We start from the raw sequence: 115,343 nt of genomic DNA on the forward strand, positions 1-115,343 counted from the left end.
ATGTTTATCAAGGGAAAACAGAATCTATTTCTAGTACATCTTTAATCGTCGGCACATTATCAGCAGCGTTTTTTGGTTATATAGCCGTTTCATGGATGATTCAATATTTAAAATGTCACTCCTTAAAAGTATTCGCGTATTACGTATGGGGATTAGGCATTTTAATTTTAACGTTGCAATTTACTCATGTGTTTTAATTTCGTAATTCTTCATTTAGATCCTGTTTCATTCATACAAAGCAGGATCTTTTTTCATTAAGGGGGAAAATATGTTTAATAAGGCTATCGTTATCGGCGGAAGTATAGCAGGAAAACTCGCAGCAAAAGCATTATCATCTACTTTTAAAGAAGTACTCATTATAGAAGCTGGTGAAAGATGGGATGGAAAAGCTTCGAGAAAAAGAGTTCCACAAAGTAATCATCCTCATGTGTTATTAAAAGGTGGAGAAAAAGCAATTGAGGAATTGTTTCCTAATAGCACTAATGAATTAATTGAAGCGGGTAGTATCATAAATAACTTTACTCGTGACTTAAAATGGCATCAATTTGGTTTATGGAAACAACCATTCACAGGAGAAGTACATATGATTCAACAAAGTAGGCATTTGCTTGAATGGCATATTCAAAAACGAATACATCAAATTTCAAATATTACTATTAAATTTGGAACATTAGTTGAAGGGTTATTAGTAGATAGGAAGCTTAACAAAGTATGTGCAGTAAAAACTAAATGTTTAGAGACTGGCACACAAGAAGACATTCAAGCAGATATTGTTGTTGATGCGAGTGGATTCGGTTCAAAATGTATAGCTTGGTTACGTGAATACAATATTGAAGTGCTAGAAGAGAAAGTGCGTATTGATTTATTTTACGCAACTAGAATGTTTAAACTTAAAGAAAATGAGAAATTAGACTGCTGTAATATGCTAATGTCTCCAAGCTTCCCTGACAATCCGTATGGCGTACTTATTCAAACGATTGAGGATAATCGTTATTTTGTTACTTTCAGCGGATATGCAAATGAGAAAGCACCACAAACAGATGATGAATTTTATAATTTTGCTGAAAACCTATCAATTTCTAATGTGACAGATTTTCTAAACAAAGCTGAGGCAATTTCAAATATCAAAACGTACAAAATTCCATATCAAGTACGTAGGCGATTTGATTTAGTGAATCAACTACCCGAAAGATTGTTAGTAGTTGGGGATGCACATTGTCGATTTGATCCCGTTTTTGGTCAGGGAGTTTCAGTTGCGGCTATGGAAGCTCACCAATTGCAGTTACTTTTACAAAGGAAACAAAAGCTTGATAAAGTATTTACAAAGCAGTTTTATAAAGAGACTGCTCATATCATACAAACCCCTTGGGAAATGACTACAACGGAAATATCACGTCATCCTCAGCTAAAAAGAGAATTAACGATAAAGCAAAAATTTCAGCTATGGTATACGAAACAAATATATCAACTATCTGCAACTGACTCTGACGTTTATATTCGATTAGTAAGAGTGATGAATTTAATTCGTAATCCATTTCACCTATTTCATCCGAAAGTGCTACTTGCTGTATTACTGAAGCGAAAGAAATAGAAGGAAAATAGTTGATTAAAAAAGAATATATAACAGTTAATAGATATAGAAGGAGTAGTTGAGATGAAAATATACATAGAACAATTAAAGAAACACGATGCTAAAGATTTATTTACGTTTGAACTTACGAATAAATCTTTTTTTGAAACAATGGTACCAAATCGTGGCTCGCAATATTTTAATTTTGAATATTTTCAAAAACTACTAGAAGATTTATTAATAGAACAAGCGGATGGAGATTCTTATTTTTATTTAATTCGTAATGAAGAAAAAGAAATTGTAGGACGAATAAATTTAGTAGATATAGATACGGAAACTCGAAGCAGTTCATTAGGGTATCGAGTCGGAGAAAAGTTTACTAAAAAAGGGGTTGCAACAGCAGCTGTAAAATTAGTTTTAGACATAGCGAAAAATAATGAAATCACGGAAGTTCATGCTAAAACAACTACTAATAATCTCGCATCACAAATTATATTAGAAAAAAGCGGGTTTTCTTCTTATCAAGACGAAGCAGATACAAATTCTGTAGAATTAAACGGGGAACATGTGAAGTTTGTACATTATATATGGAGAAATACTTCGCGCTTATAATAAGGGGGACTTATACATGAATGATTTACGTTATCCAATTGGGCAATTTACATACAAACGTCCTATAACTGAAGAAATGATTGATACATGGATTCAAGAAATTGAAGATTTACCTAATGAACTAGCAAAAGCAATTAAAGATTTAGATCAGAAGCAGTTAGACACACCATATCGAGTTGGCGGATGGACGGTTCGTCAAGTAGTTCATCACGTTGTTGATAGCCATATGAATAGCTACATACGCTTTAAATTAGCACTAACAGAAAAGAATCCAACTATTAAACCATATAAAGAAGAGAAGTGGGCCGAACTACCTGATTCTAAATTACCAGTAGACGTTTCACTAGTAATGTTAGATTCGTTACATAAAAGATGGGTTAACCTTTTATATTCTCTAGAACTACAAGATCTAGAAAAGACATTTAACCATCCAGATACTGGTGAAACAAAACTTGCTGCTGCAATTGGACTATATGCATGGCATGGACGTCATCATACAGCGCATATAACTTCATTAAGAAAGCGACTAAATTGGTAACATGGAGATTACATTAGAGAAGGCGACAGAAAATGATGCAGCAGTATTATTTCAAATGCAAATAGACTCATTTAGCCCTTTATTAAATAAATATAAAGACTATGAAACAAATCCAGCAAATGAATCTATTGAAAAAACTATTTTAAGGATAAATAATCCTGGCAGTAACTTTTATAAGATGATAATAGATTCGAACCTTGTTGGAGCGATATGTATATCCCCAAAAGAAAGACCTTATAAACTTTGGATTAGTCCAATGTTCATTCATCCAATCTATCAAGGGAAAGGAATCGCTCAGAAGGTACTTATTTTAATTGAAGAGATGTTTCCAGAAACACGGAGCTTTGAACTTGCTACGATTTTAGAAGAAGAAAAAAATTGTTTTCTATACGAAAAGATGGGGTATAGAAGAACAGAAGTAATAAAGAAATTAAATGATAAAACTACACTTATTTATTACAAAAAAGAAAGGTAAAGCATTTGAAATACGCTTTACCTTTTTATGTTATTTTAGATTAAATATACAAAAACGATGCATATTCTTCCAAAATACTCGGGTTAGTAATTTCCATAATGAATAAACATACAAAAATACGTTATTTTGTCGTATATGTTACTAACGCTTTTTGAATGCTTAAAACACTATCGTCACCTTTAAATTCTTTCGTAATTGGCGTACTCAAACTCGATACCCAAATTTTAAGCTCAGCATCTAAATCAAAATGCCCAGCTGTTTCAATGCTAAATTGTGTAATGCTTTTATAAGGGATCGAATGATACTCTGTTTTTTTACCTGATATCCCTTGTTTATCTACTAAAATAAGACGACGATTTGTAAATACGATTAAATCACGAATTAATTTATAAGCATGTTCAACTTTCTCATCGTCTAACATAATCTTCTCTAAATCACGTTCTACACTTTCTGTACTCGCATTTGATGCATTTCCTAAAATACCGCTAAATAAACCCATAGGAAATTCCTCCTCCGTTATTTGTGGATTGTGTTACTTATATTGTACCATGCTATTTACTAAGAAATTATGACATTACTTTAGTAGTTTCTGGTTATTATTGCAATTCATTTATATAACCTCATCTTAAAATCTTGTGCTAACATGTAAGTAAGAAAAAAGAAGCAGAGGGATATAGCATGAAAAATATCGGTTTAGTATTAGAGGGCGGAGGAATGAAAGGTCTATATACTGCAGGAGTACTCGAATATTTTATGGAAAAGAACTTATTCTTTCCGTATGTAGTTGGCGTATCCGCTGGTGCATGTATGGGCGCAACTTATTTATCACGTCAAAAAGGAAGAAATAAAAAAGTAAATACAGAGCTAGTGTCAGATCACCGATATATATCTTATCGAAATTTGATTCGAAAACGTGAATTATTTGGAATGGACTTTTTATTTGATGAAGTCCCTAATAAAGTTGTTCCATTTGATTTTCAAACTTTCTTAAACTCAAGTGAACAGTTTGTCATAGGAACGACTGATTGCGATTCGGGAAAAGCAGTTTATTACAATAAAATAGAACATGGAAATGATATTTTAAAAATCATTCGTGCATCAAGCTCTGTCCCGTTTATAGCACCTGCTGTAGAATATGATAATCGAAAATTGTTAGATGGAGGGATTATAGATCCTATACCGGTTCTAAAAGCACAAACTGATGGTTATCAAAAGAACGTTGTCATTATGACAAAGCCAGAAGGATATGAGAAGCAGCGAAATAAATTTTCAGGAGTGGCTAAAATTTTATATAGAAAATATCCGAATATCGCAGAGTCTTTAGTAGAACATTATCGTTTTTATAATGAGACGATATCTTATATGAATCATATAGAACAAAAAGACAATTTTTATGTCATTCAGCCTAGCGTACAGCTTCCTATAAGCGGAATAGAAAGAAATAAAGAAAAACTCGTCAATCTATATAATCTTGGCTATACAGATGCTCAATATCATTATGAAAAATTATTAAATTGGATAGAGAAATAAAGGGTGGAAAGTTGCTATTAGGTAAAAAGGTTATTTTTAATGAATTGCAGAAAATGCATAGTCCGCTATATAAACCATTTCCGAATTGTGACATTCAAAAAATACGAAAAGAATATCAAGATATGTTTACAGAAGATGATTGTATAAGCGCTGATTTAAATTATTATTGGATGCATACAACAGCAACTTTAAGTTCTGTACTAAATGGAAACGAACAGAACATTACGTTTCAGCAAATAAAGTGGTTAAGGAAATCGTTTTTTGAATGGTTTCCGCAATATCACTTTCTAGAAACAGAAATTATAAAGTATCCCATTTTGTATAGAGATTTCATAAATTATGAGAAGGTTAGAAAACTATTACTGTATTATCTTACTGAATAAAAATAAAAACGTACAAGTTACACTGCTTGTGCGTTTTTTGTTCATAAAAAAGACAATGTTTATAACTTGTTTATATAGGGATTTTAATGTGCAGAAAGAAGTACATATAGAATGATGTAAGGGAGGGATAGATGTTTAGTGGGCGTTTTCCTTTAATTCATTGTCTAACTCGAATATAGTTATTTATGTTAAAATATTTCGAGTGAAATCAAGTACTTATTTTATTAAACAAAATAAGTGAGAAGGGACAACATTAACATGGAAAACGTATCAAATATAGATAAATTGGAATCAATAAAATCTTTACAATCAACAATTCGCAAACTTGAAAACGCACTATTACAGATGACTCAAAAAGGCGCAAATACTACATTAGTAAAAAAACGACTTAATGCTGTTTGCGTAGGGTTAGCAGTGCTAGAAAACGTATGGAATCACGAAAGCCACCAGTATAGTCAAGAAGAGTTAGCAGAAGCTCGTAATGTCCTTGCTGGTTTATTTCCATCAATCGAGAGGGCCTATGATAAGTCTAAAGTTGGTAGTCCGCAAAGAACACTTTTAACGAGACGGATAAATGCGCTGGAACTTTCTATTCAGGCAATTAATAAACTTTCTAATAAATAACTCATCTAAATACATAACATCTTTATCCTAAATTTTATAAAAGCAATCTAGTGAAAAGAAAGAAATACAAAGGAGGAAGATGGGTGACTTCAATAATTAGTCCTAAGTTAGAGGAGCTTAATAATCAATTAAAGAATGGAAACGAGAAAGCTTTTTATACTTTTTTGCATGAAATAAAGTCAAATCATACGCCGCTAATTGAACAATGTCCTGTAGATAATCAGTATAAGCTTATAACGTATATATGGTTAGGGGACCAAAAAACTGAAAATGTTTATGTATTCGGTAGTTTTCCTGGTTGGGATCTGTCTGTAAATCAATTAAAACGATTGTTACAGACAGATATTTGGTATGAAACGTTTAGGACGGATAAGAGTTTTATTTCAACGTACTATTTTTCAGTAAACGATGTTTTCGAAAATGATTGGATAAAGCGTAGTAAACAGTACGAACTAGACCAATTTAATGGAAATACATTTGGAGAAGGTGCCAATAAAGCGTCCGTATTAAAGATAGGAATGGAAGTGCAGTATAGCAGTCGTTTTCCTTCAAACCATTATCCATCCGGAAAAATTGAAACATATTCTTTTTATAGTACGATTTTAAATAACACACGTAAAATTCATATTTATACACCTCATGATTATTCTCACACTTCACATCTTCAAAAACTTCTCATTGTATTTGATGGGAATTCATTCATTAATAACCTTTCAATCGCAAGAACACTCAATTATTTAATTTACGAAAAAGAAATCCCATCTTGTATTGCTATTGCTATAGAACCAGTTGATCGGCTAGAAGAGCTAACTTATAACGATAAAATGAATACATTTTTAACGGAGGAACTACTTCCGTGGATTCAAGCTAGGTATCGTGTACATCAAGAAGCGAACCATACAACAATTGCTGGATTCAGTCTTGGTGGCTTAGCAGCTTGTTATGCAGCAGTTCAAAATCCACATATTTTCGGGAACGTGTTGTCAATGTCTGGATCTGCTCATTGGAAAAAGGATGGATATGAAAAAGAAATTCCTTGGATTGAAAATAAAATTTCAACTATAGATTCAAATACAATTCAAACTCATTTTTACATTGCAGCAGGAGAACTCGAATACATACCTCTTTTAACGGCTAATAGGCGCCTTTATAAAGCTTTAAAAGAAAAATAGTACCAAATTTACTTATGAAGAGTTTCAAGGCGGACATGACGGTGTTTGGTGGCGAGAAAAGTTATTTGATGGGTTGAAAGCATTAAAACTTACAAAAACAACACTTTAAAATAAAAAGGAGAGAGAGTCTATGAATCAAGAAGAACTAGATAAAAAACTAAAAAAGCAAGAGATATTAGTAAAAGATGAGAAAGTTTGGTCCTTTACATATGAGGATCATATTAGTTCTATCGTTAAAGAAGCAGAAAAGAAAGGGTCTTTTGATAATTTACCTGGTAAAGGGAAACCTCTTAATCTTGATAATGATCTTTCTTACAATCCTGAAAAGCAACTGTATAGAACGTTAAAGAATAATCATGTTTTACCTAGGTGGATTGAGCTTTCAAAAGAAATTGATGATTTAAAAGAGAGACTAAAAGAAAATACAAATACTGCAGAAGCAGCTGATTTAATTCAAACTATTAATAAAAAGGTATTAGAACATAATCTACTTTGTCCACCAAGTGCGCAAAAAACGAGGATGAAAACGGACTTTTAACAATTTTCAATGAAGCTATCTCTTGCTATATAATTAAGTAAGGCATTTTCAATTCATTATGAAAGGGAGGCAAATGTAATGAAGAATACGTATCAACTTCAAATTCCGCAAGAACTAGAGCAGTATCGTAGTATTTTAGAAGATAGTGTGAAACCGTATATTAAAGTGTCTGGAGCGAAAGCAGAGACAACGCTTTTTGAAAGTAAGTTTGGTGGTTATCCGTATTTACCTTTAGATCAAGAGCATCCTAGAGATTCAAATGGACAACCTATGATGTTACTTGCACAGCTAAACTTTGAAGAAATGCCGCATGTTGAATATATGCCTCAAAAGGGATTGTTACAGTTTTTCGTAAGTGCTGATGATGAGCTTTACGGAGCAGATTTTGATCATCCAACAATCCAAAAAGACTTTCGAATTATTTATCATTCTACAGTTATAGAAGATTTAAATAAGGTTATTACTGATTTTAGTTATTTAAACACTTTAGAATTAGAGGACTTTATCATACCTGAAGCAGCGAAATTAAAGTTTGAATTGGATTATCAACCAGTAACATCAAGGGATTATCGATTTGAAAAGATGTTTAGTGCGGAAATTGATTGGGAAGAAATTGTTGATGAAGAAAATAATACGGAATTAGGCGAACTGTATGATGATTTATGTAAAGATCAAGGGCATAAAATTGGTGGTTATCCATTTTTCACACAGACAGATCCAAGGGAATGGGAAGAAAAATACCAGCAACATGACATGTTATTGTTGCAAATTGATACAGACGATTCATTAAATATTATGTGGGGAGATTCTGGTGTTGCTAATTTCTTTATAAAGAAAGACGATTTATTAAATCTAGATTTTTCCAATGTTATTTACAATTGGGATTGTTATTAAAAATATATAAATGAAATACTAGCAAGCTAAAAAATCTTCCTGAAGGTGAGGGAAGATTTTTTTATGTTAAAAATAAACATTATGTTAACTAGAATAAAAAAGAATGAGTGTAATGAAAGTCAAGCCTAAATAACAGAAATAACAACAAATCATGTAAAGTTGTAAAACGTGTGCAAATAGCAATAAATTCATTAAGTAAAACATAAAATAAAATTACTAATTTATATTTCGTATAGAAATAATTTTTCTGTATAAAAAGTTCTTGCCGATTAAAAATGTTTTTGATTCGATAAATCTTAATGGATTATTGATTTTAATTTGCTGTGATGGGTTTATAACAAAAAGAATGATAAAAACTATAGAAATTCGTTTAGATACGATTTTATGTAAATCTCACTAAAAATCTCCGTTTCGTCTCATTAAGTATAGTTTACTTGGTTTTTGATACCTGAGATTGCTTTGTTTCTGTAACTACCTATAATATATATTATGTTAACTGTAAAAAAGTAATAAACTTATTAAGTGTTAGTTAGAGTTATTATGATCCCCTTTTCCACCGCATTAGTAATGTGTGACTGATTGTGTAGTTATTCGCTTTATTAGCTATTGATAATGATATTTTCGGATATAAATTAGATTTTAAATAATAAAAAATACAATTCGTTTAATGTGTTCATTTTAAACGAATTGTATTGATATGATTGCGAATACGTTTTTAAAATTAGTTTGCTACAGCGATCGCTTCGACTTCAATTAATAAGTTATCGTTAATTAACTTTCTAACTTCTACAGCTGAACTTGCTGGTGGATTCTTAGTATCGATGTATTAATCTCGAATCTCCCTAACAATGGCCATCTGAGAAATATCTGTTAAGAAAAATGTTAATTTTACTACATCATTAAATGTTAGTTCCGAAGCTTCTAATGCACTTTTAATATTTTCGAATACTTGTCGCGTTTGTGTAGCTAAATCACCCAGGCCAACTATTTGACCATCAGTATTGATTGCTACTTGTCCAGATATGTAAATTGTTCGTTTAGCGTTACTAACGTCGACTACATGTGAGTATCCAAAAGTTGCGGGCATCGTTTCTGGATTGATAAATTTCTTTTGCAAGATTCTTCTCTCCTTTAAATATCTTATAAATATCTTATTTTCTTTATATTAGATTTTAATTTCAGATTATCCTCTATTTACTAATAATTATTTATCCATTCAGCTGCTACATTTGTAAAAGTATATTAGCACTTTAATTTAAAGTTATTAATGGATTATGTACGTTTGATTTTCTTGTGTGCTTGTTATAATTACACCTTGTTTTATTAACTCTTCAGTTACTTTTGTATAGAAAAAGTGATACCACCAGATAAAAAACTCTTCATAAGTTATTTCTTTTGAGTATCTGCTGCTCACAAAGTATTCTTTTAAAGGTTTATCGTTTTCATTAAACAATAAGACTAAATCTTTACTGATTGTGTTCGCAATTTCGTTAAGTATAGATAAGTCTGTTGATTTAAATACAGGGATAACAGGTTGTGAATTTTGATATAAGCCTAATTTTTCGTGAACTACGTTTAAATGTAAGTCTTTTTGTCTATCTGCTGCTACGAAACCTTTTACTAATTGCTTTTTCTTATAATTAATATCAGTAGTAGTGTTTTTAAAATATTCTTCAAATGTTTCGTTATCTGCTGTTATTAAATTTAATGTTGAATATCGAGAATTTCCATAAAGACCAATTTGAACTTCTCCTAAATCTAAATACGTATTACCATACATCCCGAAAGCCTCTTTATCTGTTAGTTCTTGTTCTTGAATAGCGTAATAATATCTTTTCTTATTTCTTAAAGGTCGTTTCTTTTTGAAATAGTTCTCTTCAATGTAATTTATTTGTCCAAAATCTAATAACACACCACTATACAGTAAAAGACTATACGATTCTTTAGATAAATGATTAAACGTATTGATTCTTTTTGAAATATCTTCAATTTGACTTGAATAATTTTCGATGATCTTAAGTGTTGGTTTAATTAGTGGTTCACAAAGGTTATAAAGTTTTTTTCCTTCACAAGCTGTTATCACCATACACGTTGGATAATACCTCCCTCCTGTTTGTTTCAATTGCCCCTCTACTTCTAATGAATTAACGTGCTTTTCAAATTCCTCATTCGTCCAATTTAGCATCGGTTTTATAGCATTTGACTCAATTCCAAGGTGAAGCATTACAAGTAAATATTGAAGTTTCGTCCCTTTTATTTTTATAGATGGCGAATTATCTCCAGACGAAATCATTTTAGCTTCATAAACTGTATGTAATATATTCTCCAGACTATTATTAGTGAGAATTTCATATTCCCTCCCTTACTAGTAAATTCATTGTAAAATCTATGTATTTACTAAGTTCTATAAACGAAAATAATAGACCCGATGTTTGGAGATGCCTCTTCCCCATTTCCTCTGTTTAATAGTAAACGTTATAGTGGTGCTTTTTCTTTAGAACGTGAAGATCTTCAAGAAATTGATGCGATTATCATTTCTCATAATCACTATGACCATCTGAATTACAAGAGTATTATGCAGTTAAAAGATCGTGCAAAGCACTTTTATGTTCCAACTGGAGTTGCGCAATATTTAATTAAATGGGGTGTTTCACCTAGTAAAATTAGTGAACATAATTGGTGGGACGAAATTGCGTTTGATAATATAAAGTTGGTTTGTGCACCTGCAAGGCATTTCTCTGGACGGAGTATGGCAGATAGAGATTGTTCGTTATGGTGTTCATGGCTTATTCTTGGTCAAGAGACTAAAGTTTTCTTTAGTGGTGATAGCGGTTATGCTCCTCACTTTAAGGAAATTGGTGATAAGTACGGTCCGTTCGATCTTACTTTAATGGAATGTGGGCAATACGATACAAGATGGTCTGCTATTCATATGTTACCAGAAGAGACAGTGCAAGCTCATATTGACGTGAAAGGAGATTTACTTCTTCCGATTCATTGGGGTGCTTTTACATTATCATTACATGAATGGAGTGATCCTATTGAACGTGTGACAAAAGAAGCAAAGCGTTTAGGAATTAATATTGCAACGCCACAAATTGGTGAATCTATTACGTTGAAATCTACAGACTATCCTTCATCAGCTTGGTGGAGAGAAATTTAACTATAAATAAAAAAGAGCGAACCCTATTATAAGGAATTCGCTCTTTTTCTGTATTTAACCTTATTTCACTATATTTGCTTTACCGCTATCTAAAACCCTATTTGTTTGTACAGAGGTAATATTAATAACCGTATTCATACTTTTATCAGTTAGTTCAATGAGTTCGTTTTCGTGATTGATTTTCTGTAAATCCCACACCATTCCATTGAACTCGTTATGCTGTCCACTTACTCTTAATATATTTTTCGTTTTACTTGATGGCTGTATTTGTAGATTTGTAAATTGATTACCGCTAATTTCATTTGGTGTAGTTACATTACTATCCATATAAATCATATTTACACAATCTTCAAGTGAGAAGTTTATAAAACGGTTGGCATTTATCCAAGCATAACCAGATTGCGGTTTCTTTGCTACTAATTTTAGCCCAGTTTCCATTCCTACAACTTTTATACTTTCAAAGTTAATAAATGAAATTTCATTTTCTTTCCCACCAGAATACAAAGAAATTCCGGTACCTTTATTCGTTTCTGTCCAATTGATAATATTTATATCTTTTATTTGTGTTTTGTGCCAAGTGTTATAATACTTATTTTTGCCGTCTAAATATATAACTTCAGAATTAAATGTAGGATCATCTATAGCTATATAGGCTCCTTCGATAGATGCATTTTTTTCTAATTCTAGAACTCTAAAATTACCTTCAACAACAAACTGTGTTCCATAACCGAATAATAATTTTACACCTTTTTTCACTATAATTGGTGACGTGATTTTATACTTCTTATCCTCAAGCAATACTGTTTTAATTTTACTTGATTCTGCTTTATTAATAGCAGATTGTATTTTGTTTGAATCATTTTTACCTTTAAAGTCTTCTACATACAACTTATCATTTTTTGCTAAACTATCTTTTTTGTTGTATTGATAAAAAGCAAAAGTAATTAGAACTACAGCTATGAGTAAAATAATTATTTTCTTCATTACACTCATCCTCATATAAGTTTTCTCCTTAGCTACTCTTCGAATAATCTATGGCTTTTATATTTAGGTTATAATGATTGTGCTGCGTATTACAGATTACAATTCCTGCTTTTTATAATTGAACTATCTTATCTATAGAACTATCCTGCTTAATCAATTCCGCATTCCTATAATCTATTAATTTATGATTAGATAAAACAAAGTTGTGTTCTAATATTAATTCATTGTGGAGTATTTCAGATAAAAATTTAGGTATTATCTCTCCTACGCCGTAATTATAGTCACTTAGAATCCAAGAAATCTCTTTCCAATCTAAAATTCCTTCTGATACTTTTTTGGGAGTTTGATATGTAAATTCATTAAGTAGCTCTACTAGATAAATATACATACCGCCAGAATATGAAGAATCCTCCCATGTAATAACGCCTTTAAATTGAATTTGGTCATGCTTAACTACTATATTAGTCTCTTCCTTTATTTCACGAATCGCATTTTCTAAAGGTGTTTCTCCCTTTTCTATCTTTCCACCTACCCCGTTCCATAATCCTTTTACAGGGTCATATTCTCTATTTAACATAAGTATCTCTTCATTTCTCTTTATAAAACATAAAGTGTGCTTGTACATAATGTGATTCCTTCCTTTGTTATTAATAAGCTCTTACTGGAGATATAAGATGTACTGCTGCAGATTGTGTCCCTGCTTCAATTAATATCGGTCTCATAGAACCGCTGAAACTTAAAGTAACCGTTTCTTCTTTTATTGCCTTTAAAGCATCCATCATAAATCGTCCATCGAAAGATATATTTAATTGTTTTTCACCTTGAATCGTATCTATCTGTTGTGTCTCGGATATTTTTCCAATCTGAGAAGCATTAGAAGAAATTTTAATTGTTGATTCGTTTATGATTTCTAAGTTGACATTGTTATTTGCCCATTCACTTGCTAATAAGTTTGATCGATCTACACCTTGTAAAATCTTTTTTCTATCTATGTTAATGACTGTTTGAAAGTCATTTGGAATTAAACTAGATATACTAGGATATTTCCCTTCAATTAGTCTTGAATATAATGTAGTTGTACCGAATGTAAAAATAATGTGACTTTCTGAAAGATAGATGTATACAAATTCGGAATTACTACTCAATAATTTAAGAAGTTCACTAATAGTTGCACTTGGTACGATACAACTTGCTTTCACATCTGTAGATATTATCGTTTCGCGTATAGCAAGTCTATGTGAATCAGTTGCTACACAAATTAATTTATTATGATCTAACTCTATATGAACACCGGTAAGAACGGGTCTAGATTCATTTTTAGCTACTGCAAAGACAGTTTGTTTAAATGCTTCAATCAATTGTTCGGTTTCTACTTGTATGTTTGCATGATCGTCTATAAGTGGTACATTCGGAAACTCATATGCTGGAAGTCCATTTAAGTTTAATGTAATTTCTTCTGACTGTATCGTAATTATTTGCTCATTCGTACTTTTTATTGATACATCGCTTGGCATTTTTTTTATAATTTCAATGAAATATTTTGCAGGTACTACAATAGTTCCTGCTTTTAATATAGTTGTAATTTGGTCGTCTTCGTTGGAACTAGGGATGAATTTTTCAATGAAAATATTTGAATTACTTGCGATTAAAGTAATTCCAGATTGATCTGCAGTTATTTTTATACCAGATAATATAGGTATTATAGCTTTAGTAGATACAGCTTTACTTACTTCTGAAAGTGCTTGAGTGAAATGTTTATGATTAACGATAAACTCCATTTTTTCCCCACCCTACATGAAATGATAATGTTATGAAGATTGATGAACGATTGTTCCGTTAAAAAAGTAAGGTACTGTTTCTTTCCTTTGTAATATCTTTAATAAGTGTTCTGGTATACGTAAATGCGGTGCTGCTCTATGTAATTTCATCCAAGTAATCTCTTCAATTTCTTTTGGCCTTGTTATATTTGTCTCTCCGTCAATTATTTCACCTAAAAAATTAAAGAAAATTGCATGATGACCTCTCTCTTCGAAAAAAGCTTCGCTAATGGAACAAATACCGTTTACAGTTATATGGAGCCCAGTTTCTTCTTTCACTTCCCGAATTACTGCCTCTTCTAACGTTTCTCCAATTTTAACTGCGCCACCTGGTAACGTGTAATAAGAACCATTTTTCCCTTTGTTTTTTACCATTAAGATTTTTTCGTTTGTTTTATCGTATAAAAGTGCATATGTAACATTTACTTTTTTCATACATACCTCCTCTGTTTTCAATAAAAGGAATTTTCTGTCTGTTTATTATTCTATCATTAACTCGGTTTAATAGTAAGTTCTCTAAGTATTGGAATAAAAATTGATTACATTAATACTAAATAAAAATGCCAGAATACCTCCAAAATTAATAAAAACCCCGCTCTTATTTTGAGACGAGGTTAAACTTATACAACAAATCGGATTCCAAATTAATCTTTCTTTAGATTAATTTGGAATGTATACATATGAGAGCTGTATTTTTTATTAACAACCAAAGATTTTTACTTCCCAATTTCACAAAGTAATTTTATCTCTTTGATTTGTTCTATATGACGTTGTTCATGCAAATAGATCAGTTCTATCCACTGATCAAGAAGTAATTCTCCAAGAGCTGGATGCATCACTGATTTAATCGTTAATATAGATTCATCTTCTATTGTACTAAGGAAACTCATCAATTCTTTTCTTGATTCGTTTAACATATCGATCATTTTCTGCACTTCAAATGGTTCTAAACTTGGTTCAATCATTTCTGGAGCTGTAAATTTTATCGATCTATCTTGTAATATAGAACGGATTTCTCGACGCTCTTTTAGGGTACTATCAATCTTTTTTAAGCCAGATGAAATAACCTTTATGACCACTTTATCCAATAAAACTAAGTGATGACATACTTGTGCTATACTCCATTTATTCTTGTCTGGCTTACTATTGAATTGAGCCTCATCCAATATCATAATTTCCTCGAATAGATGTTTTCTCGTTTCATGAAATCTATCATTTACAAATGAATTCATAACATTTCCCCCTTCATCTGAATGCAAATATTTAGATGCCTATTTTAGATATATTCGCTATAAATAATTAGTTTCCCGTAACTAATATTCCACTTCGACCTTTTCTTGCTTTAGAAGTGACTCTAAATATGAATTCACTCAAGATTCTCCTTTAAATGCATACTCCAAAAGGATAAATTTGTATTCAAAATACTAACGTTAATTCTATATACACTTTATAAACGTTTTTCTAAATAGTAATGATTATGTCCTTTCGGATGATCTTCACTTACTCCAATCACTTTATATCCATGCTTTTTATAGAAATCAGGCGCCTGAAAGCTAAAAGTATCTAAATTGATTAGCCTACACCCTTTTTCAATTGCGAATTCTTCAATACGTTTTATTAACTTGCTTCCATAGCCTTCGTGTCTTTGTTCTTCAGAAACCCATAAGAAATCAACATGAACATGGTGCCAAAATGTAATTGCAGTTATTCCACCTACAATTTTTTCCTTTTCATTTCTCACGATAAAACTAATTTTTTCTGAAGGCTTTTTCTCTTCTTCCGAAATATGTTTTTGGTTATATTCAATTACTTTTTCTCTTATGTAATCACTATCTTCTTGGACCCATTGTTTTACTATTTTCATTTTAATTATCACACTCCTTTTAAAGTATCTATTCAATTTAATAATCGTAATATCCTGTCTAACTTAATAGTCGTAGGGCACTGTTTCATTTCACTAAAATAAAGAAAAGCCGTACTACATTTTATCTGTAGTACGGCTTTATACAGCGTTTGATTCTTTTTAATTAAAACTTCCGTTAGTTTTAACATATTAGTACAATAATTCAATTGTATTACTGCGAAAAAGAATGAACATTCCTAAGCCAATTAGAACTATTGGAACGATAATATGACAATTTCTCTCAAGTACTTTAGCTAAAATAGGAGCTCTTAACAATGTGTAGCTAATAAAACACCATATTGCTATCATACAAAAAAAGATAACTAATGTAACAATATTAGTTTTAAGATTTTGACTAGCGAACATTGGTATATAAATTGAAATATTGTCAGCCCCATTAGCTAACGTTATCCAAGCTACTTTAAATATTGAACCAGAAACGTTATCAATGACTTCATTCCTTTTATAAGAACGAAGTGACAATATTCCTTTCACTCCCATATAAATTGGTACGAATCCTAATAATCCGATCCACGAAACTGGAATGAAAAAAGAGCTTAAAGAACCGATGATACTTAGAAAAGTAATCACACTAAATCCTAAATATTGTCCAATAACAATATAAAGTTCTTTCATCTTAGTTTTTTCTCGGACAGCTCTACCTTCTTTCTTAATTACTCTTGTCTTTACTTGTGAAAATAAGACAAGGAGTATAAAAATGTCATCAATATTTGTTGAAGTGAATGCGATAAAAGAAGAAATTATGGTTGTAACCAATATAAGCCAACTACCTTTATAATAAAATAATGGTATACAAATGAATTACATATCTAATAACAAAGGTGGTTAATGTAGTTTTATAACATGATTTCAGTACCTTTATAAAACAATATGAATATTTTACTAATCTGCTACTTCGTTCGTTGAGCAATAAATCTCTTTATTACTTTTCAAATCATTTCATTTTGAATTAAGTAACTCTTTTCTTCCTACACATTTATTAAAAAGGGGAAATCAAATATTTTGTAATATAAAAAGAGCCCTTTATTAGGACTCTTTTCCAGAATTAAGCTACTTTCCGATATAAATGTTTTGTTTCTTTTTTCTTTTCTGCTTTTGGTGGACGAATTAATATTGAAATAACGAAAGAGATAACAGATAGAACACCAATTATAATAAAGGTCGGTTGAAATCCACCAAGTAGTGCTCCGATGAATGCTCCTGCAAGTGCACCAAATCCAAAACCTTGATATACAATCCCATAATTTGTACTATGGTTTTTTAATCCGAAGAAATCTCCAACAATTGCTGGGAAGATTGTGATATTACCACCAAAGCAAAAGGCGACACTTGCTACACAAGCGAAATAAATTCCGTAATTAAGTGGAATGAAACTTAAAGTAAAGACTGACAATCCAATTATTATAAACGTTGCAGAAACAATTTTCATTCGGCCAATTTTATCTGATAATGTTCCAAGAACGATTCTACCTACTGTATTAAAAATTGCAATCATTGCGACGGCGTTAGCGGCGGTTGCAGCACTAAGTCCTACGAGCTGTACCCCAATATCTTTTACCATACCGATTAAATATAGCCCCCCCATACACGATGTAAATAACATGAAAAACAAGAGATACACTTGTTTCGTTCGCATCATTTCACGAGGTGTATAGTCATTGTGTAAAGTCTCAGTTGCGGTGTTACTTACGATTGCTTCACGTAAGAAGAACGATCCGGTTAATACTAAAAGTAGGACGATAATCCCCCAATATAAAAATGCTTGTGATACACCAAGACTATCGATAAGACTTCCGTTTATATATCTAAAGATTAAGCTGCCCATTCCATATGCAGAAACAGATATACCAGAAATAAGCCCTTTTCGATTTGGAAACCATTTAATTAAATTAGATAGTGATGTAATATAAGCAGTCCCATCTGCATAACCAACAACAACACCAGCTAATAAATATAGTAATGGTAAGGAAGAAACTTGTGAACTAAGTATTAAACCGAGTCCCAGAACAATCCCTGCAGTAGCGATGAGTTTGCGAAGTCCTAACTTTTGCTGCAACTTTCCTGCAAATAAGGTTGAAAATGATAAGGAAAAGCTTGTTATGGAGAAAGTTATCGCAACGGCATTGAGGTTCCATCCAAACTTACTGACAAGGGGTTGATTAAATAAACTCCATGTATAAATTGTCCCAAGGCCAATTTGAACAATGATTGTACCTAGAACAATTAGTAGCGGATTAATAGAAGTTTGTTTCATACTAACTGTCCCCTTCTTTTATCTTGACATGAATTTTCACAGTTAGTATAACCATCATAAATTGCAAAATACTGTACGGAAAATGGTAATTCAGTTCATGTGCACAAAAAGACACTCCATAATGAAGTGTCTTTTTGTAGGTTATATTAGATTTACTTAAAGAAAGCTTTGTTAAGATAAGACATTTTCAAATGCTTATGTATATATGATATCAAAAGACTTCTGTCATGTGATGGGACTTAAGATGTATTTTTCATTCATCATATAGTCGGATGGATAAAAATTAATATTCGATTTCATCAAAATCCTTCGGCTGCGGTACCGTTTGCATATTAGCTGCGTCTTTTGGATCGCTATAAATTGCATTTTGTTCTGTATTTACATCTTTAATGTTTTGCTTTTTGTTTTTATTCATTTTATCTTTCAATGTTCTCACTCCTTTTCATTATAGGAGTAATTATGCCCTATTACTGTTACGAAATGTATCAGCGACTAAATTACTAAATTCACGTAAATAATATAAATAATTATCACCGCCGTAGTTATATCTTTTATTATACATTTTCGCAACAACTACATTATATTCAGGCATTACTAATATAGTCGGTCCTGTAATTCCTAATATTTGATACGATCCTTTTGGAACTCGTTCACCAAGTTCACTTGAAAGCGCAGGTTCATTTTGAACGAACCAAAACAACCCGTTTTGTGGTAGTTCTTTATTTACAAATGTTGGACTCTGCAAACTTGTCGCAATCTTTATCACTTCTTTTGGAACAATTTGTTTACCATTTATCATACCTTGGTTTAAATGAAGATTGCCCCACTGCGCAAATTCTCTAGCTGATACAAATAGATTTTTTTCAGTACCATCATCTACCGTACCAATTTCACTAATCGCGTCTTCATTTGGATTATTAACAACTTTAACTAAGTTTGCATCTTCCTGAATTCTCCAACCTGTTTCTTTGAAGGTAGCTAGATCAAATATACGCTCCTTTAACAATTCAGGAAAACTTTTATTATATAGTTGATAAATAAGAAGTGTTATCATTCTTACATTAATATCTCTATACGTCCAGGTTCAAATTCACGAAAAATCGTCCCGTCATTCGTTTCTCCTAAACCGTGCGAATGAGTTACTAAATGTCTTATCGTTGTTTTACCAAGTAGTACAGAATCAAAGTCTTTAAAATACTGTATCGCTTCATCATCAATAGAGTTTATTTTCCCCTCGTAAAGCGCAAATGCTACCATTAAACCTAAATAACTTTTTCTAGCAGAAGCAACATTGAACTGTGAAGATGCGGTCACTTTTTTATTAGTCGATGTATTTGAGTGATAGCCACTATAATGCTCTAGTACAATTTTGTTATCTTTTATAATACAAAGTGCTGTTCCAGAACTATGATTTTTTTCTTTTATATTCTCTACCCAAGAAATTAACTTATCATATGTATACAAATAAATCCCCCTTAATACGCATAAAAATTACAGCTTGAAAAAAAAGTGCAAAATAGTTCTCACACCTTTCTTTCAAGTAAAATAGCTTTAACTTTCTATACTTAAATGATCCACCAGTTCCAGCAGTTAAAACAACTGAAACATCCAGCACAGCCTACACATCCGCCGCAACGTCCCGCACAACCACCGCATCTGCCGCCACATCCACCACAGCGTCCACCACAACCTCCGCATCCGCCGCAACGACGTGCATCGTCTTGAATATAGTAGTATGGATATTGACTTTGTTGTAGTTGATCCCAATACACAACGTTACCAGTTTGATAATCATTAAGGTTCAATGATTGTAGTTCTTGTTGAAACTGATTCATTACGAAACCCTCCATTTATAAAAATAAATTCCGTCCCAATGTTAAAGTTTATATATTTTTGCAAACAAAGTAGAAATAAGGATATAGACTAAATGCGTACATCAACAAAATATGAACTTACACTAGGTGATGTACCTTGTTTTTTAGCCTATTTTCTTAATCTCCTTTCAGTGGACGTATTTATTATTAATAGAGGTGTTTAAAAATTGCTAATCCAACAGTTTAGTAGTTCATCGCTTAATTTTCTTTCTAGTAACTCTTTAACTGAAGGTACTGGCATGATTTTATACGTATGTAAAGCCTCTTGATTATAATCTATCCAGTGAAACGCTAAATGAGATTCTTTAGATTTTGGTATGAAATCAATATGTAACTCTTGCGAATCTACTTCAAAAATGTGATTGATTTCATGATGAAGAACTTCATGGTCTTGCCATTGGTTTTCTATCACGCCTAAAAATTGTTTTATGCTACAATTTACTCCGAGTTCTTCTCTTAGTTCTCTTATTAATGCATTCTCAGCTGACTCGCCAACTTCAACATGACCACCTGGTAAAAAATAATGATGGCCAATATATTCAGCCACTAACAATTTTTTATCCTTTATCATAACACCTCGTACAATGTGGTGAAATTTATTTTTCAATTACTATTCCTCCCAGTTATTTAATTTCATCTGTCATTTCACATATTTACTTCGTAATACTTAAACGAACAAACGATATACTTGCTCACCATCATATTCATGTCCCAATGGTTGAAAACCGTAACGTTCATATATTTTCTTTGCAGAGATATTATCTTTATGTACTGTTAACCTTATTTCTTTACACGTCTTACATGTATTTTTTATTAAGTAAATACTTTCTTGTAATGCTGCTTTACCATAACCATTACCTTGCTGCTTTTGATCGATAATAAATCCATTTATCCAATACATATCAGTTGTTTCTCTTATAACAGCATGCATAATAAAACCAACCATTAGATCGCCATCGTATATCGCAAATGGTATGTACTCCACATTGTCACCATCTGGTTTTATATACACTTTAGCAAGTGACACTGCTACAGATGGAACAAATTTCGTCTGATTTTCTTTAACTTTTAGCTTTAAGGCATCTTCCCAATTCTCTCTCGTAACAACCTTTAACTGGACATTCACTATTTTAAGCTCCTTTATAAAGAGAATATATTTATATATTCAACGTAGTGAAATAAATACCTGTTTCGATAGCGACTTATAGCATAGTTTTAATAAAATCTTGAATAAATTTTTCTTCATCTATTTCTAAAGCTATACGGGCTCCTTCCGATATAGAACTAGGTCGAAAATCAGCAAATGTTTGTCCTTTCGTATCTCCGTATGTATCTACATTCACTGTACGATGCACAAATTCAAAAAAACTTGGGTTAACTAATCCACTTATAGCAACCACATCATGTAGCAAAGGCCCTTCGATAGATGGATTAAGTTTTTGGTATGCAGATAAATAGTAATCATACATCGGTTTCATTATCGTATGAAATGGATTCTTTGAATTAGCTTGGATATAGTTAAATACATTTGGTGCTAACACAGCTTTGTTTGTTACATTTAAAGGAAATATTAATAAATTCTTTGCTTGCTGAAAAACAATTTTACTTGCAATAGGATCTCCATACACATTTGCCTCTGCTAACGGCGTAACGTTTCCTACTTCTAAAAAGACACCACCCATGAAATATATTCCTTTTACATTTAGCATTAAATCATTCCATAAATTAAAAGCAATCGCTAACGAGGTAGATCTTCCTACATCGACAATTGTTAAATCCTTTCCGTACTTTACAAGAATCGAAGCAATACTACCAAAATTATATATCGGGATAGACAATACACTTTCTGGCACATGAATAGGCCCTAATCCTTCTGGTCCATGAATTTCAGGATAATATGTTGTAATTTCTTCTGTAAGTGGTTTTGTTGCACCGCTAATTACAGGAATGTCTTGTCTATTTGCTAACTGTAAAATATACGCTGCGTTATGCGCAGCATGTATATGTTCAACATTTCCATATCCAGTTACAATACCGACAATTTCAATTTCAGGATGCAGTAAACCAAACATAATGGCAAACGAGTCATCAATACCTGGGTCTCCGAAAAATAATACTTTTTCCAAAGGATGCCTCCCTTCATATAGAAAATAGCAGATGATAATTATGTATATGTAAAAAAATAATTAAACTATACAATTTTATATGAATATTACTAGTAAGAATTGTATAAATAAAAAGGATTAACATTATGTTAATCCTTCCTCTAATAAGAAATCTAATTAACAGTTCAATTACATCTCTTGCAAATACTAACCAAACTACCTTGTTGTATTACAGTACTCTTCACTTTGTATTTCTTTTTTTAATGATACATGTGCAATTAAAACTCCAAGTATAGTAATTCCCCCGCCAATTATCGAAATAAAAGTCGGTATTTCACCTAACCATATCCAAGCAATAAAACATGCAGTTACTGGCGTTAAATATAGAGAGCTTGTTGCCTCAGCAGCGCCAGCATGAGATATGATATATGCCAATGCCATATACGGGAGTACTGTTGGAAATAAACCTAAATATACAACACTCATATTCACTTCAAGAGGAGCTGCTAGTATTTCTGTATACACTCCTGGCGAGAAAATAAGCATACATACAGTGCTAGATAAAATTGTATATATTGTAAATGGCAAGAAGCCATACTTTTTCAAGTAAGAAGTTTGGAAAACGAAAAATAGGCTTTCTGAAATTGCTGCTAATAATATAAATAATCCCCCACTATTCAATTGAATTGCATCTCCTTGACTAAATGATATGAAAGCAATTCCTATAAAACTAATTACACCACCAATCCAACTATTTAATTTCATTTTTTCGTTCAAAAAAACAGAAGCAAAAATTGCCGTTACTATAGGTGTGACTGAAACAATTAAACTTGCAGATCCAGCATTTACTGTTTTTTCGCCGTAGTTTAATGCGATGTGATAAATAGTAAACCCTAAAGCACCAAATATAAAAATCACTGGGATATCCTTTAAATCCGGCAGCCGTAACTTGTAAATAAAAGAAAACAACAGGAGTATAAATGAAGCGATTAATAAACGTAGTAGAGTAAGATGCTCCGGTGTATAAGATTCGAGCCCCATACGAATTGCGGGAAAGGCAGTCCCCCATATTAAAATCGTAAAAGTATGCGCACAAATAATCCGAAAATCCCATTTTTTATTATGCATGTTTTCTCTCCCTTCCTAATAAACCAACCATTTTAAAATTACCAATTATTTCTTTTCATCATATTTAATAGTTGATACAATGTCTTCAACCAGTTAATTATTGTAAAAACCAACCACTATGCATTTTTAAGGTGATCGAGGGAGTTATTTTATGACAACGAATAAAAAACTGCCCAAATATCGGCAGATAGTAGACTATACGAAAGAAAAAATTGAAAATGGAGAATGGCCTATCGGGAGTAAGATTCCTAGTCAGCGACAATTAGCAAAGTTATTTCATGTAAATCGGAGTACTGTAATCACTGCGCTAGATGAACTTATGGCAGATGGCTTAATTCAAGGACTAATCGGAGCAGGAACAATTGTAACAAATAATACATGGTCATTATTAGCGACGAATCCCCCGCCTGATTGGAGTGAATATGTAAAAGCTGGTATTCACAAACCTAGCAAGTTAATGGTACGAGAAATCAATGAAGCAGAAGCAAATAAAGAACTTATCCATCTTAGTAAAGGTGAACTTGCGCCTCAACTTTTCCCGTTAGAAACTATGCAGTCCATTATGAAAAGCGTAAGTGACGAAATAGATTATTTTGGATACGAAGAACAAAAAGGTTTTTTGCCGTTACGTGAAGCAATTAGTAAATACGTAAAATCATTCGGAATACATACATCAGCCAGTTCTATATTAATCGTCTCTGGTGCATTACAAGCACTCCAATTAATATCAATTGGTCTTTTACATAGAGAATCAACCGTTTTACTTGAACAACCTTCTTACTTATATTCACTTCATGTATTTCAATCAGCAAATATAAATCTATCTGGTATATCTATGGATCATCACGGTATTTTACCTAACGAATTATTAAAACGCATTAAATACAGTCAAAAGAAAAACATTTTATATTCTATCCCTAGTTTTCAAAACCCAACAGGGGCATTAATGTCTCAAGAACGAAGAAAAGAAATAATAAAAATATGTGAAAAGGAACAGTTACCTATAATTGAAGATGATATTTACCGAGAGTTATGGATTGATGAACCACCTCCAGCTCCTTTAAAGTCGATAGATAAATATGGACATGTATTATATGTTGGTAGTCTTTCTAAAACACTTAGCCCAGGACTTAGAATTGGATGGATTATTGGACCAGAACCTGTAATTGATAGATTGTCAGATATAAAAATGCAAACAGACTATGGATCGAGCTCTTTATCTCAAAGAGTTGCTGCTGAATGGATAAATAAAGGTTTTTATGAAGAACATGTTGCAAACGTAAGAATTCAATTAAAAGAACGAAGACAAATCATGATACGGGCTTTAAATAAGTACTGCGCAGATGTTGCATCGTGGGACATTCCTAGTGGTGGATTATTTATATGGCTAAAGGTTGTACCTAGCATTCCGATGAAGAAATTATTTTCAGAGGCACTGTCAAAAGGAATTCTTTTAAATCCAGGACGTATATATGAAGAAGAATCAGATCGGTACATTCGTTTATCATATGGATATGCTTCTACGGAGCAAATTAATTATGGGGTTAAATTGTTGAGTGAATTAATCCGTAAACTGATGGCATAACAAAAACTCCTCTTTTATTTATAGAGGAGTTTTTGTGTATCCTATTTACCACAATCTCATTTCCTGTCCCAATAAAATAAGTTCGTCATAAGGATCTCCGTCAATATTTAATACTTGAGCAAAAGCAGGTTCTGTTTTTAAACCGTTCTCTTTTAAGCGAAGAATTTCTTCCCTTATATAGGGATGCTGCATTAATAACATGTGCTCTACTATCATATGTCTATATGCATTTTGGTTACGCACCGGCTTAGGCTGAGCAAATAATTCAAATTCAAAACCTTCAAATTCAAATTTTACTTTTATCGTTTCGGTATTTTTAATTTTTTTCTTTTTTATATTGAATCCTTCATAAGAGCCATATAAAGATCTCATTTCCTGTTCAAAAACATTAAAGTTATGTACTTCCATTACTATATCTAAGTCAGATTGAAGAGTATCAATTCTAATAGGAATTGTCCCGCAAAGAACCGGACTATACAAAGCTAAATCCTCCATAATGTTTAGTTTATTCAAAACATCATATACTTTTTGTTGCTTCTCATTCCCAGATTGTAAATATGTAATAGATGTAAACATGGTAGTCTCTCCTTCATTTCACGTAATACGTGACTCACAAAATTCAAGAAAAATTTGTCCGTTTAAATTCGTTCTAGAAATACCTTTAATTCAATATATTAAGGCGAATAAACAATATGTTTCAACTTTTCTCCTATACTGCAATACTATAAAAATAAAAAAGGAGGAATTATTATGAGCATTTTCAATGTTCTTTTAACCATCCACATATTATTTGGAACAATATGTTTAATCACCGGTATTGTAGCTATGGTTGCTCAAAAGAAGAAAGGAAAACATACGGAATGGGGTGAAATATACCATGCATCCTATGTTGTGATCACCGTTACTGCAATTATATTATCCATTATAAACTGGGATAAAATCGCATATTTATTTTATGTAGCGATTTTATCTTATTCATTTGCGTTATATGGATACCTCGCACGAAAAAAACGTTGGAAAAATTGGCTCCATCACCATATTAGAGGTATGTTAGGTTCTTATATTGGTGCCGTTACCGCACTTTTAGTAAACGTCGGTATTCATATTCCCATAATTAATTTATTGCCGCCTATATGGTTTTGGTTTTTACCTACATTAATTGGTATTCCTCTCGTAGCCAGTGTATCAAAAAAATATAAAAAGCGTAGTTAAAATTCATTACAATTTCGTTACTTTCTGATGGTAATTACAAAAAATCATACTCAATGTAATATTTTATTAACAAATTCAAATTCATATTGCTTTAAGTTCGTCACTTAGAGCTAAATAAAAAGAATCCAATAAAAATATTGGATTTTTTTTCGGATTTCATTTCAATATCGGCTCTATGTATTCAATGATGTTACCATTTGGATGACAAACTATCTTTGTATACTTGTGGGTATTTGGATTATTGATTCAGTGATAATTACACCATTATAGTTTAAGGTTGTAATAATGAATGTAAACGATCTGGGTAATTCGTAAACATCCCGTCAACGCCCCATAAAAGTAGCTTTTTCATATCTGTTTGATTATCTACAGTAAATGGATGAACTTCTAATCCGTGTCTCTTTATTCTCTTTACATAAGCTGAATCAATATATTTATAGTTCATCCCAAGACCGATACAGTATGTTTTATAATTTTTAATCTCTAATTCAGTTAATTGAGCTGTCTTTTTGTAAGGTAGTAATTGTACTAGAGGTATATTAACATCTAAAATATGAATCTTTTGCAGACTTGCTTCACTAAATGATTGAATAATAACTTTATCACTTATTTCGTAGTGCTTTATAATTTCTAATAGCTTTTCTTCCATACCAGGATATTCATCTGGCGATTTTGTTTCAATGTAATAATTAGCATTATGCCCAAACGTTTCAATAATTTCTTCTAGTGCTGGAACTTTAGCATCTTCAAATTCTTTCTTCGCTAAACTTGGATGCTTTTCATTAAAAAAAGAACCTGCATTAAGTTGCTTTATTTCTTCTAATGTATGTTCCTTAACTAGCCCCGTACCATTTGTAGTGCGGTTTACTGTTTCATCATGCATAGCTACTAAATGTCCGTCTTTTGTCATTTGGAGATCAATTTCTATATAATCTCCTTTTAATTGTTGTCCTAATTTATACGCTGATATTGTATGTTCCGGCGCATACGCAGAAGCGCCTCTATGTGCAATGTTTTTTATATGATTTAATTGATCAATAGCTTTCGTGTACTTAAGTTCATTTACTTTATGAAAAACAAAAGTACCTATTACTATAAAGGTGCAAATGATTGTACTGATATATATTTTCTTCATAATGATGTTTTAACTCCTACATGAAAGCAATTTGACTTGGATGATTTATTCTATTAAATGTCGATTTTCAAAAACAGTCATTTGTCCTACAGATTGAAAACCAGTCTTTTTATAAATATTAATGCCATCAGGTGAAGCTTGTAATACGCATTGAGCAACTTTCAATTCTTTCGCTTCTTGCAGCAAGTAATTAAACATAGTGGAGCCAAATCCTCGCCCTCTCATTTCTTCTTTAGTTGCTATATCATAAATACCAATACTATCTTTTGTACATACTAATGAACCAACCGATACAACTTCTTCTTTATAAAATCCTAAGTACAGCTTCATTTGTTCACTATTCCATAAATCGAAAGAAGCAGTTTGATTGTAGAACGCTTGTACATGTGTACCTTCCTCTGATGTACCAAATAGATTAGCTAATGTTTCCCCAAACTTTTTAATTTGTCCTGACGAAGATAATTTTTGTATCGTAAAACCTTCTGGCATGTTTATTGTCGGATGAATTGTTTGTAAGTCTGCTACCATCGCGATATTTTGTTCTGCTTCTTTTAAGCCAAGTTTTATTAATTCACTTTTTATAGTCTGTACATGCCTATCATCCCAAAACCAAACACTCATTGGAAGTTTCTTTTGATTATAGTTGTTTACCACTTTATATAGTTTCTCAATACCTTCCGTTAAATTATTGTTTAGTATAGTAATGATATTAAATGTATCTGCCGGTAAACCACAGTCGACAGCAATGTAATCCTTCGATTCTTTTACATTCATTCCATGTAACCGCCGCGCAATATATGAGGTTTTATATGTGAAGTTATCTATTAGTAACTGTTTATAATTCATTCATTTTTCTCCTTTCATAAAAATTCGTTTTCGAATTCTTCAGTATTAAATATAACACATAAGAAATGTATCTATTTCTATAAAAATATCTCTATACATTACTCTTTTTTTCCCTAAAAGAATTAAAAATGATATAACGTTGTCGGAATGAAAAAAGTGGTATATAATAAACAGTAACATTACTAGTAATTATTTTAGGTATTCCTAGAATAAAGGAGCGATACATATGAAAATTACTATTTATTTCGGAAGTCATGAAGATCAAGATGTTCGTACTATGGACTGTCATTTAGATGTAGAAGATACAGAAGAGATCGTTTCTGTATCATAATATAAATAGTTGGGATGAAACCTCTTCCCTACAGCATTTAAGGCACCTTTTATAGGTGTCTTTTTTGTTATTTTTTCATCAAAAACCCTTTACTTTAGAGCGTTTTAATAGTAAAATATAAATATACGAACAAACGTTCTTTTTTTATTTTAATTGTACATGAAGGGATGATTTTTACAATGGCTCAAGCAAAGCGCAGAGGAAGAAAAAAGCAAACACCTATTATTTCAAATACAGGCTTTATCGGCTCTGTCTTTATTGATACATTGGAGTTACAAAAGAAATCCTATTATTTCGCTCGTAAAAAACTTCAAATTGTTCATCACGTACTTGATGGCCTCTCTGGAGCAACAAGTTCTCTATTTAAAGAACATAACATTTCAGCATACATGTCATGTGTGTATTTACATAAACAAAAGAAAATCGGCTTTGTTCTTTCAACGAAACCATTTGAACAAAGTGACGGTGTTTCTTACTTTATAAATTATTTAATCGAAAAGAATTTTTACGGTAACGAAGAAGTAGAATATCAAGAAGTATTTAATACAGGTTTTATCGGTGTAGTATTCGCTGATTTATGTAGCATAGATCGCTTTAATTTCGAGTTTGAAATGGGTATGTTAACGAAATTAATGAAAGATATGATTATTCCGGTTAAAGAACTCTTTTTACGCCACAATGTACCGGCCTACATCTCCACTTCTCATTTAGAGGAACAAAATAAATTAGGTTTCGTTCTATCTGTAAAACCATACGATGAACGTGCAGAAGCAGATTTATATTTTGAGGCGTATTTAAAAGAACGCGGTTTATTTATCGGTGATGAAGAAGATGATATTGATAAGATTGTTATTAGAAAGACAGCTGAACTACGATAGATAAGCGCAGGATGATTATCCTGCGCTTATTATAATTTATGAAGCTGATTTACCAAATAAACGGTATTAGTTTTTTTGTTTTCTGTTTATAAACTGTAAATTGTTCCCTGTACTTGTTTTGTAAGTAAACATCAGATTTTGGAATATAGTCAAAAATAAATACTAAGAATAGGCTTAGCGGGATAAATAAACTATACATGTTACTAGAGATTAACGCTAAACCAAGTACCCAAATGCAATCCCCAAGATAATTAATATGAATCGCATATTTAAATAAACCGCCTGTATATAGCTTACCTTGATTTATAGGATTGTCTTTAAAAGATTTTCTAAGTAACTCTGAAACTGTGTTTAATATACTTCCTCCTAAAAACAATGTCCAGCCTATAATAAGAACTGTTAAGTTTGAATCCTGATTACTAGTAATCATTAAGATTGGAAAACCTACATAATATATTCCAAAAGCAATACTGTTCATAATGGCTTCTTGCCATGCAATCCCTCTAGGCAACCATATAAACATCATAGCTGTTAATCGTAAAGCGGTAATAATTAAAGCTATAAAAAGCCCTATTGAAATGACTGGGTTAAAATAAGTAATGAAAAGTAAGTAATATGCAATGATTAAATAAATAATCTCAGCAACTACAATCAAGATTTTTTCTTTTATCGTTGGCCGGTTTATACCATACATTTTGATACATCCCTTCCTTTATTCATTTTATAGGAAAATATACTTCTATAATATTATTCTCCTTCGCTGTGCTATAAGGGTTCGTTTTATAAACTTCAAACGGAGCGCCATTCAGTTTATAGTTATTTTCTTTAACCCAAACATGTAGCTTTGTATGAATAGAAGGCAATTCATCGTAAGATCCATTAAGCATAGCCATTGCGCAAAGTCCGGGATGAAACACTTTTGTTTTATTTGTGGCTTTTGCAAGAGGAATCGCAATTTCTACATCATAATTTTCAGGGACATATTCTGAACTATGGAATATAGCAAGTGGTTTTGCAATAGGCGATAAATTTTCAAATAAAATTTTACTAAACAACCCATTAAAGTGTGTTAGGAAATCAGCGATATTTATTCGTTTTCGCTGAGATACTATATGATAGGTTAAGTGATTTACAAGATTAATCTCAATGTGATTTAAGTAATCCATGATACTTTCCTCTTCATCTAATTGTTGAATATCAAACTTTAATTTATTTAATAAAGAAGAATAAAATGTAATCTGTTGTTTTAGTTTTTCTTTTTTGGCTTTCATTTTAGAGTTGAGCAACTCAGTATTCTCCCACTTTGCTAAAATATCCTTAATTTCTTCCAGCGAAAATAAATAAGTTTTTAATCGTGTAATCAATAAAGCTGTTTCTAATTGGGAAATATTATAGTAGCGATAGCCATTCTTATCATCTATGAAATCAGGTTTTAAAAGCCCAATTTCATCATAGTAGCGCAGCGTCTTCATTGTAAGATGAGATATTTTTGAGAACTCCCCAATTGAAAGCATACCACTCACCTCCTGTTATTAATGTTTTAAATATACTGCTTCCTGTAGGTGGAAGGTCAATCCATAAAGCTAAATTTTCTTATTGTATTTAGCCCCCTAAAACCAATGTGTAATCTCTTCAACATTGTCCATAGGAAATCAGTCCATTTTTCGTTTTATAGTATTTGCTTTTCTTGCCTTGAAAGATGTAGCAATATCCATTCTATAAATCAGCTAAGAATCTACTAAGCACTATAATCTTTTGAATGAACCTCTAATATGAAACGATTTGATGAAACTTTAATTACTATTAAATATAAGAATCCACCTACAATTGGAATGGTGTAGGCTGGGATATAATTTAATAATAGACCGGATAGTGCCATTGCTATAGGAAGCATCATTTTACCTATACTTAATCCAATGCTGAGAACCCTTCCCCTGTATTCATCGGGAATCTCATTTTGCATGAAATAAATTAAAGGAATATCAATTATCGCTATAATAAACCCTAAAAAGATCATAACAACACAATATGTAATAACGAATACTAAATCATTCACTTCAAAACTTTTGAATAAAACTGGAATCCCTAAAATAATCATACAAACTGCCAACATAGAACTTAGCTTTTTCAAAAGATAAGAGTAAGAAAAACGATCAGTTATCTTTTTTACTACAATTGCACCAATTATCATCCCTACTGGAAAAGTCCCTTGAATGATACCAAATTGCTTAGAACCAAGATTGAGTACTGTGTTAATAATGTATGGCAATGGAACAGTTACAGCAAAGCCTAAGAAGAAATTAAACGAAATTAAAATATGAAACGTATTCTTTAAGCTTTCCTTTTCAAGTAAGTAAGAAAACCCCTCTTTTATATCTATAATAAAATTAACTCCTCTTTTTGAATTTTCCTCATTTATGTTGTACTCGAACAGTTTAAAATGAATAAATAGTAATGCTATCCCTGAAAGAATAAAAGAAATACCGTTTATAATTATAAAAGTCTTAATATTAAATACTGAAAAAACGATGCCACCTAACATAGGGCCGAGAATTAAAGATACAGAATCGATAATTTTACTTATAGAATTAATACTCATAAGCCTCTCTTTAGAGACGATATTTGGTTTTGCAGCTTCTAATCCTATTCCGAAAAAGGTTGTAAAGACCGTCATAAGAAAGGTTGTAGTATAAATGATGAATAAGTTTAATCCATAATAGCTGCTTAATATATAAACAGTTATTAATAAGCACCCACTTAGTAAATCCATACAAACGACGAGTTTCTTTTTATTAACTTTATCAGCAATTACACCGGCAAATGGATTCATAACAATCATTGGAATCGTTCCTAATATGAGCGTAATCGCGAAATTTAACGCAGATCCAGTTATTTGTAAAACATATAATCCTAGCGCGAAACTATACATAGAGCTACCGAATATTGATACTGTTTTTGCAATTGAATATAAACAAATATTTCTTAGTTCTTGGTTTCTTTTTTTATTTTCTACATGTAATCGTAAACTTCCCATCACTTTCCCCCCTGCCTAACTTTGTGTTACGTACATTGTAAGTTCTTGGGTCAACCCAATAGCAATATGTACTATTTGAAAAGTTTTAAGGGAAAACAAATAAAAGATGGGGTTAACCCCATCTTTTTCCGAAAAATGAATATGTATAAATTTCTTCTCCTTGAACAAAGAAATCCTCGTACTTTCCTCCTCGTTTCAAATAAATTGAAGTACTTTCATCAATGGATTGAAAGTGTAAATTTTGGATTTCTTTCGTTACTTTTGAAAGTGTAAAATTTGCTCGAAAGTTATTTGTAATTTGGCTATTTGAGCTGAAATTTTTAAATAAAATAAATAAACTTAATAAATAACAATCCGTTTTAAAAAGCGGATTTAATTCGTGAAGTAAAAAATTCTCATGGTCAAAACTATAATTGCTCGTACCAGAATGATCAATTACAATATCAACAGACCTATCCTGAATAGGGATATTCAAAAAATCAGCACAGATAAAGAGAATGTTTCTTTTCGGATTTCTTCTCGCTAATACATCTTTTAAAAATAAAAGTTTATTTAAATCTCGATCCACTGCAATATATATGCAATTTTCGGGCAGTTCTTCATAAATGTTTCTCAAAAAGAATCCAAGTCCCGATCCTAAATCCAGTATTAATTTGTTATTTAAATTTAAATGTATTAGTTTCTTTTTCGCCCATTCCCCTTCCCTATGCATATTTTCCAAATACGCATTATCAGTTTCATGAATATAATCCGAAATAGTATCTTCAAGTGACGTTCGCTCATTTGCTTTAAATGATTTACCCGCAGTTATAATTCCTGAAGTAATAATGTATTCTTCACCACAATTACAAATTAACTTCCCTTCAGTAATTTGATTGTTAGTAATAATTCCATCTTGAAGAATTAGTTTTTTGCTACACTTAGAACATGTAAGCAAATGAAGTACGCTTAAATCTATCCCTATAATTGAATTCGAAATTTCATTTGTTAATAATAAATCATGTAACACTTCCTTTAATTTATCCCGTTTCTTTTCCAAAATCTCTATTTCCTGTTCCATCTGGTCATATTTCAATTTAAATAAAGATTGGTAAAAAGTATCTTTTTCGTAATTCATAGATTTCGCTAAATTTTTATAAAAAAATAGTTTTTTAATTTCATTCAAGCTAAATCCTAGACCTTTGTAATGTAATATAAGTTCTAAATCTGTTTGACAATACTCATCAAAAAAATAATGCGATCCCTTTCTTTCAGGAATAATGAGGCCGAGGTCCATATAATGTCTAATTGTATCTATACTTATGTTATTTAATTCTCCAAATTTACCTATTTTCATAATATCCCTACCATTTGTATATATTTTTATATAGATTTCTATTTTTATCTTAAAAAATCCTTTTATCTCTCTATATAACAGAATTTAAGGTATGTATAGGATATTGCAATGCCACATATTTTGTAAGTGTATAATCTTTTATTTAATAAAATATACATGTAAACGGATATCATCACCTCTCCTTTATTTAACAAGTGGAGCAGGACTACTATTCTGATGACACTTTTATTTCTATTTCTGTATGTGAAGAATTACACCAACTTGCTCGAGAAAGTTAAAGATTCTCATTTCCAAATACCTTACGCGTTATTGCTAAAAATGTTGGTTTTGTAGAACGAATCGGTAGAAATCAAGCAGAAGATTTAATTGATTTATATGTTTGGGTGAGTTAAAAAATTGCTAATACCTCTTTCAAATGCATGGAATATACAGGGGTTTATAACTTAATATAGAACATAAACAGGAGAAATTCATCTTGTAAATAAGGGGACATACTTATGGAATTAGAATCAAATGTTAAAGCAATTGTTTTATTAGAAAAGTTAATTGGCACTGGTAACAACAGTAAGGGGTGGATTAGAAAATGAAAATTGCAATAGTCTGTTTTGATAACTTTACTGATATAGATGTTTTTCTACCATGGGATTTATTAAATCGTGTACGTCTAGTTGGCGGTATTTCTGATTGGAACGTTCAACTATTAGGAACGGGAAAAACTCATATATCCATGTCTGGCTTACGTATTCCCATGACAGGATGCATATCTGATATTCCGTCCGCTGACGCTGTAATATTTGCAAGTGGTAAGGGTGTACAAAATTTATATAAAAATCAAGAGTATCTTAATAGCATTCATGTAGATCCTCAAAGACAATTAATAGGATCTATGTGTTCTGGTTCATTATTACTAGGAGCTAAAAAATTGCTAACAGGTAAAAAAGCGACTACATATCCATCCGTAGTAGAACAGCTTAAAGAATTCGATGTAGATGTTATTGAACAAAGTTTCGTAAACGAAGGAAATATCTCTACTGCTGCAGGATGTTTTGCTGCTCAAGATCTCTCAGCTTGGATTATAAGAACCCTAATCAATGAAGAAATGGTCGATACTGTACTAGAAACTGTTCAGCCAGTAGGCAAAGGTTTATATTTTTAATTTGAAATCAAGTTGAGGAATTGGTTGCTCCTAAAAACAATAAAATGAGACTTTTTGCTTGATGGCGACGTAATATACCTCCATTTTCAATTTAATTAAATAAAAAAACCCGCGAATCATTCACGGGTTTTCCTCTTAATAACTAATTGCTATTGTTCCTTCACCTGCATGAACCGCAAATGAAATTGGTAATGGATATAGTTTGAAATCCATTTCAGGGAATGCTTGTCTAATATCTGAAATCCATTCTTCAGCTCCATCTTTATCGTTAGCATGGAACATGTGTAGTACTTTTGGTAATTCTTTTTCAAGCTCATTTTTAATGTATTCTCGACATTTTTGGATTTTGCGAACTTTCTTTTCAAGTAAAAGCTCTCCACCTTTTACTTCTAATATTAAGTTGACACTTAATAAACTTCCAAGTAAAAATTGGACTCCTTTTACACGTCCACTTGCATATAGACCTTTTAAACTTTTTGGGAATACATAATAAGGTCTTCTTTTTTCATCTACTAATGTTTTGTGTATATCTTGTAACGTCATACCATCATTGTATAACGATTTCGCTTTTGTAATTAGTTCATCCATTGGATAACTTGTTGTTTCACTATCCAATACCGTTAATGGGAAACCTGCCATGTCTGCAGCTAACTTCATGTTTTGATAAGTTCCACTTACTTTTCCGCTAATAGCAACTGCAAATCCCTCTTCATATTCTTCTTTGCATTTCGAAAATAACTCTACCATTTCCCCTATGTTAGGCTGTGATGTAGTGACAGTTTTACCTTCGTTTAACGCATTATAGACGCGCTCACGCACACCTTCTTCACAATCTTTGTACGACGCACCATCAATAATAACTTCAATCGGGATAACAAAGTTATCTCCTTCTGTTGTAAAACTCGCAGTTGTACTATCAGTAATCCAAGCAACACGCTTCATGTTGTTCCTCCCTTAATTCAATTCCTCTTTTCTGACTTTTCTATATATTTATGTTACGAAAAGAGAATATCCCTGTAATAGTAACAGGACTTTATTGTTTTGGCTATAGTAGATAGATAATAAATGTGAATATTTCTTGTCTTTTTCACAAATTAAAAAGAAAATCAAGGAATTTGCTCGATTTTCTTTTATCATACAATTATTTAAAAGTTTCATTATCTAAAATTACAACATAATCATTCGTCAATCGCCCGGCTTCTTTCGTATAACTAACAAGTCTTTGTATGTTATCACAGCTAAGTTTTGCTCCCCATACGAGTAATGGTACACCGATAAAGTCGATGTGGAACCTTCTAGAAAACAGTCCACCGAAAGTCATAGGTAAAGGGACTGTTGGTGATGTATTAGAAAAAACAATCTTTTCATGACTTTGATAATGGTTTTGCAAAATCTCTCCTAAATGTTTCATCGCAGGTACAACAACTTTGGATGCGCCGCATCCAATTGTATATACCAGATTACCATTTTCGTCTATTCCATGAAAAATAATTTTCCCCATATCTTCTGTTTTCAATTTATTAAAGTAATCTACATTCAAAATTTCTTCTTTCGTTAACTTACGATCCGTTGGTAATTTATTTAAATGATAAGCTGCAGCAAGTGAAGTTGAATGCGTTCCGCCGAAATCTGTGTAAATGAATATCATATTATCATCCCTTGTTGTAAAAGTTCAATGTTATTTAGTATTACCGTTCACAGCATGGATAAACAAGGGATGAATGTGTTTACACTTTTTTTGTTAATTCATTATAAATTTTTTGGTTATACTATCGTCTATTTATTACGGTACATAATGTAATAGTCGTAAGCATTATTAATAAAAATAAACAGACATACTTTTGACTCGTACGTCTGTTAGCATCTTTATTCAAAACAAACATATCTAATAACCTGTATGAACTGTTAGTTAAAATACTTTTCGAAACAAAAACAATCATGAACTCGTTTAAATTGTTTTCTTATTTCTTCTTTATTTTCACCTGTATAATGAGCAAATGTTTGAACTGGATATAGCTGATCTATATTACTTTTCATGACACCTTTTAGCTCGTCAGTATGATCCGAGTATACGTGTAAATATGAATCTACGTTTACAAATCCGTTCTTTTCATACCATCCATGTACCCATAGGGTGTCCCTAGTCCATGCTTCTAGGCGATTTAGGTTAAGTTCATTCACTAACTTCTCCGCTTCCTTTAATAGTTGATTACCAATTTTCATTCTACGGAAATCCGGATGAACTGCAATATGCCAAATCATGCCGCCAAGACCAGTTCCTCTTGAACAAACTGCACGTTCTTCTAATTCATATTCGATATCTATTAAACCCACAATTTGATTTTCATATACTGCTACTAATTCAATAGCAGGATTTTCATATTTTTCTTTTTCTCTAAATACGTTATCGTAATACGCTGTATCTAAAAAAGATAACACACGACAACGTACCCAACCAGTTTCATCCTCTTTTCTATACGCTCTAATTTCTATATCCATATAATTAAAAAGCTCCTTCTATTTCTTTCATTAATTTTTCGGGTCCTGCCCCTTTATTTGATGGAATAACTACTGTAATTCCTAGGTCCGGATATACGGCCGAGCGAAAACTGACGCCTGGATCATACCCCATTACATGATATTTAAATATCTTATTTTCTCTTGTTTCAATCCATACTCCATAGCCGTAAGATTGATTAGTATTTACTTGAATGTGAGGAGTTAAAAGTATTTTTGTATATTCTCGGCTTATGATTTCATAGTTAAATAACGCTTCCCAGAACCTCAGCATGTCTGGCGCAGTAATAAAAGCACCACCATCAGAACCTCCTTTTATTGGTATAGAGTAGGCGTTTGTTCTCCAATTTTGGTTAATTTCGTCTTTTATATATCCTACAGCTGTGTGTCTTGGTAATCTATCTAAAGAAAAATAGCCAGAATCATTCATACCAATTGGATTGAATATCTTTTTTTCTATATACTCCGTAAATTTAAGTCCTGTCTGTTCTTCGATTATTAATCCCAGTATAATAAAACCCGCATTGTTGTAGTGAAACTTACTTCCAGGTGCAAACTTCATATTTCTGTCTTGGAATAGTGGTAAAAAGTCTTTTAAACTTTTAAAAAGATACATAGGGGTTTCTTTCCAAAGATCCTCAAAGTTATTCATAATACTTTCATCAAAATAATCCGGAATACCCGAACTATGCGTCAAAAGATGATGTATTGTAATCTCTTCATTAAAGTTTGGAAATTTAATACTTAAACACTCTTTTAACTTTGTATGAAAAGTAATTACACCTTTTTCAACAAGTTGACAGATACCGATGGCAGTGAATATTTTACAACCGGAGGCAATTCCGAACTTTGTTTGTAGCGTATTGTTTATACATTCATTTCGATTTGCGTAACCAAACGCCTCTTCATAGGCTATGCCTTTTTCTTCTTTCACTAAAATTACCCCAGAGAAATCTATATGCCGATGCATTTCTTTTACAATGCTGTCTATTTGATCCTTTGTTTTCATTACAAAAACCACCCTCGTTTATCAATATTGTTCACCCTTCTAACTTTTCCATATATAGGAGGATGAACCCTCCTATTGAATACCGTAAATCAAAAACAAGAGAACTATTTTGAATTAATTGACTCAGAGGAATGCACTTTAAAATGTGAGGGTAATAAAGTAAATACACACAATATGATAGTAATAAGTAGCATTACTAATGAGCCTACAATAACCACAAGTTGTATAGAAATAAATTGAGTTGCAACTCCGAACAATATCGTAATTAAAATGGTGATGCCCGCAATCACAAACCCATATATACTCCCAATCCGTCCCATGATATGGACAGGGACATTATTTTGATAAAAGGTGTTAAATCCTGTATTTGCATATGCCATAAAGAAAGATAAAATAAAGAATCCGATAGTAGCTATTAAAAACTCATTTGAAAAAGCATAAATTAAATAACCGATTGCGACGAATAATGATCCTATTCCAATTAAAAATAAAGGTGTTAATTTTTTTGATAAAATTGTATTTGTTATGGCTCCTAAAATAAACCCGGCTCCAGCGATACTAACTAAAAAGCCATATTCACTATCTGTTAACAATAAAACCTCTTTCGCAAATGATAATTCAAGTGAATCATTCGCGGCAGCTAATACCATCATTCCTTGAAATAAGAAGTACACAAAAACGATATATAAAGATTTTTTACTGAAATTTAAAACGATGTTCCAATCTTTTTTTAGTACAGCTAAAGATAACGTCTCATTTGACATATGAATATCGGATTTTTTATCAAGATTAGGTAACAGCAATGTAATTACTCCTGATAAGAGAAATGCTATAGCATTCATATATATAGAAAATTCGGGTGTACTTGCTATTAACAATACTCCCGCTATCGCTGGACCGATTAAAGATGCACCAGATCCTATTAAACTACGTAATGAGTTGAAATGTTGTCTTTGCTCTACTGGTATTAATTTCGTCATATACGTCATAGCAGTTGGCTCATAAATCGCATTGGCCATACTTATAAAAAATACGAATACATAAACAATCCAAAGTGATGGAAGTAGAGGTAAAATAGCGATAAATACCGCACGATATATATCGAGATAAATCATTAACTTCCGTTTATTTAAACGATCAATCATACTTCCTGACCAAGCGTTTGTAAATAAGGAGGCTAATGGTTTAATTACATATAAAGTAGCAACAGCTAAGGCTGATCCTCCCATATTATAGACAAGTACATTCAGTGCTATTAAGTAAATCCATGCCCCTAAATTCGCAATACCAACTCCGGACAGTAGTAATAAAGGATATTTCCAATTTTTAAGTAAGTTTTTCATTTTAGGCCCCCGCTTTCTAAATTGTTTTAAAACAATAAAAAAATCCCACCCCCAAGACTTTAGTCTTAGGGACGAGATTTATCATCGCGGTGCCACCCTAGTTTGTTAATATGTCACCATATTAACCTTATCTGGTACTGCATTCTAATTCATGCTTATACCATAGCTCTATAACGGGAGCTCCCGTCACACCATCCCCTAATAATAGGTTCCAATGCGCTGCTCAGAGGCTTGGTTCAATAAAAAATTTTTACTCCTTTTCAGCTAAGTGGAGCTCTCTGTGAAAAATTCATTTTATTTACTCTTCTCTTCAATGCATTTAATTTTTTCCATATTATCACAGAAACATTTAACTGTAAATAAAAAATAATCAGATATTTACCAATGTGTCACTGTGTGGATTCTCTTATTTATTATTTTTTCTAATAATTACGGTGCGTGAAATTACATTATGTAATAAAACAATAAAGCTGTTAAAAACTAAAAACAAGCATAACCTCGTTTTAAAGTTTAGGACGGGTTATGCTTGTTAAATTTCCGATATAAGATACTTAACTGTAATAAAAAAAGTGCTCAATTGTTGAAGAAGATTCATTCTATTCCTTTAAGTCCCTATTATTTTTAGATAAAATATTTTGTATGTATAATCAAATAAACTATTGAACTTTGCGATAATTCAACCTAAGATTCTATTCTTTATTGTTTTGAGCTGCGTAATCACCATAAAAGTAAGTGTCCCTTAACTCATCGTATTTAGGAGTAGCAATTATGGTATACTTACCATTTTCATCGCCTTCAAACAAAGCTACATTATTATATTCCGATCCCCCATTTGAATCATCTACTAACATATCTATGTTGTATATCCCTTTTGTTAATACTCCACTTTTTTGAAAGTCCTCAATTAGATCTTGGGCCTTTGGAATAGGATGTTTATTTTTAGACACGTCAAATTTAAATAGAAAATTTACCACACCTAAATAACTGCCATTATAATTTTCACGTCGGGGATCACTTGGTATTAATATAGGTAAAAGCTCAGTAGTATCTATCTTTTGGGTCTTTTTAAAATCATCAAGTAGCTCTTGAGAATAAATTATATTAAACTCAATGTTGTCGTAAGGAAATATATAAACAGGACCATCTTCTACGGAGAAAAATTTATTAGGATATTTCACTAACCCATATTTTGTTATGATCTGTTCAATTGCTTGAACTACTTCTGGATGTTGCTCAATATATGCACCCTTGAATTGTTCAAGATAGATATCGTCACTGCCATCATTTAAAATTTTCAATGTACCTCTTTCAATCATTAGGAACGGATAAGCATGATATGGCTTTTTCATTTCTACATACGTTTGATGGTCAACCCCTTGAAACCAATAATCATCTGTATCAATAATAGAAAATCCACCTTGTATTCCATAGTTTGTTTTTAAATATCCTTGTATTGGTTGGTTCAAGTCATCTTTAGAGAAGTTAGAGAAGTTAGAGAAACATCCACTAAGAATTAAGATTGGTGTACTTACTAGGATGACTTGAATCAATCTTGTAATGCTCTTCATTTTTTACCCCTACTTTTCTAAAATCCCACTAATATTATAACATTTTTTATTCAACTAAACTTTCAGGTTGACTTTCGTACACATTATTATCTCTATACACTTTAACTATAAAAAAAGAGCCTATAGTATATAGACCCTTCACTTTATCCGAATTAATTTGTATTCGCTTCTGCTAACGGTTGTAAAGGTGGTTCTAATTCTATTTCTAATGTGTCGCCTTCTTGTATATCTTGTCCCTTTTCTAGACTTTGTCTCGTCACATAACCCGTACCTGTAGTTTTTAAATCCAATTTTAATAGCTTGGAGAAATACATAACATCACGCATTGACCACCCTTGTAAATTTGGCATTTTTGCGTTGCTTCCTAATAAAAATATACGATCCCCTTCACTCATTACTTCACCAGATTGCGGATATTGTTTTATTATTTTTCCTTCGCCTAAAATTATCGGTTGGAGCTTCTCTTTTTTCACACTATTCTCTACTGTATCCATTGATTGATTGACATAGTTTTGTACTTTTAATTGGGATCGTTTCGTTGCATCTGCCATTTGTTTTTCTGTATATGGTTTCACCTTTAAATATTCAAGGCTATTTTTCACAACTGGTTTAAATATTTCAGCAAGCGGCTGAGCTCCATACTCGTCTCCCTTTAACTTTGGCTGTTTAATAGCTAAGTATACAATTAACTCTGGGTCATCAATCGGAGCCATACCTAAAAATGAAAAAATATAATTTTCTTTCCCTTCCATATATCGTCCATTTTCAGGATTCGGAATTTGCGCTGTTCCGGTCTTACCTCCTATTGGATAACCATCTACTTTATACATTGTACCAGTACCTTTTGAAGACGTAATAACACGCTCCATTAAGTTCCTTACCTTGTCCGCTGTCTCTTTTTTTATCGGATTTCCAGTTTCTTTCGGTTGATTTTCCATAATAACTTGTTTGTTTGTCGGATTTACAACTTTGTCAACGATATATGGTTGCATCATTTTTCCGTCATTTGCTATAGCAGTAGCTGCTTGAATTAATTGAATCGGAGTTACTGTAGAACCTTGTCCAAAAGAAGTTGTAACTTGTTGAATTTGTGTATTTAATAATAAAGTATTTTTACTTTCACCAGGTAAATCTATGCCGGTTTTTTGGTTGAATCCAAATTTATTCATATATTGCTTAAATTTATCCGGTTTCAATAACTGATCTTCTAAAATAGAAAAAGCTACGTTTGATGATCTTTCAAAACCTTCATCAAATGTAATAGACCCCCATCCAAATCCACCATTATGATCTTTAATATCAGATGAACCAACGGAATATTTTCCGGATTGGAAATATTCTTTTCCGTTATATACACCTTCATTAATTGCAGCAGCTAGCGTAAATATTTTCATTGTTGAACCTGGTTCGTATGCATTCGCGATTGGATCATTTAAAAAATATTCAATATCGCCTTTATTAGGATTAAAACTAGGTTTACTAGACATCGCTAAAACTTTCCCTGTCTTTGGATCCGCTATGATTCCTACTAACATAGAAGGATCATAGTGTTCTTGTGCCTTATTCATCGCTTCTTCTAAAAAACTATTAATTTGTTTATCAAGCGTAAGGTACACGTTATTTCCATTTTTAGCGGGTTCTATTTTTCCTATATCATTTGTAAGGGGAATACCCCCTTGCGTGCCCACATATTCTATTTTCCCATTTGTAGAGCGCAAATATTTATCTAGACTTTTTTCAAGTCCAAATTTCCCTTCTGTATTTCCTTTATTATCTGGCCTAGCAAAACCAAGTATATAGGATGCAAAATCTTCATTTGGATATACTCTTGCTTTCTCTGTCATAAAGGATACACCTGGGATTTTTAATTGCCTTATTTGTTCCTTCACTTCTCTAGATAAATTCCGGCCAACTTTTCCGATTTCAACTTGTGTACGCCCCTCATGAAAATTTTTTAATACGTCCTCTTTATCAATTTCAAGCGCATCAGCTAATTGCCCTGCAGTTTCCTCTTTATTTTTCACCTTATCTGTACCTTTCAAATTTACAACGACACGATACGTTGTGGAATCTTGGACTAGCACCTTTCCATTTTGATCATATATAGTGCCACGATTTGCTTCCAAAACACCATTTTTATTATGTTGTTCATTTGCTAGATCCTTTACATCCACATTATGCAGGACTCCTACTGCCTGAATATAGAAAAAACGCAAAAGCATAATAAGAAACAAAACAATAAAAGCAACCATAAAATACCGCGCGCCTTTATTCGTTTGAAGTTTATGCATGTTTATCTCCTTTCTCTATTAATTAATACATGCAAAGATGTGCTTTAAAATATGTAATTTTTGTTTTCGATACTATATGTTTCGAAGTTTTCTTTTTAATTCCTTTAAAACAGCCTGAAAGTAGTTATTGTTTCTGTATTTATCTATTTACAGTACGGTGCGTGAAATTTAAGAATATTCCGTCACATAAAGATTAACTTATAATAAACTACAAATTTAATAAGAAATTTTGATGCTAACTCAGTTGTTCTTTCGCCACTCTTTTAATACGCAAACCCTTATCTTGTGCAAAATAAAAAAGTTCCCCTCTGGATTGCCAAAGGAGAACTTTTAAACAAACTTACAAATAATTATTTATAAGAATTAAGCTATATGATTATATTTCGCTAAAAAAGGAATGCGTTTCGCTACCAATGCGTACATTTTAAATACTAATTTCGCTATCGGTTCAAGCATACGTGTACTTTGCACTACTAAACCGCTCGTAATAAATGTTAAGAAAGCAGCACCAAGTATATCGAGAGGATAATGAACTCCTACGTACATACGTGATACACCAACTAATACTGCCCAAATAAGAGCGACATATTTAAGTTTTTCTCCTCTAAGTAAAAATACAAATGCAATGGAAAATACAAGTACAGAATGATCACTAACAAATGATGAATCTGCTGCATGTGGCACTAATTGATGTACATCATGTGATACAAAAGGACGTGGATGGTAATATACCGCATGTATCACAACATTTACTAGTAAAGCGATAATGACTGAAAGTGTCGTATATAACACTGTGTATTGTTTTTTTATGGCATTGACTTTCTTTCCATTATTAAACCATAAGATAAACATAAACAAAATTGCTACATATACAGCACTATTTGTAATAGCAATCATTAGCGTATCTAATAGTTTGGACGATCCAGCAAAATTATTAAACCATTGAAATACTGTGTAATTCATAATACTCTCTCCTTAAATAAAAACGTTCTTGATTTACACAGTATACAACATCAATATGAAAATGGGCTTAAACTTTTCTCATCTAATTCTCATTTTACTATTACTCATTTGACAATAGTGAGACTAATTATTACGGCTAATTATGTATTAAGCTGAAAAACCTTAATTACAATACGAATTACATACTTTTCATATGTAGAATACATAACATAGTTATTTAAATATACTAGTTGCGAAATCATATTTTTATTACATACGAAGTGCAATATTACCAAATTGTTCTCCTTGTTCCATACGATTTAACGCCTGAATGGCTTCTTCTAACGAATATACTTTATCAATAATTGGTTTAATTTTATGTTTCTCTATAAACTTAACCATTTCATGAAATTCCTCACGGCTACCCATAGATGTTCCCATTATATCGATTTGATTATAAAATAACGCTCGTAATGGCAATTCAATTTTATCTCCTGAGCTTGCACCGAAATTAACAATTCTCCCATTTGGTTTTAATACATCAAAGTATTTTAAAAATGTTGCTGGACCTATACTATCAATTATTAAATCTACTTTCTCTCCGCTTAAACTTTCTTCCCAATTTCCAGAACTATTAAAAGAAAAGTCTGCGCCATATGTTTCGGCAAACCTTCTTTTGCTCTCTACCCTTGAAGTAACACTTACTTTTGCGCCAATTGCTTTTGCAAATAACATGGCAAATGTCGCTACACCGCCGCCTATCCCCGGAATTAAAACATGTTCTCCACACTTTAATCTACCCTTTGTAAAAAGTGCTCTATATGCAGTTAGTGCCGATAAAGATAGAACCCCAGACTCTTCCCAAGAAAGATATGACGGTTTTGCCACTGCATTTTCAGCTGGCACAATAACATATTCAGCAAACGTCCCATCTCTCGGTCCACCTAGCACCTCTGGTAAATCTGGTACTTCGGCAATATTTTCCCATCCAATGCTAGGATTTATAATAACCTCCGTTTGTAATAACGTACCTGGAACATGTTCTCCGATTTCCGTAACAATACCTGCACCATCTGATCCTAGAACTAATGGTAATTGCATTTCTTTTCTATTATTCATTATAAATAAATCACGATGATTTAAGCCGGCTGATTTTAATTTCACTTTCACTTCTCCAGTATTAGGTGTTATCTCTGGTAATACTTTATATTCTACCCCTTCAAATCCAGCTTTATATTGTTGTACGATAGCTTTCATTATTATTCCCCCTTCATAATTCTAATGTACTAGAAAATTCGTAATAAACAAAATAAATTGACCGTAAAAAAGAAGGAATGCACAAAACATCCCTTCTTTCCGAATTATTAAAGTGAAACGGTAGGCAGTGTAATCGTAACGACTGTTCCTTCGCCTTCTTTACTCTCTATTTGAATCGTTCCGTTGTATTTCTCTACAAGTTGTTTTGCAATAGACAAACCTAGACCGTTTCCACCCTGTTTTCGACTTCTTGCTTTGTCCACACGATAAAAGCGGTTAAGAACAAAAGGTAAATCCGCTTCGGGTATTCCCGCTCCACGATCTATGATACGAATTTTAACTTTCCCTGATTGTACACTAGATTCAATACAAATATATTTATTAACTTCTTTTGTATATTTCACCGCGTTATCCATTACGATAATAATAATTTGTTCTAAGTAAGATGAGGGTATTGAGACATATGCCGCATCTCCATCCAGTTTCATATCAAATTGAAATTCAGTTTGAAGTACGCCAAAGTTTTGTGTAACTTGTTTTAATATACTATTTACATGGACTGGATCAGCTGCGATTGGATGCATCTGTTCTGATTCAGCTCTTGATAGTTCTAGCAATTCTAAAACTAACTTATTTAAACGATCGACTTCCTTTAAACTGGATTGAAGCGATTTATCTAAAACTGCTGGATCATTTTTCCCCCACCGATTTAACATAGACAAGTGTCCTTGAATAATTGTTAGTGGTGTTCTCAGTTCATGGGATGCGTCTTCTACAAACTGTTTCTGTTGTGTAAAAGAAGTTTCTACCTCACCCATCATTTCGTTAAAAAGAAACGATAATTTTGCAAGTTCATCATTATTTTCACGTACTGGAACCCGTTCATTTAGTCCATTTTTCTTAATACGTTTCATCGTATCCGTTATATTTTGAACACTTGATAATAGTTTTTTCGTGATTAGTAGCCCACCTAAAAAACTAAAGATTAGTCCACATATTCCGGCAATAACCATTACCACTAGAATAATTTTTAATAAATGATCGAAAGCCTCTAAGTTTTTCGTAAGTTCAATAGTACCAGTGAACTCTTTTGTTTGAATTGGTATACGCTTAACTAATATGCGATCTTCTACATGTCTTTTTATAAATAATTCCTCTTGTGTAACTTGTTTTGGTTTTATCCACGCTTCATTAAACTCTCGCGAAACAGTAACAATTGTTTTCCCGTCCATACCGATAATACGGATCATTTGATGTTTATCAATCATATTGTTTAAGAAATCTTTACTGTTTTCAAATGTTTTACTCGAAAGAGTATCATTTTTATCTTGGAAATAGGCCGCTATTTCTGTAACTTGTCTATTTATTTGTTTCTGTTCATAGTCTATAGTCCACTTATTAATTACAATAAACTGCAGGGCACTATATAAAATGAATAAAATAAATACTAGAGTAGTGGACCAAAGTGTTAATTTCCACTTTATAGGTAGATTTCGAATTCGATGCACAATATTTTTAATCATTTCATTATATATCCAGCACCGCGGACCGTTTGGATATATTCCTCCTTATCTACACTATGTAACTTGTTACGTAAATAACGAACGTATACATCAACGATATTTGTCTCAACCATCGCGTCATATCCCCATACTTGATCCAATAAAACATCACGGGTAAGTACTCTATTAATATTTTTCATAAACATCAGTAATAGTTCAAACTCTTTATTTGTAAGTTCGATTTCTTCATTACCTTTTGTAATCGTTCGTGATTCAATCTGGAGCTGTAAATCTTTGAACGTAAGAGATGAAACATGTTTGTTTTCTATATGTTCTTCTCGTCTAAATATAACTCTCATTCGCGCTAACAGCTCTTCAATTGCGAATGGTTTCGGAAGATAATCATCGGCGCCGCTATCTAACCCTGTCACGCGGTCCATAATACTATCGCGTGCAGTCAGCATAATAATAGGTGTATTTTTAGTTGCCCTTAATCTACGACACACTTCTAGCCCATTTAATCCTGGCAGCATTAAATCAAGTAAAATAAGATCATAATTTGTTTCAAGTGCGGCCTCTAATCCCTTCCTTCCATCAAACTGTATGTCTACCTTATATCCTTCATACTTTAATTCTAATTCTAAAAAATCAGCTAAACTTTCCTCATCCTCAATAATTAATATGTGTTGCAATAGTAATTCCTCCTATATAGTTAAATGAATGAATAATCCTATCCCAAATATAATTACAATGATTTGATGCGCTTTTCTATACAATATCAAGTTTGTTTTTTTATTATGTTTATGTAAGACAAATCCAACGATTCCTAATATGATTAAAATGAAAAGAGAAAATATACCACTATAAAATATAAATATATGCCGACTTCCTTTTAATAAAAAATAAATGCCGTGAGTAATTGATACAGCTAATACAGTATATCCAATTAATACGTGATACTTTTTAATGAAAAGATATACATCCTTTATCAATTTAAACCCCATTATATTTTTCTTTTTTAAAAATAACCGTACATGACGTAAAATCCATAACGATGCAGCTAAAATTGCCCCGTATTCACCGAAAGAACCTAATTTCTTATTTAACCATTTCACATTCAATGCGTTGCCGTATATTACATTAATAAATAACAATGCTATACTACAAAAAATAATAGTAATGCCAATAAATTTAACATACAAATGAAAATATTTATTTCTTAGTAGCTTCTCCAATTCATTCAAGCTCCTTCCTTATAAACCTTCTGTAACAAGCAGAATATCAAATTAAAAAGAAAGGAACATGAGAAAAAGATTAAAATAAAATGAGAATTTGAAGATCACTTGAATTTTCTAGTGATCATTTTTAGCTAATTTTATTATATTTTGAATAAACGGCGCTTTTGCATTTGTATATGAAGCGCGATCAAACGGATATATAGCTGCAAGTTTCTCTTTTAATTCTCTATATTCTTTACGTGCCCATTCATGTTTTATTAGAAAGTCTCGAAATAAAAGATTGTTTTTCCATTCGTCACTATTATAAATATAAACATGTAAATGATGGGTACCCGCCCTCCATTTTCCCTTTCTAAAAAAACGCCGATTAGGTGTTTCTTTTAGAACATATTCATATCCAATTTTTAATAGTGCTTCAATCCACTTTTCGATAATTTGCAAATCTGTTACGCCGATCATCATATCTATTAGAGGTTTCGCTCCTAATCCCTCTACGGATGTACTTCCTATATGTTCAATAGCAATACATTCTCCTCCAAATAATGAAATGAATTTCTCCTTTTCTATTACATACTCTTCATGCCAGTCTTTTTGATATGGTTTAATAACGATTTGTTGTTCCATATTGTTCACCCTCTTATAAGTGTTTATTATTATATTTATAAAATTCCATATGATTAACATAGGATTTTCACAAAATATGTCGAATACTGAAATATACAACTTAATTATAATAAATGTGAGGTATATTATGAAAGATATTCCAGTTGAAATTCAGTTGAATCAAATAACATTCCAATTAAAAGAACATCATAATTTTGATTGGCTTACGAAATTAGGAACCGTATTTGCGGTTTTTGACCAGCAAGATTCAGGAAATCTATCTTTTGGTGTAGAAAAAAATGGTCATAAGAAATTTATTAAATATGCAGGGGCACAAACACTTGCATATAAAGGGACAATGGGAGACGCTATTGAAAAATTAAAAAATTCAGTTTCCCTATACGAGGAATTAAAGCATGACTTACTTATAAAACTAATTGAACACTTTCCAGTTCACACTGGATATGTATTAATTTTCGATTGGTTTGATGGTGAATGTCTTCATTCGCATTGGAGTTTCCCGCCTCCTGAAAAATATAAAAATCCAAATTCTCCATTTTATAAATTTAAGCATTTATCAGTTATGGAACGAATTCAATCCTTAAATTCTATTTTTTCTTTCCATACATTTGTCGAAAAGAAAAACTATGTAGCAATAGATTTTTATGACGGTAGTATTTTATATAATTTTCATACAAACGAGACGAAGATTTGTGATATTGATTTATATTCTAAAAAGCCATACGTGAATAAAATGGGAAGATTATGGGGTTCCTCTCGTTTTATGTCTCCTGAAGAATTCGAGCTAAATGCTATGATTGATGCAAGAACAAATGTATTTAATATGGGGGCAATGGCTTTTGCTCTCTTGGGCGGTGGAAAAGATCGCTCCTTTACAAACTGGGAAGCAAGTAAAGAGTTATATGAAATAGCGTTTCGCGCTGTAAATGACAACCGAATTAAACGATATGCATCGGTTGAAACATTTTATAAAGAGTGGCTAAACGTGGCTAATGCTAAAAAGATATAAACTTATATTATTAAATGCAAAAAGTTTCTACTATAATCATGTATAATATATTTGAAATGGAAATTCAAAATTACGAGGCAAATACTATGAACTTTGTTTATATTAATCAAAACGTATTAAATAATCTTCTTTACATTCTAATTAGTATATTTATTTTCTATTTTATATATGATAGCGGGCACTATTTAAAGAAATATAAAAAACTACTTATTATACTTTGTACGAGTATACCTCTTATTTTATGTATGCGCTATCCTATTTATATGGATGAAAATTGTATTCATGATTTAAGACAAATACCAGTTATAATAGGTACGCTTTATGGTGGCTTCCCTGTTGGTATCATATTGTTTGCTATTTTATTAATTACAAGATTTTTATTTTATGGATTTAGTATGTTAACCATACTAGTTTATGGCACAATGTTTATCATTACAGCATTCGCATCCGCAAAATTTAATAAGTATAATAGAAAAAATAAAGTAGCTTATGCAATGTTTTTAACATTTTTTCTAGCAATATTTACAACTGTAATTGTATTAACTTTATCAGATTTTGAAGTGAATAATTTATACATTATTTATTTCATCATATTACCAACTATTTTGATGTTATTTGTCATTTATTTTAATGAAGTTTTAAAAGATGCAGTATGTATGCGATCGAAGTTAATTAAAATGGAAAAAATGGAGATTGTTAGTCAACTCGCTGCTAGTATATCTCACGAAGTAAGAAATCCCTTAACTGTCGTAAAAGGATTTACTCAACTTTTAAAAACACCCAATTTAACTCCAGAATCAAGAGATGAGTATATTGAACATATACTTGAAGAGTTACATCGTGCCCAAGGAATTATTGATGATTATTTAACGTTTGCCAAACCTGCTTCAGAAAAATTAGATCATATTTCAGTAGAACAAGAGTTAAATCGAGTTATAAATATGATCTTACCATTATGCAATATGAATACAATACATATTGCAAAAGATTTCTCTACCGCAACAATTGTCGGTAATAAACAGCACTTTCAACAATGTTTTTTAAATTTAGTAAAAAATGGTATTGAAGCAATGCCTAATGGCGGTACTTTACATATCTCCTCATCTATTAGTAATAATAAAGTTATCATACGAATTGAGGATAGCGGAATTGGTATGTCACAAGAGCAAATAAATCGCTTCGGCGAACCATATTTTAGTACAAAAACGAAGGGTACAGGTTTAGGTACAATGGTTGCTGTTAAGATCATTGAAACGATGCAAGGTAGTTTAAAGATCCGAAGCATTGTTAATAAAGGTACAACTTTGACAATTACATTCCCGAAATGTAATTATAACTCATCTGAAAACAAATAAAAAAGGAGCATAATTGCTCCTTTTTTATTTGTTTCGATACATAAGTATCTTCTATGTTTTTTAAGTTTACATTTGTGGAGACTAATTAGAAATTAGTACCCTCCGCCCCAGCAGCTGCATCCAACGATAATTAATAAAATAAATAACACAACTAATAAAGCGAAACCTCCACCAAAACCACAAGAACCACCGTAACTCATATTTTCTCCTCCTTTTGGTTTGAAAACTAATAGGTAGTTGATCATTTTAACTGGTTCGTATTATACATTATGTAAATATCCCTTTTTTGAGCATGTCTACATAAAAATAAGTAAAAGCACTCATTTGAGAGTGCTTTAAAATGGATACCAAAAGTCTTGAAATACATGTAACTTTAAATACACTGCAACAATTAAAATAAAAACACCTACAAATAAAGCAATGAAATCCCCGCTTTTCGCTTTATTTGTATAAAACCAAGTTCGTGTATTTTTCTTTCCAAATCCTCTTAAATCCATTGCATTTGAAACTGTATCGATTCTATCTAGTGAATGAATAATTAAAGGCCAGAAAATTAAGACACGGTTTTTCATACGAATCCATAAACTTGCTTCTCCTTTTTCAAAAGCTACTCCTCTCGCCTCTTGCGCATGTTTAATAACTTTATATTCGGACTGAATATCAGGTATATAACGTAATGCAATATTTATTGCATATGTAATCTTATAATGAATTCGAAATTTACTTAAGCTACTCACAAATTCGCTTGGATCAGTCGTATATATAAAAATAAGTGTAAAAGGTAATAACGTAAAATATTTTAATGAAAGTGTAGCTGCATAAAATAATGTTTCATATGTAATGGTTGCATATCCGATATGTAAAAACGAAGTATATGATGCGGTTAATTCAGATCCATGAGTTGGTGTAATAAATAAAATCATTACAGAATTTAATACACTAAATGTAAATATAACAGTAAAAACAATGCAAATTTTACGAAATGGAATTTTTGCAACAAGAAGTCCGATACAGCCAATCATAAATACAATAAGCAATATACGAAAATCAAAAAACAAAAAAGTAAGTGTCATACAAAAAATAAATAACAACACTTTCACTGCTCCATCCATACGATGAAAGTATGTACTATACATGCTCCTCCCTCCTAGTAACCTCAAAATAAAGTTCTATAAACCTTTCAGGGTATGCAATCCCACTAAATTTAACTAACTTGAATAATGAACTTTCCCTAAGTTTCGCTCTTTGTAACGTTTCTGAATGTCCTAATACGATAGACGAGGTATTATTCGCAATAATTTTCCCTTCATGTAAAACGATTGCTCTGTCTGCATATTCTAATGCGAGATTCATATCGTGTGTGATAAAAATAAAAGATATTCCCTTTGCAGCTAGTTTTTTAATAAACGACATAAACTGTTTATAATGATAATAATCTTGTCCCGCTGTCGGTTCATCTAAAATGATAAGTTTCGGATTTGTTGTTAGTACAGATGCAATCGTTACTCTCTTTTTTTGTCCATAACTTAATGCCTGAATTGGCCAATTACGAAATGGATACAAACCACAAATTTTTAATGTTTCTTCCGCTCTAAGCCTAATTTCTTCATTTGAAACCTTTTTTAATTTTAATGAAAATGAAACCTCTTCTATAACAGTAGGCTGCGTAATCATATGATTTGGATTTTGCATCACATAACATATAATCTCTCCACGTTTACGAATAGACCAAGAATTGATATTTACTCCATTAAATAAAATCCTATCATTTTTTGTTTTGTTTATGCCTATAAGACTATGAGCTAATGTTGATTTTCCAGCTCCATTATGACCCAAAAGTGCTACAATTTCCCCTTCTTTTATTGAGAAATTTATATTCTCTAATACTTTTTGTTTATTAGGATAGGAGAACGATAAATTTTCTACTTTCAATAATTCTTTGTTTGTAGGATTCCTTTTACAAAAGACTTGCTTTTCCACCCACTCATTTATTGCGCTACTAACACTTTCTCTTTGAAGATTTTCAAGTGGATATATTCCGGCATTATTACTATCAAAAGGTAATCTCTTTAATCCTTCTATGTACATAGGTTCTCTTAAGCCGATAGATGGCAATATATTTGACGTTAAAATCTCTTCCGGAGTGCCTATCGCAACAATTTCCCCTTCATCCATTAAAATGATTTTATCTAAATCCAGATTTAACATTTCTTCTATTCGATGTTCAATAATTACAATTGTTTTATTATATTGTTTATGTATATCTTTAATAAGTTCTATTGTATGTAAGCTACTTACAGGATCTAAATTCGCTAAAGGTTCATCAAATAATAATATATTGGCATTCGTTGTTAACAACCCTGCTAGAGAAACAGTTTGTTTTTGACCTCCTGATAATTCATGTGGACTTTGTTTATGAAAAGCATGCATCTTTACCTTTTTTAATGAGTCTGAAACAATTTTTTTCATTTCATTTTGATTTACACATTCATTTTCTAAATAAAAAGCTACATCTTCTTCTACTGTAAGACCAATAAATTGAGCATCTTGATCTTGCAAAATTGTTCCTACCTGTTTACTCTGTTCAAAAACACTCCCTTTCCTCGGGTCTTTTCCGGCAATTAAAATATTACCAGTACTAATCCCCCCATAAGAAAAGGGGATTAGCCCATTGATACAATGAGCTAACGTTGACTTCCCTGAACCACTACGTCCAGCGATTAACACTTTTTCCCCAGGATATATATGAAACGTAATGTCTTTTACAGTAGTCTGCGCCGCATGCTCATATTGAAAGCTGAATTGTTCAAAAGAAATAATTGGTTGCATGTTAACATCCCTACTTTTCAATTTTTAAATGTGTATGTTTCTTATTAGATTTAGCTAGACCTATTGTAATTGGCAATCCAAGAACTAGAAATACAATAACATCCGCAATTGTTGCTCCTAATACTTGTATAATAATTTTGTCAAACGGTTCTCCCATCACAATAATATCGAATGCGCCAGCAAATATAATAGCAATGACAATACCAATTAACCCAGTAATGGCTAAATAAGAAATATCCCGCTTATTATACGTCCCGTTTTTCACACTAAAGCTAACTCTTTTTTGAATGAGTCCCATTGCAAATCCGATAATGCCTGAACTAATAACCCAGCCCCACCAAATACCCCAACCAGCGATTGTATCTGTTACGGTATGACCGATAAGTCCTATTAAAAGTCCTGCCACTGGACCGAATAACGCTCCAAAAACGGTTAAAATAGCTAATGCAGGTTTAATAAATGTATTTGGTGCAATAGAAAATCCCCAAAGTCCTAATATCCCGTATAATGCTGCTCCAATTCCGATTGCTACTACTAACTTTGTTGATAATTTGTTCATTACAATTCCCCTCTCGTATTAGTCAACTTTTATTACTCTATATTTATTTTGAAAATGAATTATGCATTGACACTCCCTTTCTATACAACAAAAAATGACCTCTTACATAAGAGGTCATTTTCTTTCACGTTCAAGAATCCTCTTATCTTCCAAAAAACACATCGTGTCCTCTGCGGAATTAGCACCTTCCTATAAATTTATATAGGGGTTGCTGAGGTTTCATAGGGCCGTTCCCTCCACCTCTCTGGATAAGTATTAATTTGTAATTCGTATTATGGCACTAATAAGTGTAAATTTCAACACTTTTCTAATTATTTTTATTTTTTGTTCAACGGTACATTTAAATCATTGTATTCTTATCGGAATTATGAAATAATGAATTCAAAATAGTTACGGGAGGAATGTACGATGAAAGTAATCGGTTTAATTGGTGGACTAAGTTGGGAATCTACATCGTTATACTATAAACATATTAATACACTTACACTCTCTCAATATGATCAAAATGCAAAGCTTGTTTTATATAGCATGGACTTTGGTGAAGTAACTACTTTATTACAAAATCATCAATACGAAGAAGTGAAAAACGAACTAGTCACAGTTGCAAAAAAGGTTGAAAAATCCGGAGCTGATTGTTTATTAATGTGTTCCAATACGGTCCATTTATTTGCTGAGGAAGTAGAAAATGCAATATCTATTCCACTTCTTCACATTGGTGATGTAAGTGCTAAAAAAATGGTAGAACAGAATATAAAGCGTATCGGACTATTAGGTACGAAACAAACGATGGAACAAGACTTCTATAAATCACGTCTAGCGAATTTTAATATTGAGACAATCATCCCAAATGAAGAGGAGAGAAATTTTATTCATCATGTTATTTTAAATGAATTAAGTAAAGGAATTATTTCAGAAACATCAAAAGAAAAACTATTACAAATTACAAATTCATTAATTCAAAACGGCGCAGAAGGTATACTACTAGGCTGCACTGAAATACCTTTGCTTATTTCTCAAAACGACCTTACTGTACCTGTTTTTGATACCGCTTTTTTACATGCAAATACTGCTGTGCAATTTGCAGGATAATAATATAAAAGCATAAAGGTTAATCCTCTATGCTTTTATATTGTCCATACTATTTATTTAGAAGAGATTTTATAACTTCAATTGCTTCTTTAGTACCACCACATTCTATAAAACTATCATTCAGTTTTCGTATACCATGTTTATACTTTTCATTTGAAAGAACCTCTGTTACCGCTTCATTTAAAGTTTGCACATTAACATGTTCTTTCAATAATCGATGTGCTGCTTCAAGTTCAGTTAATCTTTGTGCTATCATTGGCTGGTCTTTATCGTGTGGAATTATAACAAATGGGACATTAAAATAAATGGCATCGTGTACGCTATTCATACCACCATGTGTAATGAAAACATCTGCTTCACTTAATATTTCTGATTGGGGTACGTATGAAGCAATTATAAAATTGTCTGGCGCTTTCTTAATTTTTGAACGATCATTTCTATCACCAATTGCCATTACAACTATTCCATCAAAATCTGAGAAAGTATCAATGCAAGTATTAAAGAATGGTTCGATTCCTTCAAGTAGTGTCCCCATTGAAATATAAATAACTTTCTTACCTTTAAGTAATTCAAGTGGAAACTCTACATTTGTTTTACGATTTGAATTACTCGGCCCAATAAAAATGTTATTTTCTCCGAACGAATCGCTATTAGGTTGAAAATATCGACTTGTGTACACGAGTGAAATATCTCCCTTATTATGCATAAATTGAAGATTATTTTTGGGCTTTACTCCAAATTCATGTTCCATTTGACGTAGTAACTTTTCAGAAATTTCATCAGGCTGGAATTGTATTTCTGCATTTGGATGAAAAGGTAAAGTCTCCAAAAATTCTGGAGGAATTAAAAATATAGGAGAAGAAAGTACGCCTGGAATTTGTAAATACTCCTTTACTAACTCTCCAGCACCAAATATATCGTAAATTACGAAATCAAAATTGATGCTCTCACATAATTGTTTCGTAATTTCTAATATATATAAAGAAGTTTGAACATGTACATGAAAGAAAGAATTCCGCCCATATGAGGTTTCAGTATCAATAGAAATCTCCTTTAATAAATCTGGATGAGTATATACAGTTGCTCCCAAATCTTCAATTCTGCTTTTAAAGTGTTCTGTTGTAATATAATGTACGTGATCACCCCGTTCAGTAAAAGCTTTGACTAAACGTAATGTAGGATTTACATGTCCCTCTGCTGGAAAATTAACCACTAAAATATTTAGCACTTATTTCTCACTCCTTACATTTCAATACTCTTATTAATCATACTGTAATTATTACCGTCAATCTTCCCTTAATAGTCCTAATATACTTACTACTTTAGATTGATAAATAATTGTCAGTTAATAAATTAAAAAAGGCATCTACATAAGTAGATGCCTAACCGTGATAAGGAGTGTTCTGTGAGGTTAGAATAAGCTTTTCAGCTTGTCCTATGCTATCAATATATGATTTATTTTATAAAGTGTGCATAGTTGATAGAATGATTTTATCCTTCTCTATCATCCATTTTGAATCTATTCCTAAATAAGACGACTCTAGTTTCTATAACATTTCATATGTTTTAACCTTCTTGAGAGCTATCTATTTTTGTAGTTTCTCCAGTCAATCGCTTATTTTTTAATTCAAAATAAGCATCTAAAACTTCTTTTCCAATATCAGAGTTAATACCAGATTTATCATTAATAACCCACGGCACAACTACAGAGAATGCTACTTCAGGATTATCATACGGCGCATATCCTGCTAACGTTAAATTATAACATTCTCTTCGCTCACCTTTTTCATTTCTTCCAATATCACTTTCTCCACCGTATACTGTCTGTGCTGTCCCTGTTTTACCTGCTGGCTTATAAGATGCTTTTTGGAACGCCCTTACTCCTGTTCCATCACCTTCTTGGAATACCCTTCTAAATCCTTCTTTTACTTGATTTATATATTCCGCTTTCATATCTATCTTATTTAAAACGATTGGTTCTACTGCATGCACCACTTTACCAATCTCATCTTTTTGCGACGTTTGCTCTCTTACCTCTTGAACAATTTGTGGCTTCATTCGATATCCACCGTTTGCGATTGTTGAAATATACTGTACAAGCTGAAGTGGCGTATAGGTGTCATACTGGCCAATTGAGTAGTCTAGTAAGAAACCAGGTTGATTATCTTTTTTACCAATTTGTCCAGCTGTTTCATTCGGTAAATCAATACCCGTTGGAACACCTAATCCAAATTGCCTGAAATAATACCTCATTTTATCAAAGTACTCCTGTTTAATATTTAATGAACTATTTTTCACATAATCTACACCTGCAATTTTTAATGCTGTATGAAACATATAAACGTTTGAAGAGACTTGTAACGCTCTTAAATCATCAATATTTCCAAACTCTTTCCAAGACTTTTTTTCCTTAGTTCCTTTAAACTTCATAGGTGCATCATAAAAATAAGTACCTGGTGTTATAGCTTTCGTTTCAAATCCAGTTAAAACTGTCGCACCTTTAACTGTTGATCCAAGCTCATAAGAACTAGTCAATGTGCCTAATGCATAGTCTTCAACTTCTGTTTTTCCGTCTTTTTCTACAAGTCTTTTCCCAGCCATGGATAATACTTGTCCGTTTTTCGGATTCATCATCACAACGAAAGCACGGTCCAACATGGATTCTGACCCTTTATATGCCTTTAATATTTTTTCAATACTTTCTTCTACTTTCTTCTGTAATTCCATATCTATTGTTAAAGTTAAATTCTTACCGCTCTTTCCCTCAGAAACGGTTTCCGTTCTAATTGTATTACCTTGTTTATCTGCAACGCTTCTTACTTCTTTTTTTGTACCATGAAGTACATCTTCATATTGCTGCTCGATATAACTTTTTCCAATCCTATCATTTCGGCTATAATCACGTACCAAGTAGTAATCTAATCGTTCACTTGGTAATCCTTCATCGGAATTAGAAACATTTCCAAGAACAGATCGGAATAATCCATCATTTACATACACTCTCTCCCAATCAACCGATACGTCTACACCTGGGAGATTCGCTAAACCTTCACTAATTATAGTAAATTCCTTTTCACTAACATCTTTTTTAATAATTTGAGGAGCCATTTGATAACCAGAAGTCATCTTACTTTTAATAGCTAACACTTTTATATCTTTCTCCGTTAATTCCTGAAGATTTTTATTTGTAACCCGTTTTCTTTTTAACTCTTCTATTTTTTTATCTAGCTTCTTGCCGCTAATATCCTTTTCTCTAAATGTATCTATTTCTTTTTTCGATACTAGATTTTCAGCCAGTTTCGGATTTAATTGCATCCAAAAATCTTTCTTATCTGTCTCAGTTAACTTAGCTATATCTTCTTGCGGCATTTCAATTATGTCTACTAGTTGTCTTGCGGTTTTTAATATATCTTCTGATTTTACACCTTTCATCTTTGTGTACGTGATCGTACGCAAAGATGTATTATCAACAACTGGATTCCCTTCTCGATCAAATATTTTCCCACGTGGGACAGATAGGCTCACAGTTGCATTTTCTCTCTTTTTTACTTCATTTTTATAAGTCTCTCCATCGAAAATTTGCACTTTACCTAACTGTATAATCATTGCAGAAAATAATAAAAATACACAAAGAAATAAAATATTTAACCGCGTCGGTATTGCTCTATCACTTTTTTTCTCTTGCTTTTTCACTTTGTCTTAATCTCCTCCTTACAAAATTCCTAATAATAATTGAATCTATGTATTAAAAGTAATGCACATTTTCTATACAGTACTTTGCACAAATATTAATATACTGATAAAAACTTAATAGAAATTAAAACAAAGGTTAAGAAAAGGTAAAGTTTACTAAATTAAATATAAAAATCCCCAATAACCGAAAGCTTAACTTTTGGTTATTGAGGATTTAGTAATTTAAGAGTTAATAATTGGACGTATTGATTCGAATCTATCATCATAATTTGATAGAGATTTTTCACTCTGCGCTTTCGGCAAGTAAATCGTTACTGTTGTCCCGACTCCAACTTCACTCATAATACTTATATTCCCTTGATGACTTTCAATGATTTTATAACTTAGCATTAATCCGATACCGGTACCTTTTTCTTTCGTACTATAAAAAGGCTCACCTAATCTCTTAATTCTATCTTCAGGTATTCCTATTCCTTCATCAATTACCTGAATAATGACACCTTCATCGTTTATCTCTTTAATATGAATTGTAATTTTCCCGCCATCTGGCATAGCTTCGATTGAATTTTGCAAAATATTAATAAACACTTGTTTCAATTGATTTTCTGAGCATTCAATGCTTATGTCTTTTGTTTCCGCATATAGTTCCACTTGAATATTCGTCATAATTGCTTTTGTATTCATTAACGATACGACATTATTATAAATTTGATAAATATTTTTTTGTTCTGTATTTATCTCATCTGTTTTAGCAATTGATAAAAACTCTTGAAGAATCGCTTCTATTCTTTCAATTTCAGAAAGCATTAAATCAAAATATTTTTCTTGATCTTCTTTATTAATTTGAAATAGCTGTATAAACCCTTTAATGACAGTTAATGGGTTCCTCACTTCATGAGCCACACCAGCTGCTAATTGACCAATTGCTGCAAGTGTATCTGATTTATTTAGCAATTCTTCTGTCTTTTTCCGTTCTGTAATATCGCGTACAATGATCATAATTTTATCATGTAATAATGGTAAGCATCTAGCTTCAAAGAAATCGATACTCCCATTAATTGTAAGTGGGTATTCAACAATTACATTCGTTCCTTTTTCCTTCACTTGATGAATTGCTTCCTGAAACTGCTGTGCTACTGGAGATGGTAATACTTCGAAAAACTTTTTCCCCATAAAAGCTTGTGCCGGTACGTAAAATTTCGAAGGGGATCCTGCTTTATAATCTATAATTGTGCCATCATCTTCTGTTAAGAAACATAAATCTGGTAAAGCCTTAAAAATTAATTCCAATTCAGACGTTTGTTGTTTTAACTGCTCTTCTATCGCTTTTAAATGTGTAATATCTACTCCGACAGCCCAGTAGCTATATCCTGTTACAGGAAACTGTTCTGATATATTGGACCACATGATTGTTTTGATTTCACCATTTTTACATGTTAAGTGCATTTCCCAATCCCTGAAATTTTTTCCACAAGTTAAAAATTTCGTTTGTATTTGGTGACGATAATTATGATCTGGGTACAATAATTGAAGGGCATTTGGATTTCCTATTATTTCTTCAGCGGTATAACCTGTTACAATTTCACACTCCCGATTCCACAAAACAAAATCTCCATTATAATCAAGCGCATCAACCATAACAGGCATGTTTTGTAAAATCGTATGTAGTTCCTCCTCTTTTCGAGAAAGTAACGTTTTATTTTTACTTTGAAATACTTTTGTCGCCCCATCTATAATTAGATTTGAAAGCATTTCAAAGTATTTTTGACAATTGAAAATGTCACTTTTATTTGACCATACTACAAAAGATCCTAAATGTTGATTGTATAAAAAAATGGGGATTTCAATTTTGGGAAGTTTACATATTTTCATCTCATTTATTCCAAAAGAAAATATACATTCTTTTTCAGCATCAAGAAGTTGATGTGATATGTTGGTTAATTTATAAAACTGTTCTGCCATGGTTTCTATTGTACTCACATCAATAAGTTCCATTAGCCGCGCATTCATTCCTTTTTCACCTCAATATGTAAAATTAATACAAATTCAAAATTTATACTTCTCCATTATACGAAGAATGTGCCTTTAGGTATATAGCTGCAGAATAATTATTCGAACAAATTTTATTTTTCAATTAAAAAAAAGAAGAATTTACGTATAAAATGAAACTTTAATCATTCTGTATTCCATCAAACACCTATTTTAATTTGACAAACAACCGATAACGCGCCCTCATGCATAGATTTAACTATGACAATAGCATTATTCATATCGCTTGTGGTAGTATAAAAATACAAAAAATATAAAGTTCATAAAATTTTCACAATTAATATGAAAAATATAAACATTTATTCCAATATATTCTATATAATATAAAGTAATAAGGCTTCTATGAATCACATAGAATACCTTACCCCTAATAAAAAGAAAAAAAGAATCTATTTGGATTCTTTTTTTCTTTTTATATTACATTACATATTTATATAAAGCATGTGCAACACCGTGTTCTTCATTTGATAAGGTTTCGTATTGACACATCGCTTTAATTTCTTCCACAGCATTCCCCATTGCAATTGATATGTTCGCTTTTTCCATCATGGAAACATCGTTTAGCCCATCACCAATCGCTACAGTATTTTCGACTGGAATATTCAGGTGTTCTGCTAAAGTATATAATCCATTTCCTTTTTGAGCATCTCGATGATTAATCTCTAAATTATGCCAATAGGAAGATGTAATTGCTAAATCAGTATTATGCAGAAACGTTTCTTTTAATTTTTTTAATTTTTCTATGTCATAAGAAAATGGTAAAAGTTTATGCACATGTATATCTGTTTCTACAATCGGTTTACAACTTTCTGCACTATGAAACGCTGTATGCTCAAGGTATAAAGCTGCGATAGTTTCTAATTCTTTCAAGTCGAAATTTTCTTTTGAATTCTTCACATACTCGATTTCATTACGTACACTCTCTACTCCATAATCCGGTACATACACACCTTTATTAGTATAAAGCTGATAATATAAGTTATTCTCTTCAAGATATTTTACAATCTCAAGTGCTTGCATATTTTGAATTGGATATCTCTTCATCATTTTTTTATCTTTATATATAAGTGCACCATTTTCTGCAATAATTGGACATTCTAAATTAACTTCTAACAATAATCGTTCAATGTCGACGATAGAACGTCCTGTACAAATTGCTACAACATGGCCCGCTTCCTGACATTTTCGAATTGCTTCTGCATTCTCTTTACTAATCATTTTATTTCCCGAAAGAAGAGTTCCATCTAAATCAATTGCGATTAATTTCATTATTTCTTCACCACTTTCTATAAATACACGAGTTCATTATAAACAATAGGTATCGTTTTCATACTGATCTCGTGAAGTACTCCTTATTTATAATTTATGAAAAGCGTTTCAGGTCAAGAAATAATTAATAATAAAATCAAAAACTTTTCTTTTTAAAGAAAAGTTTTTGATTTTAAACTATGAACTATAACTAATATATTTCGTCTCACACATGTACACATTCTTTTCTTCAGTTGGGACATATATTTTAAACTTTTCTAAACGTTTTCCGTAAATATGAATAGTGACAACGCTTTCATTTTCACCTATTTCTAGAATATGACAATCAGCTGGTGGAATGACTTTATCTGTTTCGCCTTCTCCCAAATAAAGATTTCCTGTATGTGTTAAATAAGAAAGTGAATTTCCAAGTTGCTTCGTTTGAACAAAGTTCTGCACCATTATCCTTCCTGAAAAAACGCCTTCTACTCCCCATGTGCCATCATGATCATGCAATGGTGTAGATTGTCCATCTTTCCATACGAGAGCTAATACTTCAAAACGTTTTAACGGATCTTCATACAGTAAGTGTCGTGCATATTGAGCCGAATTCGCCTTCTGTTTATCTAACGGAAGCCATGTTTTCTTTTCTAAAAGTTCTTCTAGTAATGTTTCAATTTTACACACGATTTCTTCTTCTAATAAATCACCGTCTATTAAATCAGTTACAGCTTTAATAAATGTTTGAAACGTTTTACTCCCATTGCACGTTAACATAAGCATCCTCCTCTACTCTTTTTTCACACACCTCCATACTAAATAGCCCGCTAAAAATTTACAATTGAGAAATTAAAAACAAGGTACAGTAATTTTGTACCTTGCTGAACGTTTTACCTAGTTTTCAAAAGAATAGGTAAATATTTTAATGTTTGTTCATTTTCCAATATACATTTTTCTAAATTGAACGATGGAGATAACTCTATTTTTTCAAAGACATTTATAAAGGTAGTTAATGCAATTTCAGCTTCTAAACGTGCAAGTGGTGCCCCTAAGCAAAAGTGAGGACCTTTACCAAAGGTTAAATGCTTTTCATTTCCTATTCTGTGTAAATTAAACTCAGAAGCTTGTAAGAATTTTTTCTCATCTACATTTGCTGCACTTACCCATGCAACAATCATTTGATCCTTTTTCATAAAAGGTCCAAATATATTTGTGTCCTCTGTAATCCTCCTAGCTAATGTAACGGGAAAGCGATAGCGTAATACTTCCTCAATCGCTTTTGAAATTAATGTAGGTTCTTTTCTTAACTCTTCATATATTCCAGGTGAATCCACTAAAAAGCAATAAAAGCTATTAATAATTAAATTTGTAGTTGTTTCATTACCTGCCGCTAATAAGCCTAAAGAAAAAGTAACTATTTCTTCATCGGTTAATCTTTCACCTTCATATTCAGCTCGTATTAAATCTGAAATAATATCGTCGGTTAAATGATATCTTTTCTCTTGAACAATTGGAAGCAGGTACGTTTTAAATTCATTTAACGCAATTCCTTTTTCTACATCCAAATCGTTAAATTTTTCTTTACTATATGGCATAAATAAAATATCAGACCATTCTTTAATCTTTTTACGATCCGTTGTTGGCACTCCTAATAAATCGGATATGACGGTAACAGGTAAAGGTGCAGCAAACTCTTCAACGATATTAACCTCACTATATTTTCCGATATTTTGTACAAGTTCATTTGCGATAGACTGTATTCGAGGTTTCCATTGTTCTATACTTCTTGGAGTAAATGCTTTAGAAACGATAGAACGTACATTGCGATGTTCTGGTGGATCAGTAGAGTTTATATTTATTCTCGTTTCTAAAGGTGGGATTGCGAATTGTCTTCGTTCCCTTCTACTTGAAAATAAGCGATAATCCGATAAAACTCGATTTACATCATCGTATAAAAAAACATTCCATACATCCTGCTCCTCATCATAATGAACTGGATGATTGTCCCTCATAAATTGATACCACTCATACGGATTCCACAATTCTTCTTTTGTTTTCAGCTTTGAAATTTCATGAACTAAAATCACATTTTCAGGCGAAGCCATAGTTCTTTCCTCCCTTTTCTTTTACAATAAAAGTGATAGGTCGGTAGTTCAAAGTTGTATAATCTAACATATGTTATTTTAACATATGCTAAAGGGGATTTTTCATTGGAGAACTTGAGAAATATATAAGGGGGATTTTTATGTACGTTGACATTTTATTACTAGCAGAATTAACGACTGGACCAAAACATGGATATGAAATAAAGAAAAATGTTCAAAATCGGTTAGGTGAGAATTTCGAATTAAATCATAATACACTGTATCCCGCTCTTCGGCGCTTCGAAAATATGGGTGCTATAACGAAAAAAATACATAAACAAGTCGGAAAGCCAAACCGAAATATGTACGACATAACTGAAACAGGAGAAGAAATTTTTTATGAAATGTTAAGAGAGTTTCCCGAAAAGATTGCGACAAATAACGCTGAATTCCTTGTGCGTATCGCGCTATTTGAAAAACTTGATTACGAAGCTAGAAAAGAAATTTTAACAATACGCCAAGACGTACTACATAAACAGCTTACTGCTATTCAATCTTTACATGTTAGCTCATCTTTTATTACAGAAGTCATTGCATTTAGTAAATCGCGTATTGAACATGAATTGCTCTGGATTACATCACTTATGAAGAAAATATGAAAAAATAAAAAGAAAAGTTAAAAACAATGAATGAAAATGAGATTTATTATCAATACTATAATTAATAAAAGGGCAACCACGATTTGGCTACCCTTCAAAAATTTTATATTTCTGGATCAAAAGTTTTGCAATCTGTTTCTTCCGTAGTAGATGCATGTTTCCCTTTATTACTTACTACATAAATTGCATCTGCACTACATTTATTGCCGTTAGCCCAAAATTTACAGTTGTTTACTTCACATAAAACGTCTTGTGCCATAGTATCACACCTCCTTGTTCTAATATCATTAACAAAATTCGGAGGTATGATACTCTTTGTTATGCATTTTTTATTACCTTTTTAGCTTTCTTAATGGTTCAATGTCTCCTTGAACAATAGCATCTATATTTTCTGTTATTTTTTCAATGTCAAAATGCCACCATTGAATTTGCAATAATTCTTCTACTATTGTATTTGTAAATCGTTCCTTTATTTTATTTGCAGGGTTTCCGCCAACAATTGTATATGGTACGACGTCTCTAGTCACAACAGATTTAGCTGCAATGATTGCACCATCTCCTATTTTTATTCCGGGCATAATCGTTGTATCCATACCAATCCAAACGTCATTTCCTATAACTGTATCACCTTTGTAAGGTAAATCAGACAAATTAGGTGTATACTTCTCCCACCCATTTCCAAATATATTAAATGGATATGCCGAAAATCCATCCATCCGATGATTCGCTCCGTTCATAATAAAGGTAACTCCATTTGCAATACAACAAAACTTTCCAAGTATAAGGCGATCTCCAAGAAATTCATAATGATGTAATACACGATCTTCAAATGTTTCTCCATCTTTCGCATCATAATATGAATAGTCTCCAATGAGTATATTAGCTTTTGTTATTGTATTTTTTATAAATTGGACATTTTGATTTCCTTCAATAGGGTACTTAACATTTGGATTAGGATTCATTTTGTACAACACTTCCTTTATCACTTATTTCATTTTCTATTGCTATTACTGGCTTCAAATTGTATATCGGTAAAATAAATAATAATCCAATTATAAATAGTAAAGCTGTGCCCTCATACATCGTACTTAATGAAAACATTTCTTTTAACGAACCAGCAATACTCATTGTTACTACCATTGAACCAGTAAATAATGGACTTAAAATGCCATTTACACGACCGATAAAATCAGTATCACTATTTTGAATAATGAGCGTATTAATCCCTATTTGGATACACGGAAGAGCTAACCCACTAAAAAGTTGTGCTGTGAGTGTTACCCATAAATTCGTCGAATAACCTATAATACCAATGCCGATCGCCTGACCGAGCATCCCTACAATTAACATCTTTTGCGGAGCTACGTTTTTCGCAAATACCATCGCTAAAGCTCCGCCAACAATCATACCCGCGCCATTTACTGTTAGTAACCATTGCAAACTCTCTTTTGATAACCCTAACTGCTCAGTTACAATAAATATACCAAGTGGCTGAATTAAACCGATACCGAGTCCTGCTGCCATAAAACAAAGGCCAAGCAAAGTTAATGCTTTTTTCTTTTTCACATATTTAATCCCATCCAGCATCTCCTGTAATAGCGTGATTTCTTTCTTCTCATTATCATTCTCAAGATCTTTCGGTAGAAATAACAACACAGCTGCAGCAAGTAAAAAAGCGATACCTGTTATGATGATTGAAATATAAATTCCAAAACTATGAAAGATAAATGTTCCAAGAATCGGTCCTAATACCATAAAAATCGCAAATATTGTTTGATATATTGACATCGCTAATTGGATTTGTTCTGTTGATAAATGCTGTTTAAACAATTTCATACCTGATGGTTGAGAAAACTGCGAAAGGATTGCAGAAATAAGTGTGACAAAAAACACGATTTTCCATGTTCCAAACATAAGTGTAATTAATACAACGAATACTGATATGGAACTTAACGTTTCACACCATATCATCGTCTTCTTTGGCTTCCACCTATCAGCAAACGTTCCACCAATAAAAGAAAAGATGAAAATTGGAGCAAACTCCGCAACTGAAATCATCGAAATAGCAAAAGCATCACCTTTCGTCATTTCCATTACATACAGTAATACCGCGAAGTTTCGAACCCATATTCCAATTTGTAAAAATAATGCTGATGCAAGAATTCCTTGCACAAACCGATTTTTTAATACTTGTGATACCCCATTGTTTTGTTTCGTTACTACATTTGTCGACATAAAAAAAGCCCCCTATTTCATGTTCTGAACAGGAGGCAGCACAAATCATATAAAAAGACTATATATTCGCAAAGCGAAATACATCCCTTTTCTATAAATGCACAGACTAATCCTATTCAGAAGAATATTTCGTTTTTTAACGAAGATCTCTTACAAATAGAATTAGTTGATCATTGGGATGTTTTCACCCTTCCGTTTCGAATTTAAATAACACATACATACTCTATGTAAATCAATTTCGATGTATGCATGTCTCCTTTTAACTATTCTAGAAATTTAAAGGCAATTCCTCTAAAGAACGCATTAAATAATTACCCTGCCATTTCATTTCTTCACGATTCCCTTTTATTTGTAGTTCAGGCATTCGCTTAAACAAAGTAGTAATAGCAATCTTTGCTTCTAACTTAGCAAGTGGAGCGCCTAAACAGAAATGGCTACCATGGCCAAAGGCAATATGACGATTATTCTCCCGAGTAATATCGAATACTTCTGGGTTTTCAAATACTGCTTCATCACGGTTGGCGGAAGCTAATGCAATGACAACCATATCTCCTTTTTGAATTGTTTGGTCATGGATTTGAAAAGGTTCAGCTGCCCATCTTGAAGTTGTAACCTCAACTGGAGAATAATATCGTAACCCTTCCTCAATAGCTGCATCAATTAATTTGGGATTTTCTTTTAATAACTGTAATTGATTCGGATTTTCAAGAAGCGCTAATACCGTATTTGTAATTAAATTTACCGTTGTTTCGTGTCCCGCCACAATTAGTAACATTATCATTGAATATAGTTCCCTAGCGCTAAGTTTATGTCCTTCACTTTCTGCAAGTATTAAAGCACTCACCAAGTCCTCTTTTGGTTCTTTTCTCTTAACATCAACTAAATATTGGAGATATGTAATAAACTCAGATAGTTGCTTTTCGGTTTCTTTTATTTCTTCTGGCGTTTCTGGGTAAGCAATGACAGCATGAGACCAAATTCTAAATTTCGCTTGATCTGCTTTTGGAATGCCGAGCATTTCACTTATTACAATAATCGGTAAAGGGAACGAGTAATCATCAACAAGATTTAATGAACTTTTTCGTTCGACTTCATTTAACAAATCATCTGCAATATCCTCTATTCTTCCTTCCAATTGCGTGATCATCTTCGGTGTAAAGGCTTTTTGTACGAGTGATCGTAAACGATTATGGTTAGGTGGATCTGAATTTAACATGTGCGTCGTTAAATAATCACTATTGTCAACAGTAAGAAAGACATTCAATGTATCTTGAGAAAATACATTGGCCGGATCTTTTTTTAAGCGATTATCTTTTAATAGTGGCAAAGCATCTTCATATCTTGTAATAAGCCACTCTGCACCTAATTCTGTTTTATTCACAAATAAGATAGGTTGCATTTTTCGCGATTCTTTATAAATTTCATACGCATCTTCTTTAAACTGAGCAGATGCTAAATTAATACCATCCTCTATTCTTAGCCCAACTTTATTTTTCATTGACATCGTATTCCCTCACTCTCATTTGTTTTTGAAAACCAACCAACATATGCATTATACTCTAATGAAAACGTGAAAATTGTAAATTTTTAATCTAAATCTCACTTCGTATATTGAAAAATAAAAAGTGAGAGAGTAAAATCCTTCTACTCTCTCACTTTTATTTACGCAAAGCACATGAAATTACTAATTTGCTGATAGCGATAACTTACTTTACGACGGCGACCACCTTGCCAAGTGTAACCTGAAACCCCATTTCTCCTCACTTCAGTCGGAAAGAACCATAAGTCTCTTCCGAAAGGTCCTGGACGATGTAAACGTAAATACCCCCACCTTCCTAGACAGTTACACATCCATGATTTCATATTCCCTGCTTGTGCTGGAGAAGCAAATGTAGATGGTAACGACGGCGCTTGTGACGGTGGTGGTGACGGTGGAGCATCTTCCGCATCATCTGGTCTATAATCTTCTTGTTCCATGTCTCTCACTTCATTTACAGATTCATACCCGTAGTTTTGTGGATTATAATACATCCCTTGATCATATGGATAATTTTGCTGGTTATACATATTAACAAATCACCTACTTTTCATTCAGTACCTTTAACATTCATATGTGATATGCCCCCTATAGGAAGCTTATGTATAGCCTAAATTCATAAAAATGTTGCAAACTACAAATAGAAGAGATCAAAAATAAATCTCTCCTATTTGCCACTATGCAAAGCACATATAATTACTAATTTGTTTATATTGGTAAGTTACCTTAAAACGATGACCATCTTGCCAAGTATATCCTGATACATCAAACCGCCTAACTTCTGTTGGAAAAAACCATAAATCTCTTCCAAAAGTACCAGGTATATTTAACCTTAAATAGCCCCATCTTCCTAAACAATTACACATCCGTGATCTCATTTGGGTTGTTGGTATAGGCGTAGTAAATGTAGAAGGTAAACTGGGAGGGGTAGATGGAGGTAGTAACTTTGGAGCATCATCTGATTGACATGAACAGAACTGATTGTTCAATGAACTATTCCTCCTAATTATTAGTAAACTCTATATAATATATGAACTTTCTTTTTATATGAAACTTACATAAAGGAAAAACTTCTCTTTTATTCCCCAAAAAAATCCCCTTCTAATTCTTTAATAGAAGGGGATTTTTTGTTTAATTGCTATTTCAACTTCACACTATAAAAGCGCATTTCTTCTAGTGAACCTATAAATTCAAATACTTCTTGTTTAATTAATTCCTTTAAGCGATATTCTAAAAATGTATCGCCTACTAACTGCTCTACAAGACCAAGTGCTTCACCAATTACTCTCGGCGCTTTTAGAAATTCTTGATCAGCACCTACACTTTTCGCACATCCAATTATAAATTGATCAAAATAATCTTCTTGTACCGAACGCACTTCATTCTCTTTCCAAATTCTTAGAAACTCCATACTATTCGATAATTTATCCCACTCATACACAAACTGCATTCGCTTTTCTTCCGTTACATACGGAAATTCCGCGAAACTTTTTTGCAATAGAGCTAAACTTTCAGGCGATAATTCTCCAGTTCCACGAATAGCATACTCTTTTTTTAATATTTCTTTACTTGCTTCAGACGTATTAATAACGCGAATATTTTTCTTATCTTTTAATTGCGCCATTACAAAACATAGGCCTACATGTTCATGTGCGTTATTGGCTTTCCAAATTGTAATAGGTGTTTCAATAGGAATAGTGTGTAGTTCTTCCATAGTTTCTAAAAACCTTGGTAAATACTCTTCTTCAAAATAATTATCATAAGCAGTTAAATTGTTTACTAACCATTTCTGTCTTGCAAGTTGTCCCTCATTCATATGTAACTTGTTTATCGGCCCAATTGAAAAGAATTCAGAAAAAGCGACAACCCTCTCTTCCAATTGTTCTTCTTGACTAAGCATATATTTTAAACATCCAGCTGTTGAATCATCAAACGCAATATGTACGTGTGTGCTTTCTTTTACATTTCTTATATATGATGTATTACTCGTTAGTTGCTTAGGAATATCCACCAAATTTTTAATTGCATCTTCACTATAGTTTTCTTCTAATAAATTCAACTGAATAAGAATACTTTGAAGTAAATGTTTTGCTTCATCTTCATACATATCCTCTACAACATTTTTGATTTTATCTATCATACAAATCCCTCTATTCATTTCATAAATAACGTATATTATAGTGTATCATTTTAGTATCATTCTTTTAAAGTTTTTTTAAAGTAAAAGCATTTATTATTCAGATTGCTTAATAACCTTTTGTAAATCTTTTTATTTAAATGTATAATTATATAGAAAATAAAAAATATAGGAGCTATGTTTATGGGGAAAGTATTTACTAATTATAAACATTATCTAAAAAATTGGAGATTTATATTTATTTGTATATTACCTACGATCGCCTTTTTATATACTTTCGATGTCATCTTTGAATTACTAGTTCATCAAGATTTCTATTTATCTAACTTAATTTTTGCTATTATACTATTTTTAATATTTATTAACATCAAAGATATGTTTAAAATTGAAAGTTAAAGAACAGGATAAAAAAAGAGCACCCTGCAATTGGATGCTCTCATGTGATAGAGGTTTTTTCTGAGTATTAAGTAGGAAACGAAGGTCTTGCCCTACAATATAATATATGCTTGTACTTATTTTATTGTGCATCTTTTACACATCAAATGTATACGTATTGCTAAAAATTCTGCTCATATATTCATTGTATACAATTATCATATTTATAAATAAAAAAACATCCCTATGGATGTTTTTTATGTACCGATTTTTAAGCTTCCATAAACTTAGCCGGTACACCAATTTTTTCAACTACAGAAGATATATTAGTAGGATTAATCATTACATTTTCGATACTAACTAATTTATTTTCTAATAGTCCATTCTCTGTAGTAATAAGTTCTTCAAACCGATCTAAAGTCATCGAGAATTTGTGTTCACTTCCGCCATTCATACAGACTTTTACATACTTCATAGTGTCACCGCCTTTCATAATAATCTATATTTCGATAAGAAGACGCTTACATCCTTTTTATTTACTACTAGATTTCTCACTTTTAAGCCTTGCTAATTCACGTTTATTTATTTTAGAAAAAGCAGCTACTATTTTATGTTCACGTTATAATTGCTAGTAAGAACGATAAAGATAAAAATGCACAAAGTGGTATATATAAAACAGTATCCATTTTAGCAAAACGCGTATCTTTTTTTCGCTTAAAGATGCCAAAATAATGAAACTCACCAATTACTCTTATAAAAAAAACAATCATACAAATCCAGGAGCCCAATTGAACAATAGTATTAGGAACTTCGAAATGAACAACATTTGTTTGTTGTAATAAAATCATCGCCGCCATACTTAATAATAAGGCAATGAACATTGTCATTCCTACACCTGGTATAAACGCCTTTTCTCCAGATTTTGTTGGAATGACACTATTTGTCGCCCACTTACCTCCGAAAGCCCAGTAAACATGTAAAAAGCTAACTAAAAATAATATACAGACAGAAATATATGTAATAATAAGCATTTTGTCCTCCCATTATTTTATTTAAGTCCTTAACTTTAAGGGTATGCTATAAATTCCTAATTAGCAATCTATATATAATTACATAAAAAACCCTTCAATGATAAATCATTAAAGGGTTACTCAAATATCTTATGCATTATACCTATTTCTACGACGTTCCATCCTCGTTTGTCCTTGAGCAGTACCTTCTTTATATGGATCTATTTTCTCTGTCATTTCATATGTTGCAGCTTGAGCTGGTTCTTCGTAATTATGCTCACGTATTTTTTCTGGCGTATTTCGTTTTGATACTTTTCCACCAAACTTAAATAATTTGAGCTTTAATTTCGGTAATCTAGGAAGTGGAATCTTAAATGATAATTTTTTGCGCTTCTTTTTTTGTTGAAATAGATTTATATTTTCTTTATTATCATTTTTCTCTCTGCGGTGAATTAACATCGCAAGTAATCCACCTAATATTAGTCCTCCAACTAACAGTAGAAGATATAAGTACTGACTTTTCATTAAACTCGTCATACGTTCAAGTATAACTAACGACTGTACTTCTTTTATATCCCAAAGTAAAGCGGCCCATAATGAGACTAAACCAAAAGTAAGTCCATATGTACGAAAACGGAATAGACACGGAATTAAAGCGACACATGCGGCAATTTTCGCGTTCGCTATTATTGAACTTATTGAAATATCTTGATGCCAAATGACTAACAGTAGTGTAATAAATGGCGCATACGCTATCCAGCTACAAATACGTGAATATATTTTTTTCGCAAAATAACTACCGAAACTAGTAAAGAATAAAAGGCCCCCAATATATAAAGATTGTTCAAGTGGGATTTGCTTCATAATTCCTGCAACTGGAAAGAGGCCGCTTAATAGCATTAATAACACATCTAATTTCTTCACAATTCCTCATTCCTTTCAAATTTCTTTTGAATCAATTCATATTGCTTTTCCATATGATGTAGATTTTGTATTTCTAAAAAACATCTTAATCCTGTATGTAAATAAAGTAAATACATAAAATAAAAGATACATGACAAAGGATATCCTTATTTACATGAAAAAATGACAAATCCTGATCAATATAACGAGCAGGATTTGTCTACTATTATTTAGAGTAGAATAATTGAATCTTTCTTTTCTATTTTCATTATATCTACATCCAGTTCATCATCAAATTCTTTAAACTCTCTTGCATCTATATCAGTCATATAGCCCTTTACTACTTTCGCCATATGCATGGAATACGGCATGTGCACATCCTTTTCTAACATCATACTTGAATTACAGCACATGTAATGTATCATTTTGGCGATATAATTCCTTTCTACAGATTTTACACCTAAAGGTAAAATTTCAAGTATGTATTGCTGCAATGTTTCACTATCATTCAAAGAATATTCACCAGTGCTATAATACATCCCTTTTTGATCTGTATATAAACTTGTGCCATCCGGAACATCATCATGTTCTATCACACCGTATTTTGGTGTATCAAAAGCTGTATTTATTCTTATAATATTTAAGTTTGGAACCTTTAGCATATCAGGAACAATCTCAGGGAAAGTATCTATATCAATTTTTTTATTTTGTAACTCTTTTATCCAATGTTTTCTTAAATGCGCATCTATAATGAAATACACTTGTTCATTTTGCTCTTTTGCACGTTGTAAAATTCCCTTTAATGTTTCAAAAACAAATTGTTTAAATTGAATTCCCGTATCATTTCTTTTTGAAGGCTGCGGTAAAAAGGTATTATGTTTATTTACATTTAATAATAAGCAATCAATCGTTTGCCACTCCATATTCCCATATAATTTATATGAAATTTCTTTTCCTTTTATTTGTGAAATAATAGGTAAGAAATCAAATTTCGAGATTCGTTCAATTGATAAATTAACATATGTACAAGGTGAATTTATTTTATTCCAACTACGTTTCAAAAATCCTTTTTGTTCTAATAAACTAAGAATACAATTTATTATTGTTTTACGGGTTACACTTTGGCCTATAAATAAATTAATAAATGCTGAAATACGGTTTGTTCGTGCAAACCCTTCTCTAACAATTTGCTTTGGATCAATTTTTTCACGCCCATCACAATTTTTCATTGCAATTAACGCCAATGTCGCATCATTGCGCTCACCTGCAGTAGCATAAACTGCTTTCATAACATCCTCTACTAAATTTGTTTTGTATTTCTGGCAATATTGCATTTTATATGGATTTTGCAATACTTTTTCAATATTACATCTTACTATTTTTAACAATACTGGAAAATCTGCATTTAATACATATAACGACTCACCGATTTGAGCTAACACAATTTCACTTTCAAATAACGCTTGTTCAACTTCCAACGATATTTTTTCAGACCATATTTCTAACGTAATAGTCTCTAATCCTTTTGGTGCAATTAAAGGGAATAATTCATTTTCATTATTTGTTGCTACCTTTTTACATTCTGGTAGTAATGTGAAATAAGAGAATTTTTGCTGAAACCCTTTAAATAGATACTCTCTTTCCTTTACTTTTATACCAGGTTTTATTTTAGTACCTTGAACTTTATATATTCTCTCATTGTATGGAAGTAACACCCTAATATTTGTTCCTAGCATATAATCTTTCGGATATTGAAGAATATGCTCTAATTCAACTTCTCCACCTATACGAAAATCATCTTTTAAATTTCTAAATATCTTAATCCATTTTATGCCGTTTGTAGCCTGTTGTACTTTTAGTTTTACAAATCGTAATTTTGTATTATTCGATGAAAATTCTGGAGTAGAAACCAATATCATGCCCCGTTTTCGTCTTAATAGCAAAGGAATATCTGGATGATTATATTCTTGATATTAAGGCTATTTTTATGAGCATTTCGTATAAGTGTGATTTAACTGGTTAAAGCTATTTTCAAAGACGACATATCAGCGATAATTTATGTCTATTCCATATAGGTGTTAGCAAGTTCGTTTGCAAACTTGTTAGCACTTTTTTGTTTAGATAATACACACATTCCTTCTTATATACTGACTATGTTCCGATTTGGGGATTTTTGTGCGGAAAATATACCTTCCTATTGTGGTCAATGTGGTCAAAAGAGAGTGGTCGTTTTATGCGCTATTCTCTTTTGACCACATGTTCACACTTACACTCTATTTCCTTGTGACTCATTTAAACTTTGCTCAAGATTTTTAATTGTCGTCTCTTTTTCTTTAAGAGTTTCTTTTAGCTCATCAATTATTTTTGAATTTTCATCCTTACTTCTCTGCAATTCATTTTCAAAATTAGTAAGTAAGTCAGTCTGCTTCGTCTGTTCATTAGCTGCCGCTCTTCTGTTGTTATCTCCAATCATCATAAATACAAACCCTAAAGCGATAACACTTGCTGAAGTACTCATTGAATCAAGAATTTCTTTTGGCAGGGATGCAATCAATTTGGAATTAGGAAAAGCTATTATACAAATTGCCGCTATATAATATAGTAGCGCCCCTATTTTTACTACTTTCTTTTCCGATACAGGGTCATTTTCATTTTTTATTGTTTTATTAAGCAAATCAGATAATGTTAAGCAAAGTCCAGCTAATGAAATACCTGTTACAAATGCTCCTGAAATATTTGCTTGGCCTACAATATTTAATAACCCAAGTACAACTATAGCTCCCCCCATATAAATCGTTACTTGTTCCATCTGTAAATACCAATTTTTCTTCATTAATTCACCAACTTACAAATTCATTATAGAATTTAATTATATAATAAATTTGTTATACAATTTCCTAATTAATTATTATTTTTAATAAATTAAAATTTCTTCTATTACATACACCTTCACAAACACATCGTACTTACCTGCTAACTCTTCTAATTTCTTTTCTCTGTATTTTGTCACCGTAAAAAAATGAATCACTGGCATTTTCCCGTTATGTTTCTCTTTATAAATTTGCGTAAGTTCTTCATATTTTTTTAACTTCTCTTCATTCACTATCATTTTCTGAGTACGATCAACCTCAACCGCATGAAGTATATTTTCTTCATCACGAAACTTTACATCTGGGACAATCTTCTTTTTCTCTTCATTCTTTTTATATCGTATATCCGTTTCAATCTGCCAATCGTCTGGACAGAATAAATATAACCATGCTTCATTCCGTAATAATGCATGTGCAAGCTTCCCTCTCGAAACAACCTTACCATCATCCCCAAACAAAGCATGCCCTTCTTTATTGAGATAGTACACATACTCTTTCCCTTGCATTGTTTTGCTTAAATACGGCTTCAAATCGCCCATAATTCTGTTTGCATTTCGAATACCACCCATATTATGCACACTCATTACATGTCTTCTTGTTGCAAACTGCAGCTTTCTAATCGTCGCAAGTATCGCCATCTGACGGTTGATTTTTATGTGACTCTGGATGTTCATGTTTTTCCACCTCATATTCTTTTAGATGTTCCCACATGACCTTGTCATCGATATATGGCACTTGCAGTACAGTGAAGTTTTCCTTCATATATATAGCTCTTCCTGGAATAGACGGTAGTTGCTCTAGTCCGGATTGATCAATTACAACTTCTGATGCGGTACGAGTCGGTAAACGGAAACCAAGTTTTGCATTCGCCATCTGTTTGACTACCCTCGGCAATGTATCTCCTGTCGGATATTGCGTACAGAAGACAATACGAAACCCAAGTGCCCCTCCAACACGCGCAATGTGACTAAGCATGTATTGGCACTCTTCCAGCATTTTATTATGAGCTCTCGGTAATCCTTTTGCAGGTGCGAGTACTGCTCCCTCATCCACTACAATGAAATACCGGTCCTTTTCTTTCGTGTGAACAATATTCTTGATGCCACGTTCTTTCATGTACTTCCCACGTTCATGCATTTTCTCCATTACTTTTAAGAGCATGCCATGTGCTTGCTCTGATGTTTCTGCGATTTTTTCAACTTGTTTCAGTTTCTTATATTCGCTAAATTCGAGTCCTTCTTCTTTTAAATCAATTAAATAAAAATGAGCATGATCTGGATTCGCTAATGATAAGGAAGCAAACATATTTTTAAGGAAGACTGTTTTCCCCATACGAATTAATCCACCTACTGCCATATGCGGTGTTTCATCAAAATCGTGATATACAATTGTTTCTAGACTCTGGCCAACTGGAATACGCCATTTTCCTTTCGCCACTAAATCCATTGACCATGACCAGTTTTTCGGTATTTCTCTTCGGAATACACGAATGTTCAATTTATAATTATCGTACTGAATACGTACCGGCTTATTTAGACCCTCAGAAACAACATCTTCTACCTTCTGAATAATTTTACTCGGCATACCTAACGGTAAGGTATATACATAAGTCGTACTACGATCATCATCGATTTGCTTTTGGAACTTTGGATATTGCAATTTTTCTTCATTATTTCTTTTGATCGCAATACCAGCTACTTCAAAAAACACCTGTATTTTTCGTTTATCATCATTTTTACTTTTGAACTTTTCACCGAATAATGCTACTGTTAAACCTGCAACTGGAACGAGTAATAATTCAATCATTTTCTCCACTCCCCATATACCCTTTATAAGGGTATATATCCCTTATTTTTGGAAGACTCCCGTACATGCTATATGCTAATAACCCGTAAATGTCCTACAATTCCACATCGGTATTCCCTTATAGAAACGCGAAAAGCACATAACGTAGAAGATACAAGAACGAGCCTGTGAGCGTTGTGTACATGGTCATTCGTGGAAGCCAACGTGGAACACTCTGCCCCATTTTTTCTGCAACCTTCATTGTAATCACTGACAAGCCTGTTGCCGTCCATACCATTACTGCTTCACCAACGATTGTCATTTGAATCCCTCTTTTCGAATGAGTTGTAATCCTTTCGGTGTCATAACCGGTTGATACTCATTTATGACATCTCCCCACTCAAGCACTTCATCCTCATCTTCATATAAATCATCCATTATATCTTTTGACAAACGGTAATAACCTCTGTACTCACGATTATCAAAAACCTCATGTCTTTCCATGTGGTCCATAATTGCATTTGTTTCTTTCTTACCATTGGAATTTCTATACATACTCCTTAATTCTTTTGATGGATACAAGTAAGGCGTTTCATTTAAATGTGAATATTGCCAACGCATACGCGCCCTCTCCCCTCTAGGTGTCCTTGATTCCACTTGGTATTCCTCGTAGTCTTGATATAGGTATATGTTGTAGAATTCAATTTTTGTTTGTACACTTAAATTTTTTCTTTGGATTTAATTTTTTTATAGGAGGACAAGAACGGAATGGGGAGAATTCATAAAAAAAGGTAGGTGGATTAAATATGAGGTTTAAATGTAGGTTGAAAGTAATCTTTGCAGAACAAGGAATCAGGCAAGGGAATTTCGCTAAAGAAATTGGTTTAAGCGAGTCTGCATTAAGTAGCCTTGTAACGAATCGTACACTTCCGAGCTTTACGAATGCGTATATCATTGCAAAAGCTCTAAACATGCATGTTGAAGACATTTGGATTGAAGACAAAGTAGAATAATCATCACTTGGGTATATTAAAAGTGAGGTGAATTGCATGATTTGGGCAATTTTATTACTTGTAGGTATTTTTCTAATCGGAGCAATAATGAAGGTACCAGAAGTATCCCGTGAGGAAATTCATATCAATCGTGAAACCATGAATACAACACGAGAATATTTAAAAGAAATGGACCCAAGAAAGTTTGAATTTTTAGTTGCTGATGTATTCCAAAGTCTTGGCTACCAAGCTAAAGTAACTCCTGAATCTAATGATGGAGGAAAAGATATTATTCTCCGTAAAGGAAGAAAAACTAAGTTTGTGGAAGTTAAAAGACATAACCAGGGTACAATTGGAAGACCTGATATTCAGAAGCTTCACAGCGCAATTGTAGATGCTGATGCAATTGGAGGGTATTTCGTTACACTCAGTAATTTTAATAAGAATGCAAGGCAATATGCTGCGAATAAAAATATTGAGCTCATTGATGGTGAAGCGCTCATTCATATGATGAAGTCATAAAAAAAACGACCGTTTTTACAGTCGTTTTTTGTTATTGTTTTTTTATATCTTGTAAGATTCTCTCTATATTTTGATTGAGAGCTTTTCTAATCATAGCATCCTTTATTTCATCAACAATTGTTTCAATATCTTGAATAGATTCTTTTATATAATCAAATGTTTTAATTACCTCTTTCCCTTTATCTTCTATTTCTCGGTAATTCTTTTCTTTATAATTTTCTACATAATATCGGGCGTCTTCTAAAGCTTCTTCCATATTTTCACCCACATCAAGTTGATGAAACTTATCCCACATCATACTCTCTTCTTGATTTGTTTTAAATTTAGCCAGTTCGTCCAATTCAGAAACAAGTAGCTTTACTAGTTTTCTTAAATGTTTTACTGTTTCCCTTGCGCTTTCTTTATTAAATTCAGAAGGATACTCATCTATTAGTTTTTCGGTTATAACTTCAAATTCAGAATGAAACTCCTTAAATTCTTCCCATCTTTCTTTATGAAAATATGCGTCATCAATAAAAAAGACCTCTTGCCTAAAAGTAAAAGGTGGATCTCCAACCCATGTTAAAATATCTTCTCGAATATTTTGTAACTTATTTGCCAATTTTACAGATATCTCTTCCATTGTAGCCCTATATTCAGAAATGATACAGTATATTGATTTGTTCTTAATTTCCGCAAAAATATTTCTCTCTATGTCTCTGATTACTTTTGAATCTTTTACTAAAAAACCTAATTCAAAATTACCTTCACTAGCATCAGAAAAATTCTGTGAACCAATATAGGCGATGTGATCAGTCATAATTAATTTTGCGTGATTCTCAAGATTGATATACACTTCTAAATTTCCGAATTTCTCTTGTTCCAAAACACTCAAAGCATTTTTAATTTTCCATTTAACCTTATCAAACTCTTTTTGGTCTATCCTATTTTTGAAATTTTTCACGTAACTACCGTTTGGAATATTCAAGATAATGTTTATCTTTGTAGTTTTATTCAACTTTCTAAGTTCTTTGATTAGTACCGAATTAGATTCATATGTATTAATATTATAAGTTACAATATTAATACATTTTGCATGTTTAAATTCATCTAGGACTACTTGATAGCCATTTTCTTTATAAGATAAAATTATTTCTCCTGTGACATTTGAAATCTTTTGTTTCATATTGCCCCTCTCCTTTACATCGCTACATCTCTTTATTTTAAATTATAACATCTATCTCAATATCCATTTACAACTAAATATTGATTTAATTTACACACCTAACTATAATGTTAATTGTTATATTTTTATTTATTAATAAAATAAGTTAATTAATTTGTTAAAAATTAATTAAAAGGAGCTTACTAATGAAATTCAAACAAATTATTTTAGCAGGCGCTGTTCTTGCTACATCAACATTTACCTCTTTAACAAATGCACAAGCTGAGACTGGATTTCGCGATGTTCCTTCAGATCACTGGTCTTATAATGCAATTATGGATTTAAAAGAGAAACAGATCTTTGCTGGTTATGGAAATGGTATATTTGGTTTTGGTGATCCCATCACACGAGGTCAAGTTGCTAGATTGTTATATAATTATATACAACCAGTGACTGATCCTACTGCCCCTCCTTTCAAAAATCCATTCAATGATGTGAAAGGTACTATGTTTGAAAAAGAAATTTTAGCGATTGCTAGAGCTGGAATTATGAATGGATATGGTAATGGTAAATTTGGCCCAGATGATACTTTAACTCGTGAACAGTTGGCTGCTGTATTAAAAAAGGCTTTCAGATTAAGAACATCATCTATAACTACATTTGAAGATGTTGAAAAAAATTATTGGGCTACTGACGCAATCAGTGCACTTCAAGAAAATAAAATTGTAGTTGGAACAGGAAATAATATGTTTGAACCTAAAGAAATTGTAACTCGTGAGCAATATGCACAGTTTCTATATAATGCAATTAATTTTGTAGAAGCAAAACCTGAATTACCACCGTTTGATCTCCCAAGCTCTATGATTACAAGTGAATTTCATTACGACAGTAGTAGCTGGATAAACAGTTCACCGTTGCTACTAAAATCTGTATCTAAAGAAGCTCAAAATCTAATTACTAAAATAAACAAGAATTATAATGAAGATTTCAAATACGAAAGCGTATATATCAGCGGCGGCCAGATGGGCGATGGTGAAAGGGTAGAATTACTTTCCTCTAATCCTAATTTAGGAAAGATTTATGATTATGGACAAGGGCAACTCTATTTAGTAGGTGAGAATGAAAATGATTTCATGATTACATTTATAATTGAAAAAGCTACTGTAGAGTTAGCAAAAAATTGGATTACTTTAATAAATCCAGATTTAAATCTAGATAAAGAAATTAACGATATTGTTGCATTACCTTTCAAAAATTCAGGCGAGCGAGATTATCACACAAACTTAGATAAGGGTAACTACAAAATGGAGTTAAGCACAATGCCTGCATCAAATGGTTATGAATCAATATCCATAAATGTTAAAAGAAAATAATTAATAGATAAAAAACAAGGTTCTCATTGGAGACCTTGTTTTTTTGTTTCAATTCAAATATTTATAGTATCACTTATGCACATCTAACCATCTAATAAAATTTCAAGTTGAGAACTTGCAAGGTTTATTGTTAATTCATTTGGTGTTTTGTACGACTAGATTCGATTTGAGTGCTAATTTTAAGTTTGATGAATTAGTGAATATAAATTAAAGAGACCGTCCCTAAATGGGAGGTTTTTTCTATTTACGTCTTACCTTACACTTAAACAACTATACTCTTTTGTCTAAGCCTCCCTCTCACTCTTCGCATAACATGTACTAAAAAGGAGGTACGTGATTTTTATGTCAAACTATTATTACGACCGTTCACATAAGTGCTACCGGAAGAAACATAAAAAATGCGACTGTGATTGTCATTGTGAACCTCGCTACCGAACGTTAACATCAGGTCCTTTATTCCGTAATGCTGACACTGATTTCATTCAAGTTTCTGCACTTAATCAAACTTACATAGTATGCCTTTCCTAGTAGTTATGGATAGTAATCGAAATTTTTTGTAATCTATCTCAATATCCATTTACAACTAAATATTGATTTAATTTACAAACACGAATATACTATTAATTATTATATTTAAATTTAATAATTAAAAGGAGCTCACTAATGAAATTCAAACAAATTATTTTAGCAGGCGCTGTTCTTGCTACATCAACGTTTACCTCTTTAACAAATGCACAAGCTGAGACTGGATTTCGCGATGTTCCTTCAGATCATTGGTCTTATAATGCAATTATGGATTTAAAAGAGAAAAATATTGTGGCTGGCTATGGAAACGGAATATTTGGTTTTGGGGATAATATCACACGAGGTCAAGTAGCTAGACTGATATATGCCTACTTGAAACCAGCAGAAGAACATAATGCACCAAATCCTTTCACTGATGTCAAAGGACATATGTTTGAAAAAGAAATTTTAAGTCTTAGTAAAGCAGGTATTATGAATGGTTTTGGCGATGGAAAATTTGGTCCAGATAATGTTTTAACACGTGAACAATTAGCTGTTGTATTAACAAAGGCTTTTAACTTCAAAGCGACATCTACTACCACTTTCAAAGATGTAGATAAAAATTACTGGGCGACAAATGCTATTAGTGCATTACAAGAAAATAAAATTGCTGCTGGCACAGGGGATAATCTATTTGAACCTAAAAATATTGTAACTCGTGAGCAGTATGCACAATTTCTATACAATGCAATGAATAAGGTAGAAGTTAAACCTGAATTAACACCTTTCGGTATACCTAGCTCTATGATTACAAATGATTTTTATTACAACAGTAACAATTGGAAAAATGCTTCACCGGTGCTAAAAAAATCTGTATCTAATGAAGCGCAAAATCTAATTACAAAAATAAACAAGAAATATAATGAAGATTATAAATATGAAAGCGCATCTGTCAGCAATATGGGCCTTCCTGAAAGTGTACAGTTACGTACTTCTAACCCTAATTTGGGAAGGATTTATGATTTAGGACAAGGACAGTTCTTTGTAGAAGGTGAAAATGAACATGATTTCTATATTACGTTTATAATTGATAACGCAACTGTTGAATTAGCGAAAAATTGGATTACTTTAATAAATCCAGATCTTAATCTAGATAAAGAAATTAATGATGTTATAGCAATGCCTTCCAAAAAAGCAAGCGGGCGAGATTATCACACTTACTTAGATAAAGGTAAATACCAAATCGAGTTACACACAAGGCCTCAAACAAAAGGCTATGATTCATTATTCATAGGTATTAAAAGAAAATAATTGATAGATATTAAAAAAGCCGTCCAACAGGACGGCTCTTTTTTATTTCACATACACATAGGCTTTATTTACAATTAAGCAGATTTTAGTTCACATAAATATTATTATACTAATCTAAAATTTCCATGTTTACATTTTTTTCTTTTTATCTCATAATTTTAATTGGGAAAGGGAGGAAAAAAATGGTTCAAATCAAAGTAACACCTGAAATGCTAGAAGAAGTCGCTAATCGTGCAAATAATACCAGAATCGCATTAGAATCTATACATAATAATTTATGTAACGAAATAGATAAATTGTGTTTTCAATGGATTGGTGCCTCTAATCAACAGTTCATTCAAATGTTCAATGATGCGAGACCAAAAGCTTTTACATCTATCAATTCACTTATACAAGTGGAAGAAGATTTGAAACGAATTGCCGAAAAATTCCGCAATACAGATAATCAAGATGTTACAATGGAAAAAGGTGCAATGTGTGGACCACTATCATCAGAAAAAGAGGGTTTTGATGGTGAAAAACTAGCTAGGGATATAGCGGGTGAAATAAGTGGTGAGTATGATGTTCGTCGTGTTTGGGATGGTATTGATCCATCTACTGGCGAAAAACTTTCGGGGTGGGAACGTGCTGGGGCAGGTGTCATAGCTGTAGCCGGCCTTACACCCTTTGGAAAGATAGCTAAAGTAGGAAAAGGAGTTAAAATGACTGCTAAGGCTACTGAGGCTGTAAATACAGCTAAAAAAGTACCTGTTGGGAAAGCCAGCGGGACTAAGTCAATTATTTCATCCGAAATGGAAGAGAAAATTCTTTTGGGACAGAGAAAAAATCCTAATAAAAATGAAATTATTGGAGGACATTCATCAAATATTAAAAATAGTCATCCTAATTATGCTACAGAGACGATTAAGGTCAATCCAAATGGTACGAAAGATATCAAATATACGACTCAATTCCCTGACGGGAAATTGGCTAAAATAAAAAATAGTACAATATTTCCAGATAGTTGGAGTGATACAAAGATTTTAGATAGTATAACTGATATAGGTAACTCTTCCCCGTTAGGTATTAGAGGGAGAGATGGAGCAACTTTTCATAGGGAAATTATTGACGGCGTAGAAATTGATGTAATAAAAATAGGTGACAATGTGGTTAGTGGATATCCAACAGGTCAAATTAATGCACCATTACCAGGTGGATTTACCAAATAGAGGAGGAACATAAATGTATGAAAAAGTAGATGCAGTATTATCTGAAAATAGCTCAGATAACTACTTCTATGATGATGAATTTATGTATGTACAAGAGTTGATAAGTGAATTTACTGAAAGTGATTGGGATAAATTGCTTCAAAATCTAAAGGACAGAGATGATAAATATAAAATTAGATTAGTATATTGTATAGATGAAGATACTGGGATGAATGGATTCAATTTATTACTAGATTTACTCAATGCGAATGATGAATTAGCTGAATATGTAATAGACTCTTTGCGTTCTTTTAACAATGAAGAATATAAAAAAATAATCGCTTCCAACAAGCAAATAATGGATAAAGCAGAGAGTCTACTGAAAAAATCGAGTCTGCCAGTTAAAAGAATTTTAGAAGCATTTTTACAACAAAATACACAGTCTTAGTATTTATATCTTTAGAAACAGAATTGTTTAAACTAAATAAAAACGAACTCTATTATTCGATTGGCGTCAAATAATAGAGGATTGACTAGTAAGTGTATCACCTGAGATTCCCAGAAGCGTATGGCGTGAAGCTGAAGCGTCTGAAATAGAGCCTTCACATGAATTGGTTTACTTCTTATGTAATAATGCTTTAGAAGTATTTAATTCTCGTTCTATAGAAAGTGCGAAGTGTGAATGTGGTGAATGTATGGATGTATATAAAATGGTTGATACAATGCCGTTTGATAAGTTTGAAGAGTTAGTTGAGGACAGTATTGTTGTTATTGAATTATATTTATGTCCTTCTTGTAAAAAGTGGAAGCTTAATTTTGTTGGTAGAAAAATTCTATATGGGTGAAATCATGTTAAAAAAGCTGAATTAGGAAATTACCTAGTTCAGTTTTTTATTTTAAAGAAAAGTATTATCCATATCTTTCAGCAAACTGTTCTGAATACAAATCAACTAATTTTGTTCTTCCAGAGTCTGAATACATCTTTATATCATATTTCACATACACATAGTCTTCATTTTTGTATTTTATATTTACAATCTCTTCCCTTTCCTACATAATTTCAAAACAAGAATACTTTGAATCTCGATTTGAAAGAATTTTTAAAACAGATTATGTAACAGCACATCGTAAGACAGTTGATTCAAGACGCCCATGGGATTCACCTGAAACTGAGCCAATGATACCTTTTGATGAGCATTTAACAGTTCCTCTTGATAAAGTTTTGATTAAGGAGTGCTGAGAACAATGGGGAGATATCCACTATTAGCAATAATGAAAGAAAATGAGGATAAAGAAAGTGTGATTTACAGTTTCGGTCCAGATACTGAATCTTGTATCTGATTTTGAACGCGCAGGATTCCCTAAAGAAAACATTTCAGAAACTTTAGAACAGCAATATAAAATGCTTGATAAATTAAAAGTAAAGTATGAGAGGATTGATTATTAATGAATATTCTAGAAAAATTAAATGAAGCCTTCACATTAGAAGCTCAGGAATCACCAGCGAGTAAAGAGGCCATTCAAGAATTACAAAAGTTCTCATCAATAGATGTACCATTAGATTATTTAGAAGTAATCCAACATTGTACAAATGCAGAGATTAATGTACAAAATGAACTTTACATACGTATTTGGAGCCCTACTGATTGCATAGAGATGAATGAAGCACATGATATTCAAAAATATATACCAAATTCACTGGCAATTGGTGATGACGAAGGCGGAAAAGCATTATTATATGTAGAAGGAAAAGAAGGATTCGGATTATATACAGTGGATTTTGGAGATTTAGATATTGAAGAAACAATTAAAATAGCTCCTTCATTAAAAGCATTGTTAATAGATGGTGTCGGAGTTGAGGAATTGTTGTCATAGTTAAAAGATAACAGCCGACTCATTTATATCGAGTCGGCTGTTATTTTTGATTAAGCTATCCTTTTGTTTTATTTCAAATACTCATACCACCAATCTCTACGATTAAGGTACTCCTTCATCGCATTTAATTGAGCATCTGAAGTTGGATCAGAAATAAAATATGCTAATCCATCAGGTTGTAAAATGAACTTAGCTGTCATTTTTAACGATGTCAATGCTCCCATAACATCTTCAATATACTCTCTTGAAAATGCTCCTGATTGGATGATATTTAGTTTAGTTGTTTGAACTTGCTCTTGCACTGCTCCAGTAAACCAAGATAGTGGCTTGTTCCCGACAAGCGAATTTAAGTCACACTTCCCGATACCAGGCACATTTCCTGTTTCAGTATATTGCCAAATGTCACAAGGATATGCTGGCTTATTACCGCCATAACGCGGAATCCATACAAAATCACTTTTTACATTCGCCATACCGAAAGGTGCATACATATGATGCCCAACATATAAACCGACTTTCTTAGCACCTAGTCGGTATAACTCATCAATGAAGGCCTGTGTTCCTGCTCTCATGTCATTCATCGTTTTTACTTCTACATCAGCAACCCATACAGTTGCGCTCTTATCACCATGGTTCCATAAGTCTTGTGCTTCTTTCTTTGCATCAGCAATGGAAACAAAGCGGCAAAATGCATAGTTTCCAAAAGGAATGTTGTGCTGCTTCATCGCTTGTACATATCCTTTATATAACGGATCTACATAGTTTGAGCCATCTTGCACACGGGCAATTACAAAATCCAAATACTGTTTTGCGACTGGCCAGTTGATATTACCGTTCCATTTTGAAATATCTACGATTTGTCCCATTATTGATCCTCTCCTTTTTTCTCTTCTTGTTTTTGTTTACCACCTAAAATTTCCACGGCATTAGTTAAAGCTGAAGGTAAAGGAATTCCAATACGTCCTGCATTTTCTAACAATGAAAGTAATTCATTCCCGATGAAAAAGAAAATCGTTGCTTCACGAATTGCACTGTTTGTTCCCATAATTGCATCAGCTTGAGTGGCTGCTGCTACCAAAAGAAAAAGCACCACCTTTTTGGCGATGCCTTTAAAACCAACCTTGCTTTTTAGCTCTCCATTAATTCCTGCTGCGAATACACCAGTAATATAGTCAATTGCTGCCATGATAACAAGAACTTTCAATGTCGTATCCCACCCTCCCAAAAAGTATCCGCAGAAGCCACCAAAAGTGGCAATAAAAGATTTTAGCAATACATCAATACGTTCCATTTTCTCACTCCTTATTTATAATAAAAAAAGAGAGGCGCTTGTCCCTCTCTCAATAAGTACTTTTATTTTTATATTTTAAATCATCCCTTTTAATATTAAACCCAAAACCGACATAGTGATTGCGCTAATAATAATTCGTAAAATCCAAGTTGTATTCGTGCTAATTTTTTCTAATTGCTTATTAATTGTTGCTATGTCTTTCTCATTAATTGTTGTGCGAGTTTCTAAATTACGAATATCTCGCATAATTTCTTTTTGTTCTGCTTTGAGACTGTCAATTTTTGCATATACGTCTTCCATACATTCACCACCTCTATAATCTATATAAAACAATCTTTATATATTATGAGACAAACCTTGTTACTGTGAATATATGAAATCCATTTTTTTTAAAGCCGTATTTTATACAAAATAAAAAACAGCTTATGGCTGCTCTGGTTTCGTATCAATTAATTGTTGTAGTAATAATTCTTCTAATCGAGCTATCCGATTTTCTTGACTATTTACTTGTAATTTTAGATTTGCTATTTCTACCTCCTGTTCCTGTACTGTTGTATCAAGTTCCTGTAAAGCTTTGATTGTAAGTGACGCATATGAGTATAAGTGAATTCCTTTACCACTTTCATCGATAAAAACTTCATCAGATTCATCTACAATTGCCCCGTAGTATGTTTTAATATCTTCTGTTGTCAATGGTGGGTCATTAGGATCTTTCTTTTCTCTCATTTTGTAAAGCTCGTTTACTGCATTCTTATAGTTGAATTGTCTCACTCGTACATTCCTGATTTTTTCTAGAGCGGAAAAAGAAACATCACGAATGTTAGATTTATATTCCCGTAATGAAGGGCTCATAAAATTACCTTGAACAGATCCCCAGCCGTTCTGAGTAACAGGTGACTTGACTTGAATGATCCCTGTATATCCTGCTGCACGGCTATTACGTAAAGTGATATTAGGTAATCGTAAATCAGAATCTGTACCATTATCTTCAACGACTAACGAAGTTTGATATAACCCAACTTTTCCTCGTCTGAAATACCAACTCCCATTCCCAGCATAAAAAACATGGTAATCATTAGCATTTAGAACACTTAGTCCGTTCCTTTGCAATTCCCAGTACACAGATTTTTTGACTGTACCATCAACTATGCCATCGCTAATACCAATGTTCGCATAAGCCCCTGACCATCCTGCACCTGCTTGAGACATAAATAAAGCGCCTGCTGGAGCACTAGTCTTTTCATCTGATCCTAAGATAAAAGTAGGTTGTACTGAACCATCTGTTCTTCTGTAATGTCCCAGAAATGATCTAGCTACTCCACTTTCATATAACCGTATAAATTGGTCGTCTAAACTAACATAATTATTGGTGTTTGATGTTCTAATTTGGCAACCACTTAGCAATCCAGCTTTAATCCACTCAGCATTAACTTTACCAACTAAATCTATTCGTGCAGCATTTAACCTAATGTTTTCTTTACTCATGTTAATGGCTGCTATTACATCATTTTCTTTTACAGATATACTAACGCCCTTTTCTGTTAGCTGAAGGCGCGACTCCATATCTCTTACATAAGAATCTGTAGCAAATTGTCCATCTGCTTGCGTCTTTGTATATACTTCTGTCTTTTTTGCTGCTGCATTGATACCCTGTTCGTTAATAGTAAAGCGGTTATCGATTAGAGTCATTTTTTGATTAAATTGCTCAGTTGCAAGCTTATTAGCTAATTCGCCCAATAAATCTTGTTTATTTTTATCAACTGTTTGTTTCAACTCAGGTATCTTAAACCCAGCAACATAATCCTCTACTTGTTTAAGCTCAACTTTTGCTCCAATTGCTGTTGCCTGCTGTTCAAGTTTTGTGTTTGCCTCAGTAACCTTTTTACCCTGTGCATCTACAATATTGTTTAAATTACTAACCGTAGAAGACAATCCGCTTGCTGTTTTTTCTATTGATGTAACTTTTTTATCAATGGTACCCTGATCATTTTTCAAATCAACAATGGTACGTGAAAAGCCTTGAAGAGTTTCGTTCACTTCGTTAAATTGACCAGAAACCTCCTGTTTTACTGATTCCATATCAGGTACAACAGGGTCCCAAATACTATCTTTCCAGAGTTTTAAAATACCAGGCTTACCATTTGAAATATCTAACCATAATGTTTTTCTGTCTATAAGCCCTGTTGCTGGAGGATTCTTTGCTTCTATAATTTCAACGGTATTATTTTTAATATTCTCCTGTACTTTTTCAGCTAGTGTTTTTGCTGCTTCTGACTCCTTCTTTGCATTACTAGCGGTTTCATTAGCATCTTTCACTAATTTATCTAACTGATCTATCATATCTTGTTTATTGCCTAATGAACTGAGGATACGGTTATAAATCTTTCTTAATTCCTCATTTGGATCAATAATCTCATGATAATCTCCAAATACATATTTATCTTGTAATGGATTTTTAAATGATTCATCACCAACAATTGCTCTTGCTTCCAAATAAAGTTTAGGTGTAAATCCAGTATCTTTAATTCGAATCGTATCGCCCTCATTGATTAATTCATGATTTAGTCCGAATACACGACCGATTGATTGTGCTTCAACTTCATAAGAAACAGATGTATTTACACGCTTTTTTAACTCTGTATTCATAAGAGACATCAAACGTTTTGCATCCATATCTTGGTCTTCTGTCTCTGGACTATAGAAACCAAATTTATGCTGTCCCTTCTCACTCCATCTTTGAAAAGCATCGTTGTCCACAAGATAAGGGACACCGTTATTTATTTCTGTAATGGTAATGAACTCTCCGCCTTCTTTTTTTACGAAACCTAATAAGGCTGTACAGATGTTTTGAGAGTTCTCAATACGCTTAATCCCCATTAAATCTTTACCTAACGTGACTTCCTTCCCTGTTTCTCTTCCCCTTTTCTTCACCATGTCTACATACCAACCCACGATTTTCGAACCAACTACTTCAACACGATATTGAATTTCTAGTTCAAATAATGATGCTATCTTTTTAAGAAAGGCTAATGGGTCAATAAATTCATCAATAGTCATTGTGCGGAACCCGGAATACTCAATATTCCCTATTTCATACTTAGTCCCTACTAAAGCTACAGACGTTAATTCATGTGCTGTTTTCGATTCAAATCTCTGTGGAGGAATAATGCCAGCTTTTGCAAGTTGAATCCATTCACCAGACGCATATGTAATTACTGATCTATCATTAGAGTCCTTTTCCGCTTCAGTAATTACATAAGGAACAATACGACCATCACGCACTTCTTTTAATACTAAGTTTTGCTGCATAAGTGTGGATGAATGCCTTGTATTATCAAATGCTCGAAACTCTAATGTATCAATGTTATTTTTGATTTCCCAATGTCTTTTATCATCCCAATAATCTGTAGGCTGAATAGATGCTACAATTTGTTCTGTTTTAAAATCAACAACATGCAATTCACCACTTGGCGTTCTCATCTATACCTCTCCCTGTAACTGATTGTCGCTGTAACATCTGGTGGCATTATATCAATACGATTATCTCCACGTATGATTTTAGGAAACTCGCTGAATATATCTTTAAAATTTATAGCGTTCTTCCCATTTATTGTAACAAGGCTTTTTTCTGTATCGATTATTATTTTATCGCCAGTTTCGAATATAAACGGTTTTGTATTTACAGCTACATTGTTCACTTTCCATATTTTTAAATCTGTTATGCACATATTATCTATAGCAGGATGATTATCCCATTTGCATACTGCAATCATTACTTGTGCGATTTTCCGAGTTGTCATTGGATTACTATTGTCAACATCATTAAATTGTTCCACAAGAGATGCCCCGTCTGTGTATGTACCATCGATAAATTTAGCTACATACACAGACCATTGCTTGCCCCTTCTAGCGATACGTAAGCGCCCTCGGAACTGATTGAATGTAGTGGAATAACCGCCGCTGGTATCGACTAATTTACGTATACTACCTGGCGTAGATTCTGTTCCAATCCTCATATAAGCCTTCGTAATTTCTGCATCACCATATAAATCATTCATGTTAATACGTGCTACAACATTACTCGAATCATCAAGCAGCAAAACTTCGACCCGACCCATTTCCTCTCTGTTTTTGGATTGCAGAGTCACCCATGCTTCCATTTCAAAATCTTGAATAGGGCCACCAGGGATGTTCTTCTTAGCGATAGCTCCATAAAAACCACTAGTTCCTTCTTCTCCATATTTTTCACAATACAGAGCATGTCCATCTTTAACCTTGAAACTACCTGTACCTTTCATTTCTCCAACTTGCCCAGTAACAGAAGTCCAACCTATAGGCGAGGCCATTTCATCCCATAACACACGCTCACGTTCTTGTACCGTTGTTTCCTCCACGCTTAAGGGGTAACCAATACGGAAATAGTTTCGTTCTAAAGGATATTTACCAAACCATACATCTAAAAAAGTGCTTGGTTTTTTTACAGTCATTTCAATTAATGCTGGAACTTCAACGCTTCCTTTATTCGTGAAATAGGAAGTAGTCTCAGTAGACCAACTTTGCACAAAAGGATGAGTTTGTACTTGCCCTAGTTTATAAGGTATCGGACAAACAAATTTAATTGTACCGATTCCCAATGTTACAAATTCATCTAGATCAAAGCTATCATCCACGACAGCTAAATATGTTCTATTTGGTTCTACATCGAAAGTAAGCTCTACAGCTTGATCTGTAATTAACCAATCCGCAATTTCTTCTTTTATGACTTCTAAATCAGATCCATCAGGAACGATAATTCCTACAGGGATTGATAAAACACGCATTTCCGTTTGTGTGTTTAATAGTCTTGCACCTGGATATCCTGGAACACTTAGAAAATTCCTTTTTAATGGAGCCCAAGGTGGCCTTTTCCATCCTTTTGCGATTTGAACAAAGTCTTTTCGTTCGTTATTAAATGTAAAAGAACTCATGCTGACGCCTCATTTCTTTATATAATAAAAGAAACCCAAACCTAAAAGTCTGAGTTTCTTTTTGTTTCTCGTTCTTGATACTCGGTTGTATATCGATACGTGCCACGCGCCACATCTCGTCCGTCTAAAACAACAGGAACTTCAACAACTAATTCGCCACCAAGCATTGGAAGTGCTCCACCATCAGATGCTCCTGGAGAATAATTAAATACTTGATTTGATACGCTGCTTGTCATGGCTTGTCTACTATTTGACATACTTCCATACACACCACTCATGACAGTCTTTAATCCTGATAATTGACTTACAGAACTAGCCATCATACGGCTCATATCACTCATTAATTGATTGATTTCACCAGGCATAGCAAATTGTTCACGCTGCATGGTTGCTGCAATTCCTGCCCCAATATCACCTAGTGTCTTTTTATTAAGCGGAAGCACCGCTTCGTCCCCAGCCTCTCCCGCTGCTTGATAACGTCCATTATTCATTCCGAATATAGTTGGCTTAGTGAAAATACCACCCTTGGCGCGCCAATCTATATTGAGTCCAGAAGGAAATGTAATATCTTTACCTAAAACATTTTTAGTACTAGTTTGTAAACTAAAATGTGGAAGAGGTGGCATTTCGGGTTTAGGGATTTTTAACTTCAGATTTTCAAAGAATCCTTTGATTTTATCGATGAAGCCCTTTACTCCATCAACCGCATCTCTTATTGGATCCATAATAAATCTTTTTGCCGCTTCAAATTTTTCTTGTGCTGCATTTTTCACTGAATCAAATTTTTCTCTAGCTGAATTATATAAATCAGTAAATTTTTGTTTGGCCTGATTATAAGTATCTGTTACTGGCTGAATAACATATTGTTTCACTAAATTCCAGGCTGAAAGTGTATAGGATTTTATAGATTCCCAATTTGATAATATCCAGTTAGCTAAATCTGCAAGTTTTTGTTTTGTTGTATTCCACAACTCTTGAACTGGTTGAATTACATATTGTTTAACCAAATTCCAAGCCATAAGGGTGTATGATTTAGCAAGTTCCCACTGTGAACTTAGCCAAGAAATCAAATCACTAAATTTCTCTTTTACTAAACTCCAAGCTTCTTGTACAGGCTGAGTAATATATTGTTTAAATAATCCCCATGCAACTTGCGCCACAGCTTTTGCGATTTCCCACTGTGTACCCAACCAAGCAACCAATTCGGAGATTTTCGTACTCAACCAGTTGTAAGCTTCTTTAATCGGCTGAATGATATATTGAGATATTGCTGCCCAGGCAATTTGTGCCCCTGCTTGTATTAATAACCATCCAGCTTGAAGTATAGTTGAAATTAACGAAATAATTGGATCTAAAAATGTAAGTATAGAAGTCCAAATTTCTTGCCATTTTTGGAACAATTGCATAAAGAATTGAGACGCCGTTTCTACTAGAGATGACCACCAGCTAGATGCTGTTTCAACAAGTGAAGATAACCAAGTCGATGTTGTTTCAACAAGTGAAGACCACCATCCAGTTGCTGTATCCACTAAAGAAGATAGCCATGAAGAAGCTGATTCAACTAAAGATGACCACCAAGTCGATGCTGATTCTACCATTGATGAGAGCCATGTTGTCGTTGTTTCTACTAAAGAAGACCACCAACCTGATACCGTTTCTACAAGTGAAGATAGCCAACTGGAAGCCGTTTCTACTATGCCACTCCACAATTCGGATAAATACTCCCCAATAAAATTAAAGGTATCTATCGTCCATTGTCTTATAGAATCCCAATTTTGATAAATGGCTATACCTAAGGCAACTACCGCGGCTACAACCACAGCAATTAAGGCTACCCATCCCATCATCGCTAATCCAATGGTGGATATGGTGACGACTATTGGAGCTAATGCCATAAATGCTCCTGCGATTACACCAATAGCCACTGCAACGGCTGCTAATGTAGCCGCTAATTTTGGATTATCAGAAATCCAATCAGCAATTTTAACAATGACATCAGCTATTACACTAAGAACTGGCTTAAGTGCAACTTGTAAATTTTGCATCGCTTTTTGAAATTTAACTGCTGGGTTTGCATCCATTTTCTTTATAGATTCATTTAGATTTTTTTGGTTCTTATCAAAATCTATAACCTTTTCTTTTGCCCCTAGTAATGTGTTAATGATATTTTGTCCTTGATCCTCATACATTGTCATTTTGTTATCGTAAAGGCTTTTTATCCTCTACTTCCGGGGATTTCTCCGCATTATAGGATGTTGACTCATCCTCGGTTCAGCATATATTTTCAACCTATAGGGTTGTCGTTCACTCGTGGGAGTATTTTATTCTGTAATACAGGTTCAACTCCTATGCGTTACGGTGAGCCACATCTTTTAAAATGTGCTTTACCACGGTGTTAGCACCACCTTTACATGCTGAGCTTTCACCGTTTTTGAACGATTTTACTTCGGCACAATTTATCATCTACCGAAAAATTTAACACCTAATTCATTACGTTTCGTTTCATCTTCAACCTCTGATAAAGCTTGTGCAATTTCCGTCATAGCTGCCGATCCGTCTTTACCACCTTTAGCTACTGCTTGACCCCATTTCTCAACTTGTTCAGCTGAAATTTTTGTTCCTTTAAGGGCTTCTGTCATAGCTTTATCGACACCTTGACCGAACTCAGCCGCTTTAATACGACCTTCTTTTAAACCCGTTATGTTCAGTAAAGTACGCAACACTTTACCCGTCCCCAAAGGACCGCTCACTGTCACCAGTAAGACCAGACTATATCATCATCTAAGCAAAAACAGATCCTAGATGCCCCCCATTTCCACTATCATTCGCTTATAGTGTACGTCTCTCGACTAGTCGTTACACCTTCATCTAACAAATCAAATTTGTACCCTTCTAAATGACGATATTTACTTTTTTGCCTATTAAAATCATCTTCTACAGAAATTTTCTTACCTAATAACTTTGTTAATAAATATAAACTTATTTTAAACTGCTTACTTGTTATTTCTTTCGTTTCATAGATTGTAACATTACCTAGATTGTCAGTAACTTTAACTTTTACAGCGGCGGGATTTTTACCTCCTGCAATAGCTTGACCGTTTCCGTAATTTGGGTTATTAGCTCCACCTACGTCTATTTTTTCTCTAGCTATTTTTAAGTTTCTTTTGTGTTCTTCTGATTTCTTTTTTCCTTTTAACGCTTGGCTTATATTTAAACGCTCTTGTTGAGTTTTCTTACGTCCGTATATCGGACTCGAATCCCTACGTTTTCCGTACATTCCATTTCTTTTTCCAGAACGAGCTAGACTTTGCTTTCTGCGGGTTTCTTCTGACACAACCACGCCATAATTCGGATGTAACGATCCTTTCCGACCGTACATGTGGTTAAACTTTCCTTCTACCGCACCAAGTCCTCCATCATCTAAATTAACAAGTTTGTAGTTTAAAACATGCTTATATTCATAAATAAACCAAACTTCAGCATCATACGCCTCTTTTTCGGTTAAATTATTAGATATGATAGCTACAGCTACCTCAGTTTTGTTTAAAATATTTTTAAAATACCTATTTCTACTTTTATCAATTTGATACGCTCGATTACCACTACCTTTTCCTACATAAAAAGGCTCGTTAGTATCAAGCCTTATCCATTCGTAAATATAAAATCTTCTATCCATACCCTCACTCCTAATACAATATCTTACAGCAATAGAGAGGATTATTGAATAATTAAAAGTAGTATCAACAGTAAAAATGACTCATCAATTTAAAATAGTTAAATCATCTGTAAAAGCATGTCTGTCTAAATATACAAAGTAAGTAACATCTTTGATTTATTAAATGCTTGGCACGGTATTGTCTCTATGACAGAGAGTTCCACCGTTTTAAAGGAGTTTTCTATGAATGTCACCACTCATAGGGACAATACTTTATCCAATAAATTATCGATATTCCAAGTACCTGTATCAACACCAGCCTCCATAATCGCCTGTACTTCTTCAGCACTGTATCCAGCCCGTGTTAATTGCCCACCATATTCAGCAATAATATCTAATTGTTCAGGTGGAAAACCCATTTTTAATAAGGCATCAGCCATACCGAGAGCGCCTTCTTGTGAAATACCTAATTCATTACCGATTTCATTTGTTTCTTGAATTAGTTCAGTAAAATCTATGCCTTCATAAGACTGAGAAATTGCGGCTGCTCCTCTTACAATTGCTGCATTCGCTTCATCGCTTACACCTTTATTTAAAGCCCATTGTCGCCGCACGCCTGCAAGTGACTCTTCAGCATCTAACCCATAAGCAGTTATACCCCTAATAGCCTCTTCAACTGATTTTTTTGATGAGTCTGGAACATCAAACGCAATATCAATTTTCGTTTGTAGCTTTGACATATCCAATGATTTTTCAATAGCGGCTGAAATACCACCACCAGCTGCTAACCCACCAATAACATTTTCTAACCCTATTTTTAAACCTTCAAACTTCTTCTCCGTTCTTCCGGCTTCTTGTTGTAAATCTCTTAATTCATTTCGAACTTGCTGGATTGAATTACCGTCATCCACAGATCGTAGAGCACGTTGTAATTTTTCAATATCTCCTTCTGTTCCTAATGCTTCTCGTCCGATAATCCCAATTGCTTGTTCTAACTGCCGACTTGTAGCTGTTCCGTTTTTAATTGCATTCACAAGACGATTTCCTAATGCTCCTGCAAAATCATCTACACTTTTCCCTGTAGCACTAAACAACGTTTCTAATTGCCGGGTGGAATTGGCTACATTATCTTGCTCAGCCTTCATATTTCCAAGCTTATTTTTCAGACCATTAAGAGACCCTTCTGTAAATTCAATCTCACGCCTAAAAGCACGATATTGTTCTTCAGAAATTTTACCGTTTTGAAATTGAGCTTGGACTTGTTGTTCAGCTGCTTTTAACTTGTCTAGCTTTTGTGTTGTATTTTCAATTTGTTGTGTAAGTAACTGTTGTTTTTGAGAAAGTGCCTCAATATTCCCAGGATCAAACTTTAGCAACCGCTCAACATCTTTCAACTCTTTTGTTAAATCATTACTTCGTTTATTGACATCTTTTAAAGCATTCTGAAGTCCCGTGGTTTCTCCACCAATTTCAATCGTAATTCCTTTAATTCTTCCTGCCATTTTCTCACCCCTTTCTTAGAATGAATCGAAGTCTTTTTGATTTGCTTTTCTAACTTTTTCTTTATCCGGATTCTCCATCTCAGCAAATTCAGCAATATAGTCAAAACAATCACCGATTGTCATATCTTCTAAATCCCATCTTGTTAGTTTTGCTTTATAACAAAGAGCAAGGAACGTATCAGTGGTTAATTCTTCATCACTGAAAGTCCCTTGCTCTTCATTATTTTTCTTTATTTTTTTTTTGCTCCCATTGTCATTTGAATCAAATCGTTAATTTCCGGCATAATTTCATAGATAGGGAATTCATCAAACCCATCTAACCATGTAAGTGGATCTGGAATACTTGGATCAGCCGTTTTAGCATATAACCAAACCAGATCATAAATAACCTCGAAATCAACCTTATTAAAATCTAAAGTTGAAAGATCAATAGTTGCTTCTGTGCTATCAGGTGAAGTGATTGTACCCATAGCCCCTAAAGCAAACATATCAGCAAATAAGTCACGTCTAAATTGCGCTTTGTATCTTTTAACAGTTGCCGCTGTACTCTTTAATTTGACCTGTTTTCCGTCTATAGTAATTGTCTTTTCCATTTACTATTACGCTCCTTTTGGTACTGCTGGTTTTTTAACGTACACTTCTTTGTACCAGTTATCGTAAATTGCTTGAGTTGTTTTAGAGGTTGTTTTTGTTTTAACCATTGGTCTTCCGCCAGGCGCTAAAACGATTGGACTAGATACAAACTTCAATTCATTTGTATTTGGTTCAGCTGAATTGGTTTTTGTTTTAGATGCGATTGTCGGACGACTCGCTGCACAGTTATACATAACGTGTCGAGTTGCATTCACATCGCCATCAAATTCAAATAGTAATGCAAATGATTTCCCTTTGGCATCAGCTAACTCATTTAATACACCGTCGGTTTCATCTAATTGCTCTCCTAATGCATCAATTGCAAATTGTTCCGGGATGGTAGCGATGTTCAATGTTCCATCGTAACCTTGGTTATTACTTGCGGCGTAATAAAGCATGTCATCCGCATAGAATTCTATTAAATCACCGCGTGGCTCAAATGTTAGTTCAACCCCACCAGGTAATGGAATCGGCGTACCAAACTTTACTAAAAAACCTTGAATATCAATTGGGACATAATGTACATTCTTCAAACCAAATGTGACTTTATTTTCTTTATTCATTTATATCAACCTCATTTCATATATTTTCTGATACATATTTTCAGATTCAATAATTCCTTCGATCGGTGTGTCATAAGGAATTTCATGATTGTCCAGGACTTTTTCAAGTTTCGCTTCTGCAACTAAGTTTTTTCTTGTTGTATAAAGTTCAATATTTACATCATTTATTTTGTGATATACCTTGTTATCTGCCATTAGGTTTGCTGATCCATCTGCAAGAAAACAAATATACGGAGGACTTGGCACAGGATTACCTGGCGTTGCTGTAAAATTCGAATAAGCCACAGGATAACCTGTAGCTTCAAGAATCTTTGTTAATTCACCTAATGTCATTGTTGGATCGCCCTTTCAACAAGTTTAGTAAATTCATTTATCGCTTTTTCTTCTGCTGGAGCGATATGAACTTTAGCTGGTACACGTCCACCACCAACCTTCGCATGCCCTTTTTCTAATAGGTGTGTTAATTGCGGTTTCAATGCATTATGAACAATAATCGCATTTCCTTCCTTCTTTTTTCTCCACCCTTTGGCATATTTACGTGTATCTTTACGTGTACTTTTAGGACTTTTCTGTTTCAGTTCACTTACTAGATCATCAGCTACTTTTCCTTTTGCTTCTTCCATATTTTCTTCTACAACATTAGCATATCTTTGTAATTCTCTAGCGATTTCACTCACTAAATCATCTACACTAGCCACCAGATCTCACCTCACAATATAGTTCAATCCTTTCGTCATCCCTTTCATATGTGCGGTAAATGCTATACTTTTTTTCACAATACTTCACTTTTTGTTCCTCACGGTAATCCAATGTATAAACAATTAATAGACATTTTGGCTTAAACCCATTTTGACCAGCCTTGAAAAACTCATCTTGAGAAATACTTTTTTTCTCGCAAAATACTTGCCTCGTAAAATCTTCTGAAACCTCTACTTGGTTCAACTCATCTTTGCTAGTTATTACAATTGGAAAATATAAAATATCATTCATTTATAATCACCTGCTAAAGTGAGATGATTTTTAAGCATGCTATACGATAATTGAAATCGCTCCGACTCCTTAGCATCTGAAGTGAAGTTAGATTTTGTATACATGATTATCGCCCTTTTAATTAACGGATCTGTATCATCATTTGATTTGAAACCAGAAACCCCAGATAACTTTAGATCAGTTCGGGCCGCTTCAATCAAATCATCAATTTCATCATCTAAAGCATTATGTGAAACACGCAATGCCTTCTTTACCACTTCAAGCATCATGTTTATTCACCAACTGGTTCGAGTTCTTCTAACGCTTTTAGTGCCACTTCTTTCCCTTTAAGCTTTTCCCCATTAGGTAGTTCATAATATCCTCCACCGACATGGACAATTTCAGGAACAACAGGTTTATAATCACCAACCGGTTCAGTTTCTAGGAATCCTTCTTTTTGTAAGAATTCTACTCTTTCTTGGTCATCTGTTTTATATGATTCTCCAACACTATAATGTACATAAGAGAACTTATCACGGAATGCTGTAATTACTTTAAATTCTCGCATTTTCTTTTCAGCCATAAAATACCTCCTTATTTCAAATGAAAAAGCGGCTATTAAACAGTAGCCGCTTTCTTAACACGTAAGAATCCATTTTTTGAAATTACGTTACCACCAGCAAATACTGAACCTCTATGAGCAATCATACCTTGCTTAAATTTGAAATCAGTTGAGCGTTGTACATCCATATCAGAGAAGATAGTAAGTTGGTAGTTTGATAATGGACCGTAAGCCATATTGAATTGACCAGCTGTAGTTGCTGCATCAGATACCGCTTTACATGCGCTATTGATAATAAATGGTACACCATCAATCGTTCCAGAATTACCGTTTGATACAACGTTATAAACTTTTTTGCCATCAGTTGTACGAAGTTTAGCAAATGCTTTTAAATCCTTTTTATTTAAGATTAATACAGCTGCATCTTCAACATCTTCATCGCCACCATAGCTATAGATGATATCGTCTAATGTAGAAGCATCAATTTTTGAAATTTCTAAGTCTGTTGTTGCGTCGATTGCTTTTGCTGCTGTTGAAAAAATACCTACTAAGCGATTCGTTGCACCTGTTCCGATTAGGATTTCACGAGTGATTTTCTTGCGTGTCGCAACTGTGATACCTTTCATTACTTCGCCATCATAATCAGCTGCAGGTAATTTTTGAAGTTCTTCAGTGTCTTCGGAATAAGCAGTGATTTTCGCTTTAGTAATATCAGCATATCCAAACTTCGTCTCAACATTTGCGTAATCATTACCTTCAGTTGTATAATCACCTTCACCATAGCTTTCAAGATACGGTTGTTGGTAGCTTTCTCCGCCTTTTAATGTTTTTGTAGATACACGATCAATCAGTGTAGAAACTTCATTGAAAGTAGGTCGGATATCTGAAGCTGTATGTTTCGGAAGTACTACATTTCCACTCCCTACAGTAACAGCACGATTTTCCATCAATGCTTGTCCGCGTTTTTCTGATGTTTCTAACTCTAAATCTTGTTGTGGTGGCTCATTGTTAAACGTTTCAACTACTGTACGTGTTTCTGAATCAGCATTGTTATTAATAACCTCTGCTTCTTTCAATAAGCGCTGACGAGTTTCAATTTGTTTTTGCGCTTCGTCAAGTTCACGTAATTCAGTTTCCAATGCTGCTAAATCTACCTCTTGATCACCTTGTAGTAAAGTACGAATTTCTGCTTTTCTAGCTAAAATTTCTTGTAATGTTTTCAAACGAATCTCTCCCTTATAAGTAAGTTTTTAAAATTAATTTTTGCCGTAAGTCTTTTTGATTACGTTCATCCACAAATTGTTTATACGGATCATGACTTCTGGCTGAAACTTGAGAATCCGGATATGCCGGGAATGCCACAGGGCTAATTTCAATTAATTTAGCTTTTGTAACACTACGCACAACATTATCCGAATTAGACTCATCCCACTCTTCTTTCACCATTTGGAAGCCGAAAGAAACGCCGTCAACATCACCGCGTTTAATCGTTTTATACGTATCATCACCTAGTGTCGTATCAGCCAAATCTAATTCGAATCGAAGTCCAATTTCATCTTCAAATAATCGAAGAGTCCCATTCTTAGTGCTACCTAGAACTTGAGAGTAATCATGGCTCCATAGCGCCAATTGGTCATCTTGTGTTAAAGAATCTGTAAAAGCTCCGCGTTTGAATTGTTCTTTAAATCGTCTCCAATACCCCATTGTCACAGACTTCATTTCCCATTTAACTGCATAACCAGTTATTGTTCGAAGCCCCCCTTCAATTTCTCTAATTTCCATTTCACTACTCAGTAGTTCCCTCTTTTCCGTTTGTTTCATTATTATCACCTCCTTCATCAGTGACCTTACCTTCCTTAACTAAGGCTGTATCTAACCTTCTGATTGGTTTATCTCCACCCTCAATTGGGCCAAGTGAAAGAATCGCTCTCCATTCGTTTGGAGTTAACGAACCTCTGTCTACCATTTGAACAAGATTCATCTTTGTACTCATAGAAGCGTATTGAAGTGATGCGGATTCAAAGATAATTTTGTTACCAAAACCTCTTTCTTTACGCGAAAAAAGCTTCCTGGTGTATTCTCCAGCAAGCTGCATCGCAAAAACTTCTATCTCTGATTCGTAATAGGCATTCCATTCGTCCTCATTGTATTTACTTTGTATAATCTTATCGTTTGTATTGAAGAAATTATAAATACGCTGTATGGTCTCTTGCATTTGTTTTGAATCTGGAACAAAAGCTTCCGGTTTAACTTGTTCTAAATCGTAACGCGGATCTGATGAAGCTGCCCCACCATCATTTGCGATATTTAAATAGTTATTAACGAAATTCTTAACCTGATTATCAATATCTTCTTGTTTTAATACGGATTTAAATTTAAGAATCCATTTTACTACTGCGCTATTTTTTATCGCTTTAACAATACCTTGATCTGTAGTTGTTACAATCTCCATTAACTGAGCTAATGCATTACCAGGATGCTCTCCAAAAAAGTCGTTATCATTAAAATCCTTACGTAAATGAATCACATCGGCATATGGTATGGTCATTTGTTTGCCATTCTTAAAGTAGAACTTCAAAAAAATATCTCCGTATGCCCCCTCAACTACTTCTACCGTTTTACAAGGGATAGGATAGATCTCAGTGGCATAACCAAGATCATCACGCTTAATATAAGCGAATGCATTGTGATTCAATTCTAATTGAACAGCCATTTTTTCTTGAAACATCTGTCCTGTCATTAAAGGATTCGGTTCTTCCAACAGAAATCTGATGTATGGTTCAGGATTAATCTTGAATTCTGTACCATTATCACGAATATGTTTAGCTATTAGTTTCCCGACTGCCTTTGCTTTAGGGCGAATACAAGCTCGTATAATATCACTTTGATAAATATCGCCATTCCATGAAAAAAAGCCTCCTCCATTGTCGTTTATCATTTCAAAACGAGTTGTAGTAGGGGCTTGTTTCTTCCCGAATATCTTATCGAATAATCCCAATTTCTCACCTCCTTCTTAAACTAAAATAAAAAAGAGAACGCTTATAAAGCACCCTCTTTTTTTGTATTTATATAGTCATTATAGAACAACCATTTGTAACCACCTGTTGTCTTCATTTTATTATTGCAAACACGCGAAATCGATCCACTTGAAATATTAAACTTTTCTTCTGCTTCTTTTACACTCTCAAACATATCTATAAGTTCGTTATTTAACGGATTTATTCGAACTACTTTCTTCGCTGTTGTTTTATGTGTTACATCTCTACGATAATTTCCACTTAAATAATCTGATTCATAAACAAAAACATATCCTTTACATGTTTTAATTTTACCTTTGCAACATGAACAAATTGAAGAAATATCAAATCCTGTTATTTTAGATGTTTCATATATTGAATTAAAAGTTTGAACATATTTCAATGATAAATCCAATTGTACTACACGTATTGCTGTTTCTTGTTTAGCGTAGTTCATCGGTTCTTTTGCCAACTCAATCCTTAATTTTAGATATTCTTCATTAATATCATCTTTATATAACCAAATGAAATCACTTGACTGTTTATATTGTTTAATGCAACTTCCTATTATACCTGAATGGCTCAAATTTGTTTCCCTTGAAGCTTCCCTAGCACTTCCATATTCTCGGATAAAATCCCCGTAAAGTGAATATTGTAAAACGGCTTTAGATCTTTCGTTATTTCCACCAGAAAAAAGTTCTCTTAATTTTCTTTTCACATCATCAGTGTGTGTTTTACCGTACATTCCATTATCTTTACCTTTAAAGTGGCCACCATAAGCATTATACGAAATATTAAAACCTATATTTTTATCATAAGATTGTGTTTTATCCATCCAATATTGTTCTCTACTTCTCAATATTCCTTCATCAAAAATATATTCAATTATTTCAAAAGTGAAATTTTCTTTTCCATATTTATTGTAAGAACGTTGCATTCTATTAGAATGGTGCCTATCATAACTTAATTCACGAAAATGATCTCTTTTTCTTTTCTTCAAATCATTGCTACTTCCTATATAAAATCGCTTATTTGACAAACAAGTGATTTTATATATCCCCATATTTTCTTGCATAACAAAACACCTCTGCATTGTGCTTTTTACCCGAGTATTAAATTGTATTTGTAGGGAAGGTGTCTCGGATAACATCTTATCAAATTATATTGCTAATCCAACATGGTTCCTATGTATATTATATCATGTTATGATAATCGTTCCATTTATCTTGTAATATTACATAGGCGTTTAATAGGGCGGCGGTGCCATCAATTCTTCGTCTCTGATTACTAGTTTTACAGGGTTGTATATTCAAGTTTTTATCTATTTCTATAGCTGTATTTGAAAGGCACCACTTGGTAATAGGATTGTTGTCGTAATTGACGATTTTAGATTCCAAATCTGCCCCAAGCTTTCTCATTGGGGCGGACAAAGTTCGTTTTCCTTGAATTACAGGAATAGTCGCTTCCGATCCAAATTCATTTTTTAAGTCTTCAACAAAATATTTTGCCGACCAACTATCGTACCCTATCCAAGGTAAGTACAGCCCATGTTCTTCTCTCAATTCCACTAACCAATCTACAATAAATTTATAATGTATCGAGTTACCAGGTGTAGTTCTCAATAGCTCCATATCTCTCCATGTTGAGTACGGGATTTTATCTTCATTGGTTCTCTGTTCTAATAAATCCTCTGGCAACCAATACATATGTTTAGCATAAATTATCTCGTCATTAGGAACTTTAAAAATTACACAAGCAGAAGTTAAGTCAGTTGTGCTACTTAAATCGACTCCACAAATACCGTATTTAGGTTTTAATTCTGCAATTTCATAATTAGCAATATTATTTAATTGTTCAAAAGTCAGCCATGCCTCTGTTGATGTTTCTCTTATATTAAAATCTTTTGTTAGTAAGTTTTTTACTAGCAAAGAATTTGCGTTTGCCTTGTTTACCTTTGTTTCAAGTTGGTCTACTTTTTTAATCGTGCCAAGCCCAGGATTGGCTTTCTTCCACTTTGATGGATCAGTCCATTCCTCTCGTTTATCCAGCTCATAGATTATAGGTAAAAAACGATCATCTTTATATCCATCTGGATCATCAAGTCCATTTAACAACATTTCTGCTTCTTCATACTTCATATCATACACTGACTCTCGGACAGTTCCTGCTGTTGTAATCATAAATATCATTGGCTGTTCTCGTGAAGACGTACCATCCACAATAACATCATATAAATTTTTATCTTTCCATGCATGAATTTCATCCATCATAGCACCATGTACGTTAAGTCCATCTAAAGTTTCACTATCAGAACCAAGTGGTTTAAATGTACTATCATTCCATTCAGAAACCATTTCAGATACTAAAGGTTTAATACGCTTTAATAGTGCTGGTGACTTCTTTACCATTCGCTTTGATTCTAACCAAACTAATTTTGCTTGGTCTTTCTTAGTTGCTACCGCATAGACTTCCGAACCTGGTTCCCCATCTGCTATTTGCAAATACAATCCAATCCCTGAACCAACAGTAGATTTTCCGTTTTTACGAGCAACTACAAGTAATACTTCTCTGTATTTTCTTGTGCCATTTATTCCATGTACAAAGCCAAATGCCGCTGCAATAAATGCCTTTTGCCATACTTCTAAAACAATTGGCTTTCCGCCCCATTTTCCCTTTGAGTGCTTACAAAAGTTTTCGATGAATTCAATGGCATGGTTCGCTTTCTTTGAGTCGTATTCATATACACTTTCTTTATCACCAATATCACTTACTAATTTCTTATATATTCTACGGACTTTTTCACTAACAATTTCTTTTCCTGATTCAATAAGGCTGTAATATTCAATGATGGGGTTATAAGACAAAGGATATTGTATCCTCATTTATTCATCACGAAGTCATCAAACCCATCATCCTTCTCCTTACTTTCAATTGGTTTTTTAGGTATGTAATCACCCAACTGCTTCATAATCGTTTGATAACTTTTATTCATAGCTATATATCTTCTTGCTGCTGGTCTTTCCCTTTCATATGGTTCTTGATTCTCTGATTGCGAGAACATTTCATCGTAACCATTCTCATCCAGATCTTTTCGGATATCTTCTAACCGTACTCGTAAATCTGCCGCTTCAACAATTAACCCCTCTACAACCATGAGGGTATCTTTTGGCATCTCTTTATAAATCCGTTTAAGTCTGTTTACTTCCCTTTTAACTCGTTCTTCTTTAGTTAATTCTTTCTTTATCGCCATCGATAACACCTCACTTTATTCGTTTTTGGGTAGGGGGTCACGCGAAATGACCAATTTATTTTTTGAAGCTCCATCATCGGTTTCCCTATGAGCCTTTTATTTATTTTTAGAAAGGGGGGATGGTACTTTCTGTTCCTGATTCTTTTTTTGCTACTTGTTCTTTAGTTAACAGTTCGCCATTACTTTTCATCTAATTCCCTCCTAATCAAATCACCATTTTCATCAAACATTACATCTTCTCTAATCAATGCAGCTTCACCAAACGTCTTAGAATTATGACAAGGTAAACATAAATATTGTAGGTTCTCATGATTCAATGTGATATCTGGATTATCTATATTCTGTGGTGTAATCTCAATGATGTGGTCAACAATGTATCCTGGCACATCTTTGCAATGTTCACACATACCATCTATTGTTATAGCAATGTACGCCGATCTACACTTCTTCCAAGATATAGATTTGTAAAATTTTTTTGCGTATTCCTTTGCCATCTAATCACCTCTAGATAACCAATTTTCCTCTTCAAGTTGTGTTATCGTATACCTCATTAGAGATTAAGATTACACTTCCACTTCTTATCGATATTATTTAAATAAGTTTATCATCAATTATTTTCCTGCGATTTAATTTGTAGGATTACCTTCTTTTTTGTCGAATTTATAGCCTATAAGGAGGTGATAATATGAAATTAAATCAAGATTGTATTCGTTCCATTCTTTTGGAACTAGAAGAAAAATTGACACTCGGTCAGCATATCCATCTTCATCAATTAAAAGAGTTTAAAACTTTTAACACGTACGGAGAAAACGAATCTACATATGCAATTTTAAAACTTATCGAAGCCGGCTATTTAAACGGTGCCCACCAATTTGATGGAGATGAAATATATTATTTAGGAGTCTCATCAATAACCTTCTCAGGCCATGAATTCCTAAATACTATTAGAGACTCAAAAGTTTGGTCTACAACAAAAACACTTACTCAAAAGTTATCTAGTGTTCCTTTAAATGTACTATCAGCTGTGGCTGTGAAAGTTACAAAAGACTATATAGGATTATCTTAGTTATGTTCACCACTCAAGTACCCACGTTCACCTAAGAATTTTTGAAATTCTTCCAAAAACACCTTGTACTTATTTGGTGAATAATCATTACTCATAAAAGTCAGTTCAAGATTGAACTGACTTTTCATCTCAGTCCCCATCGTTGGATTATCAATGGAATAACCCTTTACCCAAACAGCCGTATGGTTATCAACTTTCCCTTTACTAATCGGCGCATGATATGCCGTCATATAAATCTTCCTCCTCCAAAATAAAAGCACCCGAATGGGCGCTTTTATTATCCTATGTTTTCTAAGATATACTTTTCTATTAACTCTGCTTTTTGTTCGACTTTTTCTGTCCATGGAACTAATAAAAATCCTGCTATATCAGTACCATTTGTTAAATCAATAAACTTTTCAATTCTCTTTCGATGATTCGTTTCAGTTTCTAGGAATCCTGTTGATTTTGGAATAAAACTCGGCGCTACGAAAGTAATATTAAACGTTGATACCTGCACAAACTCATCATACTTCACGTTGATGATTCCAAATTCTTCATTCTGAAATACCTTTTCTGTTTCTGTTTCATTCAACATGCGAATAAAATAATCTAATTTAACTCTCTTATTTATTGGGTCTTCCATGTGAGGTGCACGAATATCAAATTCACAATGTCCAAATAACTGGTTAGCCTCTCTTGTTAAACAAGCAAAATCAAGAGCAACTTCTGCATCTTCATTTACTTGAGAATTAGAGGCTATTCGAGATGCTTGGCTCTTCCCATTTCCAAAAATTAAACACCCTTGATCATGGATTTTGAAAATGTCTCCATAAAAAATATTATTCGGCCTTGCCGTGGTTGTAAATTCTCTCATTTATATCATTCCTTTCCAAATAATCTATTCAACGAAAAAGTGGAAAATCCTACAAAATAAAAAAGCACCCATTTAGATGCTTTTTTATTTTATATTACTTTTCATTTCAATTACGGTAAATGAAGTTCTATTCTTCTTCCAATTACCTATTCGCACCGCCTCAATCCATTTGAACTTTATTAAGTAACTGGAAGAAGAGCAAAAACTCCCCTTAATAACGGTATCATTCAATCATTACCATCAACTGGTTTCGGATATTATGTGGCGTCGTTATTAACCGTTTAGAAATTTAGAAACAACATAATGAGTTGTGTTTTTCGCCACTTCTCACAATACAAATATATCATGTTAAAAACCAAAACGTGTCCGTAAATAGTTCACAAATCATATATAATAATCTTTAGAAAGGATGATTGATATTTTTATGAAAACTATTAAATTAGCAAAGCAAACAATGGTCGATGAATTTGAGGTAGATGGATTTTGGTTTGCCCCAAACAACCCAAATCATAAAGTACAGGGAACACTTTCGTTTTCCCCACAAGATGCATCTCTTAATTTACTAGGTAGTTTAACCCAAAGTGAAGCTGATCCACTTGGTCTTCGTTCAAAAGTCGATTTTGATACTTTACATGGCGTAACATGGTCTGGAGAATCAGTTTGTTTATTTAATATTCATCGAACATCTAATAGAATTAACAATTCAGGATTCCACAGTCAAACATATAAGTTTAAATTCATGATTGTTGGTGGATATTTTTCTTCTGTTGAAGAGCTAATGTTTCAAAAAGTTTCTTTTAACAGTACTTATTTAGAAAGTTTCATGAATACATCAGCATTTACCCATAAATTTGAACATAATGAGAAGGGGATCTTGGAAGGTGCTAGCACTTCATTTAAGCACCCAGAAAGAAAAAAATGGGATGTCCCTAGTATAGACTGTACTTTTGCAACTAGTTCCCACTTTGCTTTCGATACAAACGATTATAAAAAAGTAGATATGGAATATAAAGCTTTATTAGAATTAATATCAAATTCAAGCCAAAACTATTACTGGTTCTTAAAGAAAATATACAATCTCTTAAGTTTAATTTCTCTTTTCACTGGGAAAGAACAATTCTTAAAAGACCTATCTTTTAAAATTGAAGATACACCTGAGGTTCAAAATAATAAATTTAAAGTCTTCTTTACACAAAAAGAATTTAAAGAAGAAAAAGACCTCGATACATATAAGAGCATAACATTCCCTGATATAGAGAATGATTTAGCTCATTATTTGAATAAATGGTACCTCCTTTATGACGAATTAGAACCTTTATATAATCTATACATAAATACAAAGTTTCATGGCATTTATGACGAATGGAAATTTCTTAATTATACACGTATTCTTGAAGGCTATCATCGATTAAAATTTACAGATAGTACTTTTTGCAATCCTACGGACTATAATCCAATTAAAAATGTAGTTATATCTTATCTAGAAGAAATGATAACTGATGATAAACTGCAAGAATTAAAGAAAAATATGCAAAATTCTATTTCTTATGCCTATGAGTACCCTTTTAAAAAGAGACTAATTGAGATTGCTAATTCAATTGACGAACCTATTTTCAAAGGGATTTTTAAAAGTAAAAAAGATATGAAAGGGTTTATGAATAAAGTAAAAGAAACAAGAAATAAAATGACACATCCTCAAACCGAAGAAAGTAATATTTTTATTGATTTTAAATTATATCTAGCCAATATTAGATTAAGTGCTTTAATTAATGCTTTAATATTAATAGATTTGGGATTCCCCTCTGATTTTATTGAACACAAATTGTCTTATCTCTATTATCCTTTAGGCACTGCCAAAAGAGAGCTGAATTCATAAACAAAAAAACGCGTAGAAAGATAATCTCTTCCTTCGCGTTTTTTTGTTTTGTGCAAAGAAAAAGCACTCTAACTTTCTGATTGACCAAAATATTTATTATACCTTTTATTATTTAACTTTTTAGCTACCTCAGTGTATATATAATTCATCTCTTCATCACTAATCTCTTCACCTTTTTTGTTCTCTTTTTTTACTCTTTTCCATTCTGCTTTGAGTACCACTTGATGCAAATAAACTAAGTCTTGCGTTAATACTGACCAATTTTTATATTCAAAATCAGGAATGTTATCCTTTGATTTTAAATGATTCAAAATTTTATTTTGCAGAATCGTTATTTTTGCGGAGATAGGTTCTGTTGTATTTAACAATAATACTATTTGATTATTTACGTACGTAAGTTCAATCGCTCGATTCCTTAATTCCTCTCGAACACTTTCATCACTATTATCAAAACCCCTTTTCTTCCACCTGCTAAATTCAGTCATTTGCGTGTAAATAAGCTTAACACACTCACTAAATCTATCCCTCATGGTATTTATCCATTTTACTCTCTCAGTACTAATGGTATCTATATACCTTCTTTGCTCTAAAGCTTTAAGGTTTTTCTCACCTAATTCTTTTGTGATTTTATTAGTTTGATCTGCCAGTTCTTTTTTTAGTTTATTAGTTTGTTCTTCTAGCTCTTTTTTTAAGTTATTAGTATTATTCACGTTTTGAGCCGTCTTAACCACAGTAAATATAACGCCTCCTAAAGAAAGAACACCAACTACAAATCTAGGATCACTAACTAAGTCCACAATTGATTTCATGTCCATATTTTCTCCCATCCTTCATCGTTTTTGATACACATAATTATAATGAATTTTAGAATCATTATATATTATTTAATAATTATTAAAGGAAAGTACTTATAATTCTTATTGAGTCAGCTATAAAAATACCAGGCTCAATAAGAATTACAAAAGCCATTCCACCTCACGTTCGAGTTTGTTTTGCGCAAAAGAAAAAGCATCCAATTGGATGCTTTTCTATAGAATTCATTCAAATGTTTTTTTAATAATTCTATAAGTCTCTACCAACGCAGTTGTAATTAAGAGTAATCCCAATAATGAATACATAACAAAAACTAATAAATATATTTTATTCGTTTCCGGTAAGTATTGAAATATAGAACCTACTAGCATAAAAATTATCAATATAAACATTAAAGCTAAATAATTCAAATAAATATCTTTGTTCTCTTGTCTTTTTTGACTACTTTGATACGAGATACATGCAACTGTTATTGCTATTAAAGCAATAACTACAGTTGTTCCTTGTTGAAAAATTACAGTGAGTAATTTTTGCAATTTCTCTATATCACTATATACATTTGATAATACAGCAACTATCGTTACTACTGTAAGAATAGCAGTACTTTGCATAAAAAATTTATTTCTTCTGTATATACCTCTGGTCATGAAAACGTCCTCCGTACTCCTGTTACCATTTATAAAGCGTGATATTATAATACAATAATTCCCGTAACCAATCAACCCAGCAACTTTACCAGGCTCAATAAGAAACACAAAAGCCACGATACCAATGCACCGCGGCTGAATATATTAAGTTTAATTGGTCTTTTCATTCTCCGTCCACTCCGACCGAGTAACGTTTTGATAAAGGGGCTATGATCATTGGTTATGAGCGCATAGATACGTTATCCCCACACTATTCTTTTTTCAAAGAACTGTATAGGTATAGCGTAATATAGATTCTGTTTTGAAAAATCCTCAAAAACGTCCCCTTTTTGTCGGTAAAAAATCATTATCTACTTTCGATATAACTTCTAATTTTTTTATCATAATAGTAAGGTGCAAACATATGATAACTATTATCCAAATAACCTATTGGCATTATATATTTTATTAATTCCTCAAAGTAATGGTAAAATGTCTTGTCGAATTCTTTTAGTTTTTCTTGCCAACTTGATATATCCAAAGTTCTTCTTGTTAACATTCTGTGCTTGATTTCATTTACACTTCCATCTGGATTTTCATAACCCACAGAAACAGCTAAATGTTCATATTGTACGCCAAGACCTTCTGTATATGTACTACCTCTATGTTTCAAGTAATTATACATGTCACGTATTTCTCTAGTTAAATTACTATTAAAAAAGCTTTTGAGTCTTTCTCTGATTTTAAATTCTTTTGCTAGTGTTAATTTATAAGTAAGTTCTTCAAAATTACATTTACTTGCTGAGTTAAAAAAACGATTTTCGTCGATTATCAGTCCTAAATCATTTTCCCCATAAAAATACCATAAAACTTGCCATGATAAATCAATACAATAATTATAATAAGCCAGTGCTTCTTTAAGAAATCTACTTCTCAACATAGTTAAATGTAATTCATCTGTTTTTGAAATTAAATCCCCAAAATTTTTACATTCCATATATTCTAATGACATTCTAGCATTGGAGAATTGTTCATAAACATCAGCTATTTTAGAACCAGCTGCAACTACATTTGCTTCAAAATTATAATATTGCGGTTCACCTGGATCATAATCAAGCCAATGATGACAAGAGTGCTCTTCCATCAATTCCACTCACCCTTCATTTTCTATTTAAAATTACTATACAATATATCCTATGAAACTTACTAATCTTAACAACATTTCATTTTATACAATAAGCACCTTTTGTCTTCAATAAAGAAAGGCCTTGTCTTAAGACAAGGGGCAAAGTTGCAAAATATACACCTTTTCTAGAATAATATAGATTATCAAAACATACAAAAAACTAAATAATCCCTAAAGCAGTAGCTATCAACCAAATAGCACTTTTTTTATTCTCATAAAAATTATCACGTCGCATCATCAACTCGTTATAAACATAGGAATCTTTCACTTTCTCATTCCCTAAATACTTTAACTCAATAATCTGTCGCTGATCTTCATCAAGTGCATGTTTTAACGTCCGTTCAATTTGTTTAAAACGTATCTCATGATTCTTATCGTCACCTTTCATTTTAGGAAAAAGAACAACACCCCCAGCTTGAGCCTGTTCTTCTTGATTCTTCATCCGGACGCACAATGCTTTGTAGTTTTTCAGCTCCTTCACCACAAGTCTTCGCATCTCCTTTTCATCGATGTCTTCAAAAAATGACAATTGATTCATATGATACGGTTCCCCTCCGTTCGATCTACTCTGTTGAACTTTTACTTCATTTCCTTTTTACATTCTTCAAGAAAATCGATAGCCTCTTGAACCTGTTCTTTTGTTGAAAGTAATTCCATCACATTGCCTTCTGTGCTATAAACACGAATCGTTCTCTCCTTAAACTCCATTCCAAACATCCCATCATCACCTAAAAGCTTTATGTTAGCTTTCATTCTTCTCACCTCTTTCTAAATGAATTATTTTATTA

General features: G+C 32.7%; 118 protein-coding genes, 7 pseudogenes, 1 riboswitch and 1 other annotated feature (1 of these 127 cut by a window edge). Of the genes and pseudogenes, 31 read left to right on the forward strand and 94 right to left on the reverse strand.

Features of this window, described 5'->3' with window-relative positions; all coding sequences use genetic code 11:
- The 5 genes and pseudogenes from MKO96_RS01270 to MKO96_RS01290 all read left to right on the forward strand — a co-directional run.
- Nucleotides 1–197, forward strand: partial view of an undecaprenyl-diphosphate phosphatase gene (locus MKO96_RS01270; RefSeq protein ID WP_240586389.1) — the 3' end only. It extends 583 nt beyond the left edge of the window; only the last 197 of its 780 coding nucleotides appear in the window; the start codon falls outside the window, past its left edge; it ends in the stop codon at nt 195–197.
- Nucleotides 198–268: 71 nt separating this feature from the next.
- Nucleotides 269–1,591, forward strand: a complete 1,323-nt coding sequence (locus MKO96_RS01275) for an FAD-dependent oxidoreductase (RefSeq protein WP_240586390.1) — start codon at nt 269–271, stop codon at nt 1,589–1,591.
- Nucleotides 1,592–1,654: 63 nt separating this feature from the next.
- Nucleotides 1,655–2,182 carry a GNAT family N-acetyltransferase gene (locus MKO96_RS01280; protein ID WP_240586391.1) on the forward strand — a complete coding sequence of 176 codons (528 nt, stop codon included), beginning with the start codon at nt 1,655–1,657 and terminating at the stop codon, nt 2,180–2,182.
- A gap of 16 nt (nt 2,183–2,198) precedes the next feature.
- Nucleotides 2,199–2,720, forward strand: coding sequence for a YfiT family bacillithiol transferase (locus MKO96_RS01285; protein ID WP_000999066.1), 522 nt, complete (start codon nt 2,199–2,201; stop codon nt 2,718–2,720).
- A gap of 1 nt (nt 2,721) precedes the next feature.
- Nucleotides 2,722–3,195 (forward strand): annotated as a pseudogene (locus MKO96_RS01290) (GNAT family N-acetyltransferase); the annotation flags it as partial.
- A 121-nt stretch (nt 3,196–3,316) separates the two neighbouring features.
- Here MKO96_RS01290 and MKO96_RS01295 read toward each other — a convergent pair.
- The gene (locus MKO96_RS01295; protein WP_000522465.1) at nt 3,317–3,694 is read right to left on the reverse strand and encodes a PH domain-containing protein; all 378 of its coding nucleotides are present in this window, start codon (nt 3,692–3,694) and stop codon (nt 3,317–3,319) included.
- 179 nt (nt 3,695–3,873) lie between these two features.
- Here MKO96_RS01295 and MKO96_RS01300 point away from each other — a divergent pair, with 179 nt between their 5' ends.
- The 6 genes and pseudogenes from MKO96_RS01300 (at nt 3,874) to MKO96_RS01325 (ending at nt 8,336) form a co-directional block, all read left to right on the forward strand.
- Complete coding sequence (locus MKO96_RS01300) at nt 3,874–4,725, forward strand: patatin-like phospholipase family protein (protein ID WP_240586392.1); 852 nt, start codon at nt 3,874–3,876, stop codon at nt 4,723–4,725.
- 11 nt (nt 4,726–4,736) lie between these two features.
- Nucleotides 4,737–5,108, forward strand: a complete 372-nt coding sequence (locus MKO96_RS01305) for a YxiJ-like family protein (protein WP_240586393.1) — start codon at nt 4,737–4,739, stop codon at nt 5,106–5,108.
- 258 nt (nt 5,109–5,366) lie between these two features.
- A complete protein-coding gene (locus MKO96_RS01310; protein ID WP_240586394.1) occupies nt 5,367–5,732 on the forward strand; it encodes a hypothetical protein in 366 nt (121 codons plus the stop codon).
- An 83-nt stretch (nt 5,733–5,815) separates the two neighbouring features.
- A pseudogene (locus MKO96_RS01315) lies at nt 5,816–7,013 on the forward strand (alpha/beta hydrolase).
- Between the two features lie 21 nt (nt 7,014–7,034).
- Nucleotides 7,035–7,442 carry a DnaJ family domain-containing protein gene (locus MKO96_RS01320; protein ID WP_240586395.1) on the forward strand — a complete coding sequence of 136 codons (408 nt, stop codon included), beginning with the start codon at nt 7,035–7,037 and terminating at the stop codon, nt 7,440–7,442.
- Between the two features lie 78 nt (nt 7,443–7,520).
- Nucleotides 7,521–8,336: a YwqG family protein gene (locus MKO96_RS01325; RefSeq protein ID WP_240586396.1), complete on the forward strand. Its 816-nt coding sequence runs from the start codon at nt 7,521–7,523 to the stop codon at nt 8,334–8,336.
- Nucleotides 8,337–9,057: 721 nt separating this feature from the next.
- Here the strand turns inward: MKO96_RS01325 and MKO96_RS01330 are convergent.
- Both MKO96_RS01330 and MKO96_RS01335 read right to left on the reverse strand, forming a co-directional pair.
- Nucleotides 9,058–9,453, reverse strand: a pseudogene (locus MKO96_RS01330) (RidA family protein).
- Nucleotides 9,454–9,600: 147 nt separating this feature from the next.
- Nucleotides 9,601–10,683 (reverse strand): hypothetical protein, encoded by a 1,083-nt coding sequence (locus MKO96_RS01335; protein WP_240587368.1) that lies wholly within the window; start codon nt 10,681–10,683, stop codon nt 9,601–9,603.
- A gap of 69 nt (nt 10,684–10,752) precedes the next feature.
- On the opposite strand from MKO96_RS01335, the pseudogene MKO96_RS01340 reads away from it, so the two are divergent.
- A pseudogene (locus MKO96_RS01340) lies at nt 10,753–11,499 on the forward strand (MBL fold metallo-hydrolase); the annotation flags it as partial.
- A 60-nt stretch (nt 11,500–11,559) separates the two neighbouring features.
- Here MKO96_RS01340 and MKO96_RS01345 read toward each other — a convergent pair.
- The 15 genes and pseudogenes from MKO96_RS01345 to MKO96_RS01415 form a co-directional block, all read right to left on the reverse strand.
- Nucleotides 11,560–12,498 (reverse strand): hypothetical protein, encoded by a 939-nt coding sequence (locus tag MKO96_RS01345; protein ID WP_240586397.1) that lies wholly within the window; start codon nt 12,496–12,498, stop codon nt 11,560–11,562.
- 97 nt (nt 12,499–12,595) lie between these two features.
- Nucleotides 12,596–13,108: an NUDIX hydrolase gene (locus tag MKO96_RS01350; protein WP_240586398.1), complete on the reverse strand. Its 513-nt coding sequence runs from the start codon at nt 13,106–13,108 to the stop codon at nt 12,596–12,598.
- A 22-nt stretch (nt 13,109–13,130) separates the two neighbouring features.
- The gene (gene dnaN / locus MKO96_RS01355; protein ID WP_087980575.1) at nt 13,131–14,261 is read right to left on the reverse strand and encodes a DNA polymerase III subunit beta; all 1,131 of its coding nucleotides are present in this window, start codon (nt 14,259–14,261) and stop codon (nt 13,131–13,133) included.
- A 30-nt stretch (nt 14,262–14,291) separates the two neighbouring features.
- Nucleotides 14,292–14,735: an NUDIX hydrolase gene (locus MKO96_RS01360; protein ID WP_240586399.1), complete on the reverse strand. Its 444-nt coding sequence runs from the start codon at nt 14,733–14,735 to the stop codon at nt 14,292–14,294.
- Between the two features lie 281 nt (nt 14,736–15,016).
- Nucleotides 15,017–15,532 carry a DinB family protein gene (locus MKO96_RS01365; RefSeq protein WP_087980573.1) on the reverse strand — a complete coding sequence of 172 codons (516 nt, stop codon included), beginning with the start codon at nt 15,530–15,532 and terminating at the stop codon, nt 15,017–15,019.
- Nucleotides 15,533–15,747: 215 nt separating this feature from the next.
- Nucleotides 15,748–16,164 carry a GNAT family N-acetyltransferase gene (locus tag MKO96_RS01370; RefSeq protein WP_087980572.1) on the reverse strand — a complete coding sequence of 139 codons (417 nt, stop codon included), beginning with the start codon at nt 16,162–16,164 and terminating at the stop codon, nt 15,748–15,750.
- A gap of 189 nt (nt 16,165–16,353) precedes the next feature.
- On the reverse strand, nt 16,354–16,980 hold the full coding sequence (locus tag MKO96_RS01375; RefSeq protein WP_240586400.1) for a cadmium resistance transporter: 627 nt from the start codon (nt 16,978–16,980) through the stop codon (nt 16,354–16,356).
- 289 nt (nt 16,981–17,269) lie between these two features.
- Nucleotides 17,270–18,478, reverse strand: a complete 1,209-nt coding sequence (locus MKO96_RS01380) for an L-lactate MFS transporter (RefSeq protein WP_087980571.1) — start codon at nt 18,476–18,478, stop codon at nt 17,270–17,272.
- 283 nt (nt 18,479–18,761) lie between these two features.
- Nucleotides 18,762–18,905 (reverse strand): hypothetical protein, encoded by a 144-nt coding sequence (locus MKO96_RS01385; RefSeq protein ID WP_000653369.1) that lies wholly within the window; start codon nt 18,903–18,905, stop codon nt 18,762–18,764.
- Nucleotides 18,906–18,935: 30 nt separating this feature from the next.
- Nucleotides 18,936–19,942, reverse strand: a pseudogene (locus tag MKO96_RS01390) (serine hydrolase domain-containing protein).
- Between the two features lie 101 nt (nt 19,943–20,043).
- The gene (locus MKO96_RS01395; protein ID WP_140386770.1) at nt 20,044–20,313 is read right to left on the reverse strand and encodes a heterocycloanthracin/sonorensin family bacteriocin; all 270 of its coding nucleotides are present in this window, start codon (nt 20,311–20,313) and stop codon (nt 20,044–20,046) included.
- 199 nt (nt 20,314–20,512) lie between these two features.
- Nucleotides 20,513–20,959 (reverse strand): NUDIX domain-containing protein, encoded by a 447-nt coding sequence (locus MKO96_RS01400; RefSeq protein WP_240586401.1) that lies wholly within the window; start codon nt 20,957–20,959, stop codon nt 20,513–20,515.
- A gap of 60 nt (nt 20,960–21,019) precedes the next feature.
- The gene (locus tag MKO96_RS01405; RefSeq protein WP_240586402.1) at nt 21,020–21,478 is read right to left on the reverse strand and encodes a GNAT family N-acetyltransferase; all 459 of its coding nucleotides are present in this window, start codon (nt 21,476–21,478) and stop codon (nt 21,020–21,022) included.
- 76 nt (nt 21,479–21,554) lie between these two features.
- Nucleotides 21,555–22,478, reverse strand: a complete 924-nt coding sequence (locus MKO96_RS01410) for a nucleoside hydrolase (protein ID WP_240586403.1) — start codon at nt 22,476–22,478, stop codon at nt 21,555–21,557.
- Nucleotides 22,479–22,673: 195 nt separating this feature from the next.
- Nucleotides 22,674–23,585, reverse strand: coding sequence for a DMT family transporter (locus MKO96_RS01415; RefSeq protein ID WP_240586404.1), 912 nt, complete (start codon nt 23,583–23,585; stop codon nt 22,674–22,676).
- A gap of 151 nt (nt 23,586–23,736) precedes the next feature.
- On the opposite strand from MKO96_RS01415, the gene norG reads away from it, so the two are divergent.
- Nucleotides 23,737–25,170, forward strand: a complete 1,434-nt coding sequence (gene norG, locus MKO96_RS01420; protein WP_240586405.1) for an efflux pump transcription regulator NorG — start codon at nt 23,737–23,739, stop codon at nt 25,168–25,170.
- 45 nt (nt 25,171–25,215) lie between these two features.
- Here norG and MKO96_RS01425 read toward each other — a convergent pair whose 3' ends face one another.
- A complete protein-coding gene (locus MKO96_RS01425; RefSeq protein ID WP_240586406.1) occupies nt 25,216–25,746 on the reverse strand; it encodes a DUF4269 domain-containing protein in 531 nt (176 codons plus the stop codon).
- 174 nt (nt 25,747–25,920) lie between these two features.
- Between MKO96_RS01425 and MKO96_RS01430 the strand changes: the two genes are divergently transcribed.
- Nucleotides 25,921–26,382: a DUF2306 domain-containing protein gene (locus MKO96_RS01430; protein WP_240586407.1), complete on the forward strand. Its 462-nt coding sequence runs from the start codon at nt 25,921–25,923 to the stop codon at nt 26,380–26,382.
- Nucleotides 26,383–26,653: 271 nt separating this feature from the next.
- Here MKO96_RS01430 and MKO96_RS01435 read toward each other — a convergent pair whose 3' ends face one another.
- Together MKO96_RS01435 and MKO96_RS01440 are read right to left on the reverse strand one after the other, a co-directional pair.
- Nucleotides 26,654–27,517: a glycerophosphodiester phosphodiesterase gene (locus MKO96_RS01435; protein ID WP_240586408.1), complete on the reverse strand. Its 864-nt coding sequence runs from the start codon at nt 27,515–27,517 to the stop codon at nt 26,654–26,656.
- A 45-nt stretch (nt 27,518–27,562) separates the two neighbouring features.
- A complete protein-coding gene (locus MKO96_RS01440) occupies nt 27,563–28,363 on the reverse strand; it encodes a GNAT family N-acetyltransferase (protein ID WP_240586409.1) in 801 nt (266 codons plus the stop codon).
- Nucleotides 28,364–28,873: 510 nt separating this feature from the next.
- Between MKO96_RS01440 and MKO96_RS01445 the strand changes: the two genes are divergently transcribed.
- A complete protein-coding gene (locus MKO96_RS01445) occupies nt 28,874–29,572 on the forward strand; it encodes a hypothetical protein (protein ID WP_033657770.1) in 699 nt (232 codons plus the stop codon).
- A gap of 49 nt (nt 29,573–29,621) precedes the next feature.
- On the opposite strand, the gene MKO96_RS01450 is transcribed toward MKO96_RS01445, so the two are convergent.
- From MKO96_RS01450 to MKO96_RS01465, 4 genes are all read right to left on the reverse strand, one after another.
- Nucleotides 29,622–30,266 (reverse strand): DUF1295 domain-containing protein, encoded by a 645-nt coding sequence (locus MKO96_RS01450; protein ID WP_087980559.1) that lies wholly within the window; start codon nt 30,264–30,266, stop codon nt 29,622–29,624.
- A gap of 22 nt (nt 30,267–30,288) precedes the next feature.
- The gene (locus MKO96_RS01455; protein WP_240586410.1) at nt 30,289–31,086 is read right to left on the reverse strand and encodes a MerR family transcriptional regulator; all 798 of its coding nucleotides are present in this window, start codon (nt 31,084–31,086) and stop codon (nt 30,289–30,291) included.
- Nucleotides 31,087–31,310: 224 nt separating this feature from the next.
- Nucleotides 31,311–32,606: an MFS transporter gene (locus MKO96_RS01460; protein WP_240586411.1), complete on the reverse strand. Its 1,296-nt coding sequence runs from the start codon at nt 32,604–32,606 to the stop codon at nt 31,311–31,313.
- Nucleotides 32,607–32,718: 112 nt separating this feature from the next.
- Complete coding sequence (locus tag MKO96_RS01465) at nt 32,719–33,942, reverse strand: methyltransferase domain-containing protein (protein ID WP_240586412.1); 1,224 nt, start codon at nt 33,940–33,942, stop codon at nt 32,719–32,721.
- A gap of 583 nt (nt 33,943–34,525) precedes the next feature.
- Here MKO96_RS01465 and MKO96_RS01470 point away from each other — a divergent pair.
- A complete protein-coding gene (locus MKO96_RS01470) occupies nt 34,526–35,098 on the forward strand; it encodes a DJ-1/PfpI family protein (RefSeq protein WP_240586413.1) in 573 nt (190 codons plus the stop codon).
- Nucleotides 35,099–35,233: 135 nt separating this feature from the next.
- On the opposite strand, the gene MKO96_RS01475 is transcribed toward MKO96_RS01470, so the two are convergent.
- From MKO96_RS01475 to MKO96_RS01535, 13 genes are all read right to left on the reverse strand, one after another.
- Nucleotides 35,234–36,040, reverse strand: coding sequence for a DegV family protein (locus MKO96_RS01475; protein WP_240586414.1), 807 nt, complete (start codon nt 36,038–36,040; stop codon nt 35,234–35,236).
- Nucleotides 36,041–36,239: 199 nt separating this feature from the next.
- Entirely contained in the window at nt 36,240–36,746 is a 507-nt protein-coding gene (locus tag MKO96_RS01480; protein ID WP_240586415.1) for a DUF3189 family protein, read from the reverse strand.
- A gap of 257 nt (nt 36,747–37,003) precedes the next feature.
- Nucleotides 37,004–37,597, reverse strand: coding sequence for a GNAT family N-acetyltransferase (locus MKO96_RS01485; RefSeq protein WP_240586416.1), 594 nt, complete (start codon nt 37,595–37,597; stop codon nt 37,004–37,006).
- A 4-nt stretch (nt 37,598–37,601) separates the two neighbouring features.
- Nucleotides 37,602–38,624: a serine hydrolase domain-containing protein gene (locus MKO96_RS01490; protein ID WP_240586417.1), complete on the reverse strand. Its 1,023-nt coding sequence runs from the start codon at nt 38,622–38,624 to the stop codon at nt 37,602–37,604.
- A gap of 104 nt (nt 38,625–38,728) precedes the next feature.
- Nucleotides 38,729–39,967: an MFS transporter gene (locus tag MKO96_RS01495; RefSeq protein WP_240586418.1), complete on the reverse strand. Its 1,239-nt coding sequence runs from the start codon at nt 39,965–39,967 to the stop codon at nt 38,729–38,731.
- Between the two features lie 64 nt (nt 39,968–40,031).
- Nucleotides 40,032–40,290: a binding site (T-box leader), on the reverse strand.
- A 366-nt stretch (nt 40,291–40,656) separates the two neighbouring features.
- Nucleotides 40,657–41,535, reverse strand: a complete 879-nt coding sequence (locus MKO96_RS01500; RefSeq protein ID WP_240586419.1) for a hypothetical protein — start codon at nt 41,533–41,535, stop codon at nt 40,657–40,659.
- Between the two features lie 152 nt (nt 41,536–41,687).
- Nucleotides 41,688–43,826 carry a penicillin-binding protein gene (locus MKO96_RS01505; protein WP_240586420.1) on the reverse strand — a complete coding sequence of 713 codons (2,139 nt, stop codon included), beginning with the start codon at nt 43,824–43,826 and terminating at the stop codon, nt 41,688–41,690.
- A gap of 363 nt (nt 43,827–44,189) precedes the next feature.
- A complete protein-coding gene (locus MKO96_RS01510) occupies nt 44,190–44,789 on the reverse strand; it encodes an undecaprenyl-diphosphatase (RefSeq protein ID WP_240586421.1) in 600 nt (199 codons plus the stop codon).
- Between the two features lie 249 nt (nt 44,790–45,038).
- The gene (locus tag MKO96_RS01515; protein WP_240586422.1) at nt 45,039–46,025 is read right to left on the reverse strand and encodes a zinc-binding dehydrogenase; all 987 of its coding nucleotides are present in this window, start codon (nt 46,023–46,025) and stop codon (nt 45,039–45,041) included.
- 107 nt (nt 46,026–46,132) lie between these two features.
- Nucleotides 46,133–47,548 carry a HAMP domain-containing sensor histidine kinase gene (locus tag MKO96_RS01520; protein WP_240586423.1) on the reverse strand — a complete coding sequence of 472 codons (1,416 nt, stop codon included), beginning with the start codon at nt 47,546–47,548 and terminating at the stop codon, nt 46,133–46,135.
- Nucleotides 47,545–48,219 (reverse strand): response regulator transcription factor, encoded by a 675-nt coding sequence (locus tag MKO96_RS01525; protein ID WP_071723193.1) that lies wholly within the window; start codon nt 48,217–48,219, stop codon nt 47,545–47,547. The genes MKO96_RS01520 and MKO96_RS01525 overlap by 4 nt, the downstream gene beginning before the upstream one ends.
- Nucleotides 48,220–48,231: 12 nt before the next feature.
- Nucleotides 48,232–48,762, reverse strand: coding sequence for a hypothetical protein (locus MKO96_RS01530; RefSeq protein ID WP_240586424.1), 531 nt, complete (start codon nt 48,760–48,762; stop codon nt 48,232–48,234).
- A gap of 117 nt (nt 48,763–48,879) precedes the next feature.
- Complete coding sequence (locus MKO96_RS01535; RefSeq protein ID WP_240586425.1) at nt 48,880–49,389, reverse strand: GrpB family protein; 510 nt, start codon at nt 49,387–49,389, stop codon at nt 48,880–48,882.
- Between the two features lie 127 nt (nt 49,390–49,516).
- Here MKO96_RS01535 and MKO96_RS01540 point away from each other — a divergent pair, with 127 nt between their 5' ends.
- Both MKO96_RS01540 and MKO96_RS01545 read left to right on the forward strand, forming a co-directional pair.
- Nucleotides 49,517–50,398, forward strand: a complete 882-nt coding sequence (locus tag MKO96_RS01540) for a protein kinase family protein (RefSeq protein WP_240586426.1) — start codon at nt 49,517–49,519, stop codon at nt 50,396–50,398.
- 86 nt (nt 50,399–50,484) lie between these two features.
- Entirely contained in the window at nt 50,485–51,753 is a 1,269-nt protein-coding gene (locus tag MKO96_RS01545; RefSeq protein ID WP_240586427.1) for a LytS/YhcK type 5TM receptor domain-containing protein, read from the forward strand.
- 92 nt (nt 51,754–51,845) lie between these two features.
- Here MKO96_RS01545 and MKO96_RS01550 read toward each other — a convergent pair whose 3' ends face one another.
- From MKO96_RS01550 to MKO96_RS01565, 4 genes are all read right to left on the reverse strand, one after another.
- On the reverse strand, nt 51,846–51,953 hold the full coding sequence (locus MKO96_RS01550) for a YjcZ family sporulation protein (RefSeq protein WP_000120182.1): 108 nt from the start codon (nt 51,951–51,953) through the stop codon (nt 51,846–51,848).
- Between the two features lie 135 nt (nt 51,954–52,088).
- Nucleotides 52,089–52,889 (reverse strand): energy-coupling factor transporter transmembrane component T family protein, encoded by an 801-nt coding sequence (locus tag MKO96_RS01555; RefSeq protein WP_240586428.1) that lies wholly within the window; start codon nt 52,887–52,889, stop codon nt 52,089–52,091.
- Nucleotides 52,882–54,582, reverse strand: a complete 1,701-nt coding sequence (locus MKO96_RS01560; RefSeq protein WP_240586429.1) for an ABC transporter ATP-binding protein — start codon at nt 54,580–54,582, stop codon at nt 52,882–52,884. The genes MKO96_RS01555 and MKO96_RS01560 overlap by 8 nt, the downstream gene beginning before the upstream one ends.
- Nucleotides 54,583–54,592: 10 nt before the next feature.
- Nucleotides 54,593–55,141: an ECF-type riboflavin transporter substrate-binding protein gene (locus tag MKO96_RS01565; RefSeq protein WP_087980543.1), complete on the reverse strand. Its 549-nt coding sequence runs from the start codon at nt 55,139–55,141 to the stop codon at nt 54,593–54,595.
- A 139-nt stretch (nt 55,142–55,280) separates the two neighbouring features.
- Nucleotides 55,281–55,396: riboswitch (SAM riboswitch) on the reverse strand.
- Between the two features lie 153 nt (nt 55,397–55,549).
- Here MKO96_RS01565 and MKO96_RS01570 point away from each other — a divergent pair.
- Nucleotides 55,550–56,230, forward strand: a complete 681-nt coding sequence (locus MKO96_RS01570; RefSeq protein ID WP_087980542.1) for an aspartate/glutamate racemase family protein — start codon at nt 55,550–55,552, stop codon at nt 56,228–56,230.
- 49 nt (nt 56,231–56,279) lie between these two features.
- Here the strand turns inward: MKO96_RS01570 and MKO96_RS01575 are convergent, their stop codons facing one another.
- The 6 genes from MKO96_RS01575 to MKO96_RS01600 form a co-directional block, all read right to left on the reverse strand.
- Nucleotides 56,280–57,458 carry a macrolide family glycosyltransferase gene (locus tag MKO96_RS01575; RefSeq protein ID WP_240586430.1) on the reverse strand — a complete coding sequence of 393 codons (1,179 nt, stop codon included), beginning with the start codon at nt 57,456–57,458 and terminating at the stop codon, nt 56,280–56,282.
- Nucleotides 57,459–57,796: 338 nt separating this feature from the next.
- Nucleotides 57,797–59,923, reverse strand: a complete 2,127-nt coding sequence (locus tag MKO96_RS01580) for a peptidoglycan D,D-transpeptidase FtsI family protein (RefSeq protein WP_240586431.1) — start codon at nt 59,921–59,923, stop codon at nt 57,797–57,799.
- 222 nt (nt 59,924–60,145) lie between these two features.
- Nucleotides 60,146–61,933: an ATP-binding protein gene (locus MKO96_RS01585; RefSeq protein ID WP_240586432.1), complete on the reverse strand. Its 1,788-nt coding sequence runs from the start codon at nt 61,931–61,933 to the stop codon at nt 60,146–60,148.
- 456 nt (nt 61,934–62,389) lie between these two features.
- Nucleotides 62,390–63,241 carry a Cof-type HAD-IIB family hydrolase gene (locus MKO96_RS01590; RefSeq protein ID WP_240586433.1) on the reverse strand — a complete coding sequence of 284 codons (852 nt, stop codon included), beginning with the start codon at nt 63,239–63,241 and terminating at the stop codon, nt 62,390–62,392.
- A gap of 177 nt (nt 63,242–63,418) precedes the next feature.
- Entirely contained in the window at nt 63,419–63,997 is a 579-nt protein-coding gene (locus MKO96_RS01595) for a cysteine dioxygenase family protein (RefSeq protein ID WP_240586434.1), read from the reverse strand.
- 113 nt (nt 63,998–64,110) lie between these two features.
- Nucleotides 64,111–65,325 (reverse strand): cytochrome P450, encoded by a 1,215-nt coding sequence (locus tag MKO96_RS01600; RefSeq protein ID WP_240586435.1) that lies wholly within the window; start codon nt 65,323–65,325, stop codon nt 64,111–64,113.
- Nucleotides 65,326–65,465: 140 nt separating this feature from the next.
- On the opposite strand from MKO96_RS01600, the gene MKO96_RS01605 reads away from it, so the two are divergent.
- A complete protein-coding gene (locus tag MKO96_RS01605) occupies nt 65,466–65,963 on the forward strand; it encodes a PadR family transcriptional regulator (protein ID WP_240586436.1) in 498 nt (165 codons plus the stop codon).
- A gap of 103 nt (nt 65,964–66,066) precedes the next feature.
- On the opposite strand, the gene MKO96_RS01610 is transcribed toward MKO96_RS01605, so the two are convergent.
- From MKO96_RS01610 to MKO96_RS01640, 6 genes are all read right to left on the reverse strand, one after another.
- Nucleotides 66,067–66,222: a DUF1540 domain-containing protein gene (locus MKO96_RS01610; protein ID WP_000046092.1), complete on the reverse strand. Its 156-nt coding sequence runs from the start codon at nt 66,220–66,222 to the stop codon at nt 66,067–66,069.
- A gap of 73 nt (nt 66,223–66,295) precedes the next feature.
- On the reverse strand, nt 66,296–66,925 hold the full coding sequence (locus MKO96_RS01615) for a Vat family streptogramin A O-acetyltransferase (protein WP_240586437.1): 630 nt from the start codon (nt 66,923–66,925) through the stop codon (nt 66,296–66,298).
- Nucleotides 66,915–68,198, reverse strand: a complete 1,284-nt coding sequence (locus tag MKO96_RS01620; RefSeq protein ID WP_061675034.1) for an MFS transporter — start codon at nt 68,196–68,198, stop codon at nt 66,915–66,917. Before MKO96_RS01620 ends, MKO96_RS01615 begins: the two co-directional genes overlap by 11 nt.
- A gap of 268 nt (nt 68,199–68,466) precedes the next feature.
- Nucleotides 68,467–69,702, reverse strand: a complete 1,236-nt coding sequence (cypA, locus tag MKO96_RS01625) for a cytochrome P450 (RefSeq protein WP_240586438.1) — start codon at nt 69,700–69,702, stop codon at nt 68,467–68,469.
- 158 nt (nt 69,703–69,860) lie between these two features.
- Nucleotides 69,861–70,265 carry a hypothetical protein gene (locus MKO96_RS01630; RefSeq protein WP_240586439.1) on the reverse strand — a complete coding sequence of 135 codons (405 nt, stop codon included), beginning with the start codon at nt 70,263–70,265 and terminating at the stop codon, nt 69,861–69,863.
- 608 nt (nt 70,266–70,873) lie between these two features.
- On the reverse strand, nt 70,874–71,875 hold the full coding sequence (locus tag MKO96_RS01640; protein WP_240586440.1) for a DUF1835 domain-containing protein: 1,002 nt from the start codon (nt 71,873–71,875) through the stop codon (nt 70,874–70,876).
- Nucleotides 71,876–72,055: 180 nt separating this feature from the next.
- Here MKO96_RS01640 and MKO96_RS01645 point away from each other — a divergent pair, with 180 nt between their 5' ends.
- The gene (locus MKO96_RS01645) at nt 72,056–72,268 is read left to right on the forward strand and encodes a hypothetical protein (protein WP_087980533.1); all 213 of its coding nucleotides are present in this window, start codon (nt 72,056–72,058) and stop codon (nt 72,266–72,268) included.
- 250 nt (nt 72,269–72,518) lie between these two features.
- On the opposite strand, the gene MKO96_RS01650 is transcribed toward MKO96_RS01645, so the two are convergent.
- From MKO96_RS01650 to MKO96_RS01690, 9 genes and pseudogenes are all read right to left on the reverse strand, one after another.
- Nucleotides 72,519–72,722: a hypothetical protein gene (locus MKO96_RS01650; RefSeq protein WP_000878362.1), complete on the reverse strand. Its 204-nt coding sequence runs from the start codon at nt 72,720–72,722 to the stop codon at nt 72,519–72,521.
- Nucleotides 72,723–72,861: 139 nt separating this feature from the next.
- Nucleotides 72,862–73,278, reverse strand: a complete 417-nt coding sequence (locus MKO96_RS01655; protein ID WP_240586441.1) for a DUF3995 domain-containing protein — start codon at nt 73,276–73,278, stop codon at nt 72,862–72,864.
- 129 nt (nt 73,279–73,407) lie between these two features.
- On the reverse strand, nt 73,408–74,181 hold the full coding sequence (locus tag MKO96_RS01660) for a DUF3959 family protein (protein ID WP_240586442.1): 774 nt from the start codon (nt 74,179–74,181) through the stop codon (nt 73,408–73,410).
- Nucleotides 74,182–74,390: 209 nt separating this feature from the next.
- Nucleotides 74,391–76,133, reverse strand: a pseudogene (locus tag MKO96_RS01665) (RNaseH domain-containing protein); the annotation flags it as partial.
- A gap of 293 nt (nt 76,134–76,426) precedes the next feature.
- Nucleotides 76,427–76,993 (reverse strand): hypothetical protein, encoded by a 567-nt coding sequence (locus tag MKO96_RS01670; RefSeq protein WP_240586443.1) that lies wholly within the window; start codon nt 76,991–76,993, stop codon nt 76,427–76,429.
- 81 nt (nt 76,994–77,074) lie between these two features.
- Nucleotides 77,075–77,614: a replication-relaxation family protein gene (locus MKO96_RS01675; RefSeq protein ID WP_240587369.1), complete on the reverse strand. Its 540-nt coding sequence runs from the start codon at nt 77,612–77,614 to the stop codon at nt 77,075–77,077.
- 31 nt (nt 77,615–77,645) lie between these two features.
- Nucleotides 77,646–78,836, reverse strand: coding sequence for an FtsK/SpoIIIE domain-containing protein (locus MKO96_RS01680; RefSeq protein WP_240586444.1), 1,191 nt, complete (start codon nt 78,834–78,836; stop codon nt 77,646–77,648).
- 118 nt (nt 78,837–78,954) lie between these two features.
- Nucleotides 78,955–79,137 (reverse strand): hypothetical protein, encoded by a 183-nt coding sequence (locus MKO96_RS01685; RefSeq protein ID WP_240586445.1) that lies wholly within the window; start codon nt 79,135–79,137, stop codon nt 78,955–78,957.
- Complete coding sequence (locus tag MKO96_RS01690) at nt 79,134–79,436, reverse strand: hypothetical protein (protein WP_240586446.1); 303 nt, start codon at nt 79,434–79,436, stop codon at nt 79,134–79,136. Before MKO96_RS01690 ends, MKO96_RS01685 begins: the two co-directional genes overlap by 4 nt.
- A gap of 185 nt (nt 79,437–79,621) precedes the next feature.
- Here MKO96_RS01690 and MKO96_RS01695 point away from each other — a divergent pair, with 185 nt between their 5' ends.
- Together MKO96_RS01695 and MKO96_RS01700 are read left to right on the forward strand one after the other, a co-directional pair.
- The gene (locus MKO96_RS01695) at nt 79,622–79,828 is read left to right on the forward strand and encodes a helix-turn-helix transcriptional regulator (protein ID WP_106383260.1); all 207 of its coding nucleotides are present in this window, start codon (nt 79,622–79,624) and stop codon (nt 79,826–79,828) included.
- Between the two features lie 36 nt (nt 79,829–79,864).
- Nucleotides 79,865–80,329 (forward strand): restriction endonuclease, encoded by a 465-nt coding sequence (locus MKO96_RS01700; protein WP_240586447.1) that lies wholly within the window; start codon nt 79,865–79,867, stop codon nt 80,327–80,329.
- 31 nt (nt 80,330–80,360) lie between these two features.
- On the opposite strand, the gene MKO96_RS01705 is transcribed toward MKO96_RS01700, so the two are convergent.
- Nucleotides 80,361–81,494 (reverse strand): phospholipase D-like domain-containing protein, encoded by a 1,134-nt coding sequence (locus tag MKO96_RS01705; protein WP_240586448.1) that lies wholly within the window; start codon nt 81,492–81,494, stop codon nt 80,361–80,363.
- 185 nt (nt 81,495–81,679) lie between these two features.
- On the opposite strand from MKO96_RS01705, the gene MKO96_RS01710 reads away from it, so the two are divergent.
- From MKO96_RS01710 to MKO96_RS01730, 6 genes are all read left to right on the forward strand, one after another.
- Nucleotides 81,680–82,846 (forward strand): S-layer homology domain-containing protein, encoded by a 1,167-nt coding sequence (locus tag MKO96_RS01710; RefSeq protein WP_240586449.1) that lies wholly within the window; start codon nt 81,680–81,682, stop codon nt 82,844–82,846.
- A 663-nt stretch (nt 82,847–83,509) separates the two neighbouring features.
- Nucleotides 83,510–84,661, forward strand: coding sequence for an S-layer homology domain-containing protein (locus MKO96_RS01715; RefSeq protein WP_240586450.1), 1,152 nt, complete (start codon nt 83,510–83,512; stop codon nt 84,659–84,661).
- 182 nt (nt 84,662–84,843) lie between these two features.
- Complete coding sequence (locus MKO96_RS01720) at nt 84,844–85,869, forward strand: WXG100 family type VII secretion target (protein WP_240586451.1); 1,026 nt, start codon at nt 84,844–84,846, stop codon at nt 85,867–85,869.
- Nucleotides 85,870–85,882: 13 nt separating this feature from the next.
- On the forward strand, nt 85,883–86,296 hold the full coding sequence (locus MKO96_RS01725) for a hypothetical protein (RefSeq protein ID WP_088047310.1): 414 nt from the start codon (nt 85,883–85,885) through the stop codon (nt 86,294–86,296).
- Nucleotides 86,297–86,558: 262 nt separating this feature from the next.
- Nucleotides 86,559–86,693: a hypothetical protein gene (locus tag MKO96_RS29330; protein WP_255788347.1), complete on the forward strand. Its 135-nt coding sequence runs from the start codon at nt 86,559–86,561 to the stop codon at nt 86,691–86,693.
- Nucleotides 86,694–87,294: 601 nt separating this feature from the next.
- A complete protein-coding gene (locus MKO96_RS01730) occupies nt 87,295–87,723 on the forward strand; it encodes an SMI1/KNR4 family protein (RefSeq protein ID WP_240586452.1) in 429 nt (142 codons plus the stop codon).
- Between the two features lie 68 nt (nt 87,724–87,791).
- Here MKO96_RS01730 and MKO96_RS01735 read toward each other — a convergent pair whose 3' ends face one another.
- From MKO96_RS01735 to MKO96_RS01845, 23 genes and pseudogenes are all read right to left on the reverse strand, one after another.
- Nucleotides 87,792–88,589: a GH25 family lysozyme gene (locus MKO96_RS01735; RefSeq protein ID WP_240586453.1), complete on the reverse strand. Its 798-nt coding sequence runs from the start codon at nt 88,587–88,589 to the stop codon at nt 87,792–87,794.
- Nucleotides 88,589–89,014 carry a phage holin family protein gene (locus tag MKO96_RS01740; RefSeq protein ID WP_240586454.1) on the reverse strand — a complete coding sequence of 142 codons (426 nt, stop codon included), beginning with the start codon at nt 89,012–89,014 and terminating at the stop codon, nt 88,589–88,591. The genes MKO96_RS01735 and MKO96_RS01740 overlap by 1 nt, the downstream gene beginning before the upstream one ends.
- A 75-nt stretch (nt 89,015–89,089) precedes the next feature.
- Nucleotides 89,090–89,314 carry a hemolysin XhlA family protein gene (locus MKO96_RS01745; protein ID WP_097820110.1) on the reverse strand — a complete coding sequence of 75 codons (225 nt, stop codon included), beginning with the start codon at nt 89,312–89,314 and terminating at the stop codon, nt 89,090–89,092.
- 123 nt (nt 89,315–89,437) lie between these two features.
- Nucleotides 89,438–92,494 (reverse strand): phage tail spike protein, encoded by a 3,057-nt coding sequence (locus MKO96_RS01750; RefSeq protein ID WP_240586455.1) that lies wholly within the window; start codon nt 92,492–92,494, stop codon nt 89,438–89,440.
- Nucleotides 92,491–93,981 (reverse strand): distal tail protein Dit, encoded by a 1,491-nt coding sequence (locus MKO96_RS01755; protein ID WP_240586456.1) that lies wholly within the window; start codon nt 93,979–93,981, stop codon nt 92,491–92,493. Before MKO96_RS01755 ends, MKO96_RS01750 begins: the two co-directional genes overlap by 4 nt.
- Before the next feature lie 41 nt (nt 93,982–94,022).
- On the reverse strand, nt 94,023–96,200 hold the full coding sequence (locus tag MKO96_RS01760; protein ID WP_483298317.1) for a phage tail tape measure protein: 2,178 nt from the start codon (nt 96,198–96,200) through the stop codon (nt 94,023–94,025).
- A gap of 240 nt (nt 96,201–96,440) precedes the next feature.
- A complete protein-coding gene (locus tag MKO96_RS01765; RefSeq protein ID WP_240586458.1) occupies nt 96,441–96,704 on the reverse strand; it encodes a hypothetical protein in 264 nt (87 codons plus the stop codon).
- A gap of 98 nt (nt 96,705–96,802) precedes the next feature.
- Nucleotides 96,803–97,657, reverse strand: a complete 855-nt coding sequence (locus MKO96_RS01770; protein ID WP_240586459.1) for an NUMOD3 domain-containing DNA-binding protein — start codon at nt 97,655–97,657, stop codon at nt 96,803–96,805.
- A gap of 254 nt (nt 97,658–97,911) precedes the next feature.
- A pseudogene (locus MKO96_RS01775) lies at nt 97,912–99,138 on the reverse strand (DUF2207 domain-containing protein); the annotation flags it as partial.
- Nucleotides 99,139–99,368: 230 nt separating this feature from the next.
- A complete protein-coding gene (locus MKO96_RS01780; RefSeq protein WP_240586461.1) occupies nt 99,369–99,731 on the reverse strand; it encodes a hypothetical protein in 363 nt (120 codons plus the stop codon).
- Between the two features lie 6 nt (nt 99,732–99,737).
- Nucleotides 99,738–100,334, reverse strand: a complete 597-nt coding sequence (locus MKO96_RS01785) for a major tail protein (protein ID WP_240586462.1) — start codon at nt 100,332–100,334, stop codon at nt 99,738–99,740.
- Entirely contained in the window at nt 100,335–100,667 is a 333-nt protein-coding gene (locus tag MKO96_RS01790) for a hypothetical protein (protein ID WP_240586463.1), read from the reverse strand.
- Nucleotides 100,664–101,032, reverse strand: coding sequence for an HK97 gp10 family phage protein (locus MKO96_RS01795; RefSeq protein ID WP_240586464.1), 369 nt, complete (start codon nt 101,030–101,032; stop codon nt 100,664–100,666). The genes MKO96_RS01790 and MKO96_RS01795 overlap by 4 nt, the downstream gene beginning before the upstream one ends.
- A complete protein-coding gene (locus MKO96_RS01800) occupies nt 101,025–101,324 on the reverse strand; it encodes a phage head closure protein (protein ID WP_240586465.1) in 300 nt (99 codons plus the stop codon). The genes MKO96_RS01795 and MKO96_RS01800 overlap by 8 nt, the downstream gene beginning before the upstream one ends.
- Entirely contained in the window at nt 101,321–101,593 is a 273-nt protein-coding gene (locus tag MKO96_RS01805; protein WP_240586466.1) for a head-tail connector protein, read from the reverse strand. Before MKO96_RS01805 ends, MKO96_RS01800 begins: the two co-directional genes overlap by 4 nt.
- A gap of 2 nt (nt 101,594–101,595) precedes the next feature.
- A complete protein-coding gene (locus MKO96_RS01810; RefSeq protein WP_240586467.1) occupies nt 101,596–101,886 on the reverse strand; it encodes a hypothetical protein in 291 nt (96 codons plus the stop codon).
- Nucleotides 101,887–101,921: 35 nt separating this feature from the next.
- Entirely contained in the window at nt 101,922–103,088 is a 1,167-nt protein-coding gene (locus MKO96_RS01815) for a phage major capsid protein (RefSeq protein ID WP_240586468.1), read from the reverse strand.
- Nucleotides 103,089–103,101: 13 nt separating this feature from the next.
- A complete protein-coding gene (locus MKO96_RS01820) occupies nt 103,102–103,686 on the reverse strand; it encodes an HK97 family phage prohead protease (protein ID WP_240586469.1) in 585 nt (194 codons plus the stop codon).
- Nucleotides 103,652–104,863, reverse strand: a complete 1,212-nt coding sequence (locus MKO96_RS01825) for a phage portal protein (RefSeq protein WP_240586470.1) — start codon at nt 104,861–104,863, stop codon at nt 103,652–103,654. The genes MKO96_RS01820 and MKO96_RS01825 overlap by 35 nt, the downstream gene beginning before the upstream one ends.
- A gap of 41 nt (nt 104,864–104,904) precedes the next feature.
- Nucleotides 104,905–105,957: an NUMOD1 domain-containing DNA-binding protein gene (locus tag MKO96_RS01830; RefSeq protein ID WP_240586471.1), complete on the reverse strand. Its 1,053-nt coding sequence runs from the start codon at nt 105,955–105,957 to the stop codon at nt 104,905–104,907.
- A gap of 118 nt (nt 105,958–106,075) precedes the next feature.
- Nucleotides 106,076–107,764 (reverse strand): terminase large subunit, encoded by a 1,689-nt coding sequence (locus MKO96_RS01835; protein ID WP_240586472.1) that lies wholly within the window; start codon nt 107,762–107,764, stop codon nt 106,076–106,078.
- A complete protein-coding gene (locus MKO96_RS01840) occupies nt 107,761–108,132 on the reverse strand; it encodes a hypothetical protein (RefSeq protein ID WP_240586473.1) in 372 nt (123 codons plus the stop codon). Before MKO96_RS01840 ends, MKO96_RS01835 begins: the two co-directional genes overlap by 4 nt.
- 179 nt (nt 108,133–108,311) lie before the next feature.
- On the reverse strand, nt 108,312–108,626 hold the full coding sequence (locus MKO96_RS01845; protein WP_240586474.1) for an HNH endonuclease: 315 nt from the start codon (nt 108,624–108,626) through the stop codon (nt 108,312–108,314).
- Nucleotides 108,627–108,817: 191 nt separating this feature from the next.
- Here MKO96_RS01845 and MKO96_RS01850 point away from each other — a divergent pair, with 191 nt between their 5' ends.
- Entirely contained in the window at nt 108,818–109,198 is a 381-nt protein-coding gene (locus tag MKO96_RS01850) for a DUF2513 domain-containing protein (RefSeq protein ID WP_240586475.1), read from the forward strand.
- Here MKO96_RS01850 and MKO96_RS01855 read toward each other — a convergent pair.
- Nucleotides 109,195–109,428: a hypothetical protein gene (locus MKO96_RS01855; protein ID WP_098871531.1), complete on the reverse strand. Its 234-nt coding sequence runs from the start codon at nt 109,426–109,428 to the stop codon at nt 109,195–109,197. The genes MKO96_RS01850 and MKO96_RS01855 overlap by 4 nt on opposite strands.
- A 47-nt stretch (nt 109,429–109,475) precedes the next feature.
- Nucleotides 109,476–110,054: a hypothetical protein gene (locus tag MKO96_RS01860; RefSeq protein WP_240586476.1), complete on the reverse strand. Its 579-nt coding sequence runs from the start codon at nt 110,052–110,054 to the stop codon at nt 109,476–109,478.
- 424 nt (nt 110,055–110,478) lie between these two features.
- On the opposite strand from MKO96_RS01860, the gene MKO96_RS01865 reads away from it, so the two are divergent.
- Nucleotides 110,479–111,930, forward strand: a complete 1,452-nt coding sequence (locus MKO96_RS01865) for an ApeA N-terminal domain 1-containing protein (RefSeq protein WP_240586477.1) — start codon at nt 110,479–110,481, stop codon at nt 111,928–111,930.
- Nucleotides 111,931–111,998: 68 nt separating this feature from the next.
- Here MKO96_RS01865 and MKO96_RS01870 read toward each other — a convergent pair whose 3' ends face one another.
- The 5 genes from MKO96_RS01870 to MKO96_RS01890 all read right to left on the reverse strand — a co-directional run bounded on the left by MKO96_RS01870 (nt 111,999) and on the right by MKO96_RS01890 (nt 115,308).
- A complete protein-coding gene (locus tag MKO96_RS01870) occupies nt 111,999–112,739 on the reverse strand; it encodes a hypothetical protein (protein WP_240586478.1) in 741 nt (246 codons plus the stop codon).
- Nucleotides 112,740–112,967: 228 nt separating this feature from the next.
- Nucleotides 112,968–113,354: a hypothetical protein gene (locus MKO96_RS01875; protein ID WP_240586479.1), complete on the reverse strand. Its 387-nt coding sequence runs from the start codon at nt 113,352–113,354 to the stop codon at nt 112,968–112,970.
- Nucleotides 113,355–113,736: 382 nt separating this feature from the next.
- The gene (locus MKO96_RS01880; protein ID WP_240586480.1) at nt 113,737–114,516 is read right to left on the reverse strand and encodes a hypothetical protein; all 780 of its coding nucleotides are present in this window, start codon (nt 114,514–114,516) and stop codon (nt 113,737–113,739) included.
- A 199-nt stretch (nt 114,517–114,715) separates the two neighbouring features.
- Nucleotides 114,716–115,093 (reverse strand): ArpU family phage packaging/lysis transcriptional regulator, encoded by a 378-nt coding sequence (locus MKO96_RS01885; RefSeq protein WP_240586481.1) that lies wholly within the window; start codon nt 115,091–115,093, stop codon nt 114,716–114,718.
- Between the two features lie 41 nt (nt 115,094–115,134).
- Nucleotides 115,135–115,308: a hypothetical protein gene (locus tag MKO96_RS01890; protein ID WP_240586482.1), complete on the reverse strand. Its 174-nt coding sequence runs from the start codon at nt 115,306–115,308 to the stop codon at nt 115,135–115,137.
- Nucleotides 115,309–115,343: the final 35 nt, after the last annotated feature.

The sequence above is a fragment of the Bacillus sp. ES1-5 genome, assembly GCF_022487605.1.
In the GTDB taxonomy this organism is placed as follows: Bacteria; Bacillota; Bacilli; order Bacillales; family Bacillaceae_G; genus Bacillus_A; species Bacillus_A wiedmannii.

What these genes read in the sequence shown, in the direction of transcription:
- MKO96_RS01275 (WP_240586390.1), top strand. Translation starts at nt 269, where the DNA reads ATGTTTAATAAGGCTATCGTTATCGGCGGAAGTATAGCAGGAAAACTC.
- MKO96_RS01280 (WP_240586391.1), top strand. Translation starts at nt 1,655, where the DNA reads ATGAAAATATACATAGAACAATTAAAGAAACACGATGCTAAAGATTTA.
- MKO96_RS01285 (WP_000999066.1), top strand. Translation starts at nt 2,199, where the DNA reads ATGAATGATTTACGTTATCCAATTGGGCAATTTACATACAAACGTCCT.
- MKO96_RS01295 (WP_000522465.1), bottom strand. Translation starts at nt 3,694, where the DNA reads ATGGGTTTATTTAGCGGTATTTTAGGAAATGCATCAAATGCGAGTACA.
- MKO96_RS01300 (WP_240586392.1), top strand. Translation starts at nt 3,874, where the DNA reads ATGAAAAATATCGGTTTAGTATTAGAGGGCGGAGGAATGAAAGGTCTA.
- MKO96_RS01310 (WP_240586394.1), top strand. Translation starts at nt 5,367, where the DNA reads ATGGAAAACGTATCAAATATAGATAAATTGGAATCAATAAAATCTTTA.
- MKO96_RS01320 (WP_240586395.1), top strand. Translation starts at nt 7,035, where the DNA reads ATGAATCAAGAAGAACTAGATAAAAAACTAAAAAAGCAAGAGATATTA.
- MKO96_RS01325 (WP_240586396.1), top strand. Translation starts at nt 7,521, where the DNA reads ATGAAGAATACGTATCAACTTCAAATTCCGCAAGAACTAGAGCAGTAT.
- MKO96_RS01345 (WP_240586397.1), bottom strand. Translation starts at nt 12,498, where the DNA reads ATGAGGATGAGTGTAATGAAGAAAATAATTATTTTACTCATAGCTGTA.
- MKO96_RS01350 (WP_240586398.1), bottom strand. Translation starts at nt 13,108, where the DNA reads ATGTACAAGCACACTTTATGTTTTATAAAGAGAAATGAAGAGATACTT.
- dnaN (WP_087980575.1), bottom strand. Translation starts at nt 14,261, where the DNA reads ATGGAGTTTATCGTTAATCATAAACATTTCACTCAAGCACTTTCAGAA.
- MKO96_RS01360 (WP_240586399.1), bottom strand. Translation starts at nt 14,735, where the DNA reads ATGAAAAAAGTAAATGTTACATATGCACTTTTATACGATAAAACAAAC.
- MKO96_RS01365 (WP_087980573.1), bottom strand. Translation starts at nt 15,532, where the DNA reads ATGAATTCATTTGTAAATGATAGATTTCATGAAACGAGAAAACATCTA.
- MKO96_RS01370 (WP_087980572.1), bottom strand. Translation starts at nt 16,164, where the DNA reads ATGAAAATAGTAAAACAATGGGTCCAAGAAGATAGTGATTACATAAGA.
- MKO96_RS01380 (WP_087980571.1), bottom strand. Translation starts at nt 18,478, where the DNA reads ATGAAACAAACTTCTATTAATCCGCTACTAATTGTTCTAGGTACAATC.
- MKO96_RS01395 (WP_140386770.1), bottom strand. Translation starts at nt 20,313, where the DNA reads ATGAATCAGTTTCAACAAGAACTACAATCATTGAACCTTAATGATTAT.
- MKO96_RS01415 (WP_240586404.1), bottom strand. Translation starts at nt 23,585, where the DNA reads ATGCATAATAAAAAATGGGATTTTCGGATTATTTGTGCGCATACTTTT.
- norG (WP_240586405.1), top strand. Translation starts at nt 23,737, where the DNA reads ATGACAACGAATAAAAAACTGCCCAAATATCGGCAGATAGTAGACTAT.
- MKO96_RS01425 (WP_240586406.1), bottom strand. Translation starts at nt 25,746, where the DNA reads ATGTTTACATCTATTACATATTTACAATCTGGGAATGAGAAGCAACAA.
- MKO96_RS01430 (WP_240586407.1), top strand. Translation starts at nt 25,921, where the DNA reads ATGAGCATTTTCAATGTTCTTTTAACCATCCACATATTATTTGGAACA.
- MKO96_RS01435 (WP_240586408.1), bottom strand. Translation starts at nt 27,517, where the DNA reads ATGAAGAAAATATATATCAGTACAATCATTTGCACCTTTATAGTAATA.
- MKO96_RS01440 (WP_240586409.1), bottom strand. Translation starts at nt 28,363, where the DNA reads ATGAATTATAAACAGTTACTAATAGATAACTTCACATATAAAACCTCA.
- MKO96_RS01445 (WP_033657770.1), top strand. Translation starts at nt 28,874, where the DNA reads ATGGCTCAAGCAAAGCGCAGAGGAAGAAAAAAGCAAACACCTATTATT.
- MKO96_RS01450 (WP_087980559.1), bottom strand. Translation starts at nt 30,266, where the DNA reads ATGTATGGTATAAACCGGCCAACGATAAAAGAAAAAATCTTGATTGTA.
- MKO96_RS01455 (WP_240586410.1), bottom strand. Translation starts at nt 31,086, where the DNA reads ATGCTTTCAATTGGGGAGTTCTCAAAAATATCTCATCTTACAATGAAG.
- MKO96_RS01460 (WP_240586411.1), bottom strand. Translation starts at nt 32,606, where the DNA reads ATGGGAAGTTTACGATTACATGTAGAAAATAAAAAAAGAAACCAAGAA.
- MKO96_RS01465 (WP_240586412.1), bottom strand. Translation starts at nt 33,942, where the DNA reads ATGAAAATAGGTAAATTTGGAGAATTAAATAACATAAGTATAGATACA.
- MKO96_RS01470 (WP_240586413.1), top strand. Translation starts at nt 34,526, where the DNA reads ATGAAAATTGCAATAGTCTGTTTTGATAACTTTACTGATATAGATGTT.
- MKO96_RS01475 (WP_240586414.1), bottom strand. Translation starts at nt 36,040, where the DNA reads ATGAAGCGTGTTGCTTGGATTACTGATAGTACAACTGCGAGTTTTACA.
- MKO96_RS01480 (WP_240586415.1), bottom strand. Translation starts at nt 36,746, where the DNA reads ATGATATTCATTTACACAGATTTCGGCGGAACGCATTCAACTTCACTT.
- MKO96_RS01485 (WP_240586416.1), bottom strand. Translation starts at nt 37,597, where the DNA reads ATGGATATAGAAATTAGAGCGTATAGAAAAGAGGATGAAACTGGTTGG.
- MKO96_RS01490 (WP_240586417.1), bottom strand. Translation starts at nt 38,624, where the DNA reads ATGAAAACAAAGGATCAAATAGACAGCATTGTAAAAGAAATGCATCGG.
- MKO96_RS01495 (WP_240586418.1), bottom strand. Translation starts at nt 39,967, where the DNA reads ATGAAAAACTTACTTAAAAATTGGAAATATCCTTTATTACTACTGTCC.
- MKO96_RS01500 (WP_240586419.1), bottom strand. Translation starts at nt 41,535, where the DNA reads ATGAAGAGCATTACAAGATTGATTCAAGTCATCCTAGTAAGTACACCA.
- MKO96_RS01505 (WP_240586420.1), bottom strand. Translation starts at nt 43,826, where the DNA reads ATGCATAAACTTCAAACGAATAAAGGCGCGCGGTATTTTATGGTTGCT.
- MKO96_RS01510 (WP_240586421.1), bottom strand. Translation starts at nt 44,789, where the DNA reads ATGAATTACACAGTATTTCAATGGTTTAATAATTTTGCTGGATCGTCC.
- MKO96_RS01515 (WP_240586422.1), bottom strand. Translation starts at nt 46,025, where the DNA reads ATGAAAGCTATCGTACAACAATATAAAGCTGGATTTGAAGGGGTAGAA.
- MKO96_RS01520 (WP_240586423.1), bottom strand. Translation starts at nt 47,548, where the DNA reads ATGATTAAAAATATTGTGCATCGAATTCGAAATCTACCTATAAAGTGG.
- MKO96_RS01535 (WP_240586425.1), bottom strand. Translation starts at nt 49,389, where the DNA reads ATGGAACAACAAATCGTTATTAAACCATATCAAAAAGACTGGCATGAA.
- MKO96_RS01540 (WP_240586426.1), top strand. Translation starts at nt 49,517, where the DNA reads ATGAAAGATATTCCAGTTGAAATTCAGTTGAATCAAATAACATTCCAA.
- MKO96_RS01545 (WP_240586427.1), top strand. Translation starts at nt 50,485, where the DNA reads ATGAACTTTGTTTATATTAATCAAAACGTATTAAATAATCTTCTTTAC.
- MKO96_RS01550 (WP_000120182.1), bottom strand. Translation starts at nt 51,953, where the DNA reads ATGAGTTACGGTGGTTCTTGTGGTTTTGGTGGAGGTTTCGCTTTATTA.
- MKO96_RS01555 (WP_240586428.1), bottom strand. Translation starts at nt 52,889, where the DNA reads ATGTATAGTACATACTTTCATCGTATGGATGGAGCAGTGAAAGTGTTG.
- MKO96_RS01560 (WP_240586429.1), bottom strand. Translation starts at nt 54,582, where the DNA reads ATGCAACCAATTATTTCTTTTGAACAATTCAGCTTTCAATATGAGCAT.
- MKO96_RS01565 (WP_087980543.1), bottom strand. Translation starts at nt 55,141, where the DNA reads ATGAACAAATTATCAACAAAGTTAGTAGTAGCAATCGGAATTGGAGCA.
- MKO96_RS01570 (WP_087980542.1), top strand. Translation starts at nt 55,550, where the DNA reads ATGAAAGTAATCGGTTTAATTGGTGGACTAAGTTGGGAATCTACATCG.
- MKO96_RS01585 (WP_240586432.1), bottom strand. Translation starts at nt 61,933, where the DNA reads ATGAATGCGCGGCTAATGGAACTTATTGATGTGAGTACAATAGAAACC.
- MKO96_RS01590 (WP_240586433.1), bottom strand. Translation starts at nt 63,241, where the DNA reads ATGAAATTAATCGCAATTGATTTAGATGGAACTCTTCTTTCGGGAAAT.
- MKO96_RS01595 (WP_240586434.1), bottom strand. Translation starts at nt 63,997, where the DNA reads ATGTTAACGTGCAATGGGAGTAAAACGTTTCAAACATTTATTAAAGCT.
- MKO96_RS01600 (WP_240586435.1), bottom strand. Translation starts at nt 65,325, where the DNA reads ATGGCTTCGCCTGAAAATGTGATTTTAGTTCATGAAATTTCAAAGCTG.
- MKO96_RS01605 (WP_240586436.1), top strand. Translation starts at nt 65,466, where the DNA reads ATGTACGTTGACATTTTATTACTAGCAGAATTAACGACTGGACCAAAA.
- MKO96_RS01610 (WP_000046092.1), bottom strand. Translation starts at nt 66,222, where the DNA reads ATGGCACAAGACGTTTTATGTGAAGTAAACAACTGTAAATTTTGGGCT.
- MKO96_RS01615 (WP_240586437.1), bottom strand. Translation starts at nt 66,925, where the DNA reads ATGAATCCTAATCCAAATGTTAAGTACCCTATTGAAGGAAATCAAAAT.
- MKO96_RS01620 (WP_061675034.1), bottom strand. Translation starts at nt 68,198, where the DNA reads ATGTCGACAAATGTAGTAACGAAACAAAACAATGGGGTATCACAAGTA.
- cypA (WP_240586438.1), bottom strand. Translation starts at nt 69,702, where the DNA reads ATGTCAATGAAAAATAAAGTTGGGCTAAGAATAGAGGATGGTATTAAT.
- MKO96_RS01630 (WP_240586439.1), bottom strand. Translation starts at nt 70,265, where the DNA reads ATGTATAACCAGCAAAATTATCCATATGATCAAGGGATGTATTATAAT.
- MKO96_RS01640 (WP_240586440.1), bottom strand. Translation starts at nt 71,875, where the DNA reads ATGATAGATAAAATCAAAAATGTTGTAGAGGATATGTATGAAGATGAA.
- MKO96_RS01645 (WP_087980533.1), top strand. Translation starts at nt 72,056, where the DNA reads ATGGGGAAAGTATTTACTAATTATAAACATTATCTAAAAAATTGGAGA.
- MKO96_RS01650 (WP_000878362.1), bottom strand. Translation starts at nt 72,722, where the DNA reads ATGAAGTATGTAAAAGTCTGTATGAATGGCGGAAGTGAACACAAATTC.
- MKO96_RS01655 (WP_240586441.1), bottom strand. Translation starts at nt 73,278, where the DNA reads ATGCTTATTATTACATATATTTCTGTCTGTATATTATTTTTAGTTAGC.
- MKO96_RS01670 (WP_240586443.1), bottom strand. Translation starts at nt 76,993, where the DNA reads ATGAAGAAAAATTGGTATTTACAGATGGAACAAGTAACGATTTATATG.
- MKO96_RS01675 (WP_240587369.1), bottom strand. Translation starts at nt 77,614, where the DNA reads ATGAGTGTGCATAATATGGGTGGTATTCGAAATGCAAACAGAATTATG.
- MKO96_RS01680 (WP_240586444.1), bottom strand. Translation starts at nt 78,836, where the DNA reads ATGATTGAATTATTACTCGTTCCAGTTGCAGGTTTAACAGTAGCATTA.
- MKO96_RS01685 (WP_240586445.1), bottom strand. Translation starts at nt 79,137, where the DNA reads ATGACAATCGTTGGTGAAGCAGTAATGGTATGGACGGCAACAGGCTTG.
- MKO96_RS01690 (WP_240586446.1), bottom strand. Translation starts at nt 79,436, where the DNA reads ATGCGTTGGCAATATTCACATTTAAATGAAACGCCTTACTTGTATCCA.
- MKO96_RS01695 (WP_106383260.1), top strand. Translation starts at nt 79,622, where the DNA reads ATGAGGTTTAAATGTAGGTTGAAAGTAATCTTTGCAGAACAAGGAATC.
- MKO96_RS01700 (WP_240586447.1), top strand. Translation starts at nt 79,865, where the DNA reads ATGATTTGGGCAATTTTATTACTTGTAGGTATTTTTCTAATCGGAGCA.
- MKO96_RS01705 (WP_240586448.1), bottom strand. Translation starts at nt 81,494, where the DNA reads ATGAAACAAAAGATTTCAAATGTCACAGGAGAAATAATTTTATCTTAT.
- MKO96_RS01710 (WP_240586449.1), top strand. Translation starts at nt 81,680, where the DNA reads ATGAAATTCAAACAAATTATTTTAGCAGGCGCTGTTCTTGCTACATCA.
- MKO96_RS01715 (WP_240586450.1), top strand. Translation starts at nt 83,510, where the DNA reads ATGAAATTCAAACAAATTATTTTAGCAGGCGCTGTTCTTGCTACATCA.
- MKO96_RS01720 (WP_240586451.1), top strand. Translation starts at nt 84,844, where the DNA reads ATGGTTCAAATCAAAGTAACACCTGAAATGCTAGAAGAAGTCGCTAAT.
- MKO96_RS01725 (WP_088047310.1), top strand. Translation starts at nt 85,883, where the DNA reads ATGTATGAAAAAGTAGATGCAGTATTATCTGAAAATAGCTCAGATAAC.
- MKO96_RS29330 (WP_255788347.1), top strand. Translation starts at nt 86,559, where the DNA reads ATGGTTGATACAATGCCGTTTGATAAGTTTGAAGAGTTAGTTGAGGAC.
- MKO96_RS01730 (WP_240586452.1), top strand. Translation starts at nt 87,295, where the DNA reads ATGAATATTCTAGAAAAATTAAATGAAGCCTTCACATTAGAAGCTCAG.
- MKO96_RS01735 (WP_240586453.1), bottom strand. Translation starts at nt 88,589, where the DNA reads ATGGGACAAATCGTAGATATTTCAAAATGGAACGGTAATATCAACTGG.
- MKO96_RS01740 (WP_240586454.1), bottom strand. Translation starts at nt 89,014, where the DNA reads ATGGAACGTATTGATGTATTGCTAAAATCTTTTATTGCCACTTTTGGT.
- MKO96_RS01745 (WP_097820110.1), bottom strand. Translation starts at nt 89,314, where the DNA reads ATGGAAGACGTATATGCAAAAATTGACAGTCTCAAAGCAGAACAAAAA.
- MKO96_RS01750 (WP_240586455.1), bottom strand. Translation starts at nt 92,494, where the DNA reads ATGAGAACGCCAAGTGGTGAATTGCATGTTGTTGATTTTAAAACAGAA.
- MKO96_RS01755 (WP_240586456.1), bottom strand. Translation starts at nt 93,981, where the DNA reads ATGAGTTCTTTTACATTTAATAACGAACGAAAAGACTTTGTTCAAATC.
- MKO96_RS01770 (WP_240586459.1), bottom strand. Translation starts at nt 97,657, where the DNA reads ATGGATAGAAGATTTTATATTTACGAATGGATAAGGCTTGATACTAAC.
- MKO96_RS01780 (WP_240586461.1), bottom strand. Translation starts at nt 99,731, where the DNA reads ATGGAAAAGACAATTACTATAGACGGAAAACAGGTCAAATTAAAGAGT.
- MKO96_RS01785 (WP_240586462.1), bottom strand. Translation starts at nt 100,334, where the DNA reads ATGAATAAAGAAAATAAAGTCACATTTGGTTTGAAGAATGTACATTAT.
- MKO96_RS01790 (WP_240586463.1), bottom strand. Translation starts at nt 100,667, where the DNA reads ATGACATTAGGTGAATTAACAAAGATTCTTGAAGCTACAGGTTATCCT.
- MKO96_RS01800 (WP_240586465.1), bottom strand. Translation starts at nt 101,324, where the DNA reads ATGAATGATATTTTATATTTTCCAATTGTAATAACTAGCAAAGATGAG.
- MKO96_RS01805 (WP_240586466.1), bottom strand. Translation starts at nt 101,593, where the DNA reads ATGATGCTTGAAGTGGTAAAGAAGGCATTGCGTGTTTCACATAATGCT.
- MKO96_RS01810 (WP_240586467.1), bottom strand. Translation starts at nt 101,886, where the DNA reads ATGGCTGAAAAGAAAATGCGAGAATTTAAAGTAATTACAGCATTCCGT.
- MKO96_RS01820 (WP_240586469.1), bottom strand. Translation starts at nt 103,686, where the DNA reads ATGAAACAAACGGAAAAGAGGGAACTACTGAGTAGTGAAATGGAAATT.
- MKO96_RS01830 (WP_240586471.1), bottom strand. Translation starts at nt 105,957, where the DNA reads ATGCAAGAAAATATGGGGATATATAAAATCACTTGTTTGTCAAATAAG.
- MKO96_RS01835 (WP_240586472.1), bottom strand. Translation starts at nt 107,764, where the DNA reads ATGAGGATACAATATCCTTTGTCTTATAACCCCATCATTGAATATTAC.
- MKO96_RS01840 (WP_240586473.1), bottom strand. Translation starts at nt 108,132, where the DNA reads ATGGCGATAAAGAAAGAATTAACTAAAGAAGAACGAGTTAAAAGGGAA.
- MKO96_RS01845 (WP_240586474.1), bottom strand. Translation starts at nt 108,626, where the DNA reads ATGGCAAAGGAATACGCAAAAAAATTTTACAAATCTATATCTTGGAAG.
- MKO96_RS01850 (WP_240586475.1), top strand. Translation starts at nt 108,818, where the DNA reads ATGAAATTAAATCAAGATTGTATTCGTTCCATTCTTTTGGAACTAGAA.
- MKO96_RS01855 (WP_098871531.1), bottom strand. Translation starts at nt 109,428, where the DNA reads ATGACGGCATATCATGCGCCGATTAGTAAAGGGAAAGTTGATAACCAT.
- MKO96_RS01860 (WP_240586476.1), bottom strand. Translation starts at nt 110,054, where the DNA reads ATGAGAGAATTTACAACCACGGCAAGGCCGAATAATATTTTTTATGGA.
- MKO96_RS01865 (WP_240586477.1), top strand. Translation starts at nt 110,479, where the DNA reads ATGAAAACTATTAAATTAGCAAAGCAAACAATGGTCGATGAATTTGAG.
- MKO96_RS01870 (WP_240586478.1), bottom strand. Translation starts at nt 112,739, where the DNA reads ATGAAATCAATTGTGGACTTAGTTAGTGATCCTAGATTTGTAGTTGGT.
- MKO96_RS01875 (WP_240586479.1), bottom strand. Translation starts at nt 113,354, where the DNA reads ATGCAAAGTACTGCTATTCTTACAGTAGTAACGATAGTTGCTGTATTA.
- MKO96_RS01885 (WP_240586481.1), bottom strand. Translation starts at nt 115,093, where the DNA reads ATGAATCAATTGTCATTTTTTGAAGACATCGATGAAAAGGAGATGCGA.
- MKO96_RS01890 (WP_240586482.1), bottom strand. Translation starts at nt 115,308, where the DNA reads ATGAAAGCTAACATAAAGCTTTTAGGTGATGATGGGATGTTTGGAATG.